Annotated in this window: 101 protein-coding genes, 1 tRNA gene and 3 pseudogenes (2 of these 105 only partly in view); 43 read left to right on the forward strand and 62 right to left on the reverse strand. The window is 63.4% G+C overall.

What is annotated here, in order from left to right:
- Nucleotides 1-454, forward strand: the 3' portion of a protein-coding gene (locus CD04_RS0119595) for a class I SAM-dependent RNA methyltransferase (protein ID WP_031409872.1). It extends 830 nt beyond the left edge of the window; 454 of the gene's 1,284 nt are visible here — the last part of the coding sequence; the start codon falls outside the window, past its left edge; its stop codon occupies nt 452-454.
- Here CD04_RS0119595 and CD04_RS23435 read toward each other — a convergent pair.
- Nucleotides 429-2,108 (reverse strand): 5'-methylthioadenosine/adenosylhomocysteine nucleosidase, encoded by a 1,680-nt coding sequence (locus CD04_RS23435; protein ID WP_081858098.1) that lies wholly within the window; start codon nt 2,106-2,108, stop codon nt 429-431. The two genes, CD04_RS0119595 and CD04_RS23435, sit on opposite strands and share 26 nt — an antisense overlap.
- Before the next feature lie 361 nt (nt 2,109-2,469).
- On the opposite strand from CD04_RS23435, the gene CD04_RS0119605 reads away from it, so the two are divergent.
- Together CD04_RS0119605 and CD04_RS0119610 are read left to right on the forward strand one after the other, a co-directional pair.
- Nucleotides 2,470-3,711, forward strand: coding sequence for a molybdopterin-dependent oxidoreductase (locus tag CD04_RS0119605; RefSeq protein WP_051849461.1), 1,242 nt, complete (start codon nt 2,470-2,472; stop codon nt 3,709-3,711).
- 14 nt (nt 3,712-3,725) lie between these two features.
- Entirely contained in the window at nt 3,726-4,073 is a 348-nt protein-coding gene (locus CD04_RS0119610; protein ID WP_031409877.1) for a cytochrome c, read from the forward strand.
- Nucleotides 4,074-4,097: 24 nt separating this feature from the next.
- Here CD04_RS0119610 and CD04_RS0119615 read toward each other — a convergent pair whose 3' ends face one another.
- The 3 genes from CD04_RS0119615 to CD04_RS0119625 form a co-directional block, all read right to left on the reverse strand.
- Nucleotides 4,098-4,358: a hypothetical protein gene (locus CD04_RS0119615; RefSeq protein ID WP_031409879.1), complete on the reverse strand. Its 261-nt coding sequence runs from the start codon at nt 4,356-4,358 to the stop codon at nt 4,098-4,100.
- A gap of 104 nt (nt 4,359-4,462) precedes the next feature.
- A complete protein-coding gene (locus CD04_RS0119620) occupies nt 4,463-5,095 on the reverse strand; it encodes a YbhB/YbcL family Raf kinase inhibitor-like protein (protein ID WP_031409881.1) in 633 nt (210 codons plus the stop codon).
- Nucleotides 5,096-5,254: 159 nt separating this feature from the next.
- Nucleotides 5,255-6,334, reverse strand: a complete 1,080-nt coding sequence (locus CD04_RS0119625) for a cation diffusion facilitator family transporter (RefSeq protein WP_369792859.1) — start codon at nt 6,332-6,334, stop codon at nt 5,255-5,257.
- Here CD04_RS0119625 and CD04_RS0119630 point away from each other — a divergent pair.
- From CD04_RS0119630 to CD04_RS0119640, 3 genes are read left to right on the forward strand one after another with little or no spacing between them, the layout of a single operon-like run.
- Nucleotides 6,333-8,045 (forward strand): ABC transporter permease subunit, encoded by a 1,713-nt coding sequence (locus CD04_RS0119630; RefSeq protein ID WP_031409885.1) that lies wholly within the window; start codon nt 6,333-6,335, stop codon nt 8,043-8,045. The two genes, CD04_RS0119625 and CD04_RS0119630, sit on opposite strands and share 2 nt — an antisense overlap.
- Nucleotides 8,046-8,074: 29 nt before the next feature.
- Nucleotides 8,075-9,475, forward strand: coding sequence for an AAA-associated domain-containing protein (locus CD04_RS0119635; protein ID WP_081858099.1), 1,401 nt, complete (start codon nt 8,075-8,077; stop codon nt 9,473-9,475).
- Nucleotides 9,476-9,507: 32 nt separating this feature from the next.
- Nucleotides 9,508-10,704, forward strand: coding sequence for a galactosyldiacylglycerol synthase (locus CD04_RS0119640; RefSeq protein ID WP_038168924.1), 1,197 nt, complete (start codon nt 9,508-9,510; stop codon nt 10,702-10,704).
- Between the two features lie 204 nt (nt 10,705-10,908).
- Here the strand turns inward: CD04_RS0119640 and CD04_RS0119645 are convergent, their stop codons facing one another.
- Genes CD04_RS0119645 through CD04_RS0119665 form a run of 5 tightly spaced genes read right to left on the reverse strand, consistent with a single transcriptional unit; the run spans nt 10,909 to nt 15,189 of the window.
- The gene (locus tag CD04_RS0119645) at nt 10,909-11,208 is read right to left on the reverse strand and encodes a hypothetical protein (protein WP_031409890.1); all 300 of its coding nucleotides are present in this window, start codon (nt 11,206-11,208) and stop codon (nt 10,909-10,911) included.
- Nucleotides 11,209-11,215: 7 nt separating this feature from the next.
- Nucleotides 11,216-11,536, reverse strand: a complete 321-nt coding sequence (locus CD04_RS0119650; protein ID WP_369792860.1) for a MoaD/ThiS family protein — start codon at nt 11,534-11,536, stop codon at nt 11,216-11,218.
- Nucleotides 11,533-12,816 (reverse strand): NAD(P)/FAD-dependent oxidoreductase, encoded by a 1,284-nt coding sequence (locus CD04_RS0119655; RefSeq protein WP_031409894.1) that lies wholly within the window; start codon nt 12,814-12,816, stop codon nt 11,533-11,535. The genes CD04_RS0119650 and CD04_RS0119655 overlap by 4 nt, the downstream gene beginning before the upstream one ends.
- Before the next feature lies 1 nt (nt 12,817).
- On the reverse strand, nt 12,818-14,665 hold the full coding sequence (locus CD04_RS0119660) for an aldehyde ferredoxin oxidoreductase family protein (protein WP_031409896.1): 1,848 nt from the start codon (nt 14,663-14,665) through the stop codon (nt 12,818-12,820).
- A 47-nt stretch (nt 14,666-14,712) separates the two neighbouring features.
- Nucleotides 14,713-15,189 (reverse strand): 4Fe-4S dicluster domain-containing protein, encoded by a 477-nt coding sequence (locus tag CD04_RS0119665; RefSeq protein ID WP_031409898.1) that lies wholly within the window; start codon nt 15,187-15,189, stop codon nt 14,713-14,715.
- 621 nt (nt 15,190-15,810) lie between these two features.
- Here CD04_RS0119665 and CD04_RS25115 point away from each other — a divergent pair.
- Complete coding sequence (locus CD04_RS25115; RefSeq protein ID WP_081858100.1) at nt 15,811-16,479, forward strand: OmpA family protein; 669 nt, start codon at nt 15,811-15,813, stop codon at nt 16,477-16,479.
- A gap of 108 nt (nt 16,480-16,587) precedes the next feature.
- Here CD04_RS25115 and CD04_RS0119680 read toward each other — a convergent pair whose 3' ends face one another.
- Together CD04_RS0119680 and CD04_RS0119685 are read right to left on the reverse strand one after the other, a co-directional pair.
- Nucleotides 16,588-17,391 (reverse strand): carbon-nitrogen hydrolase family protein, encoded by an 804-nt coding sequence (locus CD04_RS0119680; RefSeq protein WP_031409902.1) that lies wholly within the window; start codon nt 17,389-17,391, stop codon nt 16,588-16,590.
- A 48-nt stretch (nt 17,392-17,439) separates the two neighbouring features.
- A complete protein-coding gene (locus tag CD04_RS0119685; protein WP_051849462.1) occupies nt 17,440-21,684 on the reverse strand; it encodes a YhdP family protein in 4,245 nt (1,414 codons plus the stop codon).
- Nucleotides 21,685-21,850: 166 nt separating this feature from the next.
- Here CD04_RS0119685 and glnE point away from each other — a divergent pair, with 166 nt between their 5' ends.
- The 3 genes from glnE to CD04_RS0119700 are packed head-to-tail and all read left to right on the forward strand — an operon-like array spanning nt 21,851 to nt 26,442.
- On the forward strand, nt 21,851-24,610 hold the full coding sequence (glnE, locus tag CD04_RS0119690; RefSeq protein WP_038168926.1) for a bifunctional [glutamate--ammonia ligase]-adenylyl-L-tyrosine phosphorylase/[glutamate--ammonia-ligase] adenylyltransferase: 2,760 nt from the start codon (nt 21,851-21,853) through the stop codon (nt 24,608-24,610).
- Between the two features lie 60 nt (nt 24,611-24,670).
- Complete coding sequence (locus CD04_RS0119695) at nt 24,671-25,621, forward strand: transaldolase family protein (RefSeq protein ID WP_031409908.1); 951 nt, start codon at nt 24,671-24,673, stop codon at nt 25,619-25,621.
- Nucleotides 25,622-25,662: 41 nt separating this feature from the next.
- Entirely contained in the window at nt 25,663-26,442 is a 780-nt protein-coding gene (locus CD04_RS0119700) for a 16S rRNA (uracil(1498)-N(3))-methyltransferase (protein WP_031409910.1), read from the forward strand.
- On the opposite strand, the gene CD04_RS0119705 is transcribed toward CD04_RS0119700, so the two are convergent.
- Nucleotides 26,357-27,418: a LysR family transcriptional regulator gene (locus CD04_RS0119705; RefSeq protein ID WP_038168592.1), complete on the reverse strand. Its 1,062-nt coding sequence runs from the start codon at nt 27,416-27,418 to the stop codon at nt 26,357-26,359. The genes CD04_RS0119700 and CD04_RS0119705 overlap by 86 nt on opposite strands.
- A gap of 558 nt (nt 27,419-27,976) precedes the next feature.
- Here CD04_RS0119705 and CD04_RS0119710 point away from each other — a divergent pair.
- From CD04_RS0119710 to CD04_RS0119750, 9 genes are all read left to right on the forward strand, one after another.
- Nucleotides 27,977-29,056, forward strand: coding sequence for a class 1 fructose-bisphosphatase (locus CD04_RS0119710; protein ID WP_031409914.1), 1,080 nt, complete (start codon nt 27,977-27,979; stop codon nt 29,054-29,056).
- A gap of 112 nt (nt 29,057-29,168) precedes the next feature.
- Complete coding sequence (locus tag CD04_RS0119715; protein ID WP_031409916.1) at nt 29,169-30,044, forward strand: phosphoribulokinase; 876 nt, start codon at nt 29,169-29,171, stop codon at nt 30,042-30,044.
- A gap of 38 nt (nt 30,045-30,082) precedes the next feature.
- Nucleotides 30,083-32,176: a transketolase gene (tkt, locus tag CD04_RS0119720; RefSeq protein WP_051849463.1), complete on the forward strand. Its 2,094-nt coding sequence runs from the start codon at nt 30,083-30,085 to the stop codon at nt 32,174-32,176.
- 23 nt (nt 32,177-32,199) lie between these two features.
- The gene (gene gph / locus CD04_RS0119725) at nt 32,200-32,916 is read left to right on the forward strand and encodes a phosphoglycolate phosphatase (protein ID WP_051849464.1); all 717 of its coding nucleotides are present in this window, start codon (nt 32,200-32,202) and stop codon (nt 32,914-32,916) included.
- 64 nt (nt 32,917-32,980) lie between these two features.
- The gene (gap, locus tag CD04_RS0119730; protein WP_031409922.1) at nt 32,981-33,988 is read left to right on the forward strand and encodes a type I glyceraldehyde-3-phosphate dehydrogenase; all 1,008 of its coding nucleotides are present in this window, start codon (nt 32,981-32,983) and stop codon (nt 33,986-33,988) included.
- An 82-nt stretch (nt 33,989-34,070) separates the two neighbouring features.
- Complete coding sequence (locus CD04_RS0119735) at nt 34,071-35,276, forward strand: phosphoglycerate kinase (protein ID WP_031409924.1); 1,206 nt, start codon at nt 34,071-34,073, stop codon at nt 35,274-35,276.
- A gap of 32 nt (nt 35,277-35,308) precedes the next feature.
- A complete protein-coding gene (gene fba, locus CD04_RS0119740; protein ID WP_031409926.1) occupies nt 35,309-36,373 on the forward strand; it encodes a class II fructose-bisphosphate aldolase in 1,065 nt (354 codons plus the stop codon).
- Between the two features lie 102 nt (nt 36,374-36,475).
- A complete protein-coding gene (locus tag CD04_RS0119745; RefSeq protein WP_031409929.1) occupies nt 36,476-37,033 on the forward strand; it encodes a thioredoxin family protein in 558 nt (185 codons plus the stop codon).
- A gap of 6 nt (nt 37,034-37,039) precedes the next feature.
- A complete protein-coding gene (locus tag CD04_RS0119750; RefSeq protein ID WP_031409931.1) occupies nt 37,040-37,810 on the forward strand; it encodes an HAD family hydrolase in 771 nt (256 codons plus the stop codon).
- Nucleotides 37,811-37,913: 103 nt separating this feature from the next.
- On the opposite strand, the gene holA is transcribed toward CD04_RS0119750, so the two are convergent.
- Genes holA through leuS form a run of 3 tightly spaced genes read right to left on the reverse strand, consistent with a single transcriptional unit; the run spans nt 37,914 to nt 42,222 of the window.
- Nucleotides 37,914-39,005: a DNA polymerase III subunit delta gene (holA, locus tag CD04_RS0119755; RefSeq protein ID WP_031409934.1), complete on the reverse strand. Its 1,092-nt coding sequence runs from the start codon at nt 39,003-39,005 to the stop codon at nt 37,914-37,916.
- Nucleotides 39,006-39,029: 24 nt separating this feature from the next.
- On the reverse strand, nt 39,030-39,557 hold the full coding sequence (gene lptE, locus CD04_RS0119760; protein ID WP_038168931.1) for an LPS assembly lipoprotein LptE: 528 nt from the start codon (nt 39,555-39,557) through the stop codon (nt 39,030-39,032).
- A 34-nt stretch (nt 39,558-39,591) separates the two neighbouring features.
- A complete protein-coding gene (leuS, locus tag CD04_RS0119765; protein ID WP_031409938.1) occupies nt 39,592-42,222 on the reverse strand; it encodes a leucine--tRNA ligase in 2,631 nt (876 codons plus the stop codon).
- A 552-nt stretch (nt 42,223-42,774) separates the two neighbouring features.
- On the opposite strand from leuS, the gene CD04_RS0119770 reads away from it, so the two are divergent.
- Both CD04_RS0119770 and CD04_RS0119775 read left to right on the forward strand, forming a co-directional pair.
- A complete protein-coding gene (locus CD04_RS0119770) occupies nt 42,775-44,034 on the forward strand; it encodes an RNA-guided endonuclease TnpB family protein (RefSeq protein ID WP_031409940.1) in 1,260 nt (419 codons plus the stop codon).
- 23 nt (nt 44,035-44,057) lie between these two features.
- Nucleotides 44,058-44,417, forward strand: coding sequence for a cytochrome c (locus CD04_RS0119775; RefSeq protein WP_051849466.1), 360 nt, complete (start codon nt 44,058-44,060; stop codon nt 44,415-44,417).
- A gap of 37 nt (nt 44,418-44,454) precedes the next feature.
- Here the strand turns inward: CD04_RS0119775 and CD04_RS0119780 are convergent, their stop codons facing one another.
- Genes CD04_RS0119780 through CD04_RS0119795 form a run of 4 tightly spaced genes read right to left on the reverse strand, consistent with a single transcriptional unit; the run spans nt 44,455 to nt 47,122 of the window.
- Complete coding sequence (locus tag CD04_RS0119780; RefSeq protein ID WP_031409945.1) at nt 44,455-44,892, reverse strand: biopolymer transporter ExbD; 438 nt, start codon at nt 44,890-44,892, stop codon at nt 44,455-44,457.
- Nucleotides 44,889-45,575: a MotA/TolQ/ExbB proton channel family protein gene (locus tag CD04_RS0119785; RefSeq protein ID WP_197033174.1), complete on the reverse strand. Its 687-nt coding sequence runs from the start codon at nt 45,573-45,575 to the stop codon at nt 44,889-44,891. Before CD04_RS0119785 ends, CD04_RS0119780 begins: the two co-directional genes overlap by 4 nt.
- 13 nt (nt 45,576-45,588) lie before the next feature.
- A complete protein-coding gene (gene dapB / locus CD04_RS0119790; protein ID WP_369792871.1) occupies nt 45,589-46,413 on the reverse strand; it encodes a 4-hydroxy-tetrahydrodipicolinate reductase in 825 nt (274 codons plus the stop codon).
- Nucleotides 46,414-46,444: 31 nt separating this feature from the next.
- Complete coding sequence (locus tag CD04_RS0119795; RefSeq protein ID WP_081858101.1) at nt 46,445-47,122, reverse strand: outer membrane protein assembly factor BamE; 678 nt, start codon at nt 47,120-47,122, stop codon at nt 46,445-46,447.
- 70 nt (nt 47,123-47,192) lie between these two features.
- Here CD04_RS0119795 and fur point away from each other — a divergent pair, with 70 nt between their 5' ends.
- A complete protein-coding gene (gene fur, locus CD04_RS0119800; RefSeq protein ID WP_031409954.1) occupies nt 47,193-47,654 on the forward strand; it encodes a ferric iron uptake transcriptional regulator in 462 nt (153 codons plus the stop codon).
- A gap of 54 nt (nt 47,655-47,708) precedes the next feature.
- Here the strand turns inward: fur and hprK are convergent, their stop codons facing one another.
- The 3 genes from hprK to hpf form a co-directional block, all read right to left on the reverse strand.
- Nucleotides 47,709-48,662 (reverse strand): HPr(Ser) kinase/phosphatase, encoded by a 954-nt coding sequence (gene hprK, locus CD04_RS0119805; RefSeq protein WP_031409956.1) that lies wholly within the window; start codon nt 48,660-48,662, stop codon nt 47,709-47,711.
- 36 nt (nt 48,663-48,698) lie between these two features.
- On the reverse strand, nt 48,699-49,169 hold the full coding sequence (locus CD04_RS0119810; protein ID WP_031409958.1) for a PTS sugar transporter subunit IIA: 471 nt from the start codon (nt 49,167-49,169) through the stop codon (nt 48,699-48,701).
- A gap of 152 nt (nt 49,170-49,321) precedes the next feature.
- Entirely contained in the window at nt 49,322-49,660 is a 339-nt protein-coding gene (gene hpf, locus CD04_RS0119815) for a ribosome hibernation-promoting factor, HPF/YfiA family (RefSeq protein WP_031409960.1), read from the reverse strand.
- A gap of 847 nt (nt 49,661-50,507) precedes the next feature.
- Here hpf and corA point away from each other — a divergent pair.
- The gene (gene corA / locus CD04_RS0119825; RefSeq protein ID WP_031409964.1) at nt 50,508-51,470 is read left to right on the forward strand and encodes a magnesium/cobalt transporter CorA; all 963 of its coding nucleotides are present in this window, start codon (nt 50,508-50,510) and stop codon (nt 51,468-51,470) included.
- Nucleotides 51,471-51,489: 19 nt separating this feature from the next.
- Here the strand turns inward: corA and CD04_RS0119830 are convergent, their stop codons facing one another.
- The 10 genes from CD04_RS0119830 to CD04_RS0119875 form a co-directional block, all read right to left on the reverse strand.
- Nucleotides 51,490-51,948: a nuclear transport factor 2 family protein gene (locus CD04_RS0119830; protein ID WP_038168596.1), complete on the reverse strand. Its 459-nt coding sequence runs from the start codon at nt 51,946-51,948 to the stop codon at nt 51,490-51,492.
- A 4-nt stretch (nt 51,949-51,952) separates the two neighbouring features.
- Nucleotides 51,953-52,714, reverse strand: a complete 762-nt coding sequence (locus tag CD04_RS0119835; protein ID WP_031409967.1) for an SDR family NAD(P)-dependent oxidoreductase — start codon at nt 52,712-52,714, stop codon at nt 51,953-51,955.
- Between the two features lie 34 nt (nt 52,715-52,748).
- Nucleotides 52,749-53,306, reverse strand: a complete 558-nt coding sequence (locus tag CD04_RS0119840; RefSeq protein WP_031409970.1) for a DUF3833 domain-containing protein — start codon at nt 53,304-53,306, stop codon at nt 52,749-52,751.
- Complete coding sequence (locus tag CD04_RS0119845; protein WP_051849467.1) at nt 53,303-54,673, reverse strand: MFS transporter; 1,371 nt, start codon at nt 54,671-54,673, stop codon at nt 53,303-53,305. Before CD04_RS0119845 ends, CD04_RS0119840 begins: the two co-directional genes overlap by 4 nt.
- On the reverse strand, nt 54,670-55,287 hold the full coding sequence (locus tag CD04_RS0119850; RefSeq protein ID WP_051849533.1) for a chalcone isomerase family protein: 618 nt from the start codon (nt 55,285-55,287) through the stop codon (nt 54,670-54,672). Before CD04_RS0119850 ends, CD04_RS0119845 begins: the two co-directional genes overlap by 4 nt.
- Before the next feature lie 50 nt (nt 55,288-55,337).
- Nucleotides 55,338-56,609, reverse strand: coding sequence for a cyclopropane-fatty-acyl-phospholipid synthase family protein (locus CD04_RS0119855; protein ID WP_031409976.1), 1,272 nt, complete (start codon nt 56,607-56,609; stop codon nt 55,338-55,340).
- On the reverse strand, nt 56,606-57,403 hold the full coding sequence (locus CD04_RS0119860) for a DUF1365 domain-containing protein (RefSeq protein WP_031409978.1): 798 nt from the start codon (nt 57,401-57,403) through the stop codon (nt 56,606-56,608). Before CD04_RS0119860 ends, CD04_RS0119855 begins: the two co-directional genes overlap by 4 nt.
- Before the next feature lie 119 nt (nt 57,404-57,522).
- Complete coding sequence (locus CD04_RS0119865; RefSeq protein WP_038168941.1) at nt 57,523-58,845, reverse strand: NAD(P)/FAD-dependent oxidoreductase; 1,323 nt, start codon at nt 58,843-58,845, stop codon at nt 57,523-57,525.
- Between the two features lie 322 nt (nt 58,846-59,167).
- Nucleotides 59,168-59,989: a GTP cyclohydrolase FolE2 gene (gene folE2, locus CD04_RS0119870; RefSeq protein ID WP_031409983.1), complete on the reverse strand. Its 822-nt coding sequence runs from the start codon at nt 59,987-59,989 to the stop codon at nt 59,168-59,170.
- A 125-nt stretch (nt 59,990-60,114) separates the two neighbouring features.
- Nucleotides 60,115-60,726, reverse strand: coding sequence for a glutathione peroxidase (locus CD04_RS0119875; RefSeq protein WP_031409985.1), 612 nt, complete (start codon nt 60,724-60,726; stop codon nt 60,115-60,117).
- Nucleotides 60,727-60,965: 239 nt separating this feature from the next.
- Between CD04_RS0119875 and CD04_RS0119880 the strand changes: the two genes are divergently transcribed.
- Nucleotides 60,966-61,928, forward strand: coding sequence for a MerR family transcriptional regulator (locus CD04_RS0119880; protein ID WP_031409987.1), 963 nt, complete (start codon nt 60,966-60,968; stop codon nt 61,926-61,928).
- Nucleotides 61,929-62,149: 221 nt separating this feature from the next.
- Here CD04_RS0119880 and CD04_RS0119885 read toward each other — a convergent pair whose 3' ends face one another.
- A complete protein-coding gene (locus tag CD04_RS0119885; protein ID WP_081858103.1) occupies nt 62,150-63,559 on the reverse strand; it encodes a chloride channel protein in 1,410 nt (469 codons plus the stop codon).
- A gap of 182 nt (nt 63,560-63,741) precedes the next feature.
- Between CD04_RS0119885 and rfaE2 the strand changes: the two genes are divergently transcribed.
- Nucleotides 63,742-64,257: a D-glycero-beta-D-manno-heptose 1-phosphate adenylyltransferase gene (gene rfaE2 / locus CD04_RS0119895; RefSeq protein WP_051849468.1), complete on the forward strand. Its 516-nt coding sequence runs from the start codon at nt 63,742-63,744 to the stop codon at nt 64,255-64,257.
- A gap of 30 nt (nt 64,258-64,287) precedes the next feature.
- On the opposite strand, the gene CD04_RS0119900 is transcribed toward rfaE2, so the two are convergent.
- The 6 genes from CD04_RS0119900 to argS form a co-directional block, all read right to left on the reverse strand.
- The gene (locus CD04_RS0119900; protein WP_031409995.1) at nt 64,288-65,754 is read right to left on the reverse strand and encodes an RNA polymerase factor sigma-54; all 1,467 of its coding nucleotides are present in this window, start codon (nt 65,752-65,754) and stop codon (nt 64,288-64,290) included.
- A 13-nt stretch (nt 65,755-65,767) separates the two neighbouring features.
- On the reverse strand, nt 65,768-66,565 hold the full coding sequence (lptB, locus tag CD04_RS0119905) for an LPS export ABC transporter ATP-binding protein (RefSeq protein ID WP_031409997.1): 798 nt from the start codon (nt 66,563-66,565) through the stop codon (nt 65,768-65,770).
- The gene (gene lptA / locus CD04_RS0119910; protein ID WP_231480702.1) at nt 66,562-67,209 is read right to left on the reverse strand and encodes a lipopolysaccharide transport periplasmic protein LptA; all 648 of its coding nucleotides are present in this window, start codon (nt 67,207-67,209) and stop codon (nt 66,562-66,564) included. The genes lptB and lptA overlap by 4 nt, the downstream gene beginning before the upstream one ends.
- A gap of 139 nt (nt 67,210-67,348) precedes the next feature.
- On the reverse strand, nt 67,349-68,005 hold the full coding sequence (locus tag CD04_RS0119915; protein ID WP_031410002.1) for a thiol:disulfide interchange protein DsbA/DsbL: 657 nt from the start codon (nt 68,003-68,005) through the stop codon (nt 67,349-67,351).
- 67 nt (nt 68,006-68,072) lie between these two features.
- Nucleotides 68,073-68,720 (reverse strand): SPOR domain-containing protein, encoded by a 648-nt coding sequence (locus CD04_RS0119920; protein ID WP_038168600.1) that lies wholly within the window; start codon nt 68,718-68,720, stop codon nt 68,073-68,075.
- Nucleotides 68,721-68,792: 72 nt separating this feature from the next.
- Nucleotides 68,793-70,535: an arginine--tRNA ligase gene (argS, locus tag CD04_RS0119925; RefSeq protein WP_031410006.1), complete on the reverse strand. Its 1,743-nt coding sequence runs from the start codon at nt 70,533-70,535 to the stop codon at nt 68,793-68,795.
- Between the two features lie 171 nt (nt 70,536-70,706).
- On the opposite strand from argS, the gene CD04_RS0119930 reads away from it, so the two are divergent.
- A complete protein-coding gene (locus CD04_RS0119930) occupies nt 70,707-71,072 on the forward strand; it encodes a PsiF family protein (protein ID WP_038168947.1) in 366 nt (121 codons plus the stop codon).
- Nucleotides 71,073-71,191: 119 nt separating this feature from the next.
- Here the strand turns inward: CD04_RS0119930 and CD04_RS23955 are convergent, their stop codons facing one another.
- Nucleotides 71,192-72,340, reverse strand: a complete 1,149-nt coding sequence (locus tag CD04_RS23955; RefSeq protein WP_156030347.1) for a septal ring lytic transglycosylase RlpA family protein — start codon at nt 72,338-72,340, stop codon at nt 71,192-71,194.
- 362 nt (nt 72,341-72,702) lie between these two features.
- Here CD04_RS23955 and CD04_RS0119940 point away from each other — a divergent pair, with 362 nt between their 5' ends.
- The 3 genes from CD04_RS0119940 to miaB all read left to right on the forward strand — a co-directional run bounded on the left by CD04_RS0119940 (nt 72,703) and on the right by miaB (nt 75,967).
- Nucleotides 72,703-73,992 (forward strand): RNA-guided endonuclease TnpB family protein, encoded by a 1,290-nt coding sequence (locus CD04_RS0119940; protein WP_031410012.1) that lies wholly within the window; start codon nt 72,703-72,705, stop codon nt 73,990-73,992.
- Between the two features lie 139 nt (nt 73,993-74,131).
- Nucleotides 74,132-74,536, forward strand: a complete 405-nt coding sequence (locus CD04_RS0119945) for a hypothetical protein (RefSeq protein ID WP_051849469.1) — start codon at nt 74,132-74,134, stop codon at nt 74,534-74,536.
- A gap of 78 nt (nt 74,537-74,614) precedes the next feature.
- The gene (miaB, locus tag CD04_RS0119950; RefSeq protein ID WP_231480703.1) at nt 74,615-75,967 is read left to right on the forward strand and encodes a tRNA (N6-isopentenyl adenosine(37)-C2)-methylthiotransferase MiaB; all 1,353 of its coding nucleotides are present in this window, start codon (nt 74,615-74,617) and stop codon (nt 75,965-75,967) included.
- A gap of 326 nt (nt 75,968-76,293) precedes the next feature.
- On the opposite strand, the gene CD04_RS0119955 is transcribed toward miaB, so the two are convergent.
- From CD04_RS0119955 to CD04_RS0119970, 5 genes and pseudogenes are all read right to left on the reverse strand, one after another.
- Nucleotides 76,294-77,544, reverse strand: coding sequence for a D-alanyl-D-alanine carboxypeptidase family protein (locus CD04_RS0119955; RefSeq protein WP_156030348.1), 1,251 nt, complete (start codon nt 77,542-77,544; stop codon nt 76,294-76,296).
- A gap of 242 nt (nt 77,545-77,786) precedes the next feature.
- On the reverse strand, nt 77,787-78,473 hold the full coding sequence (locus CD04_RS0119960; RefSeq protein ID WP_031410021.1) for an alpha/beta hydrolase: 687 nt from the start codon (nt 78,471-78,473) through the stop codon (nt 77,787-77,789).
- Nucleotides 78,474-78,489: 16 nt separating this feature from the next.
- Nucleotides 78,490-78,798: pseudogene (locus tag CD04_RS24930) on the reverse strand (ferredoxin); the annotation flags it as partial.
- A gap of 19 nt (nt 78,799-78,817) precedes the next feature.
- Complete coding sequence (locus CD04_RS0119965) at nt 78,818-79,951, reverse strand: VanZ family protein (protein WP_031410023.1); 1,134 nt, start codon at nt 79,949-79,951, stop codon at nt 78,818-78,820.
- Between the two features lie 15 nt (nt 79,952-79,966).
- Nucleotides 79,967-80,404 (reverse strand): CopD family protein, encoded by a 438-nt coding sequence (locus CD04_RS0119970; RefSeq protein ID WP_031410025.1) that lies wholly within the window; start codon nt 80,402-80,404, stop codon nt 79,967-79,969.
- A 245-nt stretch (nt 80,405-80,649) separates the two neighbouring features.
- Between CD04_RS0119970 and hemB the strand changes: the two genes are divergently transcribed.
- Nucleotides 80,650-81,660 carry a porphobilinogen synthase gene (hemB, locus tag CD04_RS0119975; protein ID WP_369792861.1) on the forward strand — a complete coding sequence of 337 codons (1,011 nt, stop codon included), beginning with the start codon at nt 80,650-80,652 and terminating at the stop codon, nt 81,658-81,660.
- Between the two features lie 336 nt (nt 81,661-81,996).
- On the opposite strand, the gene CD04_RS0119980 is transcribed toward hemB, so the two are convergent.
- Nucleotides 81,997-82,443, reverse strand: a complete 447-nt coding sequence (locus tag CD04_RS0119980; RefSeq protein ID WP_031410029.1) for a CopD family protein — start codon at nt 82,441-82,443, stop codon at nt 81,997-81,999.
- A gap of 299 nt (nt 82,444-82,742) precedes the next feature.
- On the opposite strand from CD04_RS0119980, the gene CD04_RS0119985 reads away from it, so the two are divergent.
- From CD04_RS0119985 to CD04_RS0120025, 9 genes are all read left to right on the forward strand, one after another.
- Nucleotides 82,743-83,231, forward strand: a complete 489-nt coding sequence (locus tag CD04_RS0119985; RefSeq protein WP_038168604.1) for an ATP synthase subunit I — start codon at nt 82,743-82,745, stop codon at nt 83,229-83,231.
- Nucleotides 83,232-83,276: 45 nt separating this feature from the next.
- Complete coding sequence (gene atpB, locus CD04_RS0119990) at nt 83,277-84,137, forward strand: F0F1 ATP synthase subunit A (RefSeq protein ID WP_031410034.1); 861 nt, start codon at nt 83,277-83,279, stop codon at nt 84,135-84,137.
- A gap of 64 nt (nt 84,138-84,201) precedes the next feature.
- Nucleotides 84,202-84,450, forward strand: coding sequence for a F0F1 ATP synthase subunit C (gene atpE, locus CD04_RS0119995; RefSeq protein WP_013107156.1), 249 nt, complete (start codon nt 84,202-84,204; stop codon nt 84,448-84,450).
- A 48-nt stretch (nt 84,451-84,498) separates the two neighbouring features.
- Entirely contained in the window at nt 84,499-84,969 is a 471-nt protein-coding gene (locus tag CD04_RS0120000; RefSeq protein ID WP_031410039.1) for a F0F1 ATP synthase subunit B, read from the forward strand.
- A gap of 12 nt (nt 84,970-84,981) precedes the next feature.
- The gene (locus tag CD04_RS0120005; protein ID WP_031410040.1) at nt 84,982-85,527 is read left to right on the forward strand and encodes a F0F1 ATP synthase subunit delta; all 546 of its coding nucleotides are present in this window, start codon (nt 84,982-84,984) and stop codon (nt 85,525-85,527) included.
- Nucleotides 85,528-85,562: 35 nt separating this feature from the next.
- On the forward strand, nt 85,563-87,119 hold the full coding sequence (atpA, locus tag CD04_RS0120010; RefSeq protein ID WP_031410042.1) for a F0F1 ATP synthase subunit alpha: 1,557 nt from the start codon (nt 85,563-85,565) through the stop codon (nt 87,117-87,119).
- Nucleotides 87,120-87,236: 117 nt separating this feature from the next.
- On the forward strand, nt 87,237-88,115 hold the full coding sequence (gene atpG / locus CD04_RS0120015; protein WP_031410044.1) for a F0F1 ATP synthase subunit gamma: 879 nt from the start codon (nt 87,237-87,239) through the stop codon (nt 88,113-88,115).
- Nucleotides 88,116-88,162: 47 nt separating this feature from the next.
- Nucleotides 88,163-89,578: a F0F1 ATP synthase subunit beta gene (gene atpD, locus CD04_RS0120020; protein WP_031410046.1), complete on the forward strand. Its 1,416-nt coding sequence runs from the start codon at nt 88,163-88,165 to the stop codon at nt 89,576-89,578.
- Between the two features lie 63 nt (nt 89,579-89,641).
- Nucleotides 89,642-90,070, forward strand: a complete 429-nt coding sequence (locus tag CD04_RS0120025) for a F0F1 ATP synthase subunit epsilon (RefSeq protein ID WP_031410049.1) — start codon at nt 89,642-89,644, stop codon at nt 90,068-90,070.
- A 439-nt stretch (nt 90,071-90,509) separates the two neighbouring features.
- On the opposite strand, the pseudogene CD04_RS0120030 reads toward CD04_RS0120025, so the two are convergent.
- Nucleotides 90,510-91,796, reverse strand: a pseudogene (locus tag CD04_RS0120030) (RNA-guided endonuclease InsQ/TnpB family protein); the annotation flags it as partial.
- A 40-nt stretch (nt 91,797-91,836) separates the two neighbouring features.
- Between CD04_RS0120030 and tnpA the strand changes: the two are divergent.
- A complete protein-coding gene (gene tnpA / locus CD04_RS0120035; RefSeq protein ID WP_031410053.1) occupies nt 91,837-92,289 on the forward strand; it encodes an IS200/IS605 family transposase in 453 nt (150 codons plus the stop codon).
- 80 nt (nt 92,290-92,369) lie between these two features.
- Here tnpA and rfbC read toward each other — a convergent pair whose 3' ends face one another.
- The 5 genes from rfbC to CD04_RS0120065 form a co-directional block, all read right to left on the reverse strand.
- Complete coding sequence (rfbC, locus tag CD04_RS0120040; RefSeq protein WP_031410055.1) at nt 92,370-92,927, reverse strand: dTDP-4-dehydrorhamnose 3,5-epimerase; 558 nt, start codon at nt 92,925-92,927, stop codon at nt 92,370-92,372.
- 10 nt (nt 92,928-92,937) lie between these two features.
- A complete protein-coding gene (rfbA, locus tag CD04_RS0120045) occupies nt 92,938-93,831 on the reverse strand; it encodes a glucose-1-phosphate thymidylyltransferase RfbA (RefSeq protein WP_031410056.1) in 894 nt (297 codons plus the stop codon).
- Nucleotides 93,832-93,924: 93 nt separating this feature from the next.
- Nucleotides 93,925-94,001: transfer RNA gene (locus CD04_RS0120055), tRNA-Met, on the reverse strand.
- A gap of 60 nt (nt 94,002-94,061) precedes the next feature.
- The gene (locus CD04_RS0120060; RefSeq protein ID WP_031410058.1) at nt 94,062-94,838 is read right to left on the reverse strand and encodes an enoyl-CoA hydratase; all 777 of its coding nucleotides are present in this window, start codon (nt 94,836-94,838) and stop codon (nt 94,062-94,064) included.
- A 79-nt stretch (nt 94,839-94,917) separates the two neighbouring features.
- Nucleotides 94,918-96,786, reverse strand: coding sequence for a M61 family metallopeptidase (locus CD04_RS0120065; RefSeq protein WP_038168608.1), 1,869 nt, complete (start codon nt 96,784-96,786; stop codon nt 94,918-94,920).
- Between the two features lie 194 nt (nt 96,787-96,980).
- Here CD04_RS0120065 and CD04_RS0120070 point away from each other — a divergent pair, with 194 nt between their 5' ends.
- Nucleotides 96,981-97,760, forward strand: coding sequence for an EAL domain-containing protein (locus CD04_RS0120070; protein WP_231480705.1), 780 nt, complete (start codon nt 96,981-96,983; stop codon nt 97,758-97,760).
- A 19-nt stretch (nt 97,761-97,779) separates the two neighbouring features.
- Here CD04_RS0120070 and CD04_RS0120075 read toward each other — a convergent pair whose 3' ends face one another.
- The 6 genes and pseudogenes from CD04_RS0120075 to uvrA form a co-directional block, all read right to left on the reverse strand.
- Complete coding sequence (locus CD04_RS0120075; RefSeq protein WP_031410064.1) at nt 97,780-98,634, reverse strand: Rossmann-like domain-containing protein; 855 nt, start codon at nt 98,632-98,634, stop codon at nt 97,780-97,782.
- Nucleotides 98,635-98,650: 16 nt separating this feature from the next.
- Nucleotides 98,651-100,207 carry a VWA domain-containing protein gene (locus CD04_RS0120080; RefSeq protein WP_031410066.1) on the reverse strand — a complete coding sequence of 519 codons (1,557 nt, stop codon included), beginning with the start codon at nt 100,205-100,207 and terminating at the stop codon, nt 98,651-98,653.
- A gap of 23 nt (nt 100,208-100,230) precedes the next feature.
- Nucleotides 100,231-101,676, reverse strand: a complete 1,446-nt coding sequence (locus CD04_RS0120085; protein WP_081858104.1) for an AAA family ATPase — start codon at nt 101,674-101,676, stop codon at nt 100,231-100,233.
- A 99-nt stretch (nt 101,677-101,775) separates the two neighbouring features.
- Nucleotides 101,776-102,437: pseudogene (locus CD04_RS22315) on the reverse strand (dienelactone hydrolase family protein).
- 92 nt (nt 102,438-102,529) lie between these two features.
- On the reverse strand, nt 102,530-103,426 hold the full coding sequence (locus CD04_RS0120095) for a fructosamine kinase family protein (RefSeq protein ID WP_038168611.1): 897 nt from the start codon (nt 103,424-103,426) through the stop codon (nt 102,530-102,532).
- A complete protein-coding gene (gene uvrA / locus CD04_RS0120100; protein ID WP_081858105.1) occupies nt 103,423-106,356 on the reverse strand; it encodes an excinuclease ABC subunit UvrA in 2,934 nt (977 codons plus the stop codon). The genes CD04_RS0120095 and uvrA overlap by 4 nt, the downstream gene beginning before the upstream one ends.
- A 600-nt stretch (nt 106,357-106,956) precedes the next feature.
- Between uvrA and CD04_RS0120105 the strand changes: the two genes are divergently transcribed.
- Complete coding sequence (locus tag CD04_RS0120105; protein ID WP_038168613.1) at nt 106,957-108,228, forward strand: MFS transporter; 1,272 nt, start codon at nt 106,957-106,959, stop codon at nt 108,226-108,228.
- Nucleotides 108,229-108,367: 139 nt separating this feature from the next.
- Nucleotides 108,368-108,847: a single-stranded DNA-binding protein gene (locus tag CD04_RS0120110; RefSeq protein WP_031410076.1), complete on the forward strand. Its 480-nt coding sequence runs from the start codon at nt 108,368-108,370 to the stop codon at nt 108,845-108,847.
- A gap of 290 nt (nt 108,848-109,137) precedes the next feature.
- Here CD04_RS0120110 and CD04_RS22320 read toward each other — a convergent pair whose 3' ends face one another.
- The 4 genes in view from CD04_RS22320 to CD04_RS0120130 are tightly spaced (at most 18 nt apart) and all read right to left on the reverse strand, a layout consistent with a single transcriptional unit that may run on beyond the window.
- Complete coding sequence (locus CD04_RS22320; protein ID WP_197033175.1) at nt 109,138-110,280, reverse strand: LytR C-terminal domain-containing protein; 1,143 nt, start codon at nt 110,278-110,280, stop codon at nt 109,138-109,140.
- Between the two features lie 13 nt (nt 110,281-110,293).
- Entirely contained in the window at nt 110,294-111,235 is a 942-nt protein-coding gene (locus CD04_RS0120120; RefSeq protein ID WP_031410078.1) for a type II secretion system F family protein, read from the reverse strand.
- 18 nt (nt 111,236-111,253) lie between these two features.
- On the reverse strand, nt 111,254-112,252 hold the full coding sequence (locus CD04_RS0120125; protein ID WP_231480706.1) for a type II secretion system F family protein: 999 nt from the start codon (nt 112,250-112,252) through the stop codon (nt 111,254-111,256).
- Between the two features lie 17 nt (nt 112,253-112,269).
- Nucleotides 112,270-113,103: the 3' portion of a CpaF family protein gene (locus tag CD04_RS0120130; protein WP_031410083.1), read on the reverse strand. The gene runs 522 nt beyond the window's last position; 834 of the gene's 1,356 nt are visible here — the last part of the coding sequence; its start codon lies off the right edge, out of view — the gene reads right to left on this strand; the stop codon is at nt 112,270-112,272.

Below are 113,103 nucleotides of genomic sequence, written 5' to 3' on the forward strand. Positions count from 1 at the left end.
CCGTGATGCGCCCGCGCCCATCATCGCCTCGGACATCGACCCGCGGATGGTGGCGATCGCTCAAGCCAACGCGCGCCTGGCTGGAGTCGAGGACGCCATCGAATTCAAACAGGCCGATGTGATGGATGCCCAGCCGCCAGCAGTGCTCGCTGCCGGTCAGGCTGGTCATATTGTGACCAATCCCCCCTATGCCGAGCGCATCGAAGCCAAGGGGAGCGAGGCCGACGAATTTCTCCCGCGCTTGGGCGACGTGCTCAAGCGCCGCTTCGCTGGTTGGCACGCGGGGCTGTTGCTGGCGGATGTGCACGCGGATCGCGCCTTGCGGTTGAAGCCCACGCGCCGGCATGTCGTCTACAACGGGCCCATTGAGGGCAGGTTTTTCACCTTCGCGCTGGTCGCCGGGCGACCTGCACGCCGAATCGGTGAGGTTACGCCGCCTGCAGAGCCAGCTTAAGCACCGCGGCGCTGTAGTGCCGCGCCACGAGCGCCGTGAATCGCTCAAAGTCGATGTGGGCGGTCGCGTCAGCGCGGTCGGAGATGCTGCGCACCGCGGCGAATGGCACGGAATAGTCTGCGCAGACTTGGGCCACTGCGGCACTTTCCATATCCACCGCGATGGCGTCGGGCAACAACGCGCGTATCCCCCGGGCTTGGTCAGCGCCGCCGACGAAGCGGTCGCCACTGATCAGCAGGCCGACGTGGGCGCGCGGCGTTTGAATGCTCAGCCGCTGCAGGCGCGCTCGGCCTGCAGCGCCGTGCGATGTACGGTCCACGGCGGCATGCGCGGCCGCCAGCAGCCGCGTTGCCCAGATGTCGTCGGCGGGAAAACGGCTGCGCCCGGTCAGGGGAACCTCGAAACGCGGGAACAGGGGCGAGGCATCCAGGTCGTGCTGCAGGAAGCTTGTCGCCACAACGATATCGCCGATGTTCACCGATTGACCCAATCCGCCAGCTGTGCCCGTAAACAGCAGGACATCGCAGCCGAACTCGGCGATCAGGCTCGTGGCACTGGTCGCGGCTGCCACCTTGCCGATGCCCGACAGCGCCATCACCACCTCGCGCCCGTGCAGCCGGCCACGGTGGTAAGCGCGCTTGCCATGCAGGCGCTGTGGCTGCGTGGGGATGAGCTGTTGCAGCAGCATCTGCTGCTCGGCCTGCATGGCACACAAAATGCCCAGGCGGGAGGGTTCGGTCATGGCTGTGCGTGCTGGGGGACGTGCCGCATCGGGTCGGGCACCCCCAAGCGGGAAGAAAAATATCGGGCGAGTTGGCGTTGTCTCATGAGTCGAGCCCGGCCGCGGACGGGGCCCTGGGCCGAGCTCGAGCGCGTCGGTGAAGATGCCGTCGACGCCCGCCGCGCACCATTGTGCCAGCGCCGCTGCGTCGTTCACGGTGTACAGACGCAGCTGCAAACGGGCGATGTGAACGGCATGCACGAGCTCTGGAGTGCAGGCCCTGGCATCGAGGTGCAAGGCGTGCAGCGCCAGAGCTTGCGCGGGCTCGCGCCAGTGCAGCGGCAGGGCTTCGCACAACCAGGCGCGGGGCAGCAGCGGCGCCGTGTGCATTGCACCCTGCAAGGCCGGGATGGAGAACGAAGACAGACAGGGTGGTTGCGCAGCATCGGCCCAGAGCCTGGTCGCGGCCTGGGCGATGCGAGCGCCCCACTCGGCTTGCCGTGCGGCGCTCGCATCAGCGTCGGTCTTGATTTCCAGATTGAGCCAGATGTCCTGCCCGGCGAGCAACGCCGCCAGGCCTTGCAGCGACGCAATGCGCTGGTGGGGGCTCCCAGTCGCGTGCAAACGGACTTCTTCCGGCGGGGGCTGGCGAGCCAGGCGCGGCTTGCACGCGGCGCTGGCATCAAGTTGCGCCAACCGCGCCCAAACCTGCCAGCTGGCACGCCCTGAGGCCTTGGTGGTGCGGTCCAGCAAGTCATCGTGCAACAGGAAGGGCACGCCGTCGGCGCTCAGTTTGACATCGCATTCAAAGGCCCTGAACCCCGCCCGCAATCCCGCCTGAAAACCGGCAAGGGTGTTTTCCGGAGCCAGCCAGCCGCCGCCGCGATGGGCAATGCGCTGACACGACATTGCCGAGGTGAACAGATTTCCCATTGCCGGTTGCTATAAATGTGTCTAAAGGTAACGCGACTTGGTCCGCGTCATATTTCTAGAAATATAAAGAAATACAGGTGGCAGTTATCTCGGGAAATCCGATCCTCTCCGTCGCAGCATGCTGGCATCAACCCACGAACCCGGTACAGGCTTGTTTATGCGTCATTGCGCATATGCAAGCGGTGGACACTGTGAACCAAGCAGGACCCGATTGGCGATTCATCCATCAGGAAAATGCATTGATTTCATCGAAAACAGTGATTTGTCTTTCTCCGTGAAACAACATGGAATACCGAAATCCGCCATTCCTGGCGGATTTCGACCGCGCATTGGCGGAGAAAACCCGGAGGAGGCCTCGATCATGACATCCAAGAAACCTGAAATCGACATCGTTCTGCGTCGGCAATTGTTGCAGGCTGGCGCGCTTGGCTTGGGCTCAGCGCTGCTGGCGCGTGGTGCGCTGGCTGCCGACATGATCAAGCTGCCATTGCCCGGTGGGCCGGATGAGCGACGGCTCACCAATGCCTTTCCGCAAAAAGGCTCGATGATTTTGCAGCGCACGCGCCCACCCTTGCTGGAGACGCCGTTTTCGGTCTACGACAAAGGTGTGTTCACGCCGGTTAATGAGTTTTACGTGCGCTGGCACTGGGCCGACATTCCCACGCACATGGATCCCAAGACCCATACCGTGACCATCAGCGGGCATGTGAACAAGGAACTCAAGTTCACCGCATTCGACCTCATGCGCAAGTTCAAGCACGTGGAACTGGCCGCGGTGAACCAGTGCTCCGGCAATTCGCGTGGGTTCTTCCAGCCACGCGTTGCCGGCGGTGAATGGGGCAACGGCGCGATGGGCAACGCCCGCTGGGTCGGCGTGCGGCTCAAGGACGTGCTGGACGAAGCTGGGGTCAAACCCGGCGCCGTACAGGTGCAGTTTGAGGGCTCCGAGCGTCCCGTGATTGCCACAGCGCCGAACCTGAAGAAATCGCTCAATGTGGACCATGCCCGAGACGGTGAAGTGATGATCGCCTGGGAAATGAACGGCCAGTCGCTGCCACTGCTCAACGGCTTTCCCTTCCGCCTGGTCGTCCCCGGCTGGTACGCCACCTACTGGACCAAGATGCTGCAGCACGTCACCGTGCTTGACCACGAGGACACCAATTTCTGGATGCATCCGGCCTACACCATTCCCGACAACTGGCCGCAGGCAAACATGACGCCGGGCGAGAAGGACGTGAAGTTCGTGCCAATCAACAAAATGGTGCCACGCTCCTTCGTCACCAACCTCACCACGGGCGCCAAGGTGCCGGCGGGCCGACCCGAGCTGGTGCGCGGCATAGCCTTCGGTGGTGACACCGGCGTGAAGATGGTGGAATTGTCGATCGACGGCGGCAAGACCTGGATGCCGACCCAGCTTGGCAGGGACTACGGAAAGTACAGCTTCCGCCAATGGACCACGCATGTGAAGTTGGGCCCGGGCGCGCAAACGCTCATGGCCCGCTGCACCAACAGCGATGGCCTGCAGCAGCCCATGACGCCGAACTGGAACCCCGGCGGCTTCATGCGCAACGTGGTGGAGAGCACCACCGTGATGGCCGTTTGAACGAGGAGACACGCATGAACAACGCACAACGCATCGCAGCCCTCAGCCTGGCGCTCGCCGCATCCGCCACGATGGCCTCGCTCCTGGGCAGCGCGGCCGAAGCTGCCACCCTCAAAAGCACCAGCGTCAAGCTGCCCGAAAGCACGCGCGTCTTCCCGGGCGACTCGGCCGGTGCCAAGGCCGCCAACAGTTACTGCCTGATGTGTCACTCGGTGGGGATGGTGATGACCCAGCCCGACCTGGGCAAGGCCGCATGGCTGGTGGAGGTCAACAAGATGAAGAACGTGTTCAAGGCGCCGATCCCTGAGGAGCAGGTCGCCGTCATCGCCGACTACATCGACGGCATCAAGGCCAAGAAGTAGGGCCGTCGCAAGTTCAGCACAGGCTCATTGCCCGCACCGGGCCTTGAGCTTGTCGAGCTGGCCGTAGGTAATGGGCTTGCCCCCGGCGGTGGCGGCGTTGATGGCCTGCACCATGCAGGGGGTGGAGGCGCTCATCTGCAGCTCGGCGGGGTCCACCGACAAGCCATCGCGCCGCCAACGAAGCAGCCCGAGGATGATGACAAGCGCAAGCATGCCCACAAGGATGCCGATGAGGCCCTGGAGTTGCACATTGAGCGGCTTTTTGCTTGTGACATCCTTGGACATGGTTTTGAGTGCTGGCGCGACGATGCGCGCAGTGTAGATGGCTGCTGGGTTCCTTCCGCATTTGGGGCGCCAGCCAGACCGCTGGCCCGGCACCCCTGCGTGGCTCAGCCTCCTTTGGCCAGGCTTGGATTGAGGGTGTACGTGCCGGTGATCGCCGCCTGTGCCAACACATGGCCGGCGATGGCGTCGCGTACCTGGTGCCCCGTGAAGGCGCCGTCCACGGGACAGTGCGGGATATCCAGCGCGAACAGCGTGAACGTGTAGTGGTGGAGTAGCGCATCGTTCCACGGCGGGCAGGGACCGTCGTAGCCGTAATACAAGCCCTCCATGTCCTGGTCGCCCTTGAACCACGCCGTGTAGTCGTTGATGCCGTGACGCGGCGCAGGGCCTGCGAGCGAGCCCTTGCCACGCGCGGTAACCCCGGCGCTCATGGCGCCTTCGGCGATTTCACGCCAATCGGCAGGGATGTCGACGACAACCCAATGGAAAAAATCCACCCGGGGCAGAGAAGCCGGCACCGTATGGCCCTCACGATTGACATCATCGGCCGCGCTCGGCACGTCGGGGTCATGGCAGATCAGCGCGAGGCTTCGCGTCTGCGGCGGAACCTCGCTCCAGGCGAGGTGCGGATTGCGGTTATCCGAAAGCGCGACGTGCCCGACCGTTGCGGGCTTGCAGAATGCATATTGCGGCGCAAGGGCGTGCTGATCCTGGAAAGAACGGCTGCTGAGACGCATGGCGGGCTCCGGTGTCTTGGCGTGTGTGTGGAGGGGGGGGGGGCGTGTGGCGACAAAGTGGCGCAGGCACATGGTGCAAACCCGCGCTGGGTTTCAATTTACCCCAGTCCACGCTTGCGTGTCGCGCACGGCAATGATCTCACGCTTCACGCTCGCCTCCTAGGGCGTCGGCTCCTCCTGGTGGCTTTCCTCGCCCTGAGGCAGCGTTTCGATCGTGAGTCCGATGCCAGGCATTGCGTCCATGAGGGTTTTTTCCACGGCCAGGCGGCAGCGCGCCGCTTGGCCCAGCGTCCAGTGCGCAGGCATGTGCATATGCATGCCCACGAATCGGCGCGTGCCGGCACGGCGCGTGCGCACGTGGTCAAACTGTATGTCGGCACTCCGATAGGGCTCGAGAAGCTGCTGCACCGCAAGAAGGTCAACGTCAGGCAGGGACTTGTCCATCAACCCATCAACCGAGCGTGCAACGAGCTGGTAAGCCTCACGCAGGATGTGCAGGGCAACCAGGATGCCCACCACCGGATCGAGCCACAGCCAGCCGGTCAGCGGGACCAGGACAACGCCACCCATGACGCCGACACTTGTCCACACATCGGCCAGCAGGTGGCGTGCGTCGGCCTCGAGAACGATTGAGCGCAAGCGCACCGCGCCTTTGAGCATCCATGCCGCCACAAGTCCATTGACCGCCGTGGCCAAGGCAATGAGCGCGACACCGACGGGAACCGAATGGACGGGGTGTGGCGCAATGAGGCGCTGCGCTGCCTCGACGAGGATCAGGGCTGCCGCCAATCCAATGAACAGCCCCTCAATGCCGCTTGAGAAGTACTCGGCTTTGGTGTGCCCAAAGGGGTGGTCAGCGTCCGGAGGGCGCCCGGCGATGCTCACCATCAGCAGGGCGAAGCCTGCAGCCAGCACGTTGACGAGCGATTCCATGGCGTCCGACAGGAATCCCACCGACCCGGTGAGCTTCCATGCGAGCATCTTGAGCAGAATCACGACCGCGGCGGCGGCGAGCGAAACGTGCAGATAACGGCGGATGTGCATGGGCTGAAGGCGCAGGGCCAAGCGGGCGGTAAGCAAGCGTTGCTGCATGGTAAAACGACCTGTGGCGCGGATCATCTCGATGGCCACTTGATGATGCTCGCGTTGCCATGTGACGGCATTGTCACAATGCTGCCGATAGACTGCGGGAATGACCCGCCGCGGCTTGCGGCACTGGTGCGTACCTGCAATACCCATGTCCCTTGATCTGCGCCGCCTGCCCCTGCCCGTGCCGAACCGGCGCGACTTGATTGCGTTGCCTCTGGTTATCGCGCTGTTCTTCATCGTCAGCCATGCCGGACACCAGATGGCCGTGCCCTATCGGTTGGGGCAGGTCATGCCCATTTCGCTGTCACCCCTGGCCTTGCCCGAGTATGGGCTGTACACGGTGTTGCGCATGCTGGCGGCGCTTGTGGTCTCGTTCGTGTTCACACTCGGTTACGCCTGGCTGGCGGCGCACAACCGCTACGCCGAGCGCGTGCTCATTCCCGTCCTGGACGTGCTGCAGTCGGTGCCCATCCTGGGGTATCTGTCGATCACCGTGACAGGATTCATGGCCATGTTTCCGAACAGCCTGATCGGCGTGCAGCTATCGGTGATTTTTGCCGTGTTCACGTCGCAGGCGTGGAACATGACGTTTAGTCTGTACCAATCCCTCAAGACGGTGCCGCGCGACTTGCAGGAGGCCGCAACGCTGTATCGGCTCAATGCCTGGCAGTGCTTTTGGAAATTGGAATTGCCTTTCGCCATGCCGGGGCTGCTGTGGAACACCATGATGTCGATGTCCGGCGGCTGGTTTTTCGTCGTGGCATCGGAAGCCATCACCGTGGCCAGCCAGACCGTGACCGTGCCCGGCATTGGCTCGTACATCGCCCAGGCGATCGCGGCGAAGGATCTCGTGGCCATTGGCTGGGCCATCGGCGCGATGATCATCATCATTTTGCTCTACGACACCTTGATGTTTCGGCCCATCGTGGCCTGGGCCGACAAGTTCAAGTTTGAGATGACCGCAGCGAGCGAGGCGCCACGCTCTTTTGTGCTCGACTTCCTGCGACGCACCCAGTTGCTGCGTCAACTGGCGGCGGTCCCGGCAGCGCTGTGGGAGTTGTCGCTGCGCCTGACGCCGCGTGTGAGCGAGCAGCGCCCCAAACCCAGCGCGCACCGCCGCTGGGGTGACGGATTGTTCTACGCGGCAGTGGTCGCGTTTGCAATCTGGGCGCTGGCCAGCCTGGTGCGCGTGTTGCCTCGAGACTTTGGATGGCCGCTGGTCGGGCATGTCCTGTGGCTCGGGTTGATTACCGGATTCAAGGTGTTCGTCCTGGTGGGCCTGTCGGCCTTGATCTGGGTGCCCGTGGGCGTGTGGATTGGTCTGCGCCCGCGCTGGGCCCAAGCGGCCCAGCCGCTCGCCCAGTTTCTGGCTGCATTCCCGGCCAACCTGTTGTTCCCGCTTGTCGTCGTGGCCATCGTTCACTGGCATCTCAGCGTGAATGCGTGGACAGCCCCGCTGATGATCCTGGGCAGCATGTGGTACATCCTGTTCTCGGTGGTCGGCGCGGCCTCTGCCATTCCCACGGACATGCGCGAGGCTGCACGCAGTCTCGGTCTCAAGGGTTGGCTGTTGTGGAAGCGACTTTACTTGCCGGGCATTTTCCCCGGCTTCATCACTGGCGCTGTCACCGCCTCTGGCGGTGCGTGGAACGCCAGCATTGTTGCCGAGGTGGTGAGCTGGGGGGACAAGACGTTGGTCGCGACGGGCCTGGGCGCCTTCATCAGTCAGGCCACTGCCCACGGCAAAAGCGCGCAGATCGCGCTCGGCGTGGGGGTGATGTCTCTTTACGTCATTTTGGTTAACCGCCTGTTCTGGCACCGCCTTTACGAACTGGCCACGCGCCGCGTGCGCCTGGACTGAGCCTTCCACCGCATTTCCGAGGACGCAACATGGTCGCCGATCCACAACTTCTGCACCGCGCCACACGCGACATCCAGCCGGAGCAGTCGACTGGTGCTCGAGACGGAGTGGACATCTTTCGCGCGGAACACGTCCGCAAAGCCTTCAAGGCCCCGGACGGCTCCGATTTGCTCATCCTCGACGACATGAGCATGCACCTGCGGGAAGGCGAGATTCTTGTCCTGCTGGGGCGCTCGGGTTCGGGAAAGTCGACACTCCTGCGCATGCTCGCGGGCCTCGTGCCGCCGACCGAGGGCACGTTGCTTCACCGCGGGCGGCCGATTACGGGGCCGCTGCCGGGGCTGGCGATGGTCTTTCAGAGTTTCGCGTTGTTCCCCTGGCTGACCGTGCTTCAGAATGTTGAACTGGGCCTTGAGGCCCTGAAGGTGCCGCCCGCGGAGCGCAAGCAGCGTGCCCTTGCCGCAATCGATCTGATCGGGCTCGATGGATTCGAGTCGGCCTACCCACGTGAACTCTCGGGGGGCATGCGCCAACGTGTGGGATTCGCCCGAGCGCTGGTGATCAATCCGGACGTGCTCCTGATGGACGAGCCGTTCTCGGCCTTGGATGTGCTCACCTCCGAGACGCTGCGTACCGACCTGTTGGACTTGTGGGCAGAGCGCAAAATTCCCACACGCGGCATTCTTCTGGTTTCGCACAACATCGAGGAGGCCGCGCTGATGGCTGACCGCATCCTGGTGCTGGGATCTAACCCCGGCCGTGTGCGTGCCGAGATTCCCGTCTCGTTGCCGCAGCCTCGCGAGCGCGAGTCCCAGGAGTTTCGGGACCTGGTCGAGCACATCTACGGCATCATGACCGCGCGCCCGGCCGCCAGCGTCAACCTTGCCCAGCGCGGCGCCATCAGCATCGGCCACCGGTTGCCTCACGTGTCGGTGACCCAGCTCGCCGGCCTGCTGGAGGAGCTGGCCTCGCTCGAGCAGAACACCGCCAACACCCAAATCAGCCTTCCCGAGTTGGCTGAAGACATGCACTTCTCGGTCGATGACCTTTTCCCCCTGATCGAGTCGGTGGAACTTTTGGGCTTCGCCCAGGTCCTGGAGGGTGATATCGAACTCACCACGGCTGGACGCGCGTTTGTCGAGGCCGACGTGCAGGAGCGCAAGCTGCTGTTTGCACGCCACCTCATCGACCGCGTACCCTTGGCTGCGCGCATTCGTGCCGTGCTCGACGAGCGCCATAATCACCGCGCTCCCGGAACGCGCTTTCGGACAGAATTGGAGGACCACTTCAGCGAGGAGGAGGCCGAGCGCGTCTTGGATACTGCGATTGACTGGGGCCGGTACGCTGAGAGTTACGCCTACGACGACAACGCCGACGTTTTTAGCCTGGACAATCCTGGCGAGGACGAGGCCGAAGCCGCGGCGGCCTGAACATCAGCCCAGTCGCGATGCAGAGGTCCGGCGTGCCCACCGTCGATCTGGTCTATTTCAACGCCGGCGGCGGTCATCGTGCCTCCGCGCTGGCACTGCAACAGGCAATCGCTGAGCGCGGGTTGGGGTGGACTGTACGCCTGGTGAACCTCACCGAGGTGCTTGACCCGCAAGGCAGCCTTCGGAAATTTGGCTTGTCCCCGGAAGACTATTACAACGCACGGCTGGCGCGGGGCTTGACCTTGGGGCTGCACACGGAATTGCGCCTGCTGCAGGCGTTGATCCGCCTGTTGCATCCCACCTTGCTCAAGGTGCTGGGGCAGCATTGGTTGCGCACACGCCCGGACCTGGTGGTGTCGCTCATTCCCAACTTCAACCGCGCTCTCTTCGAAAGCCTCGCGTGCAGCCTGCCAGGGGTGCCCTATGTCACCGTGCTCACGGATTTGGCTGACCATCCTCCGCATTTCTGGATCGAGTCCGGCCAGGATCAGCACCTCATTTGTGGCACGCCCAAAGCGGTTGCGCAGGCGCGCCAGGCCGGTTTTGGTGAGCACCGCATTCACGCCACGTCGGGCATGATCATTCGCCCTGATTTCTACCGTCGCGCACCAGCGCCCGATCCGGCCGCCCTTGGGCTGGATCCCGAGCAGCCAACCGGTGTGGTGATGTTTGGCGGCCACGGCTCACGCAGCATGGTGGGGATCGCACAGCGCTTGCCCGATGTGCAGATGGTTCTGATGTGCGGGCACAATGCCGCTCTTGCCGCCAAGCTGCGTGCGCTTCCTGCGGCAGCCCCGCGTGTGATCCTGGGTTTCACGACCGAAGTTGCGGACTTCATGCGGCTTGGCGACTTTTTCATTGGCAAACCTGGACCAGGCTCGCTGAGTGAGGCGCTGCACTTGGGTCTGCCTGCGATCGTGACACGCAATGTCTGGACCATGCCCCAGGAGCGTTACAACACGCAGTGGCTCGCCGAGGAAGGCCTGGGCCTGGTGCTTCCCTCGTTTCGCGGCATTCGTTCCGCCGTGGATCACATCACCCAGCAGCTCGGGCAGTATCAGCAGCGGGTTAGGGCGCGGCGTAACCGCGCCGTCTACGAGATCCCGGCGATCCTGGCTCAAATCCTGAAGACCGCTCCGCGCGAGCGCAAAGCGAACTTGCATCCCAGTGATGACTGCACGCTGACCCCATGCGCGACAAGCTCCGTCCTCGAGGGCGGTGAAGCATAGCGCGAACCCCGCGGGCATCCATTTGGGGCTTGCGCCGGATTTGATTGATGCCGTGCATTGACCCTGTGCGCAAGGGCGGGACACGCCCGGCTCAGCCGTGAAGTGTGCCGAGCCGCCGTGCTGTCGGCCGCAGGAGTGGCCGTCCTGGCCGCGCAAGGGGTAGCACCCCGCAGGCCAAGGGGCGATGGCAACTCGGCGTGAGATTTAGCCCCCACCTTTTTGAAAATACGCACCGAAGCGGTTCCACCATTGCGCTCGCCCCTCAGGGGTGGATGCGGTGAGCTCGATGCTGACCGTCCAGCGTTCCAGCACGATTCGTCCCAAGCGTGTGGGCGTGGCGGGTCGCAATGTGATGGACCAGGCACAGCAGTCGCTTTGGCCGACGTAGGTGTCCGCGCGCGGAGCTTGCAAGGGGCCAAAAGCCATGGTGAGCTGTCGCGCGAAATCGGCGCGCGTGATGGCCATGTCGAGCTCTGTTGAGGCCGGAGCGTCAGCGCTGAACATGCGCAACTCAGCCGCCGGCAACGGGCGGCCAGATGGCCAGGGTCTCGCCGTCGCGTAGCTCGCGCGTGTCACGCTTGTCCGGATAGATGTAAACCCCGTCGACCAACACCAGATGCACGAGTTGCCAAGGCAAGTGGAAGCGTTCGACGACGTCCTGGATCGTCGTGCCCGCGAGCAGCTCCAGATCGATCTGATGGCCTTGGCGTGGCTGCGGCAGATAGTCCGTGAGCGTGGCCATCAACTTGAGCGTGATGCGCAAGCTCGGGCCGGCAGTCGCATCAGCAAGGCCGGACCCGGATCCCGAAGGGGGTGCTTGAACCGCAGTCATGCTGCCAGCAGGCTGCGCCGGCTCTGGGCCTGAGCCGTCGCAAGATAGGCTTCCATGAGCGCTGTGGGGTCGGCCAGCAGCTTGTCCTTCCACGCGCCGAGCTTGACGCGCCCTTCCACCAAGCCGCGCAGCACGCCAATGTGCTCCGTGGTGCCAATGCTGTTGCTGCCCACCATCACGTCGCCGTCAAACTGCAGGCTGAGGTGCTTGAAGCCGGCGCGGTCGGTCAGCTCGATACCCTGGCCACCCGGCACCCCTTGCCACTGGCCGAAGCTGCAGGAGATAAGCCCCAGCGTGTCCAGGACGTTGATTTGCGTGACGCCGCGCAGCTGGGCGTGTTTGCCAACCATGTTCAACGCCGCGACATAGGCCTGATCCACCGCGTTGGGCTGAATGGCGCTGACAATGGGCTTGCCATATACCGCATCGAACGCCTCGGCGCAGTCGCCCGCCGCATAGACGCCGGGCACGCTGGTTTGCATCGTCTCATCGGTGAGGACCCCTTGAAGGCATCGCACTGCTGAGCTCTCAAGAAAAGCGATATTGGGCTTGACGCCAGCTGCGCTGATGACAAGATCGGCGGGCAGGCGTTGCCCGCTGGACAGTCGCACAGCCAGGGGCGCCTGCATATCCGGGGGGTTGGATTCGATGGATTCGATGCGGGCGCCGGTATGCACCTGCACGCCCTTGGCCTGTACCCAGTCCCGGATCATGCCCCCCGCGGTCTCGCCCATCATGCGCGGCACCATGCGGTCGCCCATTTCAACCACGGTGAGCGCAACGCGCCTGCGCACGAGGCTCTCCATGATGATGCACCCAATGAACCCGGCTCCGAGCTGGATCACGCGGGCGCCAGGGACAGCGAACTTCTCGATGGCGCGCGCATCCTCAAGGGTCCAGCACGTGTGCACGCGCTGCGCGTGAATTCCGGGGATCGGGGGCAGCACGGGGCTTGAGCCCGTGGCAATCAGCAAGGTGTCAAATGACAGCGCGTCGCCGGACTCGAACGACAGGCTCTTGTGCGCGGTATCCAGCGCCTTAACGCGGTCGCGCCTGAGCGCAATGTCCAGGGTTTTCCAGTGCTGTGGATCCTTGCGCAACCACGTGCCGCGCTCGGTGATGTCGCCGTGCAGAAGGTAGGGGATCGCCATGCGTGAATAGGGCGGTGTGTCCTCGTCACCGATAAGCACGATGGCGTCGCCGGCCGGCGCATTTTTGCGCAGGGTCTCAGCGGCAACGACCCCCGCCGGGCCGTTGCCGATAATCACGTGGCGACGCATGTCACAGCCCCAATCGTGCGCGCGTTTCAGGCTTGAGCGTGCCCTCGGGTGTCCAGCCACGAATTTCGTAGTACTTGGGCAGCATCTCGGGCAGCTTGTTCACAAGGCCCTTTGCAGGACCCGTCTTCGCCGGCTCGTTGAGCAGGCGCGGCGGCAGGGTGTCATCTTTCGCCGTGAACCCCGCGCGGTTGTTGTAATCGCGCTCCATGTTCCAGATGCGCTCCCCGATGGTGGCCAAGTTCTCCATGCTGAACCCGTCGTCGCAAGCGGCAGCCAGTTGCGGCTGCAGATCGGCAAGAGTCCATGCAAAGGTGGTAAACACGCACACGCCTGCCGAGTCGAATACGGCGGTCGCGTCCTGGAATGCCTTGACAAGCTCGGGCTTTCCCTCCGTAACGAGTGGATCGGTTTTCACCGGGATGCCGAGCACCTCGGAGGCCACCGTGTAGCCGCGCAGGTGGCACGCTCCGCGGTTGGACGTGGCGTAGGCCAAACCCATGCCTTGAATGCCACGGCTGTCGTAGGCCGGAAACTCTTGGCCCTTGACACTCATGGATAGTTCAGGATGGCCGTACTTGGCGGTCAGGCGCTTGCTTCCCAGACCGATTTCCTTACCGAAACCCTCGCCGCGCGCCGTGATTTCCGCAAAATACGTCAGCGCCTTGGCTGAGCCGAAGGGAGCTTCCACGCCAAGTTGTTCCTTGGTGAGGAGACCCATGTCGTAGAGCTCCATGACCGCGCCCACGGTGGCGCCAAAGGTGATCGGATCCATGCCATCTTCGTTGCAGATGAAATTGGCGTAGGTCAATGCCTCGAGGTCATTCACGCCGTTGGCCGAGCCCAGAGCCCACGCCGCCTCGTATTCCAGGCCTCCCGAGGCACCCCAGTACTGGGGTTTGTTCTCCACGCTGAAGTGATGCTCGTCAATCTTGCTGATCCGCCCACAGGCGATCGTGCAACCGAAGCAGGCTTGATTGGTGACGAGGTTCGGTTTGCCGTCGGTCTTGCGCGGCTCGTGCATGGCCTCGCCGGAGATGTCCTTGGCGCCTTCGAACTGCACGTCCCGGTGATTGCGCGTTGGCATGGCGCCAATCTCATTGATCACGTTCATCAACACCTGAGTGCCGTACTTGGGCAGGCCCTGGCCGGTGACGGCGTTGTCGTGGAGGACCTTCTTGGCTGCGTTGACGGCGCTGAAGAAGGCCTTGGGATCACGCACATTGCCCACGCCCTTGGTGCCGCGCACGGCAATGGCCTTCAGCTTCTTGCTCCCCATGACGGTGCCCACGCCTGAGCGCCCGGCAGCGCGGTGCAGGTCGTTGACCACGGCTGCGTACATCACGCCGTTTTCTCCGGTGCGGCCGATGGAATTGACGCGGATAAGCGGATCCTGATGGTGGTTCTTGATCCACGGTTCGGTTTCCCAGACCGTCTTGCCCCAGATAGGGGAGGCATCACGCAACTCGGCCTTTTCGTTTTCGATGTAAAGATACACAGGCTTGGGGGCTTCACCCTCGACGATGATCATGTCCCAGCCCGCCATCTTCAGCTCCGCGCCGAAGTAACCGCCGGAGTTGGAGCAAGCGATCGCTCCAGTGAGCGCCCCTTTCGTGATGACCGAATACCGTCCGCCAGTGGAGACCATCGTGCCCGTGAGGGGCCCCGTGGCATAGATGATCTTGTTGTCGGCTGACAAAGGGTCCACCTTCGGGTCGACCTCCTCGACGAAATACTTGGTGGCCAAGCCGCGCTGTCCAATGTACTCGCGCGCCCATTGCATGTTCAGCGGCTCGCTCTTGATAGTGCCTTGAGTAAGGTTCACCCGCAAAATCTTTCCAGCCCAGGTCATGGTTCTGTCTCCTTGCTTTGATCGATGGGGATCCCGAAGCTTTGGCTTCAGGCCGCAGCGTTCTGGTTGCCGAGCTTGTCAGCCCACTGCTGCATGCGCGACAGCCCGGTCCAGCTCGCGTCCACATAGGTAATGGCGCCGGTTGGGCAGGCCTCGGCGCAGGCGGGTTCTCCTCCGCAAAGATCGCACTTTTGAACCTTGCCCGTATCAGCGACGTAATTGACTGTGCCGAAGGGGCAGGCGATCGTGCAGACCTTGCACCCCACACAGGTGTCCTCGAGCACTATTTTGGCGCCGGTCGCGGCATCGACTTTGATGGCCTCCACGGGGCAGGCGTGCAGACACCAGGCCTCGTCGCACTGCGTGCACGTGTAGGGAACCTTGCGTCCGGTTTCGTGAAAATCGAACACCTTGATGCGGCTCTTTGCGGTGTTGAATACCTCATAATTTTCATATGAGCACGCCATCTCGCATTGAAGGCAACCGGTGCATTTATCCGGATCAATGTGAAGCGACTTTTGCATCTTGCGTCTCCTTGTCTAGCGCGTCCGTTTGGACCAGGTGCCGGTCGTTTCTGAGGCCGGGCACTCCCCTCTCAAAAAAGCACTCGCTGCCCACTATAGGCCGCTGCGCTCGGTCGGGACAGCGTTCTTGAACGAGTGTCCCAGTACCGCACTCGGGTATGGCGGCAAGCGTCATCCACCTGGCGTTTATCGGTTTGCTGACACCTTGCTGACGGCCTCTCGACGCGGAGCGTCGTGCCCCTGTCTTGCCGGTCAATGCGGCAGCACTTGGCGCACCATCGCAGCGAAGGGTTGCGCGACCAACCGCTGCATGCGCGCACCGACAGGTCCTGGGCCTTGAGTGCATGGATCGGCATCCATTGTTCCTTCCGAAGGATCGTCGGCCCCCGCGCAAAAAGGGGCCAACGCTACGAACAAGGGGTTCAGTAGTCTTGACTTTGCGCGCAACACCTGTGTGCGCGTCGGCTCCAGCTCAGCCTTACGGAGCTGTGATGCCATAGGAGCCTGTTTAAGTGCGGCCTGACCGGCCCCGCCCAGAACCTGATCATGGCGCCGGATGGGCCGGTACACTCAGTCGGGTGCATCCCTCGCAGGACTTGTCAACATGTCAACATCAGGAGAATGACCATGCTGAAGAAGAGCATTTCCCTTACCGTCGCAGCCACGCTCGCACTCGGTGGCTGCGCGGACATGACCCAATCCCAGAAGAGCACGGCGTCCGGGGCCGGCATTGGGGCGGCTGCCGGTGCTGTGCTCGGAGCGCTCACGGCTGGCGGCAATAAGGGCTCCAGCGCATTGCAGGGCGCCGCACTGGGTGCCGCGGTTGGCGCCGCAGGCGGCTACCTCTGGAACCAACATCTGGAGAAGCAAAAGCAGCAGATGCAGCAGGCCACTGCCGGAACGGGGGCGCAGGTGACGCAAACGGCCGACAACCGGCTGAAGATCAACGTGCCCGCCGCTGCCGGATTCGCCACGGGAAGCGCCCAGCTCAACGCGAACCTCTACCCAGCGCTGGATGAACTGGCCAATGGCCTCATGCAAAACCCCACCGAGTCGGTGCAGATCCTCGGCTTTACGGACAACACGGGCAGTGACGCGATCAACTACCCATTGTCGGAAAATCGCGCGCTCAGCGTGAAGAACTACCTGGTGTCGCGCGGCGTGCAGCCGCAGCGCATCGCCACGCAGGGCATGGGGCCGCAGAATCCTGTCGCGAGCAACCAGACCGAGGAGGGTCGCGCGCTCAACCGTCGCGTGGAAATCTACGTGGCCTACCCGCCGCAGAAGTGAATGTAAAGGCCTCGCGGTGCGGCGGCCATGCCGCGCGCCGCGCCGCAAGCCGCGTCGCATACCGGACTCACGCGGTTGCCCGTCGCGAATCCGGCTGCGGGAGGCACCTCAGACAAGCCGGTGCATGAGTGCAGGAAGGCTGGTGCGATGCTCGCTGATGCGCCCGGGGTCAAGTTGGGCGCTGACCACGCCCTCGCCTTCGGCCTGCATCGCGAGCACTTCGCCCCACGGGTCGATGATCATGCTGTGGCCCCAGGTGCGGCGCCCGTTCTCGTGACGGCCCCCCTGCGCGCTGGCAACCACATAAGCCAGGTTTTCGATGGCGCGTGCGCGCAGGAGCACTTCCCAATGCTTTTCGCCGGTCGTGTACGTGAATGCGGCGGGCACGAGGAAGGCGTCGCAGGGATCGGGTGTGGAGAGCTTGCGGTAAAGCTCGGGAAAGCGCAGGTCGTAACAGATCGACAGGCCCACGCGCAGCCCCTCGCAGTCGAACGCGACGGGTGCGTCACCAGGGGTGATGCTGTCGGCCTCGGCGTATCGCTCCTGTCCGCGCTGGAAGGCAAATAGGTGCATCTTGTCGTAGCGCGCCACGCGATGGCCTTGCGGGTCGAACACCAAGGTGGCGTTGAGCACCCGTTGTGGATCAGGGCACGCGAGAGGCATGGAGCCACCGGCCAGCCACAATCCGTAGCGCTGCGCGCAATCGGCCAGGAAGGCTTGGATGGGCCCGGCCCCGAGCGGCTCGCGCGCGGCGACCTTGTCGGCCTCGCTGGCGCCCATGAGGCAAAAATATTCGGGCAACACGGCAAGGCGCGCGCCCTGCCTGGCGGCCTCGGCAAGCAGCGCATCGGCGCGCGCGAGATTGGTGTCGACCTTGGTGGTTGAAACCATTTGAATGGCGGCAACATGCATGGCGTGTCCTGGGTTGGTCAATGTCGGTGGCGGCAAGGCGTAGCGGTCTCAGGGGGCAAGGGACGGTGCGGGCGTCTGCTGTGCCTGCTCGGCCCTGGATGCAGGAGAATTGGGGGCCTCAGAGCCCGTGGTCCTGTCGTCGCTGGCCGCGCGCACATCAGGTTTCGTCCACGTGCCGGTGACGTGGTAGCCGTACGTAAAAGCCTTCATCAGTGGTTTGCGCGCAATGAGCTGGGCAATGAATGTTCCCAGCCCGACGGCGGGGTTGACCAAAGCATAGGCGAGCGACGCCGAGCCCGCGTTGATCTCGGGCACCACGACCACATACAGATCCTGGGTTTCCCGTGCGAGATCGGCACTTCCGTCGATAAACACGGTTGCCGCCACGCCACTCATCTTGAAATTGTTGGTCCTGGCCACGCCGTCGCGTAGTTGCACGTCGGCGCCGACCTTGTCAAAGACGAAACCGGACTCAAACAGGTCGCTGAAATTGAACAGCAATCGACGAGGCAGGCTTTGCAGGCTGAGCACGCCCAGCAGCTTGGCGATCCCCGGATCGGCCTTGAGGAACTGTCCCTTGCCAAGATCGACACTGAGCTGCCCCGAAAGCGTGGGGTAGTCGATCGACAAAGGTGAGCCGATCCACGAAACCGTGCCCTGCATCGATCCCTTTCCCCCCTTGAGGAGTCCGGGCTTGCCTAGGCGCCCAAGGAGCTCACCTGCATCCTGGATCACAAGCCTGAAGCCAATGGCCATGCGCCGCGGGGCGGCTCCGCCCGATGCGTGCGCGCCTGATCCCGGGGCTGGCGGGTCCGTGGCCACCCAGTCTCCGCTGCCGGTGACCGTGGCTTCGGGCGCGGCCAGCGAGAAGCTGTTGAGCCGCCATTCCTTCACCCCGCCAACGTCACGATTGGTGGCGCGCACATCCAGACGACTGAAGCGGTGCCCATGCAGATCCACATCGTCGGCCACCACGTTCAATGCCGGCATGCTCCGGGGCTGGCGTTCCAGAAGGCGCTCCACATCGGGGTCAGCGCTCTTGGGCAGGCTCAAATGCGACAGGCGCGCCGTGATGCTTCCGGGGGCCTCGCCCTTGCCCATTTGCCATGCCACGTAACCGGCGACCTGTTTGCTATCCAGATTGGCCTGCCACAAGGAACCGGCTCGTGTCGCGCCGAGCACGACGTCATCGAAAAGCCGATCAGACACGGTCAACTGGCCCACCCGAAGCGAAAGCATCTGGGGCAGATAGCCCAACAAGTCAGCGGGCGGGGCCTGCCCTGGCGGCACCGCCTGAGCGCCTGTCGAGACGGACAGCGCGCGCTGCCAGGCGTCAAGGTCCAGCAGAGGCAGTCGCACATTTGCCTGAACGCCCTGCGTGGGGTTTGGCACCTCAGCCTGCACCCCCAACGCAATGCCGCCGCTTTGTAAGGTCGCTCCCTGTGGCGTGATGTGGCGCACGAACTGCGCGCGCAAATCGCCGCCGAGGTCGATGCGCCACACGCTCCGTGGAGGCCCTGCTGCAGCGGACGAGACCGATTGGTCGAAGCGCAGCGTGTCGGTCGCCGCCGCCGCCTTACCCAGTGGCGGGGGCAGATCGATGGCCATACCGACCATGCTGCTCTGCAGCTGCACTTGGGGTTGCGTGCCTTCGGCAGTGGGCGTCGTGCCGATGCGGGCGGTGAACTGCGTGCTGCCTTGCAGATGGCGCATCAGCTCGCGCCATGGCGCCAGACGCGGCGCAGCCTTCAACGCGCGTGCGCTGACGGTGCCGCTGGCATCGAGCTGTAGCGGCTTGCCGGCGCGCTGCCCACCGGCCAACTGCAAAGGCCCTCCGAGAAAATTCTGGGCCGTGGCGCGCAGGCTAAAGCCGGTGTCGCTAAAGTCAACCGTGCCACGTACGCCATCGAACGGCGGCAGGATGGGCATGTAGTCCAGCTGGTTGCCCAGCAGGTTGACCTGGCCCTGCACCGTGCTGCGCTTCAGGTCCAGTATGGGCAGCACCAGCGCCAGGTTGGCCTGCAAGGGGCCGCTGGCCTGGGCCTGCGTGAGGGCGTGACCAAGCATGGCGTCCAGCGGACTCTCGCGCAGGTAGCGCAGCGCATCCGAGGCTTGCGCCTGTACCTGGCCGCGCGCTGAAAGCACGGGTTTGGAGAAGTCGGGCAGGCTGATCTGGACATTGCGCAGGTTTGCGCCGAACACATGGGCTGAGGCTCCGCGGATCTGCAGGCCCTGGCCTGTGCATTCGAGCAGGCCCGCTATGTTCGTGAACGCGGGCCATGTGGCGTTGGCGTGCACGTCCTGGGGTTGCGCTGGCTCCTGTTTGGCCAGGATGCGCACCGGCGCTGCATTGAAGGCGCCGTCCACGATGCGCGCCGTGACCGAGAACACACCACTTCCGGGTTTTTTGAACGGAAAGTCGGCTAGAGGGCCTTGTACGATGAAGCGCACGTCGTTCGAGCTGCCGCCTGCGATGGCGGTGCGAAGGTACTCGCGCGTCCCCTCAGGAATGCCCAGCGGCAAGTACTTCGGCACCGCGCGCGCCTCGGCGCGGTCCAGACGGGCGGTAAGGTTGAGCAGGCCTGGCCCTCGAGCGAGCGTTTGGTAGTGCAGACTTGCGGTGCCGCTGGCATCCGGCGTGGAGAGTTGCAGCTTGGCGGCTTGCACGCTCCACTGTCCGTCTGGCGTACGGCTCCAGCTCAGCGTTGTGGCCAGATTCTCCACCGGGAGGCGCTCGGCCTCGAAGATTGTCGGCAAAGCGATGGCGCCCCGCCGCATCGTCAGCTGGGCTTGCCCGCCGGTCTGGTCGGCCTGGATGCGCCCGCTCAGGTTCTGCACGCCAGGCAGGTCGCGCGGAAGGTGCGCGCCATCGCCCTGTGGCGCCTCAGCCACCGCGGCGGGGGCAGATCCGGCCCCTGACGGTGTGCTGGCGCCGGGCCGCGGCGCATTGGTGATGCCCGCGGCAGGGCTGTTCCAGCCCAAGCCGGTAAATGCGATCTGCAGTTTGTACTGTGCAGGCAGGGTTGCGGGTGCCCTACCGGCGGGGTCTTGCCAGGAGGCCATGAGGCTGTCGATCCGGCCTTGCGGCTGCAGTTGGGACAGGCGTTCATGCCAGGTGGCCGGTAGCGGCAATTGCGCCGCGACCGCGTCCAGGGCTTGCAGATCGAGCGGCCCGGTGCGCAAGCTTCCGCTTGCACCTTGTCCAGGCGCGTTCTGCCAGCGCAATGTGGCATCGAGCGCCGGCAGGCCTGCGCCTTGTGGGGTGTTGAACTGCAGAGCGCTTGCACTGATCTGGAATCCACCCGGAAGGGGCTTGCCGGTCATGCGTCCGCTCAGGTCGGTTAAGGCCAATGGCGGCAAGGATGGGGCGAGTCTTGCCTGGGCGTCGTGCAGGGCAACAAGCGCCGTTGCCTGGCTGAGCGTGTATTGCGTGCCCACGTCCACCCAGGCTTGCAGCGAACCGCGACCTCCCACAACTTGCGCTGGCAGCGGCGTGTAGCGCGCGAGCTGACCCAGGTCCACGCGTGGCCAGCTGGCCCAGAGCTGCCCGTGCCAGCGGGCGAAATCCGCCGTGTGGCGCAGAAACAGCGGCTGATGAAAGTCGGCCCGCACGTCCACGGGCGTGCCCAGCTCCGGTGGTGGCGTGGCCTGAAGCGCCGCGCGGTGCTGCAGCTGGGTGTTGCGTAAGTCGAGGTTGACGTCGCGCAGGATCAGCGGCGCTTCACCACGTGCCGCATCGACCCAGGTGATCTGGCCATGCTGAATCAGGATCTGGTCTTGCTCGAACAACCAGTCCGCGAAGCGCTGCGCTGCGCCACTGCCGGGGGCGTTCAGGTCGAACCGGATGCCACCCACGTCCAGATGCGCGGGATCCGTTCGCACAATGGTCAGTTGCGGCCCGCTGATGGCGAGCTGCTCAAAGCTCAGTTGCAGGCGCGGTAGGCTCTTCCACGACGGTAGGGCCTCCACCGAGGCAAAGCGCAGCGCCGGCTGGCCCTGGGGGTTGTCGATCACCAGATCACGCAGCGATAGCGTGGGCAAAAGGCCAGTCCACTGGCTTTGCACAGCGCCAATGTGCACGCGCAGTCCCAGCGCACGGGTGCTGGCCTGCTCCATCCAGGGCACGAACGCCTGGGCGTTGGGCAGCACGGCATAGCGCAGGGTCAGCAGCCCTGCGCCGAGAAGCAGATAGCAGCCGAACACGAGGGTGATGGCTGCTTCCAGCAGGCGTGTGGCCAGTTTGAGGGAGATGTGCAGGGCAGACACGGGCGGGTTCTCGCTGGGTTGGTCCATGGTAGTGAACGCGAGCATCACCCCTGCGCGGACAGGCCAGCCTTGCTTGACCCTGAGCAAGGCGGGCCCTTGTTGGCAAGACCCGGCCCGAGCAAAGGGCGCATTCCTGCAATATGCTGCGGCCATCATCAACCGTTGGCGAAGGACCGGGGGTCCCGACTCGCTCATGCAACTCGACGCGTATTCCCGCTTTTACCGCCGCCACGCGGGTCGTTTCGACGATGTTCTCGCGCTGTGGCAGCCGGGTTTGCCCAGTCGGGCCGAGATCGACGCTGCGGTCCAGGCGCTGCGGGGCAGCCATCCGCTTGGCGCGGCCCTGCGGCGCGTGCGCAATGCGTTGATGCTGCGTCTCGCGGAGCAGGACCTGCTCTCGGGTGCACCACTCGTTGCGGTGTGCCGTTGCATAAGCGACATGGCTGAAAGCGCCATTGCCCACGCCCTGCACCAAGCCGATGCGGAGCTTGTTGCGCGCCACGGGGTGCCGCGCACGCCCGAGGGGGCGCAGGCCCAGTTTCTGGTCGTGGGCATGGGCAAGTTGGGCGGGTACGAGCTCAATGTGTCATCCGACATCGACTTGGTGTTCGTCTACGATCAGGACGGGCAGAGCGACGGCGCTGTACCGCTGTCCAATTTCGAGTACTTTGCGCAGGTCGTGCGCCGGCTCGTCCCATTGCTTTCGGACATGACCGAAGACGGCTTCGTGTTTCGCGTCGACACCCGGTTGCGGCCCAACGGTGACAGCGGTCCACCCGTGGTGAGCCTGGCCATGCTCGAAGAGTATTTCCAGGTCCAGGGCCGGGAGTGGGAGCGCTTTGCCTGGCTCAAGAGCCGGGTGGTATCCCCGGTGGATGCCAGTCAGGCCCAGGTGGCGCTGCATGCGCTCGACGGCGTGGTCGAGCCCTTCGTGTGGCGCCGGTACCTCGACTTTGCCATGCTTGAAGCCCTTCGCGGATTGCACCGACAAATCCGGGCTGAGGCGACCCGTCGCGCTACAGCCCGGCCCGACCGCGCGAACGACGTCAAGCTCGGGCGCGGCGGTATCCGGGAAATCGAATTCATCGTGCAGCTTTTGCAGATTGTGCGCGGTGGGCGCATGCCGCAGATCCGCAACCGCAACACCTTGCAGTCTTTGCCGCTGCTTGTCCAAGCTGGCTTGCTGCAGGCTGACACAGCATCCAAACTGGCCGAGAGCTACATCTTTTTGCGACAGTTGGAGCATCGCATCCAATACCTGGATGACGCGCAGACCCATAGCCTGCCCACTGATGACGCCGACCTCGAGCAACTCGCGCACGCGATGGGCCCGCAACTCTCCGCTGCGCATCTTCAGTCCAAACGCCCGGTGTGTGCATTGCTGAGCGCACTGGACGCGGTGCGCGAATTCGTGGCCGGAGAGTTCGATGCGCTGTTGCATACGGGGCCACGTTGCGTGGGTTGCAAGAAGCCGGCCGAAAGCCTCGACGCGCTGCGCCATAGCCTGGCCAAGTCAGGAATTGCCGGCGAGGCCAGCCATGCGCGCCTTAAGGCTCTGGAACAGTCGCCCCGTTATGCAGCCCTGTCGGATGCCGGAAGGGGACGCATGCTCCGCGTGATCGAGCGCGGCATTGCGATCGCTGCCAGCAGCCGCGATGCAGACTTGACGCTGGCGCGCCTGCTCGACGTCCTGGAGGCCATCGGGCGGCGTGAAACCTATCTGGCTTTCTTCGCGGAGCAGCCTCAGGCGCTGACCCGACTCATGAGCGCTCTGGAAGCGTCGAGTTGGGCCGCCGATTACATCAAGCGCAACCCCATGGTGGTGGATGAGCTTCTTGACGCGCCGCGCGAGCGCTTCAGCGCACGGGATTGTGTCGAGCAGTGCGAGCAACAGCGCGCGCGCCTCGTGCAGCGTGCCACCTGGGATGCAGGCGAGGGTTTGGACATCCTCCGGCGGGGCTTTCACACGGAGCTGTTCCGCACGCTTGTGCGCGACCTTGCAGGCCAACTGACGGTGGAGCAGGTGGCCGACGAGATTTCGGGCTTGGCCGATGCCATCATCGGTGTGGCCATTCGCTGGTGCTGGGGCGAGATGCCGCGCCGCCATCGTGAACAACCGGCCTTTGCGGTCATTGCCTATGGCAAGCTTGGGGGCAAGGAGCTGGGCTATGGAAGCGATCTGGATGTCGTGTTCCTGTTCGACGACTCCCACCCCGACGCTCCTGAGCGCTATGGCAATTTCGCGAGAAAGCTTGTGTGGTGGCTTACGGCGTCCACTCCGGCAGGCGGATTGTTCGAGATCGATACCCGCCTGCGCCCCAACGGCAACGCGGGCCTGCTGGTGACGACACTCGTCGCCTTTGAGCAATACCAGCTCGGCCGCGGCAGCAACACCGCCTGGACCTGGGAGCATCAGGCACTCACCCGGGCACGGTTTTGTGCGGGCGACGCAGCGCTCGGCGCGCGCTTCGAGATGATCCGCGAGCGGGTGCTGCGCATGCCGCGGGACAGGGCGGCGCTGCAAGCAGAGATATTGGCCATGCGGCACAAGGTCGCTGAGGGGCACCCGAACCGTACCGGCTTGTTCGATCTCAAGCACGATGAGGGCGGCATGGTGGACGTGGAATTCGCCGTGCAGGCACTGGTTTTGGAATACGCACCGGTTTATCCCGAACTTGTGGCGAATGCGGGAAACATTGCCTTGCTGCAGATCGCCGAGCGCTTGGGCCTTTTGCCCGCAGGCCTTGGTCAGAGGGCGGCCGACGCTTACCGGAACTTGCGCCGGCTGCAGCACCAAGCCCGCCTGAGCGGGGCAAAGCACGCGGCCCATGTCGAGTCTGAAGACGTGAGCCGTGAGCGGGCCGCGGTGCGCGCCCTGACGGCCATCGTGCTGGGCACGCCATCGGAGCCGCAGCCCACGGCTCCGCAACAACCGAGCACGCTTCCCGCCTGAAGGCGCTCGTGCCCGCCAGGAAGGGGGAATGCGCGGGCAAATGTTCACTACGATGCAACCATGAATAGCCTGCAAGCTTTGCGTCACGTCAGCGCAATCGTGGCCGACACCGCGGAATACCTGCAATTGCCACGCCTGCAGCCACAAGATGCAACCACGAACCCGAGCCTCGTGCTGCGCGCCACACGCCAGCGCGAATACGCCCCATTGCTGGCCTTGCCCGAGGTGCGCGAGGATGTGCGCGACAACCCGGACGCAGCGATGGATCGTCTTCTGGTGCGTTTTGGCTGCGAGATCCTCGAGCGCATTCCCGGCCGGGTGTCCACCGAGGTCGACGCGCGACTCTCGCACGACTGTGAGGCGACAGTCAAGCGCGCGCACCGGATCCATGCGCTTTATGCGGCGCAGGGCGTGGCGCGCGAACGCGTGTTGATCAAGATCGCCTCCACCTGGGCCGGGATCGAGGCCGCGCGCAGGCTCGGGGCCGATGGCATTGCGTGCAACATGACCCTGCTGTTTTCCTTTGTTCAGGCGCGGGCCTGCGCGGCCGCTGATGTGCAGCTGATTTCGCCCTTCGTCGGGCGCATCACCGACTGGTATCGGACGCAGGCAGGAGAGGCTTGGGACGCGCAGGCCATGCGCGGGCCGGGCGATCCGGGTGTGCGTGCCCTGTTGCGTATCTGGCGTTTCTACAAGTCGCGGGGCATCGGCACCGAAGTGATGGGCGCAAGCTTTCGCGACACGGCACAAATCGAGGCACTCGCCGGGTGCGATCTGCTCACGATTGCCCCGGCACTGCTCGAGACCCTGGCGCAATCCGACGACCCGATGCCGCGCCGACTTGACCCCGAGCAAGCCGGCGACCCCGAGGACGACAGGCCCCTTGCCCTGACGCAGGCGGCGTTCGATGCGGCACTGGCGACGGACGTCATGGGTGCGGCGAAACTGAGCGAGGGCATCGCGCAGTTTTCTGCCGACACTGTGGCATTGCTGGACCTTTTGCAACGCTGAGCCGCGAAGCTGTTTCGCTGATTTCTTCCAGAGTGCCTTCCGTGCCCCGACTGCATCTGCCAGGTCCGATCGCTGCGGGTGTGCTTGACGTGCCGGCAGACACAGTTCGCCATTTGCATGCGTTGCGGCTGCGTCCGGGGGACGAATTCCATGTGTTCGACGGGCGTGGTGGCGAGTGGGAGGCGCGGCTTGTTTCGACGGCAGGCCCGGCGCGCGCCGAGATCCTTCGCCATGTGCCGATTGAGCGAGAGCTGCCGTGGGCTGTGACACTGGCCGTGGGTATGCCCGCCAACGACCGCATGGATTGGCTGGTGGAAAAGGCGACCGAAATGGGGGTTGCAGCGCTCCAGCCCTTGATGACTGTGCGCAGTGTGCTGCGCCTGGAGGGTGAACGAGCCGCGCGCCGGGTTGCGCATTGGCAGGCAGTCGTCGTTGCAGCATGCGAGCAGTGCGGGCGTAACCGCATACCCGAGGTCCGGCCGGTCCTTTCGCTTCAGAGCTGGCTTGCGACTTTGCCGGCCTTTGACGGCAGCGATCCGGCAGGGCGCGCACGGTGCTTGCTGGCGGCGCCGCGCGAGGGGCACGCCGCGCCATTTGCGGTTTGGGCGACCCGATATGAAGCAAGCCTGCAGGCAGATTCCCTGGCTGCGCGCTCGATCCTGGCGTTGAGCGGCCCGGAGGGTGGCCTGGACCCCGAGGAAGCGGCGCGAGCGCGGGCCGCGGGCTTTGCGCCGGTCAGTCTCGGCTCGCGCGTGCTGCGCGCCGAGACTGCGCCGCTGGTTTTTCTGGCGGCGTGTGGGGGGCTGGCGCCGCAAGATTGACGTGGGAGGAAGGACGCGCCCCCAAAGGCTTGGCTTGTGCAGCTTCGAGTGCAAGGGGCTGTAGGCGCCCGAATTCTTGGGCCAGATAGGACTCGCCATGTTCCAGGACAAAGTAGCGGAATGCTTCGGCCGAGGGCGAAAGCATCTTTGCTGCGGTATTGACGACATGCCAGCGCCGAATCAGCGGCAGGCCTTCAACTTCGGGTACGCCGATCATGCCCGTGCGCAATTCCATCCCGATGCTGTGCAGCGACAGGAAGCTGATGCCCATGCCGGACATCACCGCCTGCTTGATGGTCTCGTTGCTGGCCAGCTCCATCTCGATGCGCACGTCGACGCGATGCTGGCGAAGGTACTCTTCCATGGCCGTGCGCGTTCCTGAGCCGCTTTCACGGATGATGAATCCGTAGTTCGCCAGCGCCGCTGCTGTGGTGGGCGCACCGCCCATCAGGGGATGCTCAGGCGCGCACACGACGCCCAGTGGATGAGCTGCGAAAGGCTCCGCGCGTGTGTCGATCTCACGGGGTGGGCGACCCATGATGGCGAGGTCGAGATCATTGCCTTGCAACTGCGATACCAGCTGCTCACGGTTGCCGACCACGAGGCGAATCTCGATGTGGGGGTGCTCTTCGCGAAACAGCTTGAGCAGGCGCGGCACGAAATACTTCGCAGTGCTGACCATGCCGATCGTCAGGCGGCCCGTCTGCAGGCCACGAAAACGCGCGAGAGCATCCTCGGCGTCCTTGAGGGTGGCAAGCATGCGCCGGGCGTACAGCAAAAGGTATTCCCCGGTCATGGTCAGACTGACCGATTTGCCGCTGCGTTCGAACAGCGGCAAGCCCACCTGCAGTTCCAGATCGCGAATCTGCATGGAAATGGCCGGGGGCGTGAGGTGTAGATCCTTGGCGGCCTTGCCAAAGTTGAGATGCCGCGCCGCGGCAACAAACACACGTAACTGGCGCAAGGTGATGTTCATCTTCAGAAATCCTGAACTTGCAATCAAGAAAAGATGAATTTACCTTAATTCCGCCATAGCTTATATTTACCCGCAAGAGAGTTGCACCTGAAACGGTGGCAATCCTCAAGGTGTATCGAGCGTCGCCTCTCCCGATCGGCAGTGGGGGCGCTTGCCAGTTGTGAACGGGCTCAAAGGGTAACCGATGAGCTTTTCCCGCAGCCGCAATGTTCTGTTCATGCGAGTCTCCGTTAATTCTGGTTGCGGGCTTTTTCAAGCGTCCTGACTGCGCCGCGGCTCAGGGTGTTTGAGAAAGCAGTCAGGAGCAGGCAAGGTTTTGCGCGCAATGATGGCCAGCGAGGCGCGCCCTCAATGGCGCAGGTCTTCCGCGTCTGCCGGCCAGCACCCAACAATCGCGGGCAACGATCGACGAGACGATTGTCCCGAACCCGACACGAGCCCGGGTCGCGTTTCTTTGGGCCCTGTGCGCCACGCACAGGGCCCAAAGGCCGGCGCGCCCTGAGTGCCTCAGCCCCCAGGCGGGGCTTGCCGTTCTGTTTTCGAACCTGGAGACTCATCATGCAGCAAGGCCGCACCACCATTTCCAAATTTCTCATCGAACAACTCCGCGGCTCAGAAGACCAGTCGGACCTGGCCGCGCTGCTGGTCGATGTCACCGCCGCCGTCAAGGCCATTGCCTCGATGACGGCCAAAGGTGCGCTGGGTGGATTCCTCGGCTCGTTGGGCACCGAGAACGTGCAGGGCGAAACCCAGAAGAAGCTGGACGTGCTTTCCAACGATGCGATGATCCAGGCCTGCGAATGGGGCGGATTGGTGGCGGGGATGGCATCCGAGGAAATGGACGATCCCTACACGCTGCCGAAGGAGTTTGAGCGCGGTCCTTACCTTCTCGTGTTTGATCCGCTCGACGGCTCGTCCAACATCGACGTCAATGTGTCGGTGGGGACCATTTTCTCTGTCCTGCGCCATGGCAAGATCGGTGACCCCACCGTGGCGGATTACCTGCGTCCCGGCGTGGAACAAGTCGCTGCCGGCTATGCCATCTACGGTCCGTCGACCATGATGGTCCTGACCGTGGGCAAGGGAACGCATGGCTTTACGCTTGATCGTGAGATTGGCAATTTCATTCTCACCCATCCCGACCTGCAGATTCCGGCCGACACTGCCGAATACGCGATCAACAGCAGCAACGAGCGATTCTGGGAGCCGCCGGTGCAGCGCTATGTGGCTGAATGCAAGGCCGGCAAGACTGGCGACCGCGGGCGCGATTTCAACACGCGCTGGATCGCCTCCATGGTCGCCGACGTGCACCGCATCCTCATGCGCGGAGGGATTTTCATGTACCCGAAGGATGCCAAGGATCCAAGCAAGCCAGGCCGCTTGCGCCTGATGTACGAGGCCAATCCCATTGCCTTCATCATCGAACAGGCCGGAGGGGCTGCCTCCACTGGCCGTGGCCGCATTCTCACGGCGCAGCCAACGTCACTGCACCAACGCGTGCCGGTGATGTTGGGCTCGAGAAACGAGATTGAGCGACTGGAGCGCTACCACCGGGAATACGATAGCGGGGAAGACAAGCCCTTCGCCTCGCCGCTGTTCAAGGATCGTTCCCTATACAACGACGACCTGCGGGCCTGAGCCCTGCTGCGCGCTGGTATTGCCAGTACACGAGACATCGCGCATCCGCACGCTACGGTTGGCGGATGCTGCCTTCAGCTTTTCCGGATTCTTCCCTTCGTACCTTCACGCCATGTCAGCTAAACACCCCATCATCGCCATCACGGGCTCGTCGGGAGCCGGCACCACCACGGTGATGCGCAGTTTCCAGCACATCTTTCGACGCGAAAAGCTTACCGCGCAGATTATCGAGGGTGACTCCTTCCACAAGTACAACCGCACGGAAATGCGGGAGGAAATGAAAAAGCAGGAGCTTGCGGGCAACCGCAATTTCAGCCACTTCGGGCCGGAGGCCAACCTGCTGGGTGAATTGGAGGATCTCTTCAAGGCCTATGGCGCCACAGGGGGCGGCAAGGTGCGCAAATACATTCACGACGCTGGCGAAGCGGCCGAGTTTGGTGTCGAACCCGGTAATTTCACGTCGTGGAAGGACATTACCGCAAGTTCCGATCTCATGTTCTACGAAGGCCTCCACGGGGGCTATGCCGACGAGGCGATCAACGTTGCCAAGCAGGTCGATCTTCTGGTGGGCGTGGTGCCCATCATCAACCTGGAGTGGATCCAGAAGCTGCACCGCGACCAAGTCCAGCGTGGCTACTCGCAGGAGGCCGTCATGGACACGATCCTGCGCCGCATGCCCGACTATGTGCACCACATCGCGCCGCAGTTTTCGCGCACGCATGTGAACTTTCAGCGGGTTCCGACCGTGGACACGTCCAATCCGTTCATCGCCAAGGACATCCCAAGCCTGGATGAAAGCATGGTCGTGATCCGATTTGCCGACCCGCATGGCATTGATTTCCCCTACCTCATCTCCATGCTGCACGATTCATGGATGACGCGGCCCAATACGCTCGTGGTGCCCGGTGGCAAGATGGGATTGGCGATGCAACTCATCTTTACCCCCATGATCCTGCGGCTGATGGACATCAAGCGCCGCGCCGGCTGACACCGCTTTGTCGTCCCCCAATTCGCGAGAATGAACTCATGAACGCGCACAACGCACTTTTCCCCGTCATTGATCCCACGCAACGTCGCCGTCTGGCCAACGCCATACGCTTTCTGGCCATCGACGGAGTGGAGGCTGCCAAATCCGGTCACCCCGGCGCGCCCATGGGCATGGCCGATATTGCCGAGGTCCTGTGGCGAAACCACATGCACCACAATCCGGCAAACCCGCACTGGGTCGACCGCGATCGTTTCGTGTTGTCGAACGGCCATGGCTCGATGCTGATCTACGCCTTGCTGCATCTCACGGGCTATGACCTGCCCATCGAGGAGCTCAAACGCTTCCGCCAGTTGCACAGCAAGACCCCGGGTCATCCCGAGGTGGGGTACACGCCGGGGGTGGAGACCACGACCGGCCCGCTCGGTCAGGGGCTCGCCAATGCCGTGGGCATGGCGTTTGCCGAACAGATGCTGGCGCGCAGATTCAATCAGCCAGGCCACACCATCGTGAACCACCACACCTATGTTTTTGTGGGCGACGGTTGTCTGATGGAAGGGATCAGCCACGAGGCCTGCTCCCTGGCGGGTACGCTCAAGCTCAACAAGCTCATCGCCTATTACGACGACAATGGCATTTCCATTGACGGGCATGTCGAGCACTGGTTTACCGACAATACCAAGCTGCGCTTCCAGTCCTACGGCTGGAACGTCATCGGCCCAATCGACGGCCATGATGCGCAGGCCGTGGAGCAAGCGACCGTGGAGGCGAAGACAAGCGCTGACAAGCCCACGCTCATCATCTGCCAGACCACGATCGGGTGGGGCTCGCCTCACAAGGCCGGGACCCACGACGTGCATGGGTCGGCTTTGGGCCCTGCAGAGGCGCAGGCCACGCGTGATGCGCTGGGGTGGACATATGGGCCATTCGAGATTCCGCAAGACATCTACGACGCGTGGGATGCGCGCGGCCATGGCAGCAAGCTGGAGGCCGACTGGAACGACCGATTCGCCGCTTACGCAAAGGCGCACCCCGGGCTCGCCGCCGAGTTCACGCGCCGCATGAGCGGCGATCTTCCCGCCGACTGGGCGCACACCGTTCAAGCCCTCTACGCGTCAGCGCGTGGCGTGACGGCTTCCACCGCGACGCGCAAGGCGTCGCAGATCGCGCTGGAAACCCTCGTCCCCGCCTTGCCAGGGATGTTTGGCGGTTCAGCGGACCTCACGGGATCCAACCTCACGGCGGTGAAGGGGTCCAAGCCGTGGGCCGGTGCGAAGGATGGCGAGCCGGTGAACTACCTTTCCTATGGCGTGCGTGAATTCGGCATGGCCGCCATGATGAGCGGTATGTCACTGCACGGCGGCTTCCTGCCCTATGGTGGGACCTTTTTGATGTTTTCCGATTACTCGCGCAATGCAGTGCGCATGAGCGCGCTGATGAAACAGCGCGTGGTGCACGTCTTCTCGCACGACTCGATTGGCCTTGGCGAGGACGGCCCCACGCACCAGGCCATTGAGCAAGCGCCGAGTTTGCGGCTGATCCCCAATCTGGATGTCTGGCGCCCGGCTGACGTGCTGGAAACGGCAGTCGCCTGGAAATGCGCGGTCGAGCGCAAAACCGGTCCGAGCGCCCTGCTCCTGTCGCGTCAGAATCTGGTGGCGTCGCAGCATCCCGAGGGCGCCGAGGCCCACATCGCGCGCGGCGCTTACGTGCTGTCGGAGGCGGCTGGCGGCCAGCCGCAGGTGGTGTTGATTGGCACCGGATCCGAAGTCGAAATCGCGCTAAAGGCCCAAAAACTGTTGGCCGAGGCCGGCGTGGCTGCGCGTGTTGTCTCCATGCCCTGCACCAATGCGTTTGACCGGCAGGACGAGGCCTTCCGCAATACCGTGCTGCCCCTGTATGTGCCACGCGTGGCGGTCGAAGCCGCGCAGCCCGATTTCTGGCGTAAGTACGTGGGATTGTCGGGTGGCGTCGTCGGTATTGCGGCGTTCGGGGAATCGGCGCCCGCGGTTGATCTCTACAAGCATTTCAAGATCACCCCCGAGCATACGGCCGAGGTCGCTCAGGCCGTGTTGCGCATGCATGTCTCGCGTCACGAATCCGAGGACAGCAACGTCGTGCGTTCGATGAATTAAGACCTGGAGTGAGTGCATTGACTATGTTCGACCTGGTAATGTTCGACCTCGATGGCACGCTGGTGGAGACCGCCCCGGAAATCACCGATGCGGTCAATGACCTGCTGCGTGAGCAGGGTCTGCCCAATGTGGGCGAGAGCCTGGTTGCCAACTGGATCGGTCACGGCACGCGCGAGCTCATGACCCAGGCCTACGCGCATGCCGCTCAGATTCATGTCGACACCGTGCGGTGCGCCGGCACCATGGACGAATTGATGCCGCGGTTTTCGCATTTCTACATGCAGCGTTGTGGGACGCGAAGCCGTTTGTATCCGCAGGTTCTGGATACCTTGCGCCTGCTGCGTCAAGCCCGGGTCCGCATGGCCGTGGTGACGAACAAGGAGCAGCGCTACACGGCCGCCGTGCTCATGGCCCACCAGATCCGCCATTTTTTCGATCTTGTGATTTCGGGCGACACGCTCCCGGCAAAGAAGCCAGATGCGCTGCCGGTGCGCCATTGCCTTGACGCGCTGAAGGTCGAACGCACACGCGCGCTGTTCATCGGCGACTCGCAGATTGACGTGGACACGGCGCGTGCCGCCGGTGTGCCCATTTGGGCCGTGCCCTACGGTTACAACCTCGGGAATCCGATCGCACAGGCCAAACCCGATCGCATCATTCCCACGATCCGTGCCGTTGCAGAGGCCGTGGAGAGCGTCGCGCCCGGGACCGCCTGTGGGGCTTGCCACCGCGCCGCCTGACGTACCCGCCTTCTCGCATTTGCATTTCATATCCCCCATTCACCATCAAGCAAGGAGTAATTCCATGACCATCCGTGTAGCCATCAATGGTTTTGGCCGTATCGGCCGAATGGCGTTCCGCGCCGCGGCGAAAGAGGCTGAGTTCGCCGATGTGGAAATCGTCGGCATCAATGATCTGCTGGAACCTGAATACCTGGCCTACATGCTGCAGTACGACTCGGTGCATGGTCGTTTTCAAGGTGATATCGCCGTTGAGGGAAACCATCTGGTGGTCAATGGCAAGAAGATCCGTTTGACTGCCGAGCGCGACCCAGCCAACCTGAAGTGGGGCGAGGTGGGGGCTGACGTCGTCATCGAAGCCACAGGATTTTTCCTCACGCTCGATACCTGCCAGAAGCACATTGACGCCGGCGCCAAGAAGGTGGTGCAGTCCGCGCCATCGAAAGATGAAACGCCGATGTTTGTCTATGGAGTGAACCACGCGAAGTATGCCGGCGAGCGCATCGTCTCTGCTGCATCGTGCACCACCAACTGCCTTGCGCCGGTCGCGAAGGTCCTGAACGACAGCTTCGGCATCAAGCGCGGCCTCATGAGCACCGTGCACGCCGCAACCGCCACGCAAAAGACCGTGGATGGTCCCTCAAGCAAGGACTGGCGTGGAGGGCGTGGCATCCTGGAAAACATCATTCCCTCCAGCACCGGCGCGGCCAAGGCCGTCGGCAGGGTTATCCCCGAGCTCAACAAAAAGCTCACAGGCATGGCCTTTCGGGTGCCAACCTCTGACGTGTCGGTCGTGGACCTGACGGTCGAGCTGAACAAGGAAGCCAGCTATGACGCAATCTGCGCCGCGATGAAAGCGGCGTCGGAAGGCTCACTCAAGGGGGTTCTCGGCTATACGGACGAGAAAGTGGTCTCAACGGATTTCCGCGGCTGCTCGATGCCTTCCATTTTCGACGCCGAGGCCGGCATTGCGCTGGACTCCACCTTCGTCAAGGTTGTGTCCTGGTACGACAACGAGTATGGCTATACCTGCAACATGATGCGGTTTGTCAAACACGTCGCCTCCAACTGATCCTGCTGAACAGTCGCGTACCACGCTTGCTGCGCGTTGCCGTGCGCGCGTTCAGCAGTCTGCCTGAATTGAAAAGAGTTCCATGCATATCCTGACCTTCGAAGAAGTCTGCAAGCGCGGGTTCGCGCAGGACAAGCGCGTCTTCATACGCGCGGATCTGAACGTACCGCTCAGCGCCACAGGTGAAATTACCGAGGACACGCGGGTGCGGGCCTCGGTGCCGGCCATTCAGATGGCGCTCCATGCCGGCGCCGCCGTCATGGTCACGTCGCACCTCGGGCGGCCCACCGAGGGTGAATTCAAGCCCGAAGATTCGCTCGCGCCGGTGGCGCGCCGCTTGTCCGAGTTGCTTGGACGCCCGGTGCCGCTGGTGAGCAATTGGGTGGATGGTGGCTTTCAGGTGTATCCCGGCGACGTCGTGTTGCTTGAAAACTGCAGGCTCAACAAGGGCGAGAAGAAGAACGATGATGCGCTTGCGCAGAAGATGGCCAAGCTTTGTGACATCTTCGTGCACGATGCCTTCGGCACTGCGCATCGTGCCGAGGCCAGCACATACGGGATCGCGAAATATGCGCCCATTGCCTGCGCAGGTCCGCTTCTGGCCGCTGAGATCGATGCCATCAATCGCGCGCTGGCCAATCCTGCGCGCCCGCTGATGGCCATCGTCGCCGGCTCCAAGGTGTCGACCAAGCTCACCATCCTGCAGAGCCTGGCTGACAAGGTCGACGGTCTGATCGTCGGCGGCGGCATCGCCAACACGTTCATGCTCGCTTGTGGCCTGCCTATCGGCAAGAGCCTGGCCGAGCCTGACTTGCTGGACGAGGCCCGTCAGGTCATCGAGAAGATGAAGGCGCGCGGCGCCGAAGTGCCGATTCCTGAGGACGTTGTCGTGGCCAAGCAGTTCAGCGCCACCGCGGAAGCCACCGTGAAAGCGGCCCACGACGTGGCTGCCGATGACCTGATCTTGGATATCGGCCCCAAGACCGCCGCCAAACTGGCCCACAAGCTCACGGCTGCGGGCACCATCGTCTGGAACGGTCCGGTGGGTGTGTTTGAGTTTGATGCATTCTCCAACGGTACCAAAACGCTGGCCCAGGCTGTCGCGACGAGCAAGGGCTTTTCCATCGCCGGCGGCGGCGATACGTTGGCCGCGATTGCCAAGTACGACATTGCCGACAAAATCGGCTACATCTCCACCGGAGGCGGCGCGTTCCTGGAAGTTCTGGAAGGCAAGACACTGCCCGCCTTCGAGATCCTTCAGCAGCGCTCGCGCATGCCCCTGTCCTGATTCACGCTACCCATCCGAACCGGAGTTCCACCATGGCCCTCATTTCCCTGCGTCAACTGCTCGACCACGCGGCCGAGCACAGCTACGGCGTCCCTGCCTTCAACGTCAACAACCTCGAGCAGATGCGCGCCATCATGGAAGCCGCTGCCGAGACCGACTCGCCGGTGATCGTCCAGGCTTCCGCTGGCGCACGCAAGTACGCCGGCGCCCCCTTTCTGCGCCACCTCATCCTGGCCGCGATCGAGGAGTTTCCCGATATTCCCGTGTGCATGCATCAGGATCACGGAACCAGCCCGGCCGTGTGCCAACGCTCGATCCAGCTCGGCTTTTCTTCCGTGATGATGGATGGTTCGCTGGGCGAAGACGGGAAAACGCCGACGAGCTATGAATACAACATCGACGTCACGCGCCGCACGGTCGAAATGGCGCACGCCTGTGGCGTGTCCGTCGAAGGCGAGCTCGGCTGCCTTGGCTCGCTGGAAACGGGAACCGCTGGTGAGGAGGATGGCATCGGCGCCGAAGGTGTGCTCGATCACAGCCAGCTGCTGACCGACCCCGAGGAGGCGGCCGACTTCGTCAAGAAGACCCGCGTGGATGCGCTGGCCATCGCGATTGGCACCAGTCATGGGGCATACAAGTTCACCCGCCCGCCCACTGGTGACATTCTGGCGATTGGCCGCATCAAGGAAATTCACGCGCGCATTCCCAACACCCATCTGGTGATGCATGGCTCATCCTCCGTGCCGCAGGAATGGCTCAAGGTCATCAACACTTTCGGCGGCGACATGGGCGAGACGTATGGCGTGCCCGTCGAAGAGATCGTCGAGGGCATCAAACACGGCGTGCGCAAGGTCAATATCGACACCGATCTGCGCATGGCATCGACCGGGGCTACGCGCCAGTTCCTGGCCCAGCATCCCAAGGAGTTCGATCCCCGCAAATTCCTGATTGCCTCGACCAAGGCCATGAAGGACATCTGCAAGGCGCGTTATGAAGCCTTCGGCACGGCAGGCAACGCCTCGAAAATCAAGCCACTGAGCCTGGAAGCCATGGTCAAGCGCTACGACAAGGGCGAGCTCGACCCCAAGGTGAAATAAGCTCGTAGCACCGCGTCAGCGGATCCCGGCGGCACCCCCGCCGGGTCTTCACACGTGGGCCCGTCAAGACGGCGCTCCGTCACCTGCCAAGACGAGAAATGCATGGCTGCAACTGCCGATCCTTTGCAGCGCGGGTTTGCCGCGCCCGACTTCGCGCTTCCCGGCATCGATGGCCGAACCTGGAGCGTAAACGAGCTGCGGGGCCCAAAGGGCCTGCTTGTGATGTTCATCTGCAACCACTGTCCTTACGTGAAGGCCGTGGCGGCGCGCATCAAACGCGATACCGATGCGCTGCGCGCACGGGGCGTGCACGCGGTGGCCATCAACAGTAACGACACCATTGCATACCCCGAGGACTCGTTCGACAACATGAAGCTGTTCGCCGCCCAGCATGGCTTTGGCTTTCCGTATTTGTTCGACGAAACACAGGGCGTGGCACGCGCTTTTGGTGCAGTGTGTACTCCGGATTTTTTTGGGTTCAACGCCGATCTCAAACTGGAGTACCGAGGGCAGCTGGATGCCTCGCGCAGGCAGACCGCTGCGCCCGATGCGCGGCGCGATCTGTTTGAGGCGATGAAGTTGATCGCTGCGACCGGGCATGGGCCCGAGGAGCAGTACCCCAGCATCGGCTGTTCCATTAAGTGGAAGGAGGCAGGCTGAATGGGCATGAAATGCAAGCGCCAGGCGCTGATCTTTGACGTCGACGGCACCTTGGCCGAGACGGAGCGTGACGGTCACCGGGTCGCCTTCAATCAGGCCTTCGCGGAAGCGGGGCTGCAATGGCACTGGGACGTGACGACCTATGGACGGCTGCTCGCGATCACCGGTGGCAAGGAGCGCATGCTGCACTACTGGCAGAGCATCGATCCACAGGGCGCCCGGCATCCGCAGGCGATCACGACGGTGGCCGAATTGCACCGCCGCAAGACTGCACACTATGTGCGCCTTGTCGGCGAGGGCGCCATCCGTCTGCGCCCCGGCGTTCGCCGCCTCCTCAACGAAGCTCGCGGTGCCGGCCTGCGGCTGGCCATTGCCACGACGACCACGCCGGAGAACGTCGAGGCCTTGCTCGGCGCGACCCTGGGCAGGGATGCGTCGTCGCTATTTGAGGTCATTGGCGCTGGCGATATCGTCCCCCGCAAGAAGCCGGACCCAGCCATCTACAACTGGGTTCTGGAGCAAATGCACCTTGAGCCAGGTCAATGCCTGGCCTTCGAAGACTCGCGCAATGGCTGGCTGGCGGCACGCGGGGCAGGTTTGGACACGATTGTGACCACGGGCGCATACACGGCAGAGGAGTCCTTTGAAGGGGCGCTGGCGCATTTGGATGGGTTGGGTGAGCCCGGGGAGCCCGCGACCGGGCATGCGCACGAGGCAGCGTGGAGCGGCGTGGTCGATCTTGATGCGTTGGGCGCCTGGGTCCAAACCCGGGCCTGACGGCCAGCGTAGCCTCGCCGAGGGGAGTGGTGCGTCATGCGGCGGCTGGAGCGCGCGTGGGCAGCACCCGCTGCAGCCCCGTCGAATTGATCCGCCGGCAGGCCTAGCCGGCGGCCAAAAGCACCAGGCGGGCGCCCGGTGCGCTGCCAGCCGGCAGCGCACAAACGGCCTGGGCCATGGCGAGAGCGAGGTGTCGCACGGCAGACCACGGCTCGTGCGGGATGCCCGGCGGGCGTAGACCCTTGATGGCCCGGTCGCAATCAGCGGCGCGCAGCAAAAGCCCCTCCACGAGCGGAAGGCTGAGCCTTGGCACTGCTCTTTGAAGAAGCTTTTCCTTGGGTCCCCAGATCCGGTTGCTGCGGGTTAAGCTGGCGAAGGGCTGGCCGGCGTCCAGTCCTTGCCTAACGCGCAGCCAGGCACGAATCTCTTCCGTGAGCGTCCAGTGCGCCAATACGGGGGCAACGCCCTCGCCCTGCAGTCCGTCAAGCATGCGGCCAAGACGCGCGAGATCGCCAGCGAGAATGGCCTCGCCGAGCCGGAAAACGCTGTAACGGGCTGCACCCTGGACCAGGTCCTCAATCTGCTCGACGTCAAGCTCCCCTGGCTGGAGCAGCAAGGCAAGCTTTTCCACTTCCTGGTGCGCGGCCAGAAGATTGCCCTCGGTGCGCGCAACGAGCAGATCCAAGCAGGCCTGACCACGGTCCCCTGCAGGAATGAGCAGGCCATGACGAGCCAGGCGAGCGCGCATCCACCCGGCGAGTTGATCCGGCTCGATGGTGTCCACGCGGGCCACCGTGCCCAGATCCACGAGGCGCGCAAACCAGTCGGCTTTCTGCGTCGCAGCGTCCAGACGGGGCAGCACCACGAGCAGCAGCACGTCGCTGGAAAGCTGCTGGGCCAAGTCAATGAGTGTCAGGGCGCCCTCGCGTCCTGGTTTGCCCGAGGGTATGCGTACCTCGACGACCTTGCGCTCGCCAAATAAACTGAGCTCCCGGCTCTGCGCCAGCAGCAAATCCCAGTCAAAGCCACGTTCGGCAACATGGCTCTCCCGCGTCCTGAAGCCAGCCGAATGGGCGGCGCTGCGGATCGCGTCTACTGCTTCGTTGACCAGGAGGAGCTCATCGCCGAAGACCGTGTATGGGCCGTGCAGCCCGCCCCCAAGGCGTGACGTGAGTTGGTCGGCGCGTATCAGCATCGGATCGGATTCATCTCGGTGTGGCTAGGGGGCAGAGGCAGCCGCGTTCGCCCCGGAACGGCCGGGGCGAACGGCGGCCAGCTGGAACATGATTCGATTGACCATGTCCTGGCGCATTCCGCGGTAAAGCAGGTCAGCTTCATTGGCCTTTGCCAGTGTGGCGGATGTGCTGTAGCTCAGGCTACTGGTCTGGGTGATCGTGGTCGGACTGATCAGCACGTCCCCGCCTGGCGTCAGAAGCTCGAAGCGCGCCGTTTCCACCAACTGGTACTGCGCCACGGTGCCATCGGCGTTGTAGGCCATCGGCACTTGCGACGTGGCGTCCTGCAAAAGTATGAATACGGCCTGGGCCTGCTTGGCGTCGTCCGTGATCCGTGTGGCCGTCGTCGCGGCGATCTGGCGCTTGAGCTCGATGAGCAAAGGCCCATTCGGACCCTGCACGGCAAGCCTCGAGAAGGCCAGGTTGGTGGAACCTCGCAGGTGAAAACCGCAACCGGTGAGCCACAGTGCAGCGAGCAGGGGAATGCCAAAGCGAAGCCAGCGTTGCATCATGGAGCCTTTGTTGCTGCGCAGGGTCGGAGAGCCTTCAAACGACGACATTGACCAGTCGACCCGGCACGACGACAACTTTCTTCGCCGCCCGGCCTTCGGCGTGGCGTGCGAATTCGGGGCTGCCCAGCGCAGCCGCTTCAATGGCCGATGCGTCGGCCCCCGCGGGTACATGGATGGCACCGCGAAGTTTGCCGTTGATCTGCAGCACGAGCTCAATTTCGTCCTGCACCAGAGCCGCTTCGTCGACCCGAGGCCAGGGCGCATCGAGCAGATCACCGTGCTGTGCCTCAAAGCCGAGTTCCCGCCAAAGCACATGAGCGATGTGTGGCGTCGCCGGGTAGAGCACGCGCAAAAGAATGCCGTAGCCTTCGCGCAGCTCGCCGCGGATGCCGGGCTGCTCGCTGTGGGCCGCCTCCAGGGCGTTGAGCAGCTTCATCGAACCCGACACGACGGTGTTGTATTGCATGCGGGCATAGTCGAAATTGACCTGCTGCAGCGTCTGGTGAACCTCGCGGCGCAGCCTGCGCGCAGCGTCTTGCGGCTCTGGAGCGTCGGTGCAATGGCCGTGAAGCTTGGCGCCGAAAGCCCAAATCCGGCGCAGGAACCGATGCGCGCCTTCGACTGCGGCATCGTTCCACTCGAGCGTGGCTTCCGGGGGGGCGGCGAACATGGTGAACAGCCTGGCAGTGTCGGCGCCGAAGCGGTCAATCAGATCCTGCGGGTCCACCCCGTTGTTCTTGCTCTTGCTCATTGTGCCCACGCCGGCGTAATCCACCACCGAGCCATCATGCTTGAGCCTCGCCCCCACGATGTGCCCTTGCGCGTCGAGAACGTTCTCCACCTCGTGTGGCCAGAAATATTCAACGCCGCCCTGCGCGGTCTTGCGCGAATAGATGTGGTTGAGCACCATGCCCTGGGTGAGCAAGCGCCTGAACGGCTCGTCCACCTTCACCATGTCCAGGTCGCGCATAACTTTGGTCCAGAATCGCGCATAGAGTAGGTGCAAAATGGCATGCTCAATCCCCCCGATGTACTGGTCCATTGGCATCCAGTAATCGGTGCGCTGATCGACCATCGCGTCGTGATTGTCGGCGCAGGTGTAGCGCATGAAATACCACGATGAATCGACGAAAGTGTCCATCGTGTCAGTCTCGCGTTGGGCTGGCTGGCCGCAACGGGGACAAGGGGTGTGGACGAATGCCTCGCATTTCGCCAGTGGATTGCCGCTGCCGTCCGGAATCAGGTCTTCGGGCAACACAACGGGCAAGTCATGTTCGGGCACAGGCACGACGCCACAGGTCCTGCAATGAATGATCGGAATGGGCGTGCCCCAGTAGCGCTGACGCGAAATGCCCCAGTCGCGCAGCCGCCATGTCGTCTTCTTTTCGCCCAGACCTTTGGCGGCAAGCAATTCGGCCACCTTGTTTACGGCAGCCTTGTAGGGCAGTCCATCAAGCATGTCCGAGTGCACGCAAACACCGCGCTGCTTGTCGGCATACCACTCCGCCCACGACTCCAGCGAGAACGTCTCGCCTTCCACGTCCACCACTTGCTTGATGGGCAAGCCGTACTTCTTCGCGAAGGCGAAGTCGCGTTCGTCGTGCCCCGGCACGCCCATCACGGCACCGTCCCCATAGCTCATGAGGACATAGTTGCCGACCCAGACGGGCACCTGCGAACCCGTGAGCGGGTGCGTCACCGCCAGGCCGGTGGGCATGCCCTCCTTGGCTTTCAGGGCGAGCTCGGCTTCGGTCGAGCCGCCTTGTTGGCAGCGTGCAATAAAGGCGGCAAGTGCCGCGTTGCTCGAGGCCGCGTGCGCTGCCAATGGATGCTCCGGTGCAACGGCACAGAAGGTCACACCCATGATGGTGTCGGCGCGCGTGGTGAACACATACAAACGCCCCTGTTGGATCAGTTCGCCATGCGCATCGCATATCGTGTGCGGAAAGGCGAAGCGCACGCCTTCGCTCTTGCCGATCCAGTTTTCCTGCATCAGGCGCACCCGCTCGGGCCAGCCATCGAGGAAGTTGGGGTCCGTCGGGTCGGCCACGGCGGACAACAGCTCCTCGGCGTAGGCGGTGATCTTGAGGTAGTACCCGGGAATCTCCCGCTTTTCCACGACGGCACCCGAGCGCCATCCTCGCCCGTCGATGACCTGTTCATTCGCCAGGACGGTCTGGTCGACTGGATCCCAGTTCACAACTTGCGTGCGGCGCTCGGCGATACCCCTTTCCAGCATCTTGAGGAACAGCCACTGGTTCCATTTGTAGTACTCGGGCGAACACGTCGCCACCTCCCGACTCCAGTCGATGGCCAGTCCCATAGACTGCATCTGCTTCTTCATGTACGCGATGTTGGCGTAGGTCCACTTTGCGGGTGGCACCTTGTTTTTCATCGCTGCGTTCTCGGCTGGCAGCCCAAACGCATCCCAACCCATGGGCATGAGCACGTTGTGCCCGGTCATGCGAAGGTGTCGCACGAGCATGTCATTGATGGTGTAGTTGCGAACATGCCCCATGTGCAGCTTGCCCGAGGGATAGGGCAGCATGGAGCAGGCATAGGTCTTCGTGCCGGGCTTCGTTTCAGTCACCCGGTAGGCGTCAGTGGTTTGCCAGTGGGTTTGCGCGGCATTTTCCACCGCAGCAGCGTCGTACTTCTCGTTCATGGATGGGTCGGTTGGATCTGAGTTCGCCCGGTGGGCCCGATGATTGTGCATCGGAGGCGTCAAGCCAGCATGTTAGGGCCTGCCAAGCCGCTTTTCGCACAGTGGTGGCGAATGGGAGCCTGCATGGAGGCTTTGCAGGATCGCTGCCGCCACCGGGGCAGTCCTGGCGTGCCTGAGGCGCTGTGTCTCCATGCGGCAATATGCGCCCACGCGTGGCCGCGTCCCTGCAGCCAGGCCCAGTGCGGGAGCCGTATGGGCCCGCCTGTTGTGTCGCAGCAAAGGCCACGCACTCATGCCACAGCCCTTATCCTCATCATGGCAGTCGTGGACAAAGGGGTGCCTTTTGCCATAACGTTGCGACATCGTGTGTTCGCGAGGAGCCCGACCGTGAACACATGCCCGCGCATTCCCCTTCCTCGCCCGGCCTGACGCGCAGCATCACTTCGGCGAAGCCGACCGGGCAGGAAGGGGTCAAGCGGGCGGTTTTCGCTTGTTGTTCCGTTCGTTGCTGTATACAGTTACAGCACTCAACGTCGCAAAGTCACGTTCAAGCTGTACCCCAATGTCGTGCAGATGGCACGGTTGGAGGCTTGGACGCGCCTGCACTGCGAGCTACACAACGCGGCGCTGGAAGAACGCATCGACGCCTGGCGCAAGGCCAAGAGGTCGATCAGCTATTTCGATCAGCAAAGCGTCCTGCCGCAGATCAAGGCCGATCGGCCTGAGTTCAACGAACTCGGCAGTCACGCCTTGCAGCAGACGCTGCGCAAACTGGACCTTGCCTTTGCCGCATTTTTCCGCCGGGTCAAGGCCGGGCAGACGCCGGGCTTTCCGGGATTCAAATCCAGCAAGCGGTTCTCGGGCTTTGCCCATCCCGATCCCGCTGGATGGAAGCTCATGCAGCATGGTGGCAGTGGCGCAACCCTGCGCATCGGCAGTGGCGAGACCGCCATGTCCATCCGGGCGCGCGGACGGCACCGCTTCGGGGGTGAGGCCAAGCCCAACGACATCACCCTGACACGCCGCAACGGTCAGTGGTTTGTGTCGGTGACGCTGCGCGTGCCCGATGCGACCTGTGCGCGCCAGCGCACCGCCGACATGCGCCGTGGCGTGGATTTCGGGATCAACGACTGGGCCAGATTCGACCAGGGCCCGCTCATCGCGAACCCGCGCTGGGTGCGCGACGAACTGCCGCACCTTGCCGTGCTGCAGCGCCAGCGCGCCCGCAAACGCAAAGGTTCCCTTCGCCACCGGCGTCTGGGCCAGCGCGTTGCCAGACTGCACGACCGCATCGGCAACTTGTGCCGGGACTTCGTGCACAAGGAAACAACCACGATGGTGCAGCAATGCGCCGTTGTGGCGACGGAGCAACTGACTCCGAAGACCATGAGCCGCAGCGCACGCGGCAAGGGGGAAGCCCCGGGCTGGCGCGTGTGGCAGAAGGCCGGGCTCAACCGGGAGATTCTCTCGGCGGGGTTCGGCATGGCGCATCGGATGCTGGCGTACAAGGCGGAAGAAGCTGGTACGCGGCTGCATCTGAGCCATACGCGCCAGCTCAAACCGTCGCAGCGCTGCGCGGCGTGCTGGGAACTCGCTCCCAAGACGTTGGCGCAGCGTGTGCATGTGTGCCCGCACTGCGGGCACACGGCCCCGCGCGACCAGAACAGCGCAATGGTGGTTCTCATCGACGCGCACAACACGCAGGACACGCCTGGGACGGGCGTGGCGGCGAGACCCAAACCTCTGCCCCGGCAACGGGGCAAGTCCAGGTCTGTGACCCGCGAAACCCCCGCGACAACGCCATGCGTTTAGCGGCGGGAGAGTTCATTGAGGTAATGAGGTTGACAGCAGGCTGCTCGGTCGCTGTGATCGCAGCGGCGCTGGGCTTGGCTTTGACGCTGCCGCAGGCACGGGCGGCGGGCGAGATCGGCCAAGCGTCGAAAGTTCTTGTCGGCGCCAATGTGGCCCAGGGCGAAATGCACTATAACCAGCTCAAATGCGCGGCCCGCCATGCCGAACGCATGATGGGCTCGAGCACAGCGATGTTCACCCGCCCGGACCGCAAGGTGCGCAGCGCAGCGGAGCTGCTCGGATTCACGCAGATGTGTGTGAGCTGGCTCAACCACAGCCTGTTTCCTGATGAGGTGAGGGACATTGCCGCTTACCTCAACGAGGTTTATTACCACTTCAACTGAGCGGGGTCGCGTGCGCCGCGGCGGCGGCGTCGGCTCTTCATGGCGTTGCGCCTGACGCCGCATTCGCGGGGTGGGTCATGAGGCCGATGCGGGAGAGTCCTGCCTTTTGCGCTGCCGCCATCACATGCGCGACGCGCCCATAGGGAACCGCAGTGTCGGCCCGGATTTGCAGTTCCGTATCGCTGCTGGCCTTGGCTGCTTCCATGAAGCGAGCCGTAAGCTGGGCGAGCGTGACGGATTGCGCACCCAGAAAGATTTTCTGGTCTTTCTGAATGGACACCGAAAGACTCTTGGGTGTTTGGTGCGCCGGGGCGGTATCGATCTTGGGTAGATCAACCGCAATGCGCCCGCTCAAAAGCGGTGCGGTAATGATGAAGATCACAAGCAGTACAAGCATGACGTCGATCAGAGGTGTCATGTTGATATCGCTCATCGGGGTATCGTCGGCCCCGCGATCGAATCGGCCGAAACTCATGGCGGCGTGTTGCCGCGATCCGGATCGGTTGCACCCGTGAGCAGGTGCTGCAGGTCCAGAGCGTAGCCTTCCAGTTCGGCGTCAAGGGCGCGTGCACGCTTGCCCAGTGCGTTGTAGGCAAGCACAGCCGGTATGGCCACCGCCAAGCCAGCGGCCGTCATGATCAGGGTCTCGCCCACGGGGCCGGCCACCTTGTCGATGCTGACTTGCTGGGTGGCCGCGATCGTGGTGAGTGCATGGTAGATGCCCCAGACGGTGCCAAACAGGCCCACGAAGGGAGCTGTGCTGCCCACGCTGGCCAGCAGCACATGCCCTGCGTGTAGCTGGCGGCTGGCGGCATTCAAGGCGCTGCGAAGCTCGCGACGCACGCGGTCGGGGTAACTTTGCCAGCCAGTCCCATCGGAGCTTGTTGGGAGCCGCCCGGCCACGTCGGCCAGCCGTGCTGCGAGGCCTTGTGGATCGGCAGCGAGCGCCGCGGCCGGGGCCTCGCGGCGCACCGGTGCCGCCCAGAATGCAGCTATGGCGCGCGGTACCCGGCGCGTGGCGGAAGTCAGCATGGCTGACTTCCACAAAATGACGAACCAGCTCGCCATGGACATCGCCAGGAGCAGTGCGGCGACGGTGTGAATCAGCGCATCGCCACCCGCCCAGAATGCTGCCAAACCGCCGATACTGCCATTCATCGTGCGCTGGGCCTCAGGATGTCAGACCGAGCACGGCTTGCATGTCATACAGGCCACTGCGCTTGCCGGCCAGAAAGCGCGCAGCGCGCAGGCTACCGGAGGCGTACGTGGCGCGGCTGCTCGACTTGTGGGTGATTTCGATGCGCTCCCCGCTGCCTGCGAAGAGAACCGTGTGGTCGCCCACGATGTCACCCCCGCGAATGACGGAAAAGCCGATGGAACCTGTCTGCCGCTCGCCGGTGTGACCGTGGCGAGCCCAAACTGCATCGCGCTCCAGATTGCGACCCGCTGCCTGCGCCACGACCTCGCCCATCTTGAGGGCCGTGCCCGATGGCGCGTCCACCTTGTGGCGGTGGTGCGCTTCGATAATCTCAATGTCATAGCCGTCAGCCAGAGCCCGGCCGGCCTGCTCAAGCAGCTTGAGTACGACATTCACGCCGATGCTCATATTGGGAGCCATGACGATCGGAATCTGTTCCGACGCGGCACGGATGCGCTGAAGCCCCGGCGCGTCGAATCCGGTGGTGCCGATGACCATGGCCACGCCGTGGCGCAGGCACATATCCAGGTGATTGAGCGTGCCCTCGGGGCGGGTGAAGTCGATAAGGCACTGGGCGTCTTGCAAGCCTGCGTCGAGGTCGCTGGTCACGGTCACGCCAGTGGCAAACCCCAGAGGGGAGCCCGCGTCCTGCCCGATAGTCGGGGATTCGGCGTGGTCGAATGCCGCCGCAAGTCGGCAGTCGCTTGTGGCAGCGATTGCTTCGATCAGCATGCGGCCCATGCGGCCGCTGCTACCCGCGACGGCGATTCGCAGGGGGGGCGTCGCGACGTCGTGCATCATGCGAGTTCGGCGCAGTGGGTCCGGTGGCTCATGCATCAGGGTGTGGCCGTGCTGGCGGGGCCGCCGGCGCCGAGGCGGCGCCGGCGGCCCCCGCCGGTGTGGCCAGCGCCTCAAGCTTGCTGATTTCCGACGGCGGAGCCACCATGATTAACGGACCCTCGGGTGCGGAAGCCATCGCTTCAGGCTTGCGCTCGTTCAACTTCTTTTGCGCGGCAGCGATCTCGGCCTGAAGTTGTGCATCCGTCATGACCTTGGGTTTGCTGCCACTTTCACGCAGCACGCTGATCTGGGCAACAAATTGGTTTTCAGAGGGCAGCGGATCGCCTTCGGTGCGGATCATTTTGCCATCCTTGTCAAAGAACACGGTGAAGCGCCGCACGATGGGCGCGTGGTACCCCTGGCGCAGGCTGAACACGTATTCCCAGCGGTTGGCGTGGAAGATATCCTGCAGCAGCGGTGTCCCGAGGATGTCACGCACCTGTTCCTTGCTCATCCCGGGCTTGAGTTCGTCGGCCATTTCCTTCGACACGAAATTGCCTTGGATCACGTCAATCCGATAGGGCTTTAGAGCATTGGTGAGGTCGCGTTGTTGGGTGAGGTTGCTACATGCGCCCAGGGCGAGGGCGCATGGCAGCGCCACGACCAGCAGCCACGCGTGCAAGGAGGGCGTTGCGCGGCGAGCGGAACAGGTACGCAGGACTTGCATCAAGGGTTTGGCGGGGGATTCCCGTCGAGTGGGTGAACTATGATGTTCATTCTAAACATCCATCATCGCCATGCCGGTTTCCAACGCTCAGGGTTTGCGCAGCACAGGGTTGAAGGTCACGCAGCCGCGCCTGAAAATTCTGGAAATTTTCCAGAAGAGCGCCATGCGCCACATGACGGCTGAAGATGTCTACCGTGAGTTGCTCAATGACAATTCGCGCGACGTTGGCTTGGCCACCGTGTACCGCGTGCTGACCCAGTTTGAGCAGGCGGGCATCCTGTCGCGCACGCATTTTGAGTCGGGCAAGGCCATTTTCGAGATCAATGAAGGAAAGCACCACGACCACCTGCTGTGCCTGGACTGCGGCCGCGTGGAAGAATTCGTGGATCCCGAAATCGAGCGCCGTCAGAAGAAGATCGCGGCCGAGCATGGTTTCGCATTGCAGGAGCACTCACTGGCGCTGTACGCGACGTGCACGCGCGAGGGCTGCCCCCACCGTCCGGCCCAGCCCAGTGCGTTCGAGGGGACCTAAGACAGGGAAGGCCATCCAACATTGGCCTGAGCGGCACCCGTCTCGGACCGGGCTTCAGTCGTCGCCCTCAAGCATGGCAAGGCGCTGCCGGTCCTGGAATTCCTTGAAGGTATCAATGCCGCGCAACTGCAGGATCGTATTGCGCACAGCCGCCTCCACCAGCACGGCCAGATTGCGCCCAGCCTCCACGGGAATGAGTACCTTGCGAATGGCCACACCGAGCACGTCCTGTCGCACGTTCCCCGTGGGCAGGCGCTCGAAGTCCTGATCCTGGGTGTCGCGTCGCACCAGATGCACGATCAGCCGCAGGCGCAGTTTGCGGCGCACCGCAGTTTCGCCGAAGATGGTTTTGATGTCGAGAATGCCGATGCCGCGCACCTCGAGCAGATTTTGAAGCAGTGGCGGGCAATGTCCCTCAATGGTGATTTGTGACGTGCGCATGAACTCCACGCAGTCGTCGGCCACCAAACCATGACCGCGCGAGATGAGTTCCAGCCCCAGTTCGCTCTTGCCAAGTCCCGACTCGCCGGTGATGAGCACGCCCAAGCCCAGGATGTCCATGAACACACCGTGAAGCGTGGTGCGGTTGGCAAAAAGCTTGGACAGGTAGGCGCGCAGCACGTCGATGACGAAGGCGGCAGGCTCCTCCGTGATGAACAGCGGAATGGCCGCATCGTCCGCGGCCTTCACGAGAGCTTCGGGTGGGACCTGGTTGTCTGCGATGACCAGCGCGGGCGGTTCCAGTCCGACCACGCGGCGCACGCGGCGACTGCTGTCGGCTTCCTCGGCGTGCACGAGATAGTGCACCTCGCGCCAGCCGAGGATCTGCACCCGGTACGGGTGGATGTAATTCAGGTAGCCCACGAGATCGGCGCCGGAGCTCGCGCCTTCCACGGCGGCGTCGTCAAACCGGCGTTCAGGGTTACTCTGGCCGGCCAGCCACTTCCATTTGAGCAGGGCGGTGTTAGCCTCGAAAAGGCTGTCGGCGGAGAGGGTGGCGGCTTTCAAGGCGTGGAGCGCGATCCCGAGCGGGGCCTGACCTCGTCAAGCCGCATGTTGGAGGGTGGCCCACTCATGTACCAAGCGGTGCATGGTTGGCGCGTCGGGCGCATCCAACAAGCGCTGGCGAAAACCATCGTCCGAAAGCATCTCAGCGATGGTTGAGAGGATTTCCAGGTGCTTGCCCGACGCAGCCTCGGGAACAAGCAGGAACACCAACAGCTGCACGGGCTGGTTGTCGGGCGCCTCAAACGGTACCGGAGTCGCCAAGCGCACGAGGGCGGCGCTGGGGTGCTTCAGACCTTTGATGCGGCCGTGCGGAATGGCCACACCCTGACCGAGTCCGGTGGAGCCAAGTCGTTCGCGCGCAAACAAGTTGTCGGTGACGACGGCGCGCGCCAGCCCCAGTTGGTTTTCAAAAAGCAGACCCGCAAACTCGAACGCGCGCTTTTTACTGCTGGCCTCCACGTTGAGCTGAACATGCGCAAGCGGCAGAATCTGGGCCAATTGATTCATGGCATGGTATGGGGTGAGGAAAATTCGCGAGTGTATCGGCTTGCGCTGACAACGGGGCAAGCGTCACAGCGCTTGCGTCGTCGCCAGCTCCAAGACTGACGGCATGCTACGCCCAACCGGCTTTGCGTGATCGGACGCAGCGATGCGCTGTTTCAAGAGGCAAGATCGAGATGCTTGCCCGGCACAGCTTGGTGGGAGCGCGTGCGATTCTTGTGCTCCACGACTTGGCGGTCGAGCTTGTCGACCAGTTCATCAATGGCGGCGTAAAGGTCCTGGTCTTGGCATTCCGCAAAGATGTTCTTGCCCTTTAATTGAAGATTGCATTCGGCCTTTTGGCGGCGCTCCTTTTCCTTTTGTTTCTCCACAGAGAGAAGCACGTTGACGCTTATCAGCTGATCGAAATGGCGCGCCACCCGGTGCAGCTTGGACTCGACATAGCTGCGCAAGGCGGGGGTGACGTCCACATGGTGGCCGCTGATGGTCAGGTTCATAAATCCCTCCTGGTACACGGTTAAGCAAAATGGTTGAAGGAAAACACGGGCCAAGGCGCGTGGCGTCTGCAAGTTTCTTGCGTTTCGCGGCAACGCAACCATGGCGATTGCAGTGTGCGCCCGCCGTTGGCCAAAATCAAGGCTAGCGCATCATCGGGCCGCCCTGCCTTCTCATGCATGAGCCGGTAGTGTCCGTAAAATAGTCTTTCCTCGCTCATCGTGGCTAGTTCCTCTTCTTACAGCCATCTTTTGCAAAGTTGTCAAACGTCTATTTCCGGTTGCGTGACGTCTGTCGAGGCGATTTGCGTGGGCAAATCGTGGCTCGCATGCGCCCCCGACGCGGCGTTGCGTCGTGAGCGAGCCACCGATGGCCGGCCCGGCAATCGGACCGGACGCGGGCATTTGCACCCAGCTCAAGCGGCGAAGCAGTAAGCACGCCGGCAAGTGAAGGCCGCGTCGGCTCGCTGGCCACGGTTCATCAAGCCCCGAGGGTGCGCGCTCGTCAACCAGGCTCGCCATCCCGAACCAGGCATTGGATGCATCGTGAATGTTCTCGCGACGCGGCGTCACCGGGAAGTGCGCGGTGATTTTGCCCAAGCCGCCGGGCACGCCCGCAGCCCAATATGGTGACGCGGGCCCCGAGGCTCCTGTACCTCGACAAGGTGGTGATGCCGTGCGTGCCAGGCGCCCGCCGCCTTCCCCCGCGCCCGGCTTTGGGTCAGGGGTGTGGGAGCGCGAAGCGCCGCGACCCAGGGCGAAGCCCGTGCTCCTCATCCGTGCCACAATTTGCCCGCCAGGAAAGGTTGCCCGCTACCGGTTGACCTGCCGCTGCAATATGCTTGTCACCATGCTCAACGTGTTCAATCTGCAAGGTGGCCGTCTGGTCCAGCATGAAATCGACAACGCCAACAGCCTGGCGGAGCTTGATCCCGTGTGGGTCGATCTGGATGAGCCTGAAAGTTGGGAGCTGGCTTGGGTCGAGGAGCGTTTGGGTGTGACCGTGCCTGCCGACGCGCTGGGTGAGGATCTGGAGGAGTCCGCCCGGTTTTACGAGGAGGAGGACGGCGGCCTGCACTTGCGCACGGACTTTCTGGTGATGGACGACGCAGGCGCGCAGACCATGCGGGTCGCATTCATTTTGCATGGCAAACGGCTGATTTCGGTGCACCGGGCCGATTCCGCCGTCTTTCGGCTGCTACGCCTGCGAGCGCGCCGGATGCCCGGCCTGGTGGAGGATGGGCTGGATGCCCTGCTCGCCTTGTTGATGACCGATGCGGAATATTCCGCCGACGCCCTCGAGGGGGTCTACCTGGCGCTGGAAAATATCAGCCAGACGATCGTGCACCCGGGTGCGACCGATGCCAATGCAGCCGAAGCGCTGGCCGGCATCGCGCTGCAGGAGGACCTCAACGGCCGTATCCGCCGCAACGTCATGGATACGCGCCGCGCCGTGAGCTTTCTCATGCGATCGCGGCGCCTGAGCGCGGAGCAGATTCGTGAAGCCAGCCAGATCACGCGCGACATTGACTCCCTTGATGGCCACACCGCTTTTCTTTTCGACAAGATCAACTTCCTGATGAGTGCAACGGTGGGCTTCATCAACATCAACCAGAACAAGATCATCAAGTTGTTCTCGGTGGCCTCCGTCGCGCTGCTGCCGCCCACGCTCATCGCCAGCATTTACGGCATGAATTTCAAGTTCATGCCGGAACTGGACTGGGGCATGGGCTATCCCTTTGCTCTGGGCTTGATGGCGGCTTCGGTCGCGGTGCCCTTCTATGTCTTCCGCCGCAAGGGGTGGCTGAAATAGCGGGCGCATCCGCCCAGTGTCAGATCGCGCGCAAATGGCTCTTGATCGCGCGTAAAAGGGCACCAAGCAGGGGGAGGTGCTCATACAGCTCCTCGGCCGCGTCCCAGTAGTCGCGGTGCAGCGCCACCAGGCCCTGCGCGTTGAACTCCAGGCGACTTGCACCGTGAATCGTCCAGTTGCGCCCGCTTCGCCCCTTGCTGCGAAAGTGAAAGTCCCAGGTGACGTAACCCTGGGTCGCATCGCCCAGCGCGTGCAACACGACGAAACGCGGCTGCTCAGTTGTGGCGAACATGTGCGCAAAAATGCGCCGGACCGCGTCCAGCCCTTGCACCGCGTTGAACGGGTCTTTGAAGCGCGCGTCAGCGGCGTAGATCTGGCCGATTTCGGTGAGTGTCAGCGGTGTGAGGCTTTCGAAATACGCTTGAAAGCGAGCCAGCGGCGTGGCGTTGCTGGAAGCAGAACCTTGCGATGCGAGCATCGACTCACAGCCCGGTAAAGCGGCTCACCGCTGCGAAATACAGCCGGTCGGGCAAAAGACGCAACAAGCGCAGCCAGAGAGTGAAACGCTTGGGAAAGTGAATGTCGAAGCGTCCCCGCTCCAGACCGTGCACGATGGCTGAAGCCGCTTGCGGCGATGTCAGCAGCCCAGGCATGGCGAAGCTGTTTTGCGCCGTGAGCGGGGTTTCGACGAAGCCGGGGTTGATGACACTCACGGCAATGCCGGCCTCGCGCAAATCGGTGTGCAGCACCTCGGCGAGATTGATGAGTGCGGCCTTGGTGGGCCCATAGGCCAGCGCCTGCGGCAAACCGCGCCAGCCAGCCACGCTGCTGACCAGCGCAACATGGCCGCTGCCTTGCGCCTGCAGCACAGGCAGCACCGCTGCCAGCGTGTGCAAGGCGCCACGGTAGTTGATGTCGTCGTGCGCCAGCGCCGAGGCCAGATCGAAGGCCGTAGCGCGCTGCGGCACGTAGGTGCCGGCGCAATACACCAGCAGGTCCAACCCGCCAAACTCCGCTTGTATCTGCTGCATCGCGATGTGCAATGCGGCGGCGTCGCGCACGTCCAGCGGCAGCGCCAGGGCGCCGGGGATGGCAGCGAGCTTGTCCGCACTGCGTGCCGATACCGCCACACGCGCACCGCGCGCGAGCAAGTCATGGGCAAGTGCGGCGCCAATGCCGCTGGAGGCGCCGACGATCCAAACCCGCTGCGCTGGCCAGTTGGTGATGGGAGGATTCAGCGCCATGGAGCGAAAATGATGGTGGCGTAAACGACGAGCATCAGGGCTTGTGAAAGGCGATGAAGATGCTGGCCACGCGGAACCCGAACTTGGTCATCACCGTGTGGTTGAGCAGGATATGGTCGCTCATCTGGTACATCCAGTCGTCCATCTGCACGTTGTAGACCGTGCCATCCACCGGCAGCGCCAGGGTGTAGTGCCAGTTGAAGGCATTGCCCTCGGCGTAGCCATGAGCGGTGCCGACGACGTCGCCGGCGGTCCCCGCATAGCGCCGCTCGCCGTCTTTGCCGGGCAGGCGCGTGAGCTTCCAGATGCGTTCCTGCTTGGTCCCGTCGGCGTAGACGAAGTGTTCGACCAGGGTGCCGTCGTTCCCCTTCCAGGTGCCGGTGATGTCGACATGGAATCGCTTGATCACCTTGCCCGAGCGGTTGAACACCACCCCGTCGGCGGTCAACGGTCCCTTGAAATAGTTCTCCAGCTCCAGCGTCGGTTTTTCACCGCGATAGTCCATCGGCGTGACGCTGGCGCAACCGCCCAGCAGTCCGGCAAACAGCAGGGCGATGCCGCCCAGTCTCAGATGCACCCAGAATGCGTTCATGGCGAGGTTCTCGGTTGTTGTTGACAAAAATCGGGGTTGCGCGCCAGCCGCATCCAGCCGAACCAAAGCAGGGCGCCCGACAGCAACTTGAGTCCGCAAGGCAACAGGCAATACGCCATCACCAGTGGTGGCAGGGTGCCTGTTGCCGGGGTGCCCGGGGTATAGCCCAGATCGGCCAGCAGCGGCAGGGCGATGCCTGCGGCCAGCGCCAGGGTCAGCTTCGTGGCCATGCCCCAGATGCCGAAGTAAGCGCCCTCCAGCCGGCCACCGTGGCCCAGGCTGCGGATCAACCCAGCGAGCAGCGCCGGCGGCAGCACCAGGTCGGACCCAAGCGCCAGCCCGGAGGCGGCGCACACGGCGGCATAGGCCCAGCGGTCACCGGGCCGCAGCAGGGCCGCCCAAAGAAAAACGGCCACGGTCAGCGCCATGCCCAGCAGCCAACTCGCTGCCGCACCGTAACGCCGCACCGCACGCAACCAGAGTGGCACACAGGCGGCGCCGAAGGCGAAGTAGATGAACAAATAGAGCCCGGAGAGATCCGCCGCGTCGATGCGGTCGCGGATGAAAAACAGCACCAGCGTGGCCGGCACCGAGGCGGCCACGCCGCTGGCCAGGTACACCAGCAGCAGGCGGCGGAAGGCCACATGGTGCAATGGCTCCAGCGCCGCGCGCAGCCCGTGTAGCGTGTGCTGACCGAGGAAGTCGCGTGGCATGGGCGCGGCCTTCACCAGCCACAGCCCGAGCACCAGGCTGATGGCGAACACCAGGGTGAAGCCAGCGGCGCCGCCGAGTTGTGTCACGGTTGCGGCCACCAGAACGCCGGCCAGTCCCAGGGATTCGCGCCAGGCGAAAGTGCGGGCGCGCTCGGCTTCGTTATGCCCCAAGGCTGCGCCCCAAGCTTGATGCGTCACCCCCACGGCGCTGTAGCCGGCGTAGGTCAGTAGCAAAGCCAGGCCCATTACCGCAGCGAAAGCGCCAGGCTGTGGCGCGTAAGGCAAGACAGCGGGAAAGCCCAGCAGCAAAGCGAAGCCGAACACCAGCACCACACCGCTTGAGGCCATGAAACGCCAGCCGTGACCTGCGCCCATCATGTGATCGGCAAGCCTGCCGATAATGGGATCGAGCACGGCATCGGCCAGCCGCGCCAGCAACAGCATGGCGCCGAGAAAGCCGAGCGGAACGGCGTAGCGCGTCGCGAAATGTTCGGGTAGGAAAACGTACAGCGGCAGTGCGACGAAGCTCAGCGCAAACTGCGGTGCGCCATAGCGCGCGAGCTCGCCGGCGGCGTAGGGGACGGGAGCCGGGCTCGGCGGAGCGGAGGGTGAGGCAGCCAAGGCTTGTGCTTGGAGCGCCGATGCGGAGTTCATGGCGCCGCCTGGGCCAGCAGCGCTGTGCGCAAATCGGGCGCAAAGGTTTTAGCCGAAAGCCAGATGGAAAAAAACCCCAGCGCAAAGCGGTCGCCTGGCACGGTACCAACTGTCTTGCCGTTGAACAGAAACACCGTGCGCGCGCCCCCTGCGGCCTTGGGTTCGAACAGGCCGCACAGCACATCGCCATCGCTCACATTGGGGAAAATGGTGCGCAACTGCGCCAGCCAGCTCTCCTGCTGCGCAGCGCTGCCCACGCCCAGTCTGCGGATTTCTTCGATGGATTTGTCGGCAATGGCCGCGCCTTTCAATTCGCGCGCATAACGTAGCTCCAGCGCGAATGGCGCCGCGGTCAGGCGCGCAGTGTCAAGACCCTGTGGGCCGACCCAGAGTGCCGCGGTGTAGACCGTAAAGCCCCACCAGCGAAACACGCCGCTGCCGGCCAGGCGCACGTGGGCAATGGTGCGTGCAAGAAATCCAGGCGGTGCTCCTACTTCCGCCGCCGCATGCGCCAAGCCACGCGCAGCCCCCGCCACCCAGGCCATCGCGATGGCACCACGCCAGAAGCCGCGTCGGGAGAAGGTGGCGTAAGGCGCGTGGCCTGAATGCAGCATGGCAGGGTTGGTGTTGAGGTCGGATCGAGGCGTGGGTTTGGTGCGCCCGTTCAAGCGCCGCGGACATGCCGCAGCGTGAACTGCACCACGTCAATGGTTTGCTGCGCGAAACCAGCTTCGCAGTAGGCCAGGTAGAACTCCCACAGCAAGGTGAAGCGCTTGTCGAAACCTTGGCCGCGGACCGCGTCGAGCTGCGCCAGATAACGCTCGCGCCAGAGCGCCAGGGTGGTGGCGTAGTCCTGCCCAAAAGCCAGGGTATCGACGACTTCAAGACCGACCCGCCTGGCCTGCTCGGCAAAGGCAGCCTGGCTGGGCAACATGCCGCCAGGGAAGATGTATTGCTGAATGAAGTCGGTGCCGCGGCGGTACTGCGGAAAAATGGCTTCGGAAATGGTGATGGTCTGGATGCAGGCGCGGCCGCCGGGTTTGAGCTGGCTGGCAAGAGTCCTAAAGAAAATGGGCCAGTAGGTTTCGCCCACGGCCTCGAACATCTCGATGGAGGCAATGCCGTCATACCCACCGGTCGGGGCGATGGCGCCCACATCGCGGTAGTCGCGCAATTCCAGTCGCACCTGCTCGGCCAGGCCGGCGGCCTGCAAGCGGCGCTGCGCATGGCCGAGCTGCTCGGTCGATAGTGTGAGCCCGTCCACTCGCAGCCCGCTGCGCGCGGCGGCCTCGGCAAAGCTGCCCCAGCCGCAGCCGATTTCCAGCACACGGCTGCCTGCTGGCAGGCCAAGTTGGCGCAGCACGCGTTCGAGCTTGGCGTTTTGCGCGGCTTGCAGGCTTTGCCCGGGCGCGCTGAACAGCGCGCTGGAGTACGTCATGCCGGGGTCGAGCCAGAGTTCGTAGAAGGCGTTGCCGATGTCGTAATGTTTGTGGATGTTGTGGCGGCTGCCGCTGCGCGAATTGCGGTTGAACAGATGGCGAATGCGCGAAAACAAGGTGCCCCAAGCGCTGCCGTGCAGCGCGCGCTCGACCGCGCGGCGATTGGCCAGCAGCAGCTTGAGTAGACCGGGCAGATCCGACGTGCTCCACTGGCCTCGGAAAAACCCCTCGGCAAAGCCAATATCGCCTCGCCGCAGCACGGCGGCGAACATGGACCAATCATGCACATGCATGCAGGCGGGCGGCGCGCCGGCGTCGTGGCAGCCGAAGTGCAGGACGCGTCCATCGGGAAGGCGCACATCCAAGCGCCCCCGATCCACGCGCTTCAACAAGGCCACGACCGTGCGCGCGGCCAGCGGCATGCTGGCGCCTGGACGCGGCTGGGCAAGCGCCGGTCGGTCGGTCGTTGCGGAAGCCGTGGACAAACGTGTGTTCATCGCGTCACCTCGCTTCGAGGCCGAGCCGGCTTGGAAAAGAACGGCACGCGCTTGCGCCACAGCTTGAACGCGTGCCAGTGAATGCCAGCCATGACCCCCACCGTCATGAAGGGGTGAGCGATCAGGGCGGCGCGTGCGCTTGCCGCCGTAAGTGGGCGCAGCACTCCGCTGATGCTCGTCAACACAAGGGGCCCTTGGGCATCGTCGTGGTCGATGCGCGCCACCATGCGCTCAAGTTCGAGCTCGCCGTGGCCTTGCGGCGCGACGCGACCCCGGCGCAGGAAGCGGAATCGGTAGGTTCCTGCCACGGCGCAAAAGGGCGAGACGTGGAATACCTTGGAGGCACGCAGTTCCTGTCCCCAGGCCAGAGTTCCCCGCGCGCCGTCTTGCGATGCCGGCGTGAGCAGGTAGCAATGGCGTTCGCCAAAGGTGTTGTTGACCTCGGCAAGGATGGCGCACAGCGTACCGTCTGCCCTGTGGCAGTACCAAAAGCTCACTGGATTGAAGACGTAGCCAAGCACACGGGGGAATGTCTGCAACCAGATCTCACCGTCGGCATCCGTGATCCCGTGGTCATGCAGCAGGCTGAGCAGCCAGGCCTGGCAGTCAGGGCCACCGTCGCCATGGTCTCGGTCGTGAAAGCTGACAAGCCCGCGCCGGTTGCGCGGGATGCACAAAAGCTCTGGCTCGGCGGCCAGGGTGCGCATGGGCAACATCAGAAAGAACACGCGATGGGTGAAACGATGGAGCGCGGGACGCAGGCGCTGGTGGTGGACCACGCCGTGCGCGATCATTGGAACCGCGGAGGCGCTCGCAGTGTCTGCTGGGGTCGCACGCACGTGCGACGCCAGCCTCGTCGTGGCGCTGCCACCTCCGAACTGGGCGCGGGGTTGCAGGAAACTCACCGGGTGTCTCATTGCGCCCCCGCCGGCACGGCTTCACGCGCGGGCCGCGTCGGGTGACGCCGAATTTGCGTCAGCAGTGCGTCCGCCGCAGCGTAGCCCGCTTGCAAGCCGTCTTCGTGGAACCCGTAGCCACACCATGCGCCGCAGTAATACGTGCGGCGCAGCCCCTGCAATGCGCGCACATGCTTCTGCGCGGCGATCGCGGTGGCGTCGAACACCGGGTGCGCATAGCCGATATCCATCAAGACACAGCGCGGATCCGGCTCGCGTAGTGGATTGAGCGAGACGATGACGGGCTGCTTGAAGGGCACAGGCTGCAGTTTGTTGATGAGGTAATGCAGGCACACTGTGGGGGTCTCAATGCCTGCACTTGCTGGTGCGCTTTCATAGTTCCATGCCGCCCAAGCCTTACGGCTTCGGGGCAGCACGCGGCTATCGGTGTGGAGCACGGCGCGGTTCGGCTGATAGGTGATGGCAGCGAGCACCGATCGTTCGTGCTCGCTCGGGTCGGCGAGCAGGCGCAGGGCCTGGTCGCTGTGACAGGCGAGTACGACATGGTCAAACCATTCGGTGCCAGCGTCGGTGCTGACTTCAACACCCACATCGAAGCGCTTGATGCGCCGAACGGGCGTTTGCAGCCGGGCGTCGGTAAGGTGTCCAACGATGCGCTGCACATATTGCCTCGAACCGCCGCGCACGGTGAGCCATTGGGGTCTGTCGGCCACCTGCAGAAGACCGTGGTTATGACAAAAGCGCACCATGGTCGACACGGGAAAGTCCAGAATCTGCTTCGTGGGGCACGACCAGATGCAGGCAGCCATCGGCAGGAAGTATGAGTGTGCAAATTCGTCGCTGTAGCGACCGTCTCGCAAGAATTCGCCAACGCTGCGCGCTTCGCGCGCGAGGCCTTCATCCGCCTCGGCAAGGGCAGTGGCCTCGCGGTTAAAGCGGAGGATGTCCCTGAGCATGCCCCAAAAGCGCGGGCGCAGAACATTCGAGCGCTGCGCGAAAACCGTGTTGAGGCTTGCGCCGTTCCATTCGAGCCGTCCCCCTCCCGGATGCGCCCGCTGCACGGAGAACGACATGTCGGACTCCGCAATGGGGACGTCAAGTTGCGCGAACAGCCGAAGCAGGCCTGGATAGGTGCGGCGGTTCAGGACGAGAAAGCCGGTGTCAACGGGATAGGTGATGCCGCCGACCGTGGCATCGACGGTTTGCGCATGCCCGCCGAAATGACTTCCAGCCTCGAACACGGTGACTCGCGCGTGCCCCCGTAGCTGCCAAGCTGCCGCGAGGCCCGAGATCCCGGAGCCGACAATTGCCACGCGCATCATGGCCTGGCGGGGGTCGGACGCTGCGTGGGCATGCGCTGCCGTGGCACTTTGGAGGCGCCACGGTACAAGGGCAACGTAGAGATGCCGTCGAGGCGCGGCATGGGGCATCGGCCAATGCAGGGCTTTGGTGCGACCATGATCCGATGCGGGGAAGGAGCGGGGGCTGCTTGAACGCGGGCGTCGAAGCGTTCGGCGAGGTGGTGGGTCATGGCGCCGGGCGCGTGTGAGCGCGTAGGGGTTGGGGGACGGACGACATTGATCAAGGCCGCCTTGAGCGAGCCCCTTGATTTGCCGAGGCGGCGAGCCGTGGGGTGTGGAGTCATGCTTCCCGCACGAACGTGATGCGCGCGTAGGCCGAATGGTTGTGGATCGACTCGAAGTTCTCGGAAGCCACGCTGAAGGCGTCCACACGCGGGTCTGATCGAAGGGCGAGCGCCACATCGCGGACAAGGTCCTCGACGAATTTGGGGTTGTCATAGGCGCGCTCCGTGACATGCTTTTCATCCGGGCGCTTGAGCAGGCCCCAGAGTTCGCATGACGCTGAGGTCTCCGCAATCCGGATCAGCTCCTCCAAGTGCATGTCGGCGTTTGGCTCAACGGCGAGTGTGAGGTGCGAGCGCTGGTTGTGCGCGCCATAATTGGAAATCTCGCGTGAGCAGGGGCAAAGGCTCGTCACCGGTACCTGGACGGTCTGTCGCACCTTTGCGGCCTCACCCGCGCGGCCAGCGATGTGCAGCTTCACCTCGTAATCCAGCAGGCTGGTCACACCGGACACTGGTGCCTTTTTCTGCATGAAGTAGGTGAAGCTGAGCGTGATTTCGCCCTCCTCGGCCTCAAGGCGCTCAAGCATCTGGGAGAACATGGTGCGCAGACTTGCAGGATCGAGGGTTTCGCCGGCTTGCGCTTCGAGGAGCTCGACGAAGCGTGACATGTGGGTGCCCTTCGTGTCGGAGGGCAGGCCAACGTACAGGTCAAAGGTCGCCACGCTAGGCTGGGCCGAGCCATCCCTGGTGCGCATGAGCACCGGGTAACGAACGCCCTTGACGCCCACTTGCTGAATGGGCAGGTTCCGGCGGTCAACGGTGGATTGAATGTCGGGCAAGGGCGTGGCGCTTTGGAAGATCTTTTCTGGGGCGTTCATCTGCTGTCCTTTCGAAAGGTTGTGCCAAAATGCGTGGGGCAAATCGGCACGTTGCAAAGGCGGGAGTGCGGGTGCTGCGCCGACGCGGCGACCGCTGCGAAAAGCGTCGCGTGAGCCTGCGGACCTCAGCCTTTTTGCTTGATGAGGGCTTCAATCTTGCTGATGAACGCTGTGTTTTCCGGCGTCGTCAGACTGGAATAAACCGCCACGACCTTGCCTTCGCGGCTGATCAGATACTTGTAGAAGTTCCACTTTGGCTGGTCGCCGGAGGCGGCGATGAGCTTCTTGAAAAAGTCATTCGGATTCGGTTCCGTCACATGCGAGGGAGCAAACATGGGGAACTGAACGTTGTAGGTGTCCTTGCAGAACGCGGCGATCTTGCCTGGATCCTTCATTTCCTGGTTGAAGTCGTTGGACGGAAAGCCCAGCACCACCAACCCCTGCGGTCCATACTTGCTGTACAACGCCTCCAGGCCCTTGTATTGCGGCGTGAAGCCGCAGTAACTCGCGGTGTTGACGACCAGGACGACCTTTCCGGCGTACTGGCACATGTCGATGGGCTTGTCATCCTGTAAACGTCGAACCGTTTGGTTGAGCAGGGACGGGCAGGTGCCAGAAGCCATCGGCGCGCCTGTACGCAGCGGGGCGGACGCCAGAACACCTGCCGCATGGGCGCTAGGGTCAAGTCCGAAACAGCTCAGCAAAATGGTGGCTGCGAACGCTATGAATTGGCGCATCACGATATTCCGGTTTGGGGTGGACGAGGCTTGGTGCCGTGGGGTGCATGATGCAGGATGTCCTAGACAAAACACAATCGATGCTCAATTTGTCCTGGACAATAGAGGGGTTTTATTCAAGATTGTCCAACCACGCCTAGGATGTTGCCAGGCAAACCTGCACCTTCACGCTTGGCCCCATGCCGATCAACGTCAATCCCGACCTTTTAGATTCATGCCATGGCTTTGCTGACTCGTCGATGAATGAGCGCTCGCATTCCATTGCGTTGACCGTGGGTATTGCCGCGGTCGAGCGCGATACGGGGATCCCGAAGGACACGTTGCGTGTCTGGGAGCGTCGTTACGGTTTCCCCATGCCACTGCGGGGGGTGTTGGACGAGCGACTGTATCCGCCAGATCAGCTTGAGAAGCTGCGCCTGATCAAGCGATTAATGAGCGCCGGGCATCGGCCGGGGCGTATCGTGCAACTGCCGGTGGAGCAGCTTGAGGCCCTCGTGCGCGAACATGCTGGAGTGGACAGCGGTGTTGCGCGTTCGAGCGTACGGGGAGGCGAAGTTCCAACGGCGCGCTTCTACCTGCAATTGCTCAAGCAGCACGACGCCGAGCGCCTGCGTCGCGAGCTGCTGCAAAGTCAGATGCGCCTGGGTCTGGGGCGCTTCATCGCTGAAGTCGTTGCCCCGCTTGCAACTGAAGTGGGTGAAGCGTGGATGCGTGGTGATCTCGAGATCTTCGAGGAACATCAATTCTCCGAAACCGTGTACCGCGTACTGCGCGCCGGGATCTCTGGCGTGCCCAGCACAGACATGCCGGCCGCAGCGCGACCGCGAGTGTTGCTCACCACGATCCCGAATGAGCCGCATGGGCTGGGCCTCCTCATGGCCGAGGCCATGCTGGTGCTGGAGGGGTGCCAATGCGTGTCATTGGGCGTGCAGACCCCCGTGTGGAACATGCTTCTGGCTGCCCAGGCACACCGCAGCGATGTGCTGGTCCTGAGTTTTTCCAGCGTGCCCACCCAGGCGCAGGTCCTGGATGCGCTGACGGAGTTGCGCGAAAAGCTTCCATCCGGCGTCGAACTCTGGGCAGGAGGTTCGGCGCCGGCACTCAAGCGTGCGCCGAGCGGTGTGCGTGTGATCCGTGCGCTCGCGTCTTTGGCCGAGGCGGTCGCCGATTGGCGCGCCAGCCATGCGCCTGCGGTGGACTGATGGGCTGGGGCGGGATCGCCCGTGCGTGCCGCAAGACCTTCGAGCACAACGTGCAAGGTGCAGGCCATGCCGCATGGTCGGCCGTCACGAAGTGGCGCCACAGCGCCAGTGCCCGCGCGACTGGGCAGCCAGCCGTATTGGCGCTGCAGCGCGACCGTCCCGGCTGCCAGGCACTGACCCGCGATCGCGTTCCTCGGCCCAGTGGCTTTCTCGCCTTGCGCTCAGTCCGCGGTGCTGTTGCGTGCCGCCAGTGGCTTCGGATCCAAGGTGACGGTGCTTGGAAAGGTGCCGTCCGAAACAGGGCCAAACGCACCGTGCTCCCCCTCTTTGAGGCCCAGCGCCTCGGCGTAGACGGAGCGATGGCGTAGCAGGCTTCCAATCACAGAGGCAATCACGCACGCGGGCATCGCGGCCATCACCACGTTGTAGTTGCGGGTGATCTCGAAAACCATGATGGCGGACATGGCCGGGGCGTGGGTGGTCGCGGCCAACAGGCTGCCCATGCCCACGAGAGTCCACAGCGCCTGGGAGTGGCTCGCCTCGGGCACGAGAAAAAGATGGGACACCATCAGACCCAATGCTCCTCCCAGGGCCAACGTGGGCGTCAGCACGCCGCCCGGGATGCCCGCCGCGCTTGCTGCGGTGACGGCGATGGTGCGCAGCACGAATACGGCCGCCACGGTGGACAGCGCCCAATGCTCGACAAGGAACGATTGAACGACGCTGTAACCGTTGCCCCACACCTCGGGCATGAGCAAAGACAGCAGGCCGATAACGAGGCCCGCCAGTCCCATGCGCAGCGGCAGGAACGTGACGAGTGACTGGTATTTGCGCCGCGAGCTGTCGAGGAGCCAGAGGAACATCGGGCCGACGAAACCCGCGAGAAGGCCCAGAAGCGAGGCATCCACGAGATCGATGAAGCTCACCGGCGGCACCGCGTGCGCCAAATACAGCGGGCCCGTGGCGAAAAGACTTTGCGTCGTCAGCTCGCCGATCACAGCCGCCACCAGCACCGCGGCAATCTCGCGCAGCGGCAATCCTCCGAGGATGATTTCGGCGACGAACAGCGTTCCTGCGATGGGTGCGTGGTAGGCGCCCGCGAAACCCGCCGCTGCGCCGCAGGCCACAATCAGCCGTTGGTGCGCCGCGTCGGCGCGGCCAACGCGCCCGATGATGGATGAGATCACCGAGGCGAACTGAATCATCGTACCTTCGCGGCCAATGGTGATGCCTCCGCTCACTGCCACCAGCGACGAACCCGTGCGCACGAGGTTGGGAACCAGTGGCAGCCGCCCATCGCCCACACGCACTGCCTCCATGTACTCCGGGCCGCGCGGGCGCTTGATCCAGCGGTGTCCAGCCCACATGACAAGACCACCGATTACGGCGGCGATCGGTGGAATGAGCGCCCGCTTCCATAGCGGCAATCCCGCTGCCGCCGCCACCAAATGCTCATGCGTGCTGTAAATCCGGATCACCGCATACATCGTCTGGCGAAATCCCTCCACCGCCACCGAGCTGACGAACCCGACGGCAGCAGCGATCAGCATCATGGGCACCATCGGATCAAGCCCAAAGCGCATTTGGGCGAGCAGTGCGTGCAGGCGGTCCGAGAAGGTGGATTCAGACATGGCGTGTCGGGTAGGTTTCGCGCGGCCATCGCGGCGAGGCAATTGGCAAGCGCAAATGGTATCGGTTCGCGTGGCGGAAGAGCGTGAAAATTGGTGAATGACGGGAGCGCCGGCGCCCGGCGTGTCCCGCTTTGATGAGGCGCGCAACCGGGTGCGGCTCCGGCTTTGCGACAATGAGCAACATGTCCGGTCACCCACTCTCCAATGCGCTCGTGGACCTCCCCTTCTTGCGGAAGGTCTGCCCGAGGACTCTGCTGCTTCGGGCCGTGGCGGCCCTGCCGCGCCCGCTCGTGTTCACCAACGGGGTCTTCGACATCCTGCACCGTGGACATGTGACCTATTTGGCGCAGGCGCGCGCTCTGGGGGCAAGCCTGATGGTGGGCCTGAATTCCGACGGCTCGGTGCGCACGCTGAATAAGGGCTCGGAGCGCCCGCTCAACCCGCAAGACGATCGTGCCGTCGTGCTGGCGGCGCTGGAAAGCGTGAGCCTGGTTACGCTATTCGACGAAAGCACTCCGCTTGCGCTTCTGGAGCAGGTTCGCCCTGATGTGTACGTCAAGGGCGGCGACTATGCCATTGAAAGCCTGGCTGAGACGGCGCTGGTGCGAACCTGGGGCGGAAAGGCTCTGGCCATTCCCTTGGTGGCAGGACGCTCCACAACCAATCTCGTGCAGCGCATCCGCGCCGCGCGCGACTGAACCCTTCTTGCCTGCGGTTAGGCCAACTGCCTAGGCGCTCTTGCGCTGTGCCGTGGGTGGTATGCGCAGCGCTTCGCGGTACTTGGCAACGGTGCGTCGGGCCACACTAATGCCTTGAGCGGCCAGCCTCTCGGCGATCTCGCCGTCCGACAATGGCGCGGTCGGGTTTTCCTCCTGCACCATGCTGCGAATGATGGCGCGTACCGCAGTGCTCGAGGCACTGCCGCCAGTATCGGTCGACAAGCCCGAGCCGAAGAAATATTTCAGCTCGAAGGTGCCATAGGGCGTGAGTACGTATTTCTGCGTGGTCACGCGCGAGATGGTGGATTCATGCAGCCCCAGTTCATCCGCGATTTCACGCAGGACGAGCGGACGCATGCCGAGTTCGCCGTGACTAAAGAAGTTCTGTTGCCGCTCGATCACCGCCTGCGCCACACGCTCGATGGTTTCAAAGCGCTGCTGCACATTGCGAACGAACCAGCGTGCCTCCTGCAGCTGGCCCGAAAGGCCTGCGCCGTCGCGTGAGCGGCGCAGCAGTTCGGCATACAGGCTGTTGATACGCAGCTTGGGCATGACCTCGGGGTTGAGCACTGCGCGCCACCGGCGACCCACGCGTCGGGCGATCACATCGGGGGTGACGGCTTGCGCGGTCGAAGGCGCGAAGCGCGCCCCTGGGTGCGGATCCAGACGCGCGATAAGCTGCTGCGCGTCACGCAACGCCGCCTCGTCCGCTTCCAGGGCACGAGACAAGCGCTTCCAGTCGCGCTTGGACAGCAGCTCCAGGTGTCCGCCGGCGCACAGCGCCTTGGCCAGATCGCGCTGTGGGCTCGGCGGTTCGCGGCCAAGCTGCAGGCACATGCACTCCGCAAGCGTGGTGGCACCCACACCGGCAGGGTCGAAGCTCTGGACGAGCTTGAGTCCCATGCGCAGTGCGTCGGCGAGCGCCTCCCGGTCCTCGTCGCTGGCTTGTGGATTGAGTTCGGCGGCAAGCTGGTCCGGACCTTCCAGCAAATAGCCGTCGTCGTCCAGCGAGTCGATGATCGCTTCAGCCGCGCCACGGTCTGCCAAGGACAGGCTCAGGCCAGCGAGCTGGCTGCGCAAATGCGCACGCAGGTCAATATTCACATGGGCCAAGCCCAAGGGGTCGAAGTCGTCGTCAGCCTCGCCGCTGCTGCCCTGCCAAGTCTCGCCTGGCGCTGCATCCCACTCACCCTGCTCGGCGCCAGATTGCCAGTCTTCCTGGTCGAGCTTGAGCTCTTGCGTCTCTTCGGCGGATTCCTTGCGTGGATCGACCGTATCGGCCGCAGCCAGTGCTTCGGCCGGCGTTTCGGATTCAGCGTCACCTTCCTCGTGCTCAAGGAACGGATTGGCTTCCAACATCTGCTCGACCTCCTGATGGAGCTCCAGGGTGGAGAGCTGGAGGAGGCGGATCGATTGCTGCAACTGGGGCGTGAGCGCCAGATGTTGCGAGAGGCGGAGATTGAGCGTTTGTTTCATGGCCGGTCCCTGCTCAAAGGCGGAAGCTCTCGCCAAGGTAGACCTTCCGCACGGCCGGGTTGTTGACGATTTCCTCCGGTTTGCCCAGCGCCAGGACGCTGCCTTCACTGATGATGCAGGCGTGGTCGCAGATTCCCAGGGCCTCGCGTACGTTGTGATCGGTAATCAGCACGCCGATGCCCCGCGACTTGAGAAACTGCACAATGCGCTGGATCTCGATCACGGCAATGGGGTCGATGCCGGCGAAGGGTTCGTCGAGCAGGATGAACTGCGGGTTGGTGGCCAGTGCGCGCGCGATCTCAACCCGCCGCCGTTCGCCACCGGACAGCGCAGGGGCGGGACTTTCGGCGAGATGCTCGACATGCAACTCACGCAGCAGCTGCCCGAGTCGGGCATCGATTTCGGCTTTTTTCAGCGCCCGGCCGGTGGCGTCGCGCTGTAGCTCCAGGACCGCACGCACGTTCTCGGACGCCGTCAAACCCCGGAAGATCGACGCCTCTTGCGGCAGATAGGACAATCCCAGGCGCGCGCGCCGGTACATCGGCTGGTGCGTAATGTCTTGCCCGTTGAGATGAATTTCGCCGCCATCGGCGCGCACAAGCCCGACGATCATGTAAAAAGACGTCGTCTTGCCGGCGCCGTTAGGCCCTAACAGGCCGACCACTTCGCCGCCGCGCACGTCCAAGCTCACGTCGCGCACCACGGTGCGCCCCCCATAGCGCTTTTGTAGGCGCCGCACGCTCAATAGGCCCCCGGGTTGAGCATGCGTCTGCTCGAGTGCCTCCCTCGGCTCCAATGTGGCAGCGCTCATGGCTGGGGTCCAAGCTTCGGTGATAGCTTGAGCGCGGGCGCAGGCTGCGAGGACCCCGCTGGGGCCTGCGCATGGCGCGGCGAGAGCATGACCCGCACACGACCATCCGGATTGGACGGTGTGGCGCCGCCCTTGCCACCGACGACGGCAAAGACGTCAGTCAGACCGTTATAGGTGATGACTTGCCCCTGCGCACGATCGCTCAGCTTGCCATTGAGCAAGCGGTCAAGCATGGCTTGGCCGGTGAACGTTACGACATCTGTTTTGCCGTTGTAGTCGATCGTGACGGCCTGGCCGTGGATGGCCGGTGTGGGCTCGCCAGCCTGGGCATCCATGGTCTGCTCGTAGGTGGCGAGCTTGCTCGGACTTCCATAGGCGATGGCGTCGCTGTAGCCATCAGGCGTCTGACGCACCTCGACCTTGGCTGCGCGGATCACCATCGACCCCTTCGTGACCACGACGTTTCCCGTGAACACGCTGGTCTGCTTCACGTCGTTGTACTGCATCGCATCCGCTTCGACGTGCACGGGCTGCGATTGGTCAGTCGCCAGCGCCTGAGCACACACGCCGCCGGGCACGCACACCAGCAGACTCAAGAACAGCAGAGCGGCGGAGCGAAGCATGGGCATGAAGTTTGCTTTCATGCCTTGCATTGTAGGCATCTGTGCCAGTCCTGCCGGTGTCATGTGCTGACGCGCTGCCGCATCAGGCGTACAGGCCAAGGCATGATGCGGACCTGCCCCGCGCAGGTCCTGGCGTCGGCGGTAAAGCCAGATTCCGCGGTTACTTGGCAGACTTCGTCATGCCTTGGCGAACCTGCTGGATGAGGTAATCCACCGCTTGGAGAACCTTCTCGTTTGTGGGAGTCTGAGGCATGGAGGCCGATGTCGTGTACATGCCCTGCACCGCCATGGTTGGCACGCCCTGGATCTGGTAATCCGTGACCATCTGGGTGGCGCGCTTGGCTTCCATTTGCACACCGAACGAGTTGTAGGCGTTCATGAACTGCTGCTTTGGAACGCCTTTGGTCTGCAACCAGTTGGCCATTTGTTCGGGGTTCACAAGCGCAATGTGCTGCACGTGGATCGCGTTGAACACTGCACCCTGCAGCGCATCCACCTTGCCCAGCGCTTTGAGTGCGTAGTACAGCCTCTGCTGAGGAACGAACTGCGGCGCAAAAGCCACCGGCACGCGCTCGAACACCACGTCAGCTGGCAGTTTCTTGACCCAGGCTTCAAGCAGGGGTTCGAATTCGAAACAGTGCGGGCAGTTGTACCAGAAGAACTCAGTCACGACGACTTTGCCTGCCGGGCTCACGGGCTGCGTGACCGTGAGCTTGTCGAACCCGAGCCCTTCCTTGAATGGCGCATTCGCGGCGCTTGCCCCGACACTGAAACCAAGCAAGAGCAATGCTGCGATGCGAGCGAACCAGCGAACCATGGTGCTTCCTTTCGAAACGGGTTGAGAGCTTGGAGCGGGGCAAGGACCAAACGGCAGCCCCGGGACTTTACTTTGAGACCTTAACGACTGCGGATTCGATTCCGTTGTCATTCAGAAGTTTCTGCGCCTTGTCCGCTTGTTCGCCAGTGGCATAGGGGCCCACGCGCACGCGGTACAACGTGCGCCCGCCCACGACACGCTCATCGAGGTGAGCCTCCAACCCCGTGAAAGCGACCTTCGCTCGCTGGCTCTCTGCGTCATTACGGTTGCTGTACGCGCCAATTTGGAGGATGTACTGGAGACCGCCGGCAGTGCCCGGCGCCGCCGAAGGGGGTGTGCTGGTCGTGCCCGCGCCAGTTGACGAAACCGGACTGCCGGACTGCACAACGCCGGATTGTGGCTGGCCAAGCGATTCGATCGCCTTGGGCGAGAGTGGAGCGCTGCTCACAGGACCAGGCGCCGAACCCCCAGCCACAGGGGCCGGTGCGCCTCCGCCAGCCAGCCCCTGGTTCGGATTCCAGTTTGCGGCGCCCGAGGCAGCGCCTGTGGGCCGTTCCTGGAATCGGTTCATGAACGGGAGCGGTGCCTTGGTGATGTACATGGCTGTGACCAGTGCGATGGCCAAGCCGAGCACCAGCCCGACGATCAGCCCGATCAGGGTGCCGCCGCGCTGGGTGCGTGTGTGCCAACGGGGCGTTGGTGCTGGATGGAACATGGCGTAGGAGGGAGGTGGGGGTCGGAAATCAGGCGCTGAGCGCGCCCACGCGGGTTGGCTCGCCGTTGTGGCTCACATGCGTTGCGGGCTGCTGACGCCCAATACATTGAGCGCATTGTGCAACACGTGGCGCACGGCCAGCAGCAGTGCCAGGCGGGCGCGCTTGAGGGCCACATCATCCACCAGGACGCGCTCGGCGTTGTAGTAGGCGTGCAGGCTGCCGGCAATGTGACGAAGATAGAAGGCCACGTCGTGCGGGGTGAGATCAAGCGCTGCCTGATGCAACATCTCGGGATAGGCGGCCAACTGCATCATCAGGTCTAACTCACGCGGGTGCGTGAGGGGCGAAAGATCTGTGTCAAGCAACTCCGCCTCGCTGCCGCCGTCGCGCTCGGCCCATTGGGCCAACACCGAGCAGATGCGCGCATGAGCATATTGGACGTAGTACACGGGGTTTTCGTCGTTTTGCGCGAGTGCAAGGTCCACGTCAAAGACAAACTCGGTGTCCGCCTTGCGCGAAACCAGGAAAAAGCGCACGGCATCGCGCCCGCGCTGCAGGGCGGTGTCTCGCTCGGCCGGCGTCATATCGTCGCGCACGCCGCCGGACCATTCGATCAGGTCGCGAACCGTGACGTAGCTGCCGGCGCGTTTTGAGATCTTGACCTCCTGGCCGCCGCGCATGACTGTCACCATCTTGTGCAGCACGTAGTCGGGGAAGTCTTTCGGGATCGTCGGATTCGCCGCCTGCAGGCCCGCGCGCACGCGAGCCACGGTGCCATGGTGGTCCGAGCCCTGGATGTTGATGGCCCGGCGAAAACCGCGCTCCCACTTGACCAGGTGATAAGCCACGTCGGGCACGAAATACGTATAGCTGCCGTCGGACTTGCGCATCACCCGGTCCTTGTCGTCCCCGAAGTCGGTGGTCCGCAGCCACAACGCACCATCGTGTTCATAGGTGTGGCCGGAGGCGATGAGGGCTTGAACCGTGCGGTCCACGCGGCCCTCCGCGTACAGGCTGGACTCAAGGTAGTAATTGTCGAAGGCGACACCGAAGGTCTTCAGGTCAATGTCCTGTTCGCAGCGAAGGCAGGTCACCGCGAAGCGGCGAATTGCCTCAAGGTCCTCGACATCCCCGGCGCCCTGCACAGCCCGGCCATCCACAGCCTTGACGGTGGCGCGCGCGAGGTAGTCGCGCGCGATCTCGGCAATGTAATCGCCTTTGTAGGCGGCCTCTGGCCAGGCGGCGTCGGTCGGTGCCAATCCGCGCGCACGGGCCTGCACGGACAGTGCGAGGTTGTAGATCTGCACGCCTGCGTCGTTGTAGTAGAACTCACGGGTCACGGCCCAACCCTGGGTCGCAAGCAGCCCGGCGATGGTGTCGCCGAGCGCGCCTTGGCGCCCGTGTCCGACATGAAGCGGCCCCGTGGGATTGGCAGAAACGAACTCCACGAGTACGGGGCGGGCCGGATCCCGCGGTAGGCGGCCGAACTGCGAACCACTGCGATTGACCTGCCGAACCATCCCCTGTTTGACGCCCGGCGCGAGTGTGAAGTTGATGAACCCCGCACCAGCCAGTTCGATGTGCTCAAGTCCGCGGGCCAACTCACTGTCAGCTTCGACGGAGTCAATCAAGTGCTGCGCGATCTCGCGTGGATTGCGCTTGAGCGTGCGCGCAAGTTGCATCGCCACGGTGCAAGAATAGTCGCCATGCCCTGCGGATTTGGGCCGTTCCAGAACTGCGGCGGGTGCTTGCGCGTGCAGCTTCGCAGCAGCGGCCGAAAGCGCACTTGTCAACCGGGATATATATTCAAGCATTATGGGCACTGTGGCAATGCAAATCCACGCATTTTAGGGTGACGGGCCGCATTTGGCACAACCCGGTTGGCGTGGAACCAAACCCTCGCGGATCAGGGTGCGGTTGAGCTTGCCATCAACCAGCTGCTTCGCTTCGTTTCTCTCGTTCCAACCCTTGTTCGGAGTCTGAATATGAAAAAACTCATCATCGCCATCGGCCTGTCTTTCGCCGCGATCACCCTGCCCGGCCTGGCTACGGCCCAGGCCGCGACCACGCAAACCAGCAAGATGACCCAGTGCAACGCGGACGCCAAGGCCAAGGGTCTCAAGGGCGAAGAGCGCAAGAAGTTCATGAAGGAGTGCCTGAGCGCGAAGGTCGCAGAACCCGCGAAGCCGGCAGCGGCGGAAAAGAAGGCGATGCCCGCTACGCACGAAGGCAAGAAGCTGACCGCGCAGCAGGAAAAGATGGTGACTTGCAATGCGGATGCCAAGACCAAAGGGCTCAAAGGTGAGGCGCGCAAGACGTTTATGAAGGAATGCCTCAGCAACAAGAAGTAAGTCGGGGAAGGCGCAGCGACCCGTCATGACGGGTCGTCTCGCGTCTGCGCACCCAGCGGCGAGCGCCTCCTAAGGCAAGGGGCGTGGCCACGCGGCGCCGCGTTTTGCGGTGGAACCGTTCAGTCCTGCACGATCGAGTAGGACGTAAAACCCAGCGTTTGGAGCTTTTGCTCCAGCGCTGTGGGTGGCGTTACCGCAGGCAGCGGACCAATCTGCACGCGGTAATAGCTTTGTCCATGGATGAGGCCGGGCACGATTTGGACCGGCCCGATGCCTGCCGTTTGCAGGCGGGAGCGCTCGTCTATTGCGTTTTGTTCCACGGTGAAGGCGCCGGTTTGCAAGTAGCTCTGCAAGGGCAGTGCCGTCGACCGATCCTGCGCCTGCACGTGCAGCGCCTCTGACCCGGAAAGCGCATCCTGAGTGGCGCCAGACGTGAGGGGCTGAGCTGCTGCGGATCCAGGTGGCGGAGGGTCTGCCGATTCACCTGTGGAATCGCTAGGCTGCAACGGAGCGAGCGCCTGCACCGTGATGCCAGGGCTTTGCACGGCTTGCGCCTGCGCCGTCGGCAGGGCTGCTGGGTGGAACAATGCCTGTGAGGCAGACGGATCTTGGGGTGGACCGCCGGTGACAGTGGGCGTCGCGCCCGCCAAAAGGGGCTCGGGGCGTGTTCGCGTCACGGGTGCGTCTTCAGCCGGCGCCGGCCCTCGAGCGGCCATATCACCTTGAAACGCCACGATGCGCACAGGGGCGGTTCCCGTGCTTGCCACGCCAAGGGCCTTGGCGGCTGCATAGGACAGATCCATGATGCGACTGTCCACGAACGGGCCGCGGTCATTGACGAGCACCAAGGCGCTGCGGCCATTGTTGAGGTTGGTCACCTGCACACAGCTCGGAAGCGGGAGTATGCGGCTCGCGGCGGTAAACGCGCGCGGGCTGAAGGCCGTCCCCATCGCGGTCCTGGAGCCGGATTCCCAGCCATACCAGGACGCCGTGCCATCGGCCTCATAGCCCTCGGCGCTTGGCAAGGGGGTATAGGTGCGCCCAAGCACTGTATACGTGCGGTTATAGGCCGCGCGCAAATTGGGCTGAGGCGCATAGCAGTTGGTGTCGCCGTTGACCACCCCAAGGATCCCGCCATGCTCGGACGACATCGGGACGCCGGCGCACCCGGCGAGCAGCGAGGCAAGCAAAAGGGACAGCAATAGCCCCGGATGCGCCCTATTGGCACGCTTCGGCACTGCATCAAGGGCTCGCGGGGTGGCGCTCATCGGTGCATGCGTCGGATCGGGGCCGTGGGATGGTCACGTGCGTTAATGCTACACAGCCGCGTGGCAGAGTGCACGATGTCGGGTGCAGCGCGGTGCAAATTGTTTGGCGCGCATGATCCCTGCTGCAACAGGTTGCGCCTTGTTCGTGCAGTTGCCAACAGCGGGCATCGAGCGCTCTGGGGTGCATCGAACGCTGGTGGCAAGCGTCATGGCTATGGACCATCTTGAACATATGCCCGCGCATTCCCCTTCCTCACCCGGCCCGACGCACAGCGTCGCTCAGGCGAAGCCGTCCGGGCAGGAGGGGGTCAAGCGCGCGGTTTTCGCTCGTTGCTTCTCGCGAGGCTGGATAAAATACCAGCGTGCAACGGCGCAAAGTCACGCTCAAGCTGTACCCCAATGCCGCGCAAGCTGCGCGGCTTGAGGCGTGGACGCGGCTGCACTGCGAGTTGTACAACGCGGCACTGGAAGAGCGCATCGACGCCTGGCACAAGGCCAGGAAGTCCATCTCTTACTACGAGCAGCAAAACGCGCTGCCACAGATCAAGGCCGCGCGGCCTGAGTTCGTGGAGCTCGGCAGCCACGCCTTGCAGCAGACGCTGCGGCGGCTGGATCTCGCCTTCCAGTCGTTCTTTCGCCGGGTCAAAGCTGGTCAAACGCCTGGATTCCCGCGGTTCAAGGCCGCGAAGCGGTTCTCGGGTTTTACCTATCCCGATCCGGCTGGCTGGAAGCTCATGCAGCATGGCGGCCGTGGTGCCACGCTGCGCATTGGCAGTGGAGACACGGCCCTGTCCGTCCGGGCGCGCGGGCTGCACCGCTTCGGCGATCAGGCAAAACCCAACGACATCACGCTCACGCGCAGGAACGATCAGTGGTTTGTATCGGTGACGCTGCGCGTGCCCGAGTCGGCCTGTGCGCGGCAGCGCGCCGCCGACATGCGGCGTGGCGTGGATTTCGGGATCAACGACTGGGCGACGTTCGATGATGGACGGACCATCGATAACCCGCGCTGGCTGCGCGAGGAACTGCCGCGCCTTGCCGCGCTGCAGCGGCAGCGCGGCAGGAAGAAGAAGGGATCGTTGCGCTTCAAACGGCTCGGGCGTCGCATCGCCCGGCTGCACGATCGCATTGGCAACTTGCGCCGGGACTTCGTGCACAGGGAAACAACCAAGCTGGTGCGGCAATGCGCCGTCCTGGCGACTGAGCAATTGGCCCCGAAGACCATGAGCCGCAGCGCACGCGGCAAGGGGGAAGCCCCGGGCCGTCGCGTGCGGCAGAAAGCCGGACTCAACCGGGAGATCCTCTCGGCAGGGTTCGGCATGGCGCATCCGATGCTCGCGTACAAAGCGGAAGAAGCTGGTACGCGGCTGCATCTGAGCCATACGCGCCAGATCAAACCGTCGCAGCGCTGCTCGGCGTGCTGGGAACTGGCTCCCAAGACGTTGGCGCAGCGCATGCATGTGTGCCCGCACTGCGGGCATGTCATGCAACGCGACCAAAACAGCGCGTTGGTGGTGCTCATCGACGCGCACAACACGCAGGACACGCCTGGAACGGGCGTGGCGGCGAGACCCAAACCTCGGCCACGGCAACGTGGCAAGTCGAAGTCTGTGACCCGCGAAACCCCCACGACAACCGCGCAAGCGGTTTAGTGGCGGGAGAGTTCATCAGCTCGTTTTGGGCGCCCCCAGCTGCTAAGATTCAGGCCACATGCACAAAGGGCTCTCGCCCCATGTGCATGTCTGCCACTACCACGGGTCTATTCGACCTCCACGCCTCTGGATCAACACCATGAATCGCGTGCCTTGCGATCACCTTGAGCCGGCTCGCGCCGCGCCTGCCTGGCGCCGCCTGCTCCTGCCAGCCTTGCTGCTCAGCGTGCTGACATTGGGCACTGGGCAGGCCCAAATTCTCCACCTTTTTCCCGCGGGCAGCTTACAGGGCAGCGGCCGTTTCGGTGCATGGCCCGACCTTACCGTCAACTGCACGCCCTACACGATGGGCCCTGGCGTGCGCGTACTCGACGACCAGCAGCGCGTGGCGCTCACCGGTCAGCTGCCGGGCATCAAAAGCCATGTCGTGTTCCTGCGCGATGCCTCGGGAAACGTGTTTCGGGTCTGGTTGGTGAACGACAAGGATCCTTCACTGGCCAACGTGCCTCAGGCGATATCGAACTGCCTGTTCGGCAACGGCTGAACGACAGATGGACGACTCGGGCCTGCAACGGCCATCACTTGCGTCGCCCCTGTCCGTGCACCGTGCATGGCGGCGAGCATGCCAACGAACTTCCCTGCGATGAAAAAACTCTACATCAAGACCTTTGGTTGCCAGATGAACGAATACGATTCGGCCAAGATGGCCGACGTTCTCGCAGCCGACGAACCCTATGAGCCAACCGACAGGCCTGAGGATGCGGACCTGATCCTGCTCAATACCTGTTCGATCCGTGAAAAGGCACAGGAAAAGGTTTTCAGCGATCTCGGCCGCTTGCGCGCACTCAAGGCCGATAAGCCTGGGCTGCGCATCGGGGTAGCCGGCTGCGTGGCAAGTCAGGAGGGTGCTGCGATCGTCGAGCGCGCGCCCTATGTCGATGTTGTCTTCGGCCCCCAGACACTGCATCGCCTGCCCGAATTGCTGAGCGCCCGCGAGCGCAGCGGGCGTGCGCAGGTGGACATCAGCTTCCCCGAGATTGAAAAGTTCGATCACCTGCCTCCCGCACGCGCCGAAGGTGCAACGGCCTTCGTGTCGATCATGGAAGGTTGCAGCAAGTACTGCAGCTATTGTGTCGTGCCTTACACGCGGGGCGAGGAGGTCTCCCGGCCTCTTGCCGACGTGCTGACGGAAGTGGCGGAACTGGCCACGCAGGGCGTGAAGGAAATCACGCTGCTCGGCCAAAATGTCAATGCCTGGCGTGGCGATGTCGACGGTGCCAGCGCCGACTTCGCCTTGCTGCTGGAATACGTGGCAGCGGTGCCCGGCATTGAACGCCTGCGCTATACGACCAGCCATCCCAACGAGTTCAGCGAGCGGCTGATAGCCGCACATGGGCGCATCCCACAGCTCGTGCCACACGTGCACCTGCCCGTGCAGCATGGCTCGGACCGCATCTTGGCTGCAATGAAGCGTGGCTACACAGCATTACAGTTCAAACATATCGTGCGGCGGTTGCGCGCGGTGCGCGCGGGAATCAGCATTTCATCGGACTTCATCGTCGGATTCCCCGGTGAGACCGATGCCGATTTCGCGCAACTGATGAAACTGGTGGATGACGTGGGCTTCGACGCCAGCTTCAGTTTCATCTTCAGCGCCCGCCCTGGCACGCCAGCCGCAACGCTTCCTGACGACACGCCACAAGCGGTCAAACTCGCGCGGCTGCAGGCGCTCCAGGCGCGCATTGAGGCTCACGCCCAGGGCATCTCGCGGGCCATGGTGGGAACGACGCAGCGGGTGCTTGTGGAAGGTCCAAGCCGCAAGAGCGACGCAGAGCTGCAGGGACGCACGGAGAACAACCGCATCGTAAATTTCGCGGCACCCAACAGGCTCGTGGGTGAACTGGTGGAGGTACGCATCACCGCAGCGCTTCCCCACTCGCTGCGTGGCGAGTGGGCGATGGCTGCCGCGGCGTGACGCCCCGGGCGCATTGCCTGGCATCGCCCCGCCGCGGTGTGCGCCGGCGCGTGCACGAAAAGGCCGCGAAGTTCCACAAGGTGCGGTGATGCACCAAGCGTGCGATCCGTGTTACCGACTCGGCTTTCGTTGGGCAAGCCTCGGCACAAAACGCTTAAGCCTTGCAGCACGCTGCAAGCTTGCCTTTGCACCAGCGCGGCGACCGGTCTCTTGACGGCGGTCGCCGGCGCGGCTGCTGCGCCCTCAAGGACGATCCGTCTTGCGCGCCGCTCTGATTCGGCGCTGCAAGCCAATCGATCCCTGAGCCTGATCCCGACGGGTGCGATCTATTTGATGGCCAGGCGCAGCGCGTCCCAAACGCGTTTGAAAATTCCGGCCTGGGGAATCGCATTGAGCGCCACGAGCGGGTAACTCGCAATCGACTTGCCATCAAGGCTGACCTGCAAGGTGCCAATCTTTTGGCCCTTGGCGATCGGCGCCACCAGGGGGTCGGGTCGCTGGATCGTGGTCTTGATCTTCGCGCCATCGCCGCGTGGCACGCTGACAGCCAGGGTTTCGAAGCTTCCGAGTTGCACCTGGTTGGTAGCGCCCTTCCACACTGGCGCCACCAGCACTGGCTTTCCAGCGGTGACGACACGAATGTCGTCAAAGTTCTGGAAAGCCCAGTTCAGCAGCTTTTCGCTTTCGGCGACCCGTGCGTGTTCGGTGGGCGTCCCCATCACCACGGTGATCAATCGACGCGGGCCGTTGGGAAAATTGCGCTGCGCCGACGTGATCATGCAGTAGCCCGCATCCTTCGTGTAGCCCGTTTTCATGCCGTCCACCGAAGGATCGGTGAACAGCAGACTCACGCGGTTGGGCTGCGTGATGTGGTTGTAGGTGAACTCCTTGACCTTGAAGTAGCGCGCGTAGTCCTGCGGGAAGTCGCGAATGATGTGCGCGGCGATGACGGACAAATCGCGCGCCGTCGTGTGGTGACCTGGATCGGGCAGGCCCGTGGGATCCATGAAGTGCGTGCCCTGCAAGCCCCATTGCTGGGCTTGACGATTCATCATGCCAACGAAGGCCGACACAGAGCCGCCCACCGTCTGAGCCAGCGTCATCGCCGCATCGTTGCCCGATTGCACGATCATGCCCAGGAGGAGATCGTTGACCGACACCGGCACGCGCGGGTCGATAAACATGCGCGAGCCGCCGGTGCGCCAGGCTTCATCGGTCTCGTGCACCATCTGCGTGAGGCTGACGGAGCCATCCTTCACCGCCTTCAGCGTCAGATAGGCCGTCATCAGCTTGGTCAGCGAGGCCGGGGCCTCCTGCTGGTCGGCATTCTGCTCGGCAAGGATCTGGTTGCTGGTCATGTCGAGAACCAGCCAGCTGCGCGCCTGCATCGTGGGCAAGGGCACCGACTCAAGCAAAGCCGCGGTCGGCCCGGTCGGCGTATTACCGGGTCCGGCAGATACGGGATTGGGGTTGAGCGGGGGCGGGGACGCCGGCGCCGGACGGGACGCGGCCTGAGCCACGGAGGCGCAACTCAGTGCGGTCGCCAGGGCGATGACCGCCAGTCTTTTGGGCAACATGAATGGCATAGGGATCAACGAAGGAAATGGAGACGGATGATCGGATCAGGCCGGCGGGCAGGACGCGCTCTCACAACGCACTGCGGCCGGTCCGCAACACCATGCACCATAGCAGCGCAGGGCAAGTCGACGCGTTAAAAAGCGTTGCAGTTGGAGTGCGGCGCCTGCGAATTGGTTCACCCCGATGGCGCGCGCTGGCATCAGTGCCGTGCATGCTGCGCACCGCCCGCGCACATTCAGATTCAATCTGCGACGGCTGTTCCGTGCCACGTGCACACCCAATGCTTGAGCGGCGTGAGCAGCCCATGAAAGAAATGACCCGCGCCGGGCATCACCAGCACGGGCTGCTGCTGCGGCCGGGCCCAGTCAAACACCGCAGCCAGCGGCACCACGTCGTCGTGCTCGCCATGGATAACGAGCATGCGCTCGGCAAGTTGCGTACCGTCGGCATTGCGAAGCACGGGCACGTCAAAATTCAGGACTGCGGGGCCAACCAGCGTGAGATGGTCGATCGCCCGACCCTGCACATGCAAAGCTGCAGCAAGTCGTGCCGCAACATAGCCACCAAAGGAAAAGCCAGCCAGCGCCAGGGGCAGCGACTCGGGCTCCACGCTTCGCTCGGCAGCGAACCGGCCCGCGTAGTGCGCGAGCACCGCCTGCATGTCCTCAGTCTCTCCGCGCCCGGCGTCATAACTGCCCTCGCTCGCGCCGACGCCACGAAAGTTGGGTCGCAACGTGAGATAGCCGAGCTGGAGCCAGGCGCGCGCCAGCGTCTGTGCCACCTTGTTGTCCAGCGTGCCGCCGTGCAGGGGGTGCGGATGGGCGACGAGCGCTAGGCCTCGTGGCGAGTGCGCCGCGGGCGCGTCCACGGCCACCTCGATCCAGCCAACAGGGCCGGCAATGCGCTCGCGGATTGTGTTGCGATTCATGATGCGGGGGCGCGTCGGGAAGCAGCAAGCGCTCAACCACCTCGCCCGCCTTGAGATGTCGCTCGACGATCTCGTCGATGTCATGCTGGTCGACATAGGTGTACCAGACCGCCTCGGGATAGACCACACAGACAGGCCCCTCCTCACAACGATCCAGGCAACCCGCCCGGTTCACGCGCACCGCGCCGGGACCGGCGAGGCTGGCGGCCTTCACGGCTTGCTTGCAATGCTCGAAGGCGGCCTCGGCTCCGCGCTTGGCGCAGGACGGACGACCATCCTCGCGTCGATTGAGACAAAAGAAGATGTGGTGTGCGTAATAGCTCATGGACGGATTGAACGAGAACTCATGGGGATGCACCGGGCCGCACGATGCGCCCCAGCAAATACAGCCCTGCAAAATAGGGCCACAGCCAGCTCAGCCATTGCGGCAGGCCGAACATGCGGATGAAAAGGCCCTGGCTCCAGGTTTGCAGATTCTGCGCGTAATACGGATCGGGCCCGGTCTGGTTGATCCACACCAACCCGCAAACCAGGGCGGTCAGCGCGAGCATGGCGCAAAGCCGATTGGGTAAATTGGCCAGCGGAAGGCCAATGGCTATCCCGACTCCCAACCCTTGCAGCGCGCCGGGCGTCGCCCACGCCAGCGCATGTTCAGGGCCGAAGCCCAGCGCGGCCGAGAGCGTCATGGCTGCCAGACCCGCCAGCACGATGACCAGGCCGATCCGTGCCCGGGGCGCCCGACTGCGCGTGATCGCCGAGCTGGTCCACAGCACCGCCATGACCATGGCTGCAGCAATCCACACCTGTTGACGCCCCCCCATGGGATGAGGCATGGTCAAGGCCAAGAGCGCATCCGAATTGAACCAGCGCGCGAACGGCGCCGCGACATGCGGAGCGTTCAGGCTCGCATCGGACAGGCTTTGCGCCAGCGTGCCAACGACTTGGCCCGTCGCGAACAGTGCCGGTGGCGGCCATAGCAATGCAAGCGGCCACGCCGCCAGGAGGAGAAGCCCGTAGCTTGCGTCGCGTGCGAACCAGCGCTCGCGCAGGGCGCGCGCTCGCTGGCTGAGCGACAGGCGCGGTACCAACCACAGGGCGAGCGCCGCGCCAATCACTCCGCCAAGGGAGTTGGTGACCCAATCCACGTTGGACGACACGCGCACGGGCAGAAAGCTCTGGATGGACTCCATTGCGAACGAAAGTGCGCTGCAGCCAATCGACGCAAGCGCCCAGGCTCGCCAGCCGGCCCACCGCGGCCGCAGGCTGGCAGCTGCCAACAGACCCAGCGGCAGGTACGCGGCCACGTTGAGCCACATGTCGGAGGCGGTGAGGTAACGCGGCAGTGGCGCGGCGACGAAGTCAAACGGGCTCAAACCCTGCCAGCGCCAGCCTGAAAACGGGTACATGCTGGCGTAGAGCACCAGCAGCAGGTAGGCAGCCAGCGCGTAGCGCGTGAAGGCCGATGGCAGGCGGTTCACGGACTGCGTGCTGGTTCAGAACGGCTTGACGACCACCAAAGGCACGATGATGAACATGGCGATGGTGGGAATTTCGTTGAACCAGCGGAACCACACGTGCCCACGCGTGTTACGACCCTGTTCGAAGGCGCGCAGCACTCGGCCACAGCTGTGGTGGAAAGCTAACAAGAGCAGCACCAAGGCAAGCTTGGCGTGCATCCAGCCATTGCCGGGGCCATGCAGCCCCACGCCGTAATACAGCCAGAGCACCAGCCCAAAACCCAGCGCGGGAATCATCAAGATAATCATGAATCGATAAAGCTTACGCGCCATGAGGAGTAAGCGCTCACGTTCGGCAAGACTGTTCGGCGGAACCATGGCCAGGTTGACGAAGATGCGCGGCAGGTAGAACAGTCCGGCGAACCACGAAATGACAAAAATGATGTGCAGGGCCTTGACCCAGAGGAAACCCATATCCGCTCCTTGTGCAATCCTACGAGTGTAGATTTGGAAGCGGATGCATGCCGCCAATCCTCTGCCGTGGTACAGGCATGGGGTGAAAAAAAACCCCGACAGGGGGGTCGGGGTCAATAGCCTTGAAACCAAGGCCCCCGCTCAGGGAGGAGAAGCGGGAGGAGGCGCCTCACAGCGGCCACCTCTTACCATTGAGTGCCGTAAGCTGCACAAGTTCCCAACGTCACATGAGGATGCAACATTTCATGTCCAGTCCAGCCTTCCCCGCGCTTCGGATGCGTCGCCTTCGACGCGACGACTTTACCCGTCGACTCGTGCGCGAGCACCGCCTGAGCGTCGATGACCTGATCTTGCCGGTTTTCGTCCTTGAAGGTGAACGGCGTCGCGAGAGCGTGCCATCGATGCCCGGAGTCGAGCGCTTGAGTGTTGACCTGCTGCTGGGTGTTGCCGAGGATTGCGTGCGGTTGGGCATCCCGGTTCTGGCACTCTTTCCAGTCATTGCCCCTGAGCGCAAAACTCCCGACGGTTTGGAGGCTGCCAACCCGGACGGCTTGGTACCGCGCGTGGTGCGAACGCTCAAACGCGAATTTCCGCAGCTTGGCGTGCTCACCGACGTGGCGCTGGATCCCTACACCTCACACGGCCAGGACGGATTGCTGGACGAGACGGGCTACATCGTCAACGACGCGACGGTACAGATGCTCGTGCGCCAGGCCTTGGTGCAGGCGCAGGCTGGGGTGGACATCGTGGCCCCCAGTGACATGATGGACGGGCGCATTGGCGCCGTGCGCGAAGCGCTCGAATCAGCGGGCCACATTCACACGCGAATCATGGCTTACAGTGCCAAGTACGCGAGCAGCTTTTACGGACCGTTTCGCGACGCGGTGGGCTCTGCGAAAAGTCTTGGCAAGTCTGACAAGAAGGTTTATCAGATGGACCCCGGCAACTCCGACGAGGCGCTACGCGAGGTGCAACTGGATATCGCCGAAGGCGCCGACATGGTGATGGTCAAGCCCGGCATGCCGTATCTGGATATCCTGCGGCGCGTGAAGGATGCATTCCGCATGCCCACCTTCGTCTACCAGGTCAGCGGTGAATATGCCATGCTCAAGGCGGCTGCGCAAAACGGCTGGCTGGATGGCGACGCGGCGATGATGGAATCATTGCTGTGCTTTAAGCGTGCGGGGGCCGACGGCGTCCTCACCTATTTCGCGCGCGACGCTGCCCGCATCTTGCGCGCGACGTCAGCCGGCTGAACCATCGCGACGCGACAGGGCCGGTGCGGCGCGCCATGGCATCACTTTGGCGCTGTGATCGACGGGCCGAGTCGCCTTAGCCGCCTTTGAACGCCGCGGCACGCTGCCAGGGCGTTACACGCGCACCGGCTGGTGCAACTCGGGCATCGATTGGTGCCTGCATCGGTGCACTCGGCCGCCGAGGCGCGGAAGCTCGTCCTGAGAGCCCGGCGATCCATCTGCGCAACGCCCCGCCCGATGCCGCTCGGTGGTCCACCGCCCTGGCACCCGAGATTGCTCAGGATGTGGCGCCGGCGAGTCCTTCAATGGCCTGTAGAAAACACGCTTGGCGCGATTTCAGCGCCATAGCGATACGATCGCAATGGCGATCCAGCCCAGGGTGAAATTCACCTTGACCAGCGTATGCATTTGCTGAAGCGATGCGGCGACAACCGCCCATTCCTGGCGTGCTGCGGCGCGGCGCGCGCGCATGAACGGCGCAAAGAAAAGGTGCGCAAAGAGCGCCATCATCACGAGCCCGATGCCGAACATGGCGTGCCAAGCCAACGGCGCGTGCGCAAACCCTACTGGCAGCATCATGCCCAGCCCGCTTGCCAGCAGCAGCGCAATGCTGAGCCACACCAGCGAAAAGAATCGTTGCAGACTGGCCAGCAGAAGGCGCGGCCGCTGCGGCACTTCGAGTTCGGCAAATGCAGCGGGGCGCAGGCTGAACAACACGAAAACCATGCCCCCCATCCAGACAATCGCGCCCAAAAGGTGAAGGAAAATCAGCAATCCGGTCATGCAAGCTCCCTGCAGTCATGCGCCTATTCGAACATGCCAACGCGCCGGCTGCGCAGCCCCTCCTGCCAAGCCTGTTGTGACTGGCCAAGACGTTGATGGACAACAATTCGGCACACGCGCGAGCGAAAAACGGTGAAATGGCCGAAGCCTTCCCGTATACTTTCGCTGTTTAGGCACCTTGAATTGTTACAACTCAAACACAAAAATACGTGGTTTGGGTGATCTCAAGAGATGCTGGTCGATCTGACCTTGGCACCTGATGCCAGCCTCGGATCGGCAACCCCTTCGAATTTCCCGCGGTGCCCAAGACAGTGCAAGCTTCCGATTCCTGGCAGGACGACGCCGACAGCTTTAAGGCGCAGCCGCTCTCGCGAGAGCAGGCGCAGGCGTTGCTGCTTGCAAAGCCGGGCGTCTCGGTGTTTCGCGTCGTCGCGCTGCAGGCGTTGGTGGGCGCCGTGGTGGCAGCGACCGCCTACGGTATCGCAGGGCGAAGCGCGGCCTTGTCGGCGCTGTACGGCTGCGTCGTCGTCATGTTGCCTGCGGCGCTGTTCGCCGGTGGCATGCGCGCGTGGCTGGTCAATCTTCAACCTGCATTCGCCTTGTTCGGCTTCGCCTTTGGCGAGTTGCTGAAGATCGCGCTCACCGTTGTTCTCCTGCTCTTGGCTCCGCGCCTGTTGCCTGGTTTGAACTGGCCCGCAATGTTGATCGGCCTGGTTGCCACGCTGCAGGTGTACTGGATCGCTTTGCTGTTGCGCGGCAAACGGTCCGGCCCCGCAACCAAGCGCTGAGCCCGTCTATCACTGTCCGCGATCGTTCAATCGACTGATCTTCCCATGCCCGCAGAACAGCAAACCATCACCGCCGGCGAATACATCATTCACCACCTGACGCAGTGGACCAGCAGTCCGCGCCTTGGCGTCGTCCAATTCAACATCGTCGACATCGACTCCATCATCTTTGCGGTGGGGCTGGGTTTGCTCGCCTGTTTCCTGCTGTGGCGCGTGGCCAAGAGCATGACGAGCGGCGTGCCGGGGCGGATGCAGGCGGCCGTGGAGTTCCTGGTGGAGTTCGTCGACGAGCAGGCGCGCGGCATCGTTCGCAATGCCAAGTCCCGCGAGTTTGTCGCACCGCTGGCGTTCATCGCGTTCATCTGGATCGTGATGATGAACGCGATGGATTTGTTGCCGGTCGATCTTTTGCCGCGCCTGTGGCAGGGCGCTGGCGCCATGGCCGGGCATGATCCCGAACACATGTACCTGCGCGTGGTGCCGACGGCGGACCTGTCCATCGCCCTTGGCATGTCAATCACCATCCTGCTTCTGAGCCTTTACTACGGCATCAAGGTCAAAGGACTGGGCGGCTGGGTGCACGAACTGTTCACGGCCCCGTTCGGCAACCATTTCCTGCTTTGGCCCCTGAATTTTGCGATGCAGTTGCTCGAATACCTCGCCAAGACGTTGTCCCACGGCATGCGACTGTTCGGCAATCTCTATGCGGAAGAAATCCTCTTCATGATTATCGCCTTGATGGGCGCTGCCGGCCTCAGCAACCTAACGGGCTGGGCGCTGTTTTTCGGCAACATCGTGGCGGGGCTGGCGTGGTCCATTTTCAGCATGCTGATCATCGTGCTGCAGGGCTTCATTTTCATGATGTTGACTTTGGTCTACATCGGCCAGGCCCACGATCATCATTGATTCCGCATTTGCTTTGCCCTTCTTCGACCTTCACTGACTTCAACTTTCTTAACAGGAGCACTTTATGGAACACGTTCTCGGTTACGTCGCTTTGGCCGCTGGTCTGATCATCGGTCTGGGTGCCAACGGCGCCTGTATCGGCATCGGCATCATGGGTAGCAAGTATCTGGAATCCGCCGCGCGCCAGCCCGAGCTGATGAACGAACTGCAAACCAAGATGTTCCTGCTGGCCGGCCTGATCGACGCCGCCTTCCTGATCGGTGTTGGCCTGGCGATGATGTTCACGTTCGCCAACCCGTTTGTTCTGAAGTAATTCAAAGCAGCATCACCCACCATCTGACACAACGCAAAGGTTAGCGCCATGCATCTGGACGCAACACTGATTGCGCAGCTCGTGGTGTTCTTGCTGCTGGCGTGGTTCACGGCAAAGTTCGTGTGGCCACCCATCACGAGGGCCCTGGACGAGCGCGCCAAGAAAATCGCAGACGGTCTGGCCGCGGCTGACCGTGCCAAGGCCGAGCTGGCATCTGCCAACCAGGCCGTCGAGCAAGAGCTCGCACGCTCGCATCACGAGAGTGCTCAGCGCCTAGCTGAAGCCGAGCGTCGCGCGCAGGCCATGATCGAGGAGGCACGCAAAAAGGCGGAGGAAGCCGGCCAGGGCATCATCGCCCAGGCCAAGGCCGAAGCCGAGCAGCAACTGATCAAGGCACGCGAGACCCTGCGCGATCAGGTCGCGGGGTTAGCTGTCAAAGGCGCTGAGGCCATCCTGCATCGGGAGGTCAACCCGCAGGTGCATGCCGATCTCCTTGCCCGGCTCAAGGCCGAGCTGTGATCGGAGCGGACCATGGCTGAACTTGCCACCATTGCACGGCCCTACGCCGAAGCCATCTTCCAGGCCACCCACGGACGCACGGGCGAAGCTTCGCTGGAAGCCATTTCGCAGTCCCTCGACGCCCTTGCGGCGATCGCGCGTGATCCGCAGGTGCGCAGCCTGGCAGGCGACCCGCAGCTCTCCCCCGATCGGCTTGCCGCGTTGATGGTGTCCGCCATGCCGCAGCAACCCAGCACAGCGGTGCGCAACATGCTGCAAGTGGTGCTGGAAAATCGCCGCCTGGCCGCGCTGCCTGACATCGCCGAGCAGTTTCATCAACTCAAGGACGCCGCGCAGCATTGTGTCGAAGCCGTCATCAGCAGCGCTTTCGAACTCGATCAAGCTCAGCTCGACGCCTTGTTGCCGGCGCTCGAGCGCAAATTTGGCCGCAAGCTCTACCCCAGGGTCGAGGTTGACCCCAGTCTGATCGGTGGCGTGCGCGTGACCGTGGGCGATGAGGTGCTCGACACCTCTGTGCGCGCACGTCTCGACTCCATGCGCATCGCCCTCACAGCGTAAGCAGCACTTAACGCCCAAGTATCCCGAGGCTATCCATGCAACTCAATCCCGCAGAAATTTCCGAACTCATCAAAAGCCGCATTGAAGGCTTGGGTGCGACCGCCGATGTCAAGAACCAGGGGACCGTGGTGTCCGTGTCCGACGGGATCGTGCGCGTGCATGGCCTGTCTGACGTGATGCAGGGCGAAATGCTCGAATTCCCTGCCAACAAGGACGGCCAACCCACGTACGGCCTGGCCCTTAACCTTGAGCGCGACTCGGTCGGCGCTGTGATCCTGGGTGAATATGGCCACATTTCCGAGGGCGGCACCGTCAAATGCACAGGCCAGATCCTCTCGGTGCCTGTCGGCCCTGAGCTCATCGGACGCGTCGTCAATACCCTGGGCGTGCCCATCGACGGCAAAGGCCCGGTGAATGCCAAGCTCACCGATGTGGTGGAAAAAGTTGCCCCCGGCGTGATCTGGCGCAAATCGGTATCGCAGCCTGTGCAAACCGGCATCAAGGCGATCGACGCCATGGTGCCCGTCGGTCGCGGCCAGCGCGAACTCATCATCGGCGACCGCCAAACCGGCAAGACAGCCGTCGCCGTGGATTCGATCATCAGCCAGAAGGGCAAGGATCTGATCTGTATTTACGTGGCCGTAGGCCAGAAGGCGTCCACGGTGGCCAATGTGGTGCGCAAGTTGCAGGAATTCGGCGCAATGGATTACACCATTGTTGTCGCGGCCACCGCGTCCGACTCTGCCGCCATGCAATACCTGGCTCCCTACGCCGGTTGCACGATGGGCGAATATTTCCGCGATCGCGGCCAGGACGCCCTGGTGATCTATGACGATCTGACCAAGCAGGCCTGGGCCTACCGGCAGATCTCCCTGCTGCTGCGCCGCCCGCCGGGCCGTGAGGCCTATCCTGGCGACGTGTTCTACCTGCACAGCCGCCTGCTTGAGCGCGCAGCCCGAGTAAACGAGGAGTATGTCGAGAAATTCACCAACGGCGAGGTCAAAGGAAAGACCGGGTCGCTCACGGCGTTGCCGATCATCGAAACGCAAGCCGGTGACGTCTCCGCCTTCGTGCCGACCAACGTGATCTCGATCACCGACGGCCAGATTTTCCTGGAAACAGACCTGTTCAATGCTGGCGTGCGGCCTGCCATCAACGCGGGCGTATCGGTGTCACGCGTGGGCGGGGCGGCACAGACCAAGGTCATCAAGAAACTCTCCGGTGGCATCCGGACCGATTTGGCGCAATACCGCGAACTTGCCGCGTTCGCCCAATTTGCCTCGGACCTGGACGATGCCACTCGCCGCCAGCTCGAGCGGGGGCGCCGCGTCGTGGAATTGCTCAAGCAGCCCCAGTACCAGCCTGTGCAGGTATGGCAGCTTGCCGCGTCGCTGTACGCGGTCAACAACGGCTATCTGGATGACATTGACGTCAAGCAGATTCTGGGTTTCGAAAAGGGCCTGCATGACCACCTGCAGTCGAAGCATGCTGCGCTCGTGGAGAGCATCGAAGCGAAGAAGGATCTGGTGAAAGATGACGAGGCAACCCTGAAGGAGGCAATCGCCGAATTCAAGAAGAGCGGTGCGTACTGAGTCATTCCACCTTCATAGCAATCGGTCGATGCTCGCCAGGCCCCCGCATCCACCCTGCCAACACACCCGTGAGCAGGATGGCTGCTTGGGCGGCAGGTGCGCCTTAGGAGATCCAGCATGCCTGGAATGAAAGAAGTTCGCGTCAAGATCAAGAGCGTGCAAAACACGCGCAAGATCACCAAGGCGATGGAAATGGTCGCTGCCTCCAAGATGCGCAAGGCGCAGGAGCGCATGCGCGCCGCGCGGCCCTACGCCGAGCGGGTGCGTGCGATTACAGCCAACCTCAGCCAAGCCAACCCGGAGTACAGCCACCCCTTTCTGGTGGCACGCACGCCGATGCGCAATGTGGGCGTGATCCTGGTCACCACAGACAAAGGTCTGTGCGGAGGCCTGAACACCAACATCTTGCGTGCATTAACCCAGCAGATCAAGGAATGGCAGGCCCAAGGCCTGACCGTGAAGGCCTGCGCCATTGGAAACAAAGGCCTCCAATTCCTCAACCGCCTTGGTATCAATGTCCTGTCCCAGGCCGTGCAGATGGGCGACAAGCCCCATTTGGACAAACTGGTCGGCCCCGTCAAGGTGCTGCTCGACGCCTATGAGCGCGAGGAAATTGATGCGGTCTACATCGCGTTCAGCAGCTTCATCAACACCATGAAGCAGCAGCCACAGGTGGAGCCCCTCGTCCCGCTGCCGAAAAGGGCGATGACGACTTCGGAGGCGGAACGTAAGCAATATGGCTGGGACTACATCTACGAGCCCGATGCCAAACCGGTGATCGACGCACTGCTCGTGCGCTACATCGAGGCGCTGGTCTACCAGTCCGTCACCGAAAACATGGCTTGCGAGCAATCAGCACGCATGGTGGCGATGAAGTCGGCTTCCGACAATGCCAAGACCGTGATCAACGAGTTGCAGTTGGTCTACAACAAAAGTCGCCAAGCCGCCATTACGAAGGAATTGTCTGAAATCGTCGGAGGCGCTGCCGCCGTCTAAGCACGGTAAGCAGCAGCCCATCCCCTTATTGCATATTGGAGAAGCAGATGACCACGGCCCAAACCCAAGGCAAGATCGTCCAGTGCATCGGCGCTGTGATCGATATCGAATTCCCACGCGAGCACATGCCCGCCATCTATGAAGCCCTGCGCCTGGCAGACGACCAGGAGTTGGGTCTGGCGGAAAAGGGTGTGACGTTCGAGGTGCAGCAGCAGATCGGTGATGGTGTTGTGCGCACCATCGCGCTGGGCTCCACCGACGGGCTGCGCCGTGGCATGCGCGTAGGCGCCACCGGTGCTCCGATCTCCGTCCCGGTCGGCCAAGGCACGCTCGGCCGCATCATGGACGTGCTGGGCCGCCCCATCGACGAGGCCGGCCCCATTCAATGCGATGAGGTGCGGTCCATCCACGCCAAAGCGCCCAAATTCGACGAACTTTCGCCGTCGGTGGATCTGCTCGAGACCGGCATCAAGGTGATCGACCTGGTCTGCCCCTTCGCCAAGGGTGGCAAGGTCGGCCTGTTCGGCGGTGCCGGGGTGGGCAAGACCGTCAACATGATGGAACTCATCAACAACATTGCCAAGCAGCACAGCGGATTGTCCGTATTCGCTGGCGTCGGCGAGCGCACCCGTGAGGGCAACGACTTTTACCATGAGATGGAAGAGTCGAAAGTGCTGGACAAGGTGGCGATGGTGTTCGGGCAGATGAACGAGCCCCCTGGCAACCGTCTGCGCGTAGCGCTCACGGGGCTGACGATGGCCGAGAAGTTCCGCGATGAAGGCCGCGACATTCTGTTCTTCGTCGACAACATCTACCGCTACACCCTGGCAGGCGTGGAAGTGTCAGCGCTGCTGGGCCGCATGCCTTCTGCCGTGGGTTACCAGCCGACGCTGGCAGAAGAAATGGGCGTGTTGCAGGAGCGCATCACCTCCACCAAGAACGGATCGATCACGTCGATCCAGGCGGTGTACGTGCCGGCCGATGACTTGACCGACCCGTCTCCTGCCACAACGTTCAACCACCTCGACGCCACCGTGGTTCTTTCCCGCGATATTGCATCGCTGGGCATTTACCCCGCTGTGGATCCGCTGGATTCCACGAGCCGGCAAATCGACCCGAACGTCATTGGTGACGAGCACTACTCAACGACGCGCGCGGTCCAGGGCATTCTGCAGCGCTACAAGGAACTGCGCGACATCATCGCCATTTTGGGCATGGACGAACTTTCCCCCGAGGACAAGCTCACCGTGGCACGCGCGCGAAAGATCCAGCGCTTTCTCTCCCAGCCGTTCCATGTGGCCGAGGTGTTTACCGGATCTCCCGGGAAGTACGTCCCCCTGAAGGAAACCATTCGCGGCTTCAAGATGATCGTGAACGGCGAATGCGATGCTCTTCCCGAGCAGGCGTTTTATATGGTCGGCACCATCGACGAAGCTTTTGAGAAGGCCAAAAAGCTGAACTGATCGTCCCAGCATGCGCCCGCCTCGCGGCAGGCTCTGCGCAGCAGCAGGCACCCCGGAGTCATCATGAACACTTTTCAAATTGACGTGGTCAGCGCGGAAGAGCTGATCTATTCCGGGCAGGCCCGGTTCGTCGCGCTGCCCGGGGAGTCGGGCGAGCTCGGTATTTTGGCTGGCCACACCCCGCTGATCACCCGCATCAAGCCAGGCGCCGTGCGCATCGAGCGTGCCGACGGCAGCAAGACCGAAGACGAGTTTGTGTTCGTCGCTGGCGGCATACTTGAAGTGCAACCCAAGCACGTCACGGTACTGGCCGACACCGCCATCCGCGGCAAGGACCTGGACGAGGCCAAGGCCCAGGAGGCGCTGAAATTGGCCCAGGAAAACCGGGCACATGCCCAGGAAAAGCAGGACATTGCAGTGGTTGAGGGTGAACTCGCGATGTTGGCAGCACAGCTCGCGGCCATACGCAAGCTGCGTAACCGCCCGCACTGAAATGCCTTTGGGGCCGGCATACGCCGGCCCGAACGTCAAGCCCGTACGCCTGCGGGCTTTTTTCTTTTTGCGCGCCGTCCGCCCAAGGGTACGCCTGGACAACCGCTGGGATGCGCCTCGTATGCCTCACACGGCACGAGGCCGACAAGCGCCTGCATGCGGAGGGTTTGGGGGCCGCTTTCTCATGCACCCCTGTCATCCGCTGGGCGTTCGCCATTCGCTTGTACGGCCCTAGCCCCTCACGCGAGGACCCACCGCCTCATCGCGCATCCAGCCGCTTGGCGGCATTGGCCCGGCACGCCATCGCCTGGGTGCCATCCCTGGTCCGTTGGAGCTGCACGACCGAGGCGCGGACCGTGCCCCGCAGAGGCATCCCGACACCGGCTCAGTGCCCGCAGGCTTGCGGCCACAACCATGCGGGCCATGAACTCTCCCGCCACTAAACCGCTTGCGCGGTTGTCGTGGGGGTTTCGCGGGTCACAGACTTGGACTTGCCACGTTGCCGTGGCCGAGGTTTGGGTCTCGCCGCCACGCCCGTTCCAGGCGTGTCCTGCGTGTTGTGCGCGTCGATGAGCACCACCAACGCGCTGTTTTGGTCGCGTTGCATGACATGCCCGCAGTGCGGGCAGACATGCATGCGGTCTGCGAGCGTCTTGGGCACAATCTCCCAGCACGCCGAGCAGCGCTGCGACGGTTTGAGCTGGCGCGTGTTGCTCAGATGCAGCCGCGTACCAGTTTCTTCCGCTTTGTACGCGAGCATCGGATGCGCCATGCCGAACCCTGCCGAGAGAAGTTCCCGGTTGAGTCCGGCTTTCTGCCGCACACGCCGCCCCGGCTCCTGCTCGGTGCCTCGGGCGCTGCGGCTCATGGTCTTCGCATCCAATTGCTCCGTGGCCAGCACCGCGCATTGCCGCACCATCCTGGTCGTTTCCTTGTGCACGAAGTCCCGGCGCAGGTTGCCGATGCGGTCGTGCAGTCGCGCCACGCGCTGGCCCAGACGCCGGTGGCGAATGGAACCTTTGCGTTTGCGGGCGCGCTGACGCCGCAGCGCGGCAAGGCGCGGCAGTTCCTCGCGCATCCAGCGCGGGTTCGCAATCGTCTGTCCGTCGTCGAACGTTGCCCAATCGTTGATGCCGAAGTCCAGGCCTCGGCGCTGATCATCGGTGCGCTGCCGCGCGCAGGCTTCTTCGGGCACGCGCAGCGTCACCGACACGAACCACTGGCCGTTTCTGCGCGTGAGGGTGATGTCATTGGGCTTGGCATCACCGCCAAAGCGATGCTGCCCCCGCGCCCGGATGGACAGGGCACTGCTGTCGCTGCCAAGCCGCAGCGTGGCGCCCCGATGGCCGTTTTGCAGCAGCTTCCATCCAGCCGGGTCGGGATAGGAAAAGCCTGCGAAGCGCTTGGCCGCTTTGAATCGCGGGAAGCCGGGCGTTTGACCAGCTTTGACCCGGCGAAAGAACGACTGGAAGGCGAGATCCAGCCGCCGCAGCGTCTGCTGCAGCGCGTGGCTGCCGAGTTCGTTGAGCTCGCGTCGATCGGCCTTGATCTGCGGCAATGCGTTCTGCTGCGCGTAATCGCTGATGGATTTGCCGGCCTTGCGCCAGGCGTCGATGCGATCTTCGAGCGCCGCGTTGTACAACTCGCAGTGCAGTCGTGTCCACGCCTTAAGCCGCCCAGCTTGCGCCGCATTGGGGTCGAGCTTGAACGTGACTTTGCGACGTTGCCTGCTGCTAGACTCACAAAAAAACCGTTAAGACGCAATCATGCAAGATGCGCATTCGTCGAGCTCCCATGCTGTTTACAGCATTAAGCTACACATCGTTTTCGTGACCAAGTACCGACGCAAGACGCTCACACCAGAATTGCTCGGCTACTTGCGCGGCGCGTTCGTCGACTGCCTTGCGGCGTGGCGATGCCATCTCATCGAGTTCGGCGGCGAGAGCGACCATGTGCACTTGCTGATCGACATCCATCCGGCGCTGAACATTTCGGTGTTGATCAACAACCTCAAGACCGCCAGCGCACGTCGCGCTCGCGCCCGATTCGCGCAGCATCTCAGCGCGTTCTACTCCAAGCCGCTGTTCTGGCACCGCGCCTACTACGTGGGCAGCGTGGGGGGTGCGACGCTTGAGACCGTCCGCGCCTACGTGGACGCGCGGGGCACCGTCGAGCATGCGCGCAAGTCCGAAGCAAAAAGAAGAAAACCGCCCGCTTGACCCCCTCCTGCCCGGTCGGCTTCGCCTATGTGACGCTGCGCGTCAGGCCGGGCGAGGAAGGGGAATGCGCGGGCATGTGTTCAGTCATACACCACTGCGGAGTGCAGGCCGACCGCCGCAGCGTCCTTGGCGGCAAGCTGGGGCTGACCGACCGCCGCAAGCGGCCAGGCGATGGCCAGTGTCGGGTCGTTCCACACCACGCTGCGTTCATGCTCAGGGCACCAGTAGTTGGTCGTTTTGTACAGAAATTCGGCGTGCTCGCTCAGGGTCAGGAAGGCATGGCCGAACCCGGGCGGAACCCAAAGTTGGCGCTTGTTGTCAGCGCTGAGTTCCACGCCCGCCCACTGGCCGAAGCGCTGGGAACTCTTCCGCAGGTCCACGGCGACGTCCCACACGCTGCCCGCTGTCACCCGCACCAGCTTGCCTTGGGGTTGAACCAGCTGGTAATGGATGCCGCGCAGCACGCCACGCGCGGAGCGTGAGTGGTTGTCCTGCACGAACTCCACATCCAATCCGGTGGCTGCTTGAAAATCGCGCCGGTTGTAGCTCTCGAAGAAAAAGCCGCGGGCATCGCCGAAAACCTTGGGCTCCAGGATGAGGACTTCAGGCAGCGAGGTTGGGGTGACGGTGTAGGGCATGGCCAGATGTTCAGCGGATGGGCTCGGAGAGCAGGCGAAGCAGGTACTGGCCATAGCCGTTTTTCTTCATCGGCTCGGCCAAGCGCTGAAGCTGCTCGGCATCGATCCACCCTTGCCGGAACGCAATTTCCTCCGGGCAGGCCACTTTCAGGCCCTGTCGCCTTTCGATGGTGGCGATGAACTGGCCGGCGTCAAGCAGGCTCTCGTGCGTGCCCGTGTCAAGCCAGGCGTAGCCGCGGCCCAAGGTCTGCACCTGTAAGCGTCCTTGTTCCAGGTACACGCGGTTGACGTCCGTGATTTCCAGTTCGCCACGTGCCGAAGGCTTGAGGCTTGCGGCAATGTCGAGTACGGCGTTGTCGTAAAAGTAAAGGCCGGTGACGGCGTAGTTGCTCTTCGGCTGGGTGGGCTTTTCTTCGATGCTGATTGCGCGGCCGGCTGCGTCAAACTCCACCACGCCGTAGCGCTCAGGATCGAGTACGTGGTACGCAAAGACTGTGGCGCCCTCCTGCTGGCTGCCCGCTTGCAGCAACCGGGTCTGGAAGTCGTGGCCCCAAAAAAGGTTGTCGCCCAGCACCAGGCTGGACAGCGCATGACCGACGAAGCGGCGTCCGATGACAAAGGCTTGCGCCAAGCCGTCGGGCGAAGCTTGGACCGCATAGTTCAGATTCAACCCCCATTGGCTCCCATCACCCAGCAGTTGGGTGAAGCGGGGCGTGTCCTGTGGCGTGGATATGATCAGCACGTCGCGCATACCGGCGAGCATGAGTGCCGATAGGGGGTAATAGATCATCGGCTTGTCATACACGGGAAGCAGCTGCTTGCTCACCGCCTGCGTAACCGGATACAAACGCGTGCCTGAGCCGCCGGCAAGAATGATGCCTTTGCGGGTTGGGAGTGCTGTCATCGGAGTGCTTGCTGGGGAATCTGCGCCTGCAAGTGCGCAAAAAGCCGCATGGTCCAAAGATGACCTGCGGCTTCGCTGGGGAAAAGGGTCGCTTGGTGGCGCTTCAGGGATTCGAACCCCGGACCTGCGGATTATGATTCCGTCGCTCTAACCGACTGAGCTAAAGCGCCAAAGAGCGGCAATTATACGCAAGCGCGAACGCCATGCAATTGGCCGAAGGTGACCGTGCGTCACCGGTTCTCGAACTTTGGCGGGCGCTTGGCGAGAAAAGCTGCCATGCCTTCTTTCTGGTCATGCGTGGCGAACAGGCTGTGGAACCCGCGGCGCTCGAACAGAAGCCCTTCCGACAGCGGCGCCTCGAACGCTCGATTGACGCACTCCTTGGCCATGATCACCGCGTGCATCGGGTAGTCGGCAATGCTCTGCGCTGCTGCCAGCGCCTCATCGAGAAGCGTGGCAGCGGGCACCACACGCGACACGAGGCCGGCACGCTCGGCTTCAGCTGCGCTCATCATGCGCGCGGTGAGCACCATATCCATGGCCTTGCTTTTGCCCACGGCACGCGGCAAGCGCTGGGTTCCACCAGCACCGGGAATGATGCCAATCTTGATTTCGGGCTGGCCGAATTGGGCGCTGTCAGCCGCGATGATGAAATCACACATCATCGCCAGCTCGCAGCCACCACCCAACGCGTAGCCGGCCACCGCGGCGATCACCGGCTTTCGCACGCTGCGCATGCGTTCCCAATTGCGTGTGATGAAATCCTCACGATAGGCCTGCATGAAACTCTTCTCGGCCATGGCGGCGATGTCAGCTCCCGCGGCGAATGCCTTGTCACTGCCGGTGAGAACGATGCACGCGATGGCGTCGTCAGCATCGAACGCCGCAAGCGCGGCGCCGAGATCGTCCATCAGCGCGTCGTTCAGTGCATTGAGTTGTTTGGGACGGTTGAGGCGGATGAGTGCAACGCGTCCGTGGGTCTCGGTAAGCAAGTTGTCAAAGATCATGGTGTTCTCCATCTGAAAGAAATGCTGGTGGGTGGTGCGCGGGCGTGAGAGGGCGATAGGGGCGAACGCGGCGATCCGTTCAGGCCCCGAGCCAAGTTCGGCGCAGCCGTCGGGCGGCTGCGCTTGGCTTGTCGGCCAGGCCGAGTTGCACCGCTCCCGGCGTGGGTGCCGGGAGCGGCGCCTGGAGTTCGACCAGGCGCGCATCGCGCATGGCGTGCACCTGCCACACGCTGCCTTGCCTGGCGCGCGCGTACATGCGCTTGAGCGTCTCGGGGCTGGCTCGCTGGCCGTTGACTGCCAGCACGATATCTTCGGGCGCAAGCCCCGCTTGCTGTGCCCACGAATCCGTCAGCACTTGGCGCACCTTGGGCCATCCTTGCGCATCGTCCAAGCGCAGGCCCAGGCTGGAGAGGGCGTCAGGCTCCGCACGGGTCCAACGCACACCAGCCGCAGCCAACAAGCGCTCCAGCGGAAGTTCGTGCACGCCGTCCACGTGGCGCGCGAAAAATGCGCGCAAGTCCAGTCCGGTGGCCTCGTGCACCAGCGCGGGAAGCGCATCTTCTGGAACGCCTTGTTGGCTCAGTGGCGCCTGCGTGCGGCCATAGCGGCGCCACAAGAGCCGCATGACGTCATCCAGGGTGCAGCGGCTGCGGGTGCGCAAGGTCAGGTCCAGCGCGAGAGCAAACAAGCTGCCCAGGACGTAGTAACTGACGCTGGAGTTGGGGGTGTTTTCGTCGGGCCGATAGAACTTGATCCATGCGTCGAAGCTTGCCTCGGTCAGATTTTGCACGCGCCGCCCCGGCGTGCCCTGCACGGCATTGATGGCGCGACCGAGCAAGTCCAGGTATTGCTGTGGCGTGATCAGATCGGCGCGGCGCAAGACGAGGTCGTCGTAGTAGGACGTGAAACCCTCGAAGAGCCAGAGCAGGCCCGTCGTGTTTTCGCGTTCCAGATCATACGGAGTGAGGGCCTGCGGCCGGATCCGCTTGACATTCCAGGCGTGAAAATATTCATGGCTGCAAAGCCCCAGGAATTGCCGGTACCCTGCGCTGCGCTGGGCCGACTCGGAGGGGTGGGGCAGATCGGACTCGCTGCAGATCAGGGCGGTGCTTGATGCATGCTCCAGGCCACCATAGCCGTTCGAACTGGGCGCCACCAAAAATGTATAGCGTGCAAACGGCGCGCGTGGCCGTTCTGGCTCGAACAAGGCGATCTCCGTCTCGCAGATGCGCCGCAAGTCCGCCGCCAGCCGGCGCGCGTCGATCTGGTCGTGCAGCCGATCGGCATGTGCAATGACCATTTCGTGCGGCGTGCCATGCGCGCGAAAACGCAGGCGTAGAAGCTGTCCAATCTCGAATGGGTGGTCGATCAGCTCGTTGTAGTTGTCCGCTTGGTACAACCCGAAACCACGCGCGTCCACGTCCACCGCGGCAAGCGCGGTGGCGACGCTCCAGCCGGGTTTCTGGGCCGGAGGCTCGACGCGCAGCGTATGCGGCAAATGTTCATGTCCAGCCGCCGCCAGGAGCACGCTGGACGGATTGAAAAAGGCGCGCGAGGCGTCCAGGAATGCAGTGCGCACCGAAGCATCACGCGCATACACCGTCCAGCGTAGAAGCAAAGAACCCTTGCAAGGTGCAGCACGCCAGCGGTTCTTTGCCAGTTTGCGCAGCGCCACCGGCCTGCCCTTGCAAATTGCCTCGACGCGCAGTACATGCCGGGCGAACTCCCGTACCAGGTAGCTCCCGGCAATCCACACCGGGAGCCAGACGAGTTGGCCATCAGGATCGGGATTGGCGAGTTCGAGCTCCACGGCGAACAGATGGGCATGCTGCGCATCCATGCGTATCGTGTAGGCGGGGCCAGTCCGCTGCGGCAGCGATGAGGACAGAGGTGGCCGGCTGGATCGCACATCGCGGGCCTTGTTGTGCGCACGGGCGGGTATGGTCATGTTCAAAGGAGCGCTGTTTCGGGGGCGGAATGGGGTGGCGGGACGCTGGGCTGATTGGGCTGGCTGCGCCGCGCCATTGCGCGACAAATTTGCCGAGGACTCATATGGGGCGCACCCTGTCCTGGAAAGGGCACGCTCCATGCTAATCTGCCAGCACCTAACAAAATACGACGAGGGAAACTGTGGAACGCGACGTGTTCAGCGAAATTGCCATCCATGCTGGCTCCGGTTCTCCTTCGCTCGTCTACCAGCCCCAGGTGCAATACCCTGGCGGCGAGATTGTCGGCCTCGAAGTGCTGTTTCGCTGGCGTGCCGATACGTCCCCCAAGCGCCATTCGCCGCTGACGTTCCTGCCGCGCCTGTCGCCGTCGCAGACCAGTGAATTGTTCTTCTGGGTGGTTGACGAGGCGGTGTCGGAGGCGAGGGTGCTGTCGAACTGGACGGGGTGGCGCGGCTACGTGTCCGTGAACATCGAGGCGGACCAGCTTGGCGATCCCGACCTGGTTCGCCGCATTGATCAGGTCCTGCAGCGCAACCAGTGGCCGGCAGGGCGGCTGATCATGGAGGTCACCGAACGCCGCCCGATACCGGTATTCCCGAGCGTGCTTCGCAACATCAACGCGCTGCACCAGGCGGGCATCCTGATTGCAATGGACGATTTCGGCGAAGGCTATGCCTCCTTCGAATACCTCAAGCGCTTGAGCCCTGCGCATATCAAGATTCCCGCGGGATTCACGACAGAGCTGAAGTCGGACCAGCGCAACCAGGAAATTGTGCGCTCGCTTGTCGCCCTGGCCCAGCGGCTGAACATCAAGGTCGTGGCGGAAGGCGTCGAATCGGCCGACAATGCCGAGGCTTTGCACAATCTCGGCTTGAGCGTGATGCAGGGCTACCTCTTCGGAGAACCCCGCGAACTGGAAGATTGGGCGCAGTTCCTCAAGCAAACCGGCAAGATCGCCACGGCCCCAGCCTAGGCCCTGGTCAGCGTGGAATTCAGCTCCGGCAAGCGGCCTGCAGCAGCGCGTCGAAACCTGGATAAGTGGCGGGCGTAATGGCCGTCTTGATCGTGGTCCCGCTTCGTGACCGGCCCTCTCGCAGCGCCGCCGTGAAAGCGGGCGCGTCGCGTACCCAACTGCTGCCAAGCAGCGTCACGCCTCGTGCGAACAACGCGTCGGGAAGGCATGCGGCGGTGGGTCCGATGAGAGCCAGTCGCCGTGCATTGCCACACACCTCGAGCATGGCGTCGAGCGTGTTGTTGAGGAGGATTGTGCCGGTCGACACCACCTTGTTGCACGTTCGCAGCGCGTTGCGGTCCGTGGTTACGCTGTAGCCCGGGTGAGCGCCCGCGAGTTCCGGCCTCAGTTCGACGACTGTAATCTTCGCGCCCCGATCCAGAATGGGCGGCAGCAGCGATGTGAACAGGCCGATCATGCCGATGGCGTCGCCAGGCTGCGGATCGAGTTCGCCGATCGAGTCCGTGCTTGCAGGTGGGCAATATCCGGCGCGCTGGTAAAGGCTGCAAGTGAGGGCGTTGGCTGCCGCGAAACCGAGGGCACGAGCCATCGCGTCGCCGTGCCCGTAGCCTTGCGCCAAGGCAAGGGCATCGGCGCCGACCAGCCCCGGCGCGCCTGCCTGTGCGTGCAGGCGCGCAAGCACGCCATCGAACAGCGCATAGGACATGCCCAGTGCTCCGTCCTCGAGTTCCACCGCACAGAACTCGCCACGGTTGTCCGGCCCCTGTGCAGGCGCGGGCTGTGGAGGCAGGTGCAACGCGCGCACACGCGGCACTTTCACGGCCTGTGCGAAGCGTCCAAGCTGTTGGAGATAGGCGTGGGCGAAGGTCGTCATGCGTGTCGTTGCGGGCTCAATGCCGGCCTTGCGGCTCACACACGGCGCGCGAGGCGGCATCCCCGGGCACTGTGGCGCTCGCATTTTCCGCACTGCGCAACGCGGCTGGAAAGTACATCGCGGTCAGGCGCTGCGAATGGACCGGAGCATCGGCATTGCGGCCACCGAGCCGACGCCAGTCCCGTACCCAATGGATGGCATCTGCGATTTCAAGAAAGCCGATAGTCTCGCGGTCGCCCACGAGCACGCCCTGCACCCGAAGCCCCTGCTCGGCCTTGATGGCGCGCAACCGGCTGACCACAGCCGATGTGGCGCCGAATTCGCCGTCGCTTGCGATCAGCAAGTCGGCCTGCCGCCACTGTTGCTGCGTGAGCCGATCCATTGCGCGCTCCAGGGGGCCGCTGATCTCGGTGCCACCATGGAAGGCCTGGCTGAGAATGCTTGTCAGCCGCGCGATGCCGTTGACGTCAAAGCCCAATTCGCATTCCCGGATCTCATCCGGGCCCCCGAAGGCAAACACATGGCAAGCGCGGCCCTGCGCGTGCGCAGTGCGCATGGCCTCAAGCACAACGGCCTTCGCCACGGCCTCGGCTCCGCCTTGCATTGAACCCGAGGTGTCCACGCAAACGAGGATGGGACCCATGGCCAGGCGCGGCGCGCGAGATGGTTGACGGCTTGGGCGTCGCGCTCGCTTGGTGTGATCCGTCTCGACGGCGATGCGTCCGGCATCTTCGAAGGTCAGGAGTGTGCGTTCGGCGCGGCGGGCGTGCCAGACGAGGCGAAGCAGGGGGTGATTGAGCAGCATGGCTTCGGCGGGCAGCATGCGCGCGATGCGGTCCGAAGGCTGGACTCCGACGGTTTCGCCGGGCATGTCGGGGACTGGTACCTGGGGGCGGGTTGCGTCCGCCACATCCACGGCCTCCGCGTTGGCAACGGCGGTCTGCGGAAGCGCGTCGGGCTCGCCAGTCGGGCATGCGCGCCCGAGCCGGCGGATCAAGGCGGCGAGTTCGGGCGCGCGATCCAGCAAACGGCGGATGCGCAGTACGTCCTGCCAGCCCGCACTGCGCAGCACACCGTGCAGCGCATCCCACTGCATGGTCTTGTCGCCGTCGGGCCACAGACCCAGTACGTCAATCAACTCGTTGATCTCGCCGCAGCGCTGGCTCCAGTCCGCATGGAACGCCACGATGGCCATCGCAACTGCCGCCTCTTCGCTCGCGCCGCGGTCGCGGTAGTCCACGATGAGGTCGAGCTGAACGAGCGCGCTCATCAGCACGGCTTGGGCCAGTTCGGGCTGATTCGTGCACAGGCGTGGGAGCTCCAGTGATTGCATCGCATCGAGCAGCGCGCGGGCAATGGTCGGAGCAGGCCATGTCAGCGATGCGGCATCGGTCCCAACCCCGGCGATCAGCGCTTGCCGAAGCGTCGCCAGGCTACCCAGTCGTGGCTCGATGTGGCCCAGCGCGTTGCTGAGTGCACCGAGCCACATCGGACGTGGCAGCGCGTCCATTGCGGCAAGACGCTGCTCGGCGCTGGCGAACAGCATGGGGCGGGGGGCGACCGGGCTGCTCATAGGCCAGGCGTTCGCTGCGGCCTTCAGGCGTCCACGAGGGGCTCGTGTTGCACAGGCGCAGGCTCCTCGTCTTCCGCCCCGCCGAGTGGGAGGCGGGGAAGGGCAGCAAAGCCGGCACGGGCCTGCAATGCGCGCGCGCGCAACTGTGCAATGATCGCCCCGGTGGCTTGCAGGTTGGTCTGCGCAGCCTGCAGTTGCTCGGCATCCAGCCACAGCGCGGTGCGGCCGTAGGTCTCCAGGTCGCGCTGCACGCACGCCAGCTCCTGGGCATAGCCGTCGATGCGCCATACGAGTTCATCGAGCTGACGGGTGCGAGCCGAGATATGCAGGGGCCCATAGCGGCGTCGGCGGCTGGCCGTCATGCGCGGGGCCGCAGCACCACCCTTGGCGTCTCCGACTTCCGCCGCCAGTTCGGCGGACGAAAAGCGAAGCCGTCCGGTTTCGTCATAATCAAGATCATTCGCCTGTTGCTCGACCAGCAGTTGGGCTTCGAACGCCTGCACGATGCGTATGAGCCGCGGTGGCGACCAGGCGTCATGCACGCCAAGGCGAGCCTGCAGCCACTGCAGCACGCGCGCCTGGCCGATGGAGTCGGGTGCGGTGCACCAGGGCAAAAGAAGCAGGTCCCAGACAGCCACGGCGGGCCGGCCTTCCGAGGCAGCCACGATGCGCAGAAGCCAAACGATCTTGACCCAGCGGCGGTCCGACACCGTTACACCCTCCTGAGCGAGGTTTGCGTGCAAGGCGGCAAGGACCTGCGTGACGTCTTCGGGCAGCGCAACGCTTGAGGCGGCGCGCTGCAGTGCAGTGATCTCGCGGGCGCTCACGCGAAGCTCCAATGGGGGATCGTGCCAAGTCGTTGCCGGGTCGAGTTGCAGCAGACTCACGAAGCCCTCGGCGCTGACGGGCTGGACCTGCAGGCGCATGAGAAAACGGTCGAAAAATGCTTCGGCCACTTCATCTTCAGGCACCGAATTGGTGGCGCCAATGACGCTGATCAGCGGGCAGCGCTGGCGGCCCGCGCCATTGTCGAACTCACGCTCATTGAGCAGTGTCAGCAGAGCGTTGAGGATGGCACTGTTGGCCTTGAAGACTTCGTCGATGAAGGCGATATGTGCTTCGGGAAGAAAGCCGGCGGTGTGGCGTTCGTAACGATCCTGCTCGAGCGCGCGGATGGACAGCGGGCCAAACAGTTCCTCCGGCACGGAAAAGCGGGTGAGCAGCCGCTCAAAGTACCGCGCACCACGGAAGAGCAAATGCAAGCGACGCGCCAACTCGCTTTTGGCGGTGCCGGGCGGACCGATGAGCAAAGCGTGCTCACCGGCAAGCGCGGCCAGCAGGCAAAGCCGGCCGACACGTCCGCGCTCCACCAGACCGGCATCGAGCGCAGGTAGAAGCACGGTCAGGGACTGCCGAAGATCGGCTACGCAATCTTCATGCTGGTACGGCGCTGAAGTGGATGGGTCCACGGTAAATCCGCATGGCGGAATGTTTATGCGCCAATCGTATCAGCGCCCCGTGGTCCCTTCCGTCGAGCGACCCACAACACTCATCGATACCGTGTGCGCTCAACCCAAATGCTTGGCGAAAAAGGCAAGGCTGCGCTCCAGGGCGAGCTTGGCACTCGGCGCGTCAAAGCTGGCACGGGCGTCGCAGTTGAAGCCATGGTCGGCGTCGTAGACGTAGAACTCAGCTTCGGGGTTGGCGCGGCGCACGGCTTCGCGGTCAGCTTCGCTGATATGCGCGTCCTTCAAGCCATAATGGAACAGCAATGGAGCGCGCGCCTTCTCGCCAATGAGCTGCGCGTTGCGCCCGCCGTAATAGCTCACAGCGGGAAGACCAAGGCGTGTGGCTGACAAGTAAGCCACGCTGCCCCCCAGCAATAGCCGACGACGCCCACTTTGCCGGCGCTGGCGATGGCCTTCGCCGCCGCATCCACGCTCGCCACCGCACGGTCGAAGCCAAGCGCGCTGACAAGCTCCATGCCTTTTTGCATGCCGGCTTGGTCATAGCCCAGTTCCACGCCCTTTTCGATCGGATCAAACACTGCCGGGGCGATGGCGGTGTAGCCAGCCTGCGCGTATTTATCAGCCACGCTGCGAATGTGCGCGTTGACACCGAAGATTTCCTGCATCACAACGATACCGCCTTTGGGCTTTCCGGCGGGTTCGGCCAGATAGGCGCTCAAACGTTGTCCATCCGTGGTGTGAAGTTCAATGGTCTTGCCCATATCGAGAGATCTCCGTCATGTTGACGCCCGCACGGCGCGGGACCAGGTCGGGTATTTTGGCGGTCTTCGCGAATGTGTGCAGATGTCACGCATCAAGGCCTCGCACCCAGCACGTCTTGCGCACAGTCCAGAGCCTTGCGCGTGTAAACGTCACCGAACAGCAAAGCGTGATTGAGCAGGTGGTAGAGCTGGTACAGCGACCGGCGCCGCGCGTACCCCGGGTGTAACGGGTAACGTGCGCGGTAGGCGGCCCAAAAGCCCGAAGGCGGGCTGCCGAACAGTTCCACCATCGCGAGTTCAGCCTCGGCATCAGAGTGACTGACAGCGGGATCGAAGATGACGGGGGCGCCTGCAGCATCCGTTGCCCAGTTACCGCTCCAGAGGTCGCCATGAATCAGACTGGGGCGTGGCGTATGGCCATCGGCGAACAAAGCGGGCAAGGCGTCGCACACAGCATCCACAGCACTCAGCAGAGCCGGGCACGCAGCGCGCGACATGAGCCGTTGGCGCATCGCATCAAGGCGCATGTCGCGCCAAAAGGCGATCCAGCAGCTGACATGGTCGCTGTGCGTCCAACCATTGACCTGCACGGTGGCGCCAAGAAAATTTGCTTCGCCCCAGCCGAAGCGGTCTTGGGGTTGCGCGTGCATGGTCGCCAGTTGCTCGCCAAATCGCGCGCTGCACGCGGCGTCGGCGGGCCGCAGATCGAGCCACTCCAGCGCCAGTAGCGAACCTCCAGACGGCAGATCTGCGAGCGCCGCAATCGTCGGCGTGCGGATGCTCCCATTGGCGGCAAGAGCGCGCAGGCCGACGGCCTCGGCGTGGAGCATCGCGGCGCGGTCTTCGGGTGCGGTTTTGAGAAATAGTCGAAGACCTGCCTGATCGCGCGCCAGCCAGGTTTCGCAAAAGCTGCCGGAGCGCAGCGGGCGTAGGGTCCAAGCCCCGCCGAATGCGGCGCGCAACGCGTCGCAAATGGCCTCAGTGGTCATGCCGTGGCGTGTTGGTGCAGCAAACGCTCCAGGTAGCGTCCCGTGAGTGATGCCGGCTCCACCGCCAGCTGCTCGGGCGTTCCTGCGGCCACCATGCGGCCGCCGCCGGAGCCACCTTCAGGACCGAGATCGATAACCCAGTCGGCGCAGGCAATCATGTCCAGGTTGTGCTCGATCACCACGATGGTGTTACCGGCATCGCGCAGCCGCAGCAGCACCTTGAGCAGCAGGTCAATGTCAGCAAAGTGCAGGCCGGTGGTGGGCTCGTCGAGGATGTACAGGGTACGACCCGTATCGCGGCGTGAAAGCTCCAATGCAAGTTTGACGCGCTGCGCCTCCCCGCCAGACAGCGTCGTGGCGCTCTGCCCCAGACGGATATAGCCCAAACCCACTTCCTGCAGGGTTTGCAGCTTGCGCGCGATGGCAGGCACCGCTCCGAACTGCTCCAAAGCCTGATCCACGGTGAGGTCGAGGACCTGCGCGATGTTCAGCCCGTGCCAGGTCACGTCCAACGTTTCGCGGTTGTAGCGCTTGCCTTGGCAGACGTCGCAAGGCACATAGAGATCAGGCAAGAAGTGCATCTCCACCTTCACCAGGCCATCGCCCTGGCACGCCTCGCAGCGCCCGCCCTTGACGTTGAAGGAAAAGCGCCCAGCGTCATATCCGCGCTCGCGCGCCAAATTCGTTTGCGAAAACAGCTCACGCAGTGGCGTGAACAGGCCAGTGTAGGTCGCGGGGTTGCTGCGCGGGGTGCGGCCCAAGGGCGACTGGTCGACGGCGATGACCTTGTCGAGTCGCTCCAGTCCGTGCAGCGCCTCGAACGGTGCCGGCTCGGTATGTGCGCCGTTGAGTGCCGCCGCGCAGGCGGCATAAAGGGTGTCGTTCACGAGCGTGGATTTGCCCGAGCCGGACACTCCGGTCACGCAGGTGAACAGACCCAGGGGTATGCGTGCCGTGACGTCCTGCAGATTGTTCCCCCGTGCGCCCGCCAGCTCCAACCAGCGTTCGCCGGGGCGTTGCCGCACGCCGCCGGGCTCGATGCGCTTGCGTCCCGATAGATACGCGCCCGTCAGCGAGGCGGCATCATTCGTGATGTGCGCAGGCGTGCCTTGTGAGACCACGCGGCCGCCGAGAACACCAGCCCCAGGGCCCATGTCGACGACGTGATCTGCGGCGCGGATCATGTCCTCGTCGTGTTCGACCACCAGCACACTGTTGCCCAGATCGCGAAGTCGCTTGAGCATGGCGATGAGGCGTTCATTGTCCCGCTGGTGCAAGCCAATGCTGGGTTCATCAAGCACGTACATCACGCCGGTCAGGCCCGAGCCGATCTGCGAGGCAAGGCGAATGCGCTGCGCCTCCCCGCCAGACAGTGTGTCGGCGCTGCGCTCCAAGGTCAGGTAGCTCAGGCCCACGTCATTCAGAAAACGCAACCGGGTCGCGATTTCGCGTTTGAGGCGTGCGGCGATCTCCGCCTTGGCCCCTTCGAGTTGCAGCGCGTCGAACCAGCCCTGAGCCTGCGCGAGCGTCACACGGCCGAGCTCCGGCAGGGTCATGCCGCCGACCTGGACGAGCCGAGCCTCGCGCCTAAGCCGGCTGCCGGCGCAGTCATGGCAGACATGCACACTGCGCAGGCGGGCGAGTTCCTCGCGCACGGCTGCGGTTTCCGTCTCGCGCCAGCGCCGCTCCAGGTTGGGAAGCACTCCTTCGAAGGGGTGTCGGCGGGTAATGGCCTTGCCTTTGGGGTCCAGGCTGGTGAAAGGGATCTGCGCGGCACCCGTTCCATACAGCAGGCGCTGGCGTGCCTCCTCCGGCAGCGTCTCGAAAGGCGTCGTCAAGTCGAAACCGTCGTGTGCAGCGACGGCCTGCAGTTGCTCGAAATAAAAGCGGTTGCGCTTGTCCCATCCGCGGATGGCGCCACTGGCCACACTGAGCTCGGGATGCGCGACCACAAGGTTCGGGTCGAACACGTCCACATGGCCGAGACCGTCACACGTTGGGCAGGCGCCCGCCGGATTATTGAAGGAGAACAGACGGGGTTCCAGATCCGGCAGTGCAGTGCTGCAGATGGGGCACGCGAAGCGACTGTTGAAGCTCTGCTCGGTGCCCGTATCCAGATCCAGGGCAAGGGCTCGACCGTCGCTCAGGCGCAGCGCTGCCTCCAGGCTTTCGGCCAGGCGCTGACGAATATCGCCACCGATTTTCACGCGGTCGACCACCACCGCCACGTCATGGCGGCTGCCATCGTCAAGTGCGGGAAGGCTCTCGGCCTCGTAGATCGCGCCGTCGACACGAAAGCGCACATACCCCTGCGCCCTCAACGCGCCAAGCAGCTCGGCGTGGCCGCCCTTGCGTGAGTCCACGACCGGAGCGAGCAGCGCAAGCTTCTGCCCCGGCGGGCGCGACAGCAGTGCGTCCACCATCTGCGACACGGTCTGTGACAGCAACGCCTGATCCGGGTGGTTGGGGCAGTGCGGAATGCCAGCTCGCGCCCAAAGAAGGCGCACGTAGTCGTAGACCTCGGTGACCGTGCCGACAGTGGATCGTGGATTGTGGCTGGCTGACTTCTGTTCGATGGAGATTGCCGGCGCCAAACCTTCGATCACGTCCACGTCAGGTTTCTCCATGCGCTGGAGGAATTGTCGTGCATAGGCTGAAAGGCTCTCCACGTAGCGTCGCTGGCCCTCGGCATAAAGGGTGTCGAACGCCAGCGACGATTTGCCCGAACCGGACAACCCGGTGATGACCACCAGCTGGTTTCGCGGAATGTCCAGCGAAATGTTCTTCAGATTGTGCGTGCGTGCGCCGCGCACACGGATCGTGCCGGTCTGGGATGCGGTGCTCTCGAGCTCCGCGGTCTTCTCCGGGTTTGGCAGCGCTTGGCGGCCGGGTTCGGTGTCGATCGTGGCGAAGCGGTTTTGGGCGTTCATGGCGGCAATTCAGTGCAACACATAACTATAGGCGCGCAAGCACTGTCGCGCAGTCGGTCGAGCCGCAACATTCGATCGCGCGCAAATGAAAGGTCTGCAAAGTCCTGCGCGGCAACCCGCTGGAATGTTTGACCTGGATGGGCGACGGGTCCGGTCCCTGAGTGCGGGGAAAGAACGCGCGGATGCCACGGGTATCCTTCGGGGCGTGTGCATGGGTTTGGTGATGCTGTATATCTGACCAATATTGAGGGGTGGGAGAGGCCCGGGCCGCACCGTGAAGTGCGTGGTGCAGCCGTGCCGCCAGCGGCTGGAAATCACCAAAGCTCCTGCGCGCATAGGGCCAGCGGCGCACGGCGCCGGGCCAAGGGCAGGATAATGTCACGGCCAAGCCTTTGCGTAATGTCAAGGCCAAGGCTCTGCGGTCGGGAAAGATTCAGCGAGAATTCGCGTTGGCCCTTGGCACCGAAGCAACGGGCACGGGTCACACAGTCGTCTTGCGCGGGCCGGCTTGAACTTCGATCACGACGCGGCGCCGACCAGCGAGAGGTAGCCCTGCCCCGCGGCTTCTGCAGGATTGTTCGCATTTTTCATCTTCATCCCATGTCCGATACCACGAGCAGCAACGCAGCCCCACCAGAAGCGTCTTCCGGCATGACAGCACTGGAACGCCGCGCCAGCATGACTCTGGCATCCATCTATGGCCTGCGCATGCTCGGGCTGTTCCTGATCTTGCCCGTCTTTGCCGTGTACGCCGAGCACCTGCCTCTTGGGCACAACAAGACACTGGTGGGCTTGGCGCTGGGCATTTACGGATTGGGCCAGGCGTTGCTGCAGATCCCCCTCGGCGCGGCCAGCGACCACTATGGGCGCAAGCCTGTCATGATCTTCGGCCTGACCCTGTTTGCGCTGGGCTCCTTTCTGGCGGGGTCCAGCGATAACCTTTACCTCATCATCGCGGGCCGGGCGGTCCAGGGCACCGGGGCGATCTCCGCGGCGATCTCCGCCATGATTGCCGATGCTACGCGCGAGGAGCACCGCACCAAGGCAATGGCCATGGTGGGCATGACCATTGGGCTGAGCTTCATCATTTCCCTCGTGGCCGGCCCCGCGCTTTACAACCTCATCAGCGTTCCTGGCATGTTCATCCTCACCGGCGTGATGGCGCTCGCAGCAATCGCAGTGATCATCTGGGTGGTGCCCAATGTGCCCATGGTCACGCATTCGGAGGAACTCCAGGGCCACTGGGCGCGTGCGGTGTTCACGAGGCCACTCATCAAGCTGGATTTTTCGATCTTTGTTGTCAATTTTCTCCAAATCAGCATGTTCGTGGTCGTGCCGCTGGCGCTGGTGAAATACGCCGGCATTCCGCTTTTGCACCACTGGATGGTTTACTTGCCGGTGGCGGTGCTGTCTTTCGCGCTGGCCATACCCGGCATCATCTGGGCCGAAAAACACGGCCATATGAAGGCGGTGTTCGTCGGTGCCGTGGCGCTGCTCGTGCTGACCATGCTTGGCTTCGCTGCTGGGTACACCAGCGCGTTGGGCTTGATCGCGGCGTTATTTTTCTTCTTCGTCGGATTCAATGTGATGGAGGCCCTCCTGCCATCGCTTGTGTCGCGCACGGCGCCGCCCAGCCGCAAGGGTCTGGCCCTGGGAATCTACAACACCGGCCAATCGCTCGGCCTGTTTGCGGGTGGTGCGGTCGGCGGATTGCTGGCCCAGCACTTCACCAAGGAGGCGGTGTTTCTGGCAGCGGCCACGTTGGCTGGGCTGTGGCTTCTGGTGGCGCTCACCATCAAGCCGCCGGCGAAGCGGCGCCAGGCGCAGGCGCACACAGCTCAAACGCGGCAGCGCCACGCCCGCGCGGGTTGAGTTCTTTCGCAGTTGCGGGTGGCGCCACCGAATTGGCGCGCTATCCTTGCTTTTGTTGTGGCTGCGTGCTTACACCGCGCGGCTAATACGCTCTGTTGCTCGGGCTTTCATCAATTTTGATCTGCTTGCAGGAATCTCCATGGCCTCCGTAAATAAAGTCATCCTTATCGGCAATCTCGGGCGTGACCCTGAGGTGCGTTACGCCCCCTCAGGGGCGGCCGTGTGCAACGTCTCCATTGCCACGACCCGTCAGTGGAAAGACAAAGCGGGCGAGAAGAAGGAAGAAACAGAGTGGCATCGCGTCGTCTTCTACGACCGTCTGGCCGAGATCGCAGGGGAGTACCTGAAGAAGGGCCGCCCGGTGTACGTGGAAGGACGACTCAAGTATGGCAAGTACACCGATAAGGACGGCGTCGAACGCTATACCACTGACATCGTCGCCACAGAGATGCAATTGCTGGGCGGTCGCGAAGGCGGTGGCGGTGGCGGTGACGAGGAGAGCTACACCCGCAGCCGTGAGGGCGCACCCACACGCGCCCCATCTGCGGCCCGACCCGCATCCCCCGCACCCAAGGCCGCCGGAAATTTCGACGACATGGATGACGACATCCCCTTTTAGCGAGCACTGATTTTCAAGTGTTGAGCAAGACCCACGGAAGCACCGATCGGTGCGCGTAAATGAAAACCCTGCCTCATGGCAGGGTTTTGTGTTGTTTGGGGCTGCGTTTCATCGCTTCGCGGCGGAAGGACAGCCTCGCGCAGTGAGGGACAACCTTCGACGCAGGGGCCGGAGATACAGCCCATGGCGAACGTGCCTTGGCAGGACCTCCTCGGCTGCGGGCCAACCGGGCCCGCGGAACACGGCGCAGCCTCGGCCCCCTTCCGGGCATGGGCCCCCGAGTGGAGGCACTACTCGAGCATCACGTGCGCGGCCTTCTGCAGCGACAGCTGCTGGTGATCGCCCCGCGTTGGCCTGGATAACCGCGCAAACGCGATGATTGCGTCGTGACCAAGGACGACGCGCACATTGGTGCCCTGCGCCAATTTCGGATCCTCGACGAGTTGGACGATTTCTGGCAGATCGTGATTGACGGCGCGCGCCGCCTCGAGCATGCCGGGCCGGTAGCGAATCTCGGTAACCGGTTGCGTGTACGGCTTGAGATTGGTCAATCGGGCCATGGGCGCATTCGCATGTTTGTGCAAGTAGCGCGCAACACGGTACGCCATGCCCGTCACGCCATTGCCGTTGCTGACCTCCAGCCCCACAATCGGCTGGGACGCCGCAACCGGGACGGTGTGTGTGGGCTCGGGCATCGCAGCAAGCGCTTGACCTGCCGCGTGCTTCCAGCGCAACTCGAAAATGTTCGGGGACACCTTGATCAGGGCCATCGAGTCCTGTGCAGCGCCCGCTTGCAGAACCGAAATGCGTGCAGCTGGTGGTGTGGCGAGTGCCATTTGTCCCGCTGCGACCGGAGCCTTCGCTGCGGTCACCGCGGGCGGGGCTCCGGTCGCTGCCACGGGGCTCGGTCCCGGCCCTTCGCCATGCGGTGACGCGGCCCCCGCATCAGACGTCGGGGGAGCAGCAGAGGGCGTGCCATTCGGTGGCGCCGAAGCCGCAGCCAGCCGGGCTTTTACCGTCCGCAGGTTGACTTGCGCGCGCGCATCCCGGGGGTCGAGTTCTCGGGCAAACTCAAAATTCTGGCGCGCCATCGCCAGATCCCCCCGCAGCAGTTCGACGTACCCGAGGTTGTTGTAGAGATAGGCCGAGCGGGGTGAAACGACGAGCGCTTGCCGGATCAGCCTTTCCGCCGCGCCGTAATGGCCCTGTCGCGCCTGCATGACCGCTAGCGCATTGCAAATCTCGACATGCCGGCGCAACTGCCGGACATAGTCCGCGTTGCCGGGGTCCGAAGACGTCGCAATCGTGCCCTCGGCCTGCCTTGCGGTGACTTCCGGCGTTCCGAGTTGGCTGGTTTGGGGGTGCATGGCCGCACAGCCTCCGAGCAAACCACCGGCGGCGATGCCGAAAATCCATGGACGAATGGTCAACATGGCGGTGTCCTTTTCACTGACCATGCAGGATCGGCAGCAGAATCCGGTCGATCTGGATCACCGCCGGGCCGAGGAGCACCAACAGCATGGAGGGGAAGATAAAAAAGACCAGGGGAAACAGCAGCTTGAGCGGGATCTTGGCTGCGGTCTCTTCCGCAGCGAGTTGGCGCTTGGTTCGCAGCTCTTCCGAGAGCACGCGAAGGGAGTCGCCAATGCTGGTGCCAAACCGGTCCGCCTGGATCAGCATGGTTGCGAAGGTATCGAGCGAATCGACACCGGTGCGCAAGGCCAGATTGCGCAGCGCCGACTCCCGGCTGCCCCCGGCCTGAATCTCCAGGTTGACCAGATGCAGCTCCTGCGCGAGCGGTACACATTTGTGCTTTATCTCATCTGCCACTTTGGCCAGTGCCGCGTCCAGACCCAGTCCCGCCTCCACACAAACCAGCATCAGATCGGTGGCATCGGGGAAGTTCTCGAAAATCGTGCGCTGGCGGTGCAACACCATCCGGTGCAGCACGTAGTTGGGCAGGTAGTAGCCAAGCGTGGCCACGCAAAGCAGAATGAACAGCAGGGCTGGGGGCGAGAAAGTGCGCCCGCTGATTTCCAGGTACACGTACGCAAGCGCTGGCAAGGCCAGGGCCAGAATCGTCTTGGCACCAAAGTAAAGGGCGATCGGCCCGTCGCCGCGCACACCTGCATGCAGGAAGCGCCGGCGTAACGGGGAGGTCTCCCACCCGCCCTTGGGCAAGGAGAGCTTGGCGAAGGGGCCCGTCAGCTTGGCGATGGTCACCATCCATTCGTCACCGGTCGGGGCCGTGCCGTAGGGGCTGGCACCCGTGACTTCGGCGATCCGTTTTTGCGTGCGGGTCGGCGAGAACTGCAGGAAAACCGCATAGGTCAGCGCGGCGACCGCACCAAAAATCAGCACGGCGTAAAGCAGGGTGACGTCAGACATGGAAGCCTCCTGAGGCGCTCAGACATGAATCCGGATGATCTTGCGCATCCACAAGATGCCGAGAAACATCAAGACCAGGGCCGTGCCGATCAGTTTGTGGCCGATCGGATCGGTCCACAGCACGGCCATGAATTTCGGGTTGATCAGGTACAGAACCCCACCAAGGAAAAAGGGCAGCAGGCTGAGGATCCACCCGGATAGCCGGCCCTCGGCCGAGAGCACACGGATCTTGCCCAGCAGCTTCAGTCGTGCGCGGATCAGGGTGCTGAGATTGCCCAGCACCTCGGTCAGGTTGCCGCCGGTTTCGCGCTGGATGAGTACCGCGACGACGAAGTAGCGCAGATCGGTGCTGGGGATGCGCGTACCAAGATTGAGCAGTGCCTGCTGGACCGAGACACCAAAATTCACCTCGTCGTGGGTGATGCGCAGTTCGGTGCCAATCGGATCGGCCATCTCCTCGCCCGCCATCTTCAAGCCGCTGGGGAAAGCATGGCCTGCGCGCAAGGCACGACCGATGAGGTCCAGCGCGTCGGGCAGTTGCTCCTCGAACTTGTGCAACCGCTGCAGCCGCTTGCGCACGACGTATGCCCAGGGCATGCAGCCGGCCCCCAGTCCTCCCAGCAGCGCAAGCTCCAGCGGTACGGCTGGAACCAGGGCGATGAGCAACGCGGCACCCAGGCCGCACAAGAACGACATCAGTGCGAAACCACCCACGGACCAGCCAAGGCCCGACTGCACCAGAAATCGATCGAAGCGCTGGATTCGCGGCACGCGCAGCAACCACTGGTCCATCATGGGGATGCGGCTGAGCATGCGCTGGCGAAGCAGCGAGGCCTCGGCGACGTAACCCCCAGCTGACAGAGCCTGCAACCGGCGGCTGATGCGCTTGGCTTCCGGGCCGCGGTAGGCGCTCCACAGCAGGTAAAGGCCTTCAATCAGCAGCACCATGGCGATGAAGGCCACCACGGCGAAGGTGTAGAAGACGTTTGCCTCAAGACCGTTCACCAAGCGCATCATGGCGGGCTCCTCAGGATTCAGGCGTAGATCCGCGACGCGTCGAATACCGCGTCGTCGAGCATCACCCCATGATTGCGCAGGCGATCGATGAATTTGGGGCGGATTCCGGTTGCGGCAAATTGCCCCTGCACGCTGCCGTCCGGGCCCACACCGCTTTGGCGGAACGACCAGATTTCCTGCATGGTGATGGTGTCGCCTTCCATGCCGGTGATTTCCTGCATGCTCACGAGTTTGCGCTTGCCGTCGGTCAGCCGTGCAATTTGCAGGATCACCGTGATGGCCGAGCTGATCTGCTGACGCGCAGCCTTGGGCGGAAGGTTGAAGCCCGCCATGCTCACCATGTTTTCCAGTCGCGACAGCGAATCGCGCGGGGTGTTGGCGTGAATGGTGGCCATTGAGCCCTCGTGCCCGGTGTTCATCGCCTGCAGCATGTCCATGGCTTCGGCACCGCGCACCTCCCCCAGGATGATGCGGTCCGGACGCATGCGCAGGGCGTTGCGCACCAAGGCACGTTGCGTGACCTCGCCCCGGCCTTCGATGTTGGGGGGCCGCGTTTCCAGACGGACCACGTGGGGCTGCTGCAGCTGCAACTCAGCTGCATCTTCGATGGTCACAATGCGCTCGGTAACCGGGATGAACCCTGAGATGATGTTGAGCAGGGTTGTCTTGCCGCCGCCAGTGCCACCGGAAATGAGGATATTCACCTTGGCCCGGGCCAGACCTTCAAGGATGCGTGCCATCTCCGGTGTGAGGGTCTTGTTCGTCACCACGTCGGCCATGGTGAGCGGCACCACCGAGAAACGGCGGATCGACAGCAGCGGCCCGTCCACTGAAACGGGCGGAATCACCGC

This window comes from Thiomonas sp. FB-Cd (assembly GCF_000733775.1).
In the GTDB taxonomy this organism is placed as follows: domain Bacteria; phylum Pseudomonadota; class Gammaproteobacteria; order Burkholderiales; family Burkholderiaceae_C; genus Thiomonas_A.

Bases quoted from the DNA above. Each gene is read 5' to 3' on its own strand.
- CD04_RS23435 (WP_081858098.1), bottom strand. From the start codon at position 2,108: ATGGGAAATCTGTTCACCTCGGCAATGTCGTGTCAGCGCATTGCCCAT.
- CD04_RS0119605 (WP_051849461.1), top strand. From the start codon at position 2,470: ATGACATCCAAGAAACCTGAAATCGACATCGTTCTGCGTCGGCAATTG.
- CD04_RS0119610 (WP_031409877.1), top strand. From the start codon at position 3,726: ATGAACAACGCACAACGCATCGCAGCCCTCAGCCTGGCGCTCGCCGCA.
- CD04_RS0119615 (WP_031409879.1), bottom strand. From the start codon at position 4,358: ATGTCCAAGGATGTCACAAGCAAAAAGCCGCTCAATGTGCAACTCCAG.
- CD04_RS0119620 (WP_031409881.1), bottom strand. From the start codon at position 5,095: ATGCGTCTCAGCAGCCGTTCTTTCCAGGATCAGCACGCCCTTGCGCCG.
- CD04_RS0119630 (WP_031409885.1), top strand. From the start codon at position 6,333: ATGTCCCTTGATCTGCGCCGCCTGCCCCTGCCCGTGCCGAACCGGCGC.
- CD04_RS0119625 (WP_369792859.1), bottom strand. From the start codon at position 6,334: ATGGGTATTGCAGGTACGCACCAGTGCCGCAAGCCGCGGCGGGTCATT.
- CD04_RS0119635 (WP_081858099.1), top strand. From the start codon at position 8,075: ATGGTCGCCGATCCACAACTTCTGCACCGCGCCACACGCGACATCCAG.
- CD04_RS0119645 (WP_031409890.1), bottom strand. From the start codon at position 11,208: ATGTTCAGCGCTGACGCTCCGGCCTCAACAGAGCTCGACATGGCCATC.
- CD04_RS0119650 (WP_369792860.1), bottom strand. From the start codon at position 11,536: ATGACTGCGGTTCAAGCACCCCCTTCGGGATCCGGGTCCGGCCTTGCT.
- CD04_RS0119655 (WP_031409894.1), bottom strand. From the start codon at position 12,816: ATGCGTCGCCACGTGATTATCGGCAACGGCCCGGCGGGGGTCGTTGCC.
- CD04_RS0119660 (WP_031409896.1), bottom strand. From the start codon at position 14,665: ATGACCTGGGCTGGAAAGATTTTGCGGGTGAACCTTACTCAAGGCACT.
- CD04_RS0119665 (WP_031409898.1), bottom strand. From the start codon at position 15,189: ATGCAAAAGTCGCTTCACATTGATCCGGATAAATGCACCGGTTGCCTT.
- CD04_RS25115 (WP_081858100.1), top strand. From the start codon at position 15,811: ATGACCATGCTGAAGAAGAGCATTTCCCTTACCGTCGCAGCCACGCTC.
- CD04_RS0119680 (WP_031409902.1), bottom strand. From the start codon at position 17,391: ATGCATGTTGCCGCCATTCAAATGGTTTCAACCACCAAGGTCGACACC.
- CD04_RS0119685 (WP_051849462.1), bottom strand. From the start codon at position 21,684: ATGGACCAACCCAGCGAGAACCCGCCCGTGTCTGCCCTGCACATCTCC.
- glnE (WP_038168926.1), top strand. From the start codon at position 21,851: ATGCAACTCGACGCGTATTCCCGCTTTTACCGCCGCCACGCGGGTCGT.
- CD04_RS0119695 (WP_031409908.1), top strand. From the start codon at position 24,671: ATGAATAGCCTGCAAGCTTTGCGTCACGTCAGCGCAATCGTGGCCGAC.
- CD04_RS0119705 (WP_038168592.1), bottom strand. From the start codon at position 27,418: ATGAACATCACCTTGCGCCAGTTACGTGTGTTTGTTGCCGCGGCGCGG.
- CD04_RS0119710 (WP_031409914.1), top strand. From the start codon at position 27,977: ATGCAGCAAGGCCGCACCACCATTTCCAAATTTCTCATCGAACAACTC.
- CD04_RS0119715 (WP_031409916.1), top strand. From the start codon at position 29,169: ATGTCAGCTAAACACCCCATCATCGCCATCACGGGCTCGTCGGGAGCC.
- tkt (WP_051849463.1), top strand. From the start codon at position 30,083: ATGAACGCGCACAACGCACTTTTCCCCGTCATTGATCCCACGCAACGT.
- gph (WP_051849464.1), top strand. From the start codon at position 32,200: ATGTTCGACCTGGTAATGTTCGACCTCGATGGCACGCTGGTGGAGACC.
- gap (WP_031409922.1), top strand. From the start codon at position 32,981: ATGACCATCCGTGTAGCCATCAATGGTTTTGGCCGTATCGGCCGAATG.
- CD04_RS0119735 (WP_031409924.1), top strand. From the start codon at position 34,071: ATGCATATCCTGACCTTCGAAGAAGTCTGCAAGCGCGGGTTCGCGCAG.
- fba (WP_031409926.1), top strand. From the start codon at position 35,309: ATGGCCCTCATTTCCCTGCGTCAACTGCTCGACCACGCGGCCGAGCAC.
- CD04_RS0119745 (WP_031409929.1), top strand. From the start codon at position 36,476: ATGGCTGCAACTGCCGATCCTTTGCAGCGCGGGTTTGCCGCGCCCGAC.
- CD04_RS0119750 (WP_031409931.1), top strand. From the start codon at position 37,040: ATGAAATGCAAGCGCCAGGCGCTGATCTTTGACGTCGACGGCACCTTG.
- holA (WP_031409934.1), bottom strand. From the start codon at position 39,005: ATGCTGATACGCGCCGACCAACTCACGTCACGCCTTGGGGGCGGGCTG.
- lptE (WP_038168931.1), bottom strand. From the start codon at position 39,557: ATGATGCAACGCTGGCTTCGCTTTGGCATTCCCCTGCTCGCTGCACTG.
- leuS (WP_031409938.1), bottom strand. From the start codon at position 42,222: ATGAACGAGAAGTACGACGCTGCTGCGGTGGAAAATGCCGCGCAAACC.
- CD04_RS0119775 (WP_051849466.1), top strand. From the start codon at position 44,058: ATGAGGTTGACAGCAGGCTGCTCGGTCGCTGTGATCGCAGCGGCGCTG.
- CD04_RS0119780 (WP_031409945.1), bottom strand. From the start codon at position 44,892: ATGAGTTTCGGCCGATTCGATCGCGGGGCCGACGATACCCCGATGAGC.
- CD04_RS0119785 (WP_197033174.1), bottom strand. From the start codon at position 45,575: ATGAATGGCAGTATCGGCGGTTTGGCAGCATTCTGGGCGGGTGGCGAT.
- dapB (WP_369792871.1), bottom strand. From the start codon at position 46,413: ATGCACGACGTCGCGACGCCCCCCCTGCGAATCGCCGTCGCGGGTAGC.
- CD04_RS0119795 (WP_081858101.1), bottom strand. From the start codon at position 47,122: ATGCAAGTCCTGCGTACCTGTTCCGCTCGCCGCGCAACGCCCTCCTTG.
- fur (WP_031409954.1), top strand. From the start codon at position 47,193: ATGCCGGTTTCCAACGCTCAGGGTTTGCGCAGCACAGGGTTGAAGGTC.
- CD04_RS0119810 (WP_031409958.1), bottom strand. From the start codon at position 49,169: ATGAATCAATTGGCCCAGATTCTGCCGCTTGCGCATGTTCAGCTCAAC.
- hpf (WP_031409960.1), bottom strand. From the start codon at position 49,660: ATGAACCTGACCATCAGCGGCCACCATGTGGACGTCACCCCCGCCTTG.
- corA (WP_031409964.1), top strand. From the start codon at position 50,508: ATGCTCAACGTGTTCAATCTGCAAGGTGGCCGTCTGGTCCAGCATGAA.
- CD04_RS0119830 (WP_038168596.1), bottom strand. From the start codon at position 51,948: ATGCTCGCATCGCAAGGTTCTGCTTCCAGCAACGCCACGCCGCTGGCT.
- CD04_RS0119835 (WP_031409967.1), bottom strand. From the start codon at position 52,714: ATGGCGCTGAATCCTCCCATCACCAACTGGCCAGCGCAGCGGGTTTGG.
- CD04_RS0119840 (WP_031409970.1), bottom strand. From the start codon at position 53,306: ATGAACGCATTCTGGGTGCATCTGAGACTGGGCGGCATCGCCCTGCTG.
- CD04_RS0119845 (WP_051849467.1), bottom strand. From the start codon at position 54,673: ATGAACTCCGCATCGGCGCTCCAAGCACAAGCCTTGGCTGCCTCACCC.
- CD04_RS0119850 (WP_051849533.1), bottom strand. From the start codon at position 55,287: ATGCTGCATTCAGGCCACGCGCCTTACGCCACCTTCTCCCGACGCGGC.
- CD04_RS0119855 (WP_031409976.1), bottom strand. From the start codon at position 56,609: ATGAACACACGTTTGTCCACGGCTTCCGCAACGACCGACCGACCGGCG.
- CD04_RS0119860 (WP_031409978.1), bottom strand. From the start codon at position 57,403: ATGATCGCGCACGGCGTGGTCCACCACCAGCGCCTGCGTCCCGCGCTC.
- CD04_RS0119865 (WP_038168941.1), bottom strand. From the start codon at position 58,845: ATGCGCGTGGCAATTGTCGGCTCCGGGATCTCGGGCCTCGCGGCAGCT.
- folE2 (WP_031409983.1), bottom strand. From the start codon at position 59,989: ATGAACGCCCCAGAAAAGATCTTCCAAAGCGCCACGCCCTTGCCCGAC.
- CD04_RS0119875 (WP_031409985.1), bottom strand. From the start codon at position 60,726: ATGCGCCAATTCATAGCGTTCGCAGCCACCATTTTGCTGAGCTGTTTC.
- CD04_RS0119880 (WP_031409987.1), top strand. From the start codon at position 60,966: ATGAATGAGCGCTCGCATTCCATTGCGTTGACCGTGGGTATTGCCGCG.
- CD04_RS0119885 (WP_081858103.1), bottom strand. From the start codon at position 63,559: ATGTCTGAATCCACCTTCTCGGACCGCCTGCACGCACTGCTCGCCCAA.
- rfaE2 (WP_051849468.1), top strand. From the start codon at position 63,742: ATGTCCGGTCACCCACTCTCCAATGCGCTCGTGGACCTCCCCTTCTTG.
- CD04_RS0119900 (WP_031409995.1), bottom strand. From the start codon at position 65,754: ATGAAACAAACGCTCAATCTCCGCCTCTCGCAACATCTGGCGCTCACG.
- lptB (WP_031409997.1), bottom strand. From the start codon at position 66,565: ATGAGCGCTGCCACATTGGAGCCGAGGGAGGCACTCGAGCAGACGCAT.
- lptA (WP_231480702.1), bottom strand. From the start codon at position 67,209: ATGAAAGCAAACTTCATGCCCATGCTTCGCTCCGCCGCTCTGCTGTTC.
- CD04_RS0119915 (WP_031410002.1), bottom strand. From the start codon at position 68,005: ATGGTTCGCTGGTTCGCTCGCATCGCAGCATTGCTCTTGCTTGGTTTC.
- CD04_RS0119920 (WP_038168600.1), bottom strand. From the start codon at position 68,720: ATGTTCCATCCAGCACCAACGCCCCGTTGGCACACACGCACCCAGCGC.
- argS (WP_031410006.1), bottom strand. From the start codon at position 70,535: ATGCTTGAATATATATCCCGGTTGACAAGTGCGCTTTCGGCCGCTGCT.
- CD04_RS0119930 (WP_038168947.1), top strand. From the start codon at position 70,707: ATGAAAAAACTCATCATCGCCATCGGCCTGTCTTTCGCCGCGATCACC.
- CD04_RS23955 (WP_156030347.1), bottom strand. From the start codon at position 72,340: ATGAGCGCCACCCCGCGAGCCCTTGATGCAGTGCCGAAGCGTGCCAAT.
- CD04_RS0119945 (WP_051849469.1), top strand. From the start codon at position 74,132: ATGAATCGCGTGCCTTGCGATCACCTTGAGCCGGCTCGCGCCGCGCCT.
- miaB (WP_231480703.1), top strand. From the start codon at position 74,615: ATGCCAACGAACTTCCCTGCGATGAAAAAACTCTACATCAAGACCTTT.
- CD04_RS0119955 (WP_156030348.1), bottom strand. From the start codon at position 77,544: ATGTTGCCCAAAAGACTGGCGGTCATCGCCCTGGCGACCGCACTGAGT.
- CD04_RS0119960 (WP_031410021.1), bottom strand. From the start codon at position 78,473: ATGAATCGCAACACAATCCGCGAGCGCATTGCCGGCCCTGTTGGCTGG.
- CD04_RS0119970 (WP_031410025.1), bottom strand. From the start codon at position 80,404: ATGGGTTTCCTCTGGGTCAAGGCCCTGCACATCATTTTTGTCATTTCG.
- hemB (WP_369792861.1), top strand. From the start codon at position 80,650: ATGTCCAGTCCAGCCTTCCCCGCGCTTCGGATGCGTCGCCTTCGACGC.
- CD04_RS0119980 (WP_031410029.1), bottom strand. From the start codon at position 82,443: ATGACCGGATTGCTGATTTTCCTTCACCTTTTGGGCGCGATTGTCTGG.
- atpB (WP_031410034.1), top strand. From the start codon at position 83,277: ATGCCCGCAGAACAGCAAACCATCACCGCCGGCGAATACATCATTCAC.
- atpE (WP_013107156.1), top strand. From the start codon at position 84,202: ATGGAACACGTTCTCGGTTACGTCGCTTTGGCCGCTGGTCTGATCATC.
- CD04_RS0120000 (WP_031410039.1), top strand. From the start codon at position 84,499: ATGCATCTGGACGCAACACTGATTGCGCAGCTCGTGGTGTTCTTGCTG.
- CD04_RS0120005 (WP_031410040.1), top strand. From the start codon at position 84,982: ATGGCTGAACTTGCCACCATTGCACGGCCCTACGCCGAAGCCATCTTC.
- atpA (WP_031410042.1), top strand. From the start codon at position 85,563: ATGCAACTCAATCCCGCAGAAATTTCCGAACTCATCAAAAGCCGCATT.
- atpG (WP_031410044.1), top strand. From the start codon at position 87,237: ATGCCTGGAATGAAAGAAGTTCGCGTCAAGATCAAGAGCGTGCAAAAC.
- atpD (WP_031410046.1), top strand. From the start codon at position 88,163: ATGACCACGGCCCAAACCCAAGGCAAGATCGTCCAGTGCATCGGCGCT.
- CD04_RS0120025 (WP_031410049.1), top strand. From the start codon at position 89,642: ATGAACACTTTTCAAATTGACGTGGTCAGCGCGGAAGAGCTGATCTAT.
- tnpA (WP_031410053.1), top strand. From the start codon at position 91,837: ATGCAAGATGCGCATTCGTCGAGCTCCCATGCTGTTTACAGCATTAAG.
- rfbC (WP_031410055.1), bottom strand. From the start codon at position 92,927: ATGCCCTACACCGTCACCCCAACCTCGCTGCCTGAAGTCCTCATCCTG.
- rfbA (WP_031410056.1), bottom strand. From the start codon at position 93,831: ATGACAGCACTCCCAACCCGCAAAGGCATCATTCTTGCCGGCGGCTCA.
- CD04_RS0120060 (WP_031410058.1), bottom strand. From the start codon at position 94,838: ATGATCTTTGACAACTTGCTTACCGAGACCCACGGACGCGTTGCACTC.
- CD04_RS0120065 (WP_038168608.1), bottom strand. From the start codon at position 96,786: ATGACCATACCCGCCCGTGCGCACAACAAGGCCCGCGATGTGCGATCC.
- CD04_RS0120075 (WP_031410064.1), bottom strand. From the start codon at position 98,634: ATGACGACCTTCGCCCACGCCTATCTCCAACAGCTTGGACGCTTCGCA.
- CD04_RS0120080 (WP_031410066.1), bottom strand. From the start codon at position 100,207: ATGAGCAGCCCGGTCGCCCCCCGCCCCATGCTGTTCGCCAGCGCCGAG.
- CD04_RS0120095 (WP_038168611.1), bottom strand. From the start codon at position 103,426: ATGACCACTGAGGCCATTTGCGACGCGTTGCGCGCCGCATTCGGCGGG.
- uvrA (WP_081858105.1), bottom strand. From the start codon at position 106,356: ATGAACGCCCAAAACCGCTTCGCCACGATCGACACCGAACCCGGCCGC.
- CD04_RS0120105 (WP_038168613.1), top strand. From the start codon at position 106,957: ATGTCCGATACCACGAGCAGCAACGCAGCCCCACCAGAAGCGTCTTCC.
- CD04_RS0120110 (WP_031410076.1), top strand. From the start codon at position 108,368: ATGGCCTCCGTAAATAAAGTCATCCTTATCGGCAATCTCGGGCGTGAC.
- CD04_RS22320 (WP_197033175.1), bottom strand. From the start codon at position 110,280: ATGTTGACCATTCGTCCATGGATTTTCGGCATCGCCGCCGGTGGTTTG.
- CD04_RS0120120 (WP_031410078.1), bottom strand. From the start codon at position 111,235: ATGTCTGACGTCACCCTGCTTTACGCCGTGCTGATTTTTGGTGCGGTC.
- CD04_RS0120125 (WP_231480706.1), bottom strand. From the start codon at position 112,252: ATGATGCGCTTGGTGAACGGTCTTGAGGCAAACGTCTTCTACACCTTC.